Consider the following 112,648-nt stretch of genomic DNA (forward strand, 5'->3'; position numbering starts at 1 on the left):
CCGCCGACCCCGTCTGCAACACCAGCTGCGACGGCAACAGCGCCGACGCGGGCGCGATCAACCCCAGAACCCACAGGTGCCGCTTCGGATCAACACCCGTACGGGTCACGGCGGCACCTCGACAGATCCTGGAGCGACGGCACCGTCCACTCGAAAACAGCAGGGACGGCCGGCCCGAACGACGTGCCCACGCCGTTGTGCGCATCCGGACCGACCGCGACGACCCTAAGGTTTCCGTCGCCCGCCCGGACGGTTCCCGCGAAGCGCCGTCCGGGCGGGCGCGGAGGGGTCGCGCCAGCTCGCAGCACGATTACCGGCGTTACAAATTCCGGTCGATCTGGCGAGACACATCAATATCTACTCGACGGTGCACTTTCGCCGCGGCTATCCGCCCCCTGATTGACTCATTCGGACTGCCTGGGTGTCCGCACGCATATCGGGACCGCTCACTGCCGGGAACACGGCCGATGCCCACCGATCACCCCCGAGCACCGCACACATCCATAGCGACACCGGTGGCGGCATGACCCAAATCTCGTCGGTCGGCAATTCCCCTGAGCAGCAGGGCAAATGGACGGCACAGTGCACCCGCATCGTGTTCTATCGTGGGCGATGTTCCGGAAGTTACGCGCGTACGCACTCCGGAACGGGACGATTCCGCACCGAGTCACCGACGACTCGCCGACCCCATCGGGAGCATCGTGCATCGCAATCCGCTTTTCGATCATGACGAGTCCGGCGACCCGCGGCCACCGCTGCCCCGGCGGACCCCGAACGCGCACCGGGTGCCTGCCCCCGCGGCCACCTCGGACGTGGTGCTGCGCGCGGCGGACGCCGTCGCCGCGTGGGCCCGCACCCCCGAGTTCCTGGCGGAGGGCACCGACACCTGGTGGAGCCCGGAGCTCGGCGACCCGGAGCCGACGCAGCGCCGGGCCTGACCCGCCGAGGCCCCTGTGACCCTTGTCACAGCATCACCCTGACCGTATGGTGAGGAAGCTTTCCGTCGCCGATCAGCCCGGCGGCACCGGAGAGCGGAGTGCCGACGATGGAGATGTGATGGGCGGTCCACCCCCCGGTGGCAGCGTGCAGCACGTGCGCCGCAGTCCCCTGTCCACCCGGACGCTGTGGGACTGGGGTCTGGAGAAGTACCGGCTCGACGTCATCGCACTGAGCGTGGCCGACGCGGTGCAGCACGCGGGCGGATGGCTCTTCGACCGCTGCACGGCGGGCTGGGAGGTCACTGTCCTGGTCCCCGGCGCCGCCGACGACACCCCGCTGCGCATTCTCGGCGCCGAGCTCGCGAGCCTGGACCACGCGCTCGCCACCGGCGGCCGCGGCCGCACCCCGCACGCCATCGCCATGGCGTCGGGGATCTGCCTGCGCGAGCCGCGGGCGAGCGAGGGGCTACACCTCGCGCTGCTCGACCGCGGGCTCGAGGTGGTGGTGTGGGGCGAGCACGCGCCGCCCGCGAGCGCGGAGCTGCTCAGCCCGGTCGAGTACCGACCCAGCCAGGCCGCGCTCGCCTTCAAGACCAGGGCCATGGTGGCGGCCGGGCTCGGCCCGGCCGCCGGGCCGGTGGAGCATTTCCGCAGCGGGGTCACCGTGCGCTCGCCCATCGCCACCGACCTCGGGCCCGCGGGGCCGCACCCGGCGGCGATACCGCTCATTCGCTGACGGAACGTGATTCACGTTCATTGAGAATGCCATTTCCGCAGTGGTAGGCTACTGTCTGTATCCCGCCAGGGGGCAGAGTCACACCGGAGTAGTCATGGCAGTGCCGCGCGTGATCCAGGTTCGAGGCACAGGCCGCGACGAGCGATTCGGACGGTTCGAGGACATCGAGCCGCTCTTCCCGATGACCGAGCTGCTCTCGGCCCTGAGCGGCAGCCGCGGGGCCGAGCATCCGATCGCCCGCTGGTGCGTCGATCTGCTCGCCCTGCACCAGCAGGAGGACATCTGGGCCGACGGGCTGGCCGCGCACCGCACCGACCTCATGCACGCCATCGACGTCTGGACCGTCGGGCACGTGCCGCAGCACCGCAACGGCGCCCGGCTGCACACCGAGACCGTCGGCTCGGTGGTCGACCGCATCGCCCGCGCCTACGCCCGGTTCCAGCGCGTCATGGCCGGGCACGACGCCGCCGACCCCAAGGTGCACGCGGCCTGGACCCAGGTCGCCGAGCTCTTCGTCGCCTACCAGGACCTGATCGTCGAGGTGATGCGCGGCCAGCGCAGGCTGCCCGCCCCCGAGGTCGATCGCTGATCCACACCGGGCCCGGGTGCTACAACTGGCCGGGACGGGCGACGGTGCCCGCGTGGCGAGAGGTGTTGTCCGTGGACGAGGCGTCCTTCCGGCAGTTGTTCGATCTGAGCGGGCGGACCGCCGTCGTCACCGGGGGGACCAGGGGCATCGGGCTCGCGCTCGCCGAGGGGTTCGCCTGCGCGGGCGCGCGCGTCGTCGTCGCGAGCCGGAAGCCGGAGGCCTGCGAGCGGGCCGCCGCCCGGCTGCGCGAACTCGGCGCCGACGCCATCGGCGTTCCCACCCACCTCGGCGAGCTCGACGCGCTGCACACCCTGGTGGAGACGGCCGAGCGGACCTTCGGCGGGATCGACATCGTGGTGAACAACGCCGCCAACGCGCTGGCCCAGCCACTGGCGACCATGCAGCCCGACGCGGTGCAGAAATCGTTCGGGGTGAACGTGTACGGCCCGCTCTTCCTGGTGCAGGCCGCGCTGCCGCAGCTGCGCGCCAGCGAGCACGCCGCGGTGCTGAACCTGGGCTCGGTGGCCGCACTGCAGTTCGCGCCGGGGCTCTCGATGTACGCGGCGGCCAAGGCCGCGCTGCTCTCCTTCACCCGCTCGATGGCGGCCGAGTACGCCGCCGACGGCATCCGGGTGAACGCCATCGTGCCCGGCGCGGTCGACACCGACATGGTGCGCAAGAACCCGCCGGAGTTCATCGAGGCCATGGCGAAGGTGCCGCTGCTGCGCCGGATCGCGCGCCCGGACGAGCTGGTCGGCGCCGCGCTGCTGCTCTGCTCGGACGCGGGCAGCTTCATCACCGGCCAGAGCCTGCTCGTGGACGGCGGCACCGTCGCGCGCTGAGCCCGATCGCACGCTGTCCGAGATGCGCCGGATGCCGGGGCGGTAGCGGGACAGCTGCCGTTCACACCCGCGCCACCCGCGCGTACCGGCGACCGCGCAGAATGGTTGCTCGTGCGAGTGGCGATCATCGGCGGCGGGGTGCCGGCGGCGGTGCACGCGTGGACCGCGGTGCTGCGCGGGCACACCGTGACGCAGCTGGACGACGGGGCGCCGATCGCGGGCTCCGGCGCGCTGCGCGCCGGGTCGGTGGCCGCGGCCGATCTGGAACGCGCGGCGCACGCGCTGTGGCTGTGGCGGGAGATCGGCGGGCGCGTGCCGGGGGTCGGGTTCCGGCTGAGCGGGTCGATCACGGTGGCGCGGACGCGAGCCGAGCTGGCGGTCGCCGAAGCGGCGGCAGCCGATACCGCACGGGAGTTCACGCTGCTGGAGCCGGAGCGGGCCCGCGCGCTGGAACCCGCGCTGCGCGGGCCGCTGCTCGCCGGGCTGCACTGCGGCGCGGACGCCGTGCTCACCCCGCACCAAACGGTCCCCGCGCTCCGCGCACACCTGGCAGGCACCGGCCGCTTCACCGCACGCGGCTGCTCGGCCCGCGCTCTCGCCGTGGCCGCGGAGGGGGTGCTGATCCGGGCCGACGACGGCTCCGCGCTCGCCGCCGACGTCGCGCTGCTCTGCCCGAGCCCGGGGCGGGACGCGCTCGCCAGGGAGTTCACCGGCGCCGAGCCGGTGCCGCTGCTGCGCGCGCAACGGCTGCGCACCGGTCCGCTGGAACGGCGGCCGGACGCGATCCTCGCCGACGGCGACCAGTTCCGGCACCGCCCCGGCTATCCGCGTGAGCCGGTCGCGCGGCTGAGCGCGGAGCAGGCGCAGACCGCGGCCGCGGCCGAGTTCGGCATGCACGTGCTCGCGGTACCGCGGCTGGACGGCGGTCTCACGCTCGGCGCCACCGGCGAGGGCGAGCCGTTCCCCGCGGAGCTCGCCGAGCCCGCGGCGGAGCACCTGCTCGCCGTCACGGGGGAACTGCTGGAAGCCGAGCTCACCGTGCGCGGGCGCTGGGCCGAGGTCGCCTGCGCGATCGAGCGCGCCCCGTGGCTCGCGCCGAGCGGGCGAATCCTGGTGCTCGGCAGCGCCGGACCGGACGCCACGCTCTTCGCCCCCGCCGTCGCGGAGCTCGCCGCCGACCGGCTCGGCCTCTGAGCCGAACGCCCGCCCGGCACTGCGGGCCTACTGGCCCGGCAACCGCCGGCGCCCACCCGCCACGTCGGTGACCAGATCGGTGTACCCGTCGACCAGCTCGGCGAGGTGATACCAGTGTTTATGGGTCTTGTCGCTGCGGGCGCCCTCGGCGTCGATCGCCTGGTTCGCGGCGACCCAGCTGCGCGCCATCCGATCCACCACCGCGCCGAGCGTCTCGGTGTGCAGCGCGGCCCCGTCCCGGTGCTCGGGCGCCTCCCTGGCGATCCACTCGTCGATCAGCTCGACCAGCGCGGAGCGGCGGGCATCCAGCTCGGCGATCTCGCCGGGGTCGCTCAGCTCGAGGCGGTGTTCGTGCAGGCCGGCCAGGGCGTGCGCGGAGCGGAAGGGCTCGTGCTCGCTCATCCGGCGGCCCTGGAAGGCGGACAACAACTGCGGGGCGGTCGGCAGCCCGCCGATCGTGGGGGCGCTCACCGGAGCACCCCGCGCTCACCCGTCACCACTGCTGCGCGCTGGCCCATGATCGGCTCTCGTTCCCTCGTCCCGGTCGCCACGGTCACCCGTCGGGTGACACGGATCATGCTCTCACCGATGCAAGAACGCAACATTGCAAATGCACACATGTGCAGCACATCCCGGCGTGTCCTCTGGCCCCGGCACGACGGTCCGGGTGCGTGCAACATACCCTCCGCGGAGCGATCCCACGTGCGCGAGCATTCCGTGCTGGTAACACCTGCGCGCCGGGGAGTGCCCCTCGACACCCGGTCCCGACACGACCCGTCCGGTGCGAAATCGACTCGCGCGGGGCCGGATCGATCAATGCGGCAACGCTGCGGGCACCGGGCAGCCGCGCGGCGGGGCGAGAGTTGAAATCCGCCCGATCGCTCTGTCCGGCAATCGGTTACGGCATACGGGTCCGCCAGGAACTCTCGGCTGCCGTCCGGGGTGTACGGGTAGGTGGCGTCGGAATCGCGGGGTAGGCGACGCTGTCGGCGATCGCCATCGAGGTGTACCCGGCAGCCTCGGCGGCCCGCGCCGGCGGGACGTAGTAGGACGGGTCGATCATCGTCTCCGCGTGGGTGAACCGCATCGTCGGCCTCCGTTTCGATCGGCGTCGCCCGCACCATCCGATCATCGGGGGCGGCCGGGCGTCCTCGATTCGCGCGATGAACTCACAGGGCGAGCGCGGTGACGAGGGCGGCGGTCGCCTCGGCCAGCGCGGCGTCGGCCGGGGTGGCGGCCGGGTCGCCGGTGGTGCTGTCGGTGAGCAGGACGAGCAGCAGCGGGGTGCCGTCCGGGGACCACAGCACGCCCGCGTCGTTGACGGTGCCGTAGTTGCCGCCGCCGGTCTTGTCGGCGGCGGTCCAGCCCGATGGGAGCGCGGCGCGGATCCGGCGGGCGGAGGTGGTGCTCGCGGCCATCCAGTCGGTCAGGGTCCGGCGCTGAGCCTCGGGAAGGGCGCTGCCGAGCAGCAGGGCGTCGTAGCCCGTCGCGAGGGCCTCGGCGGTGGTGGTGTCGGCGAGCGAGCCGCGTTCGGCGAGGTTGAGGTCGGGCTCCCAGCGCTCCAGGGTGGTGGCGCGATCGCCGACCGTGCGGGCGAAGGCGGTGAGTGCGGCGGGGCCGCCGATGCGGCGCAGCAGCAGGTTGCCCGCGGTGTTGTCGCTGCGGGTGAGCGCGGCCGCGCAGAGCTGCGCGTAGCTGAGTTCGGCGCCCTGCGCGGCCTGGGTGATCGGGGAGTTCACCACGATGTCGTCGGGGTGCACCGGGACGGTGTCGTCCAGGTGGAGCACGCCCTCGGACTCCAGCCGCAGGATCGCGGCGGCGGCGTAGACCTTGAAGGTGGAGCACAGGGCGATCGGTTCGCCCGCGCGGTGCGTGACGGTGCGGTCGCGGTAGCGGGCGTACACCGCGATGCGCACGGCGTGCCGGTCCTGGATCGCGGCGAGTGCGCTGTTCAGCGCCGGGAGCTCGGGAGTGGTCGAGGTCGCCGCAGTCGAGACTCGCGGTTCCGTGCCGCAGGCGGCGAGCGCACCCGCGGCGAGGACGGTGGCCAGGAAACCGCGGCGGTTCGGGCGGACAACTGCCGCGGGCGAAGCCGCGCGGCCGGACGCGGGAGCGGGTGGGCGGGATGCAGCGGTAGGGCGGGAGTCGGTCACGGGGTCAGCGAAGCACCGGACGGCGGGTGCGGGCCAATACGCGGCTTCGGCGCCGCTCGGTCGGACCGGATATCGCCGCAGGTCAGCGCGGGCGGCCAGGGCGGTGCGCGGCTCCGGGCGGTTCGGGGCGGCCGGGCCGCCGGAACCACCGCTGCTTCAATGCAGGGCATGGACCTGCTCCGTCACCTCCGGTTCTTCGTCGCGGTCGCGGACGAGGGGCACTTCGGCCGCGCCGCCGCCGCGCTGGACATGACGCAGCCGCCGCTCTCCCAGGGGCTGCGCAGGCTGGAGCGGCACCTCGGGGTCGAGCTGATCCGGCGCACGCCGCGCGGCGCGGTGCTCACCGCGGCGGGCACCGGGCTGCTCCCGCGCGCCCGGCTGCTGGTGGACGATGCCGACCTGCTTCGCGCCGAGGCCGCGCGGATCGCGCGGACCAGGGGCAGCGTGCGCTGGGGCGCCATCCCGGCGCTGCCGCCCGCGCTGGTCACCGCCTGCGTGACGGCGCTGCGCGCGGCACCGGCAGCGCCGTCGGTGGTGACCGTGACCGGCAGCACCGTCGATCTGGTGGCACAGGTCCGCTCCGGCGGTTGCGATGCCGCCGTGCTCGAACACCCTGCCCTGGTGGACGGCGTGGTAGCGGGCCCGGTGGTGAAGCTGCCGCGCGCCGTCGCGGTCCCGCGCGACCACCGCAGCGCGGCCGCCGAGCGCCCCGGCTTCGCCATGCTGGCCGGGCTGCCCTTCCTCACCGCCGCGCGGGCAGGCAACCCGCCCGCGCACGACGCCGCCCGCGACCTGCTCCGCGAACGCGGCCTCGACGTCCCGCTGCACACCGCCGCCGACGACCGCGCACTGCTCGCCGCCGTCGCCGCCGGAGCCGGCTTCGGCTTCAGCGCGCTGCCGCCTGCCGAGACGCCCGGCGTGGCCTGGCTGCGGCTCGCCCCGGACGCGATCGCGCTGCGGGTCAGGGTGATCCACCGCCCCGGCGCCGAGGACGCCGCGGCCGCCCTGGACGCCGTCCTCTTCCGCGAGCGCCTGCGATGAGCGACGACGCCCCCGGACGCGCACCCGCGATGGCGGCGCGTAGCGATCACCGGGACCCGGCACAGCGGGTGCGCGCGGCGGCCGCGCAGCGCATTCGCGCGGTCTTCGCGGACGCCGGGTGCACCGGCTGGCTGCACGCCCGTCGCTGCGACGGCTCCGACACCGAGGTCACGGTGCGCGGCACCGAGCGCGTGGTCACGGCCTCGGTCTACAAACTGCCCCTGGTACTCGCCTTCTGCCGCGCGGTGGACGAGGGCAGGCTCGATCCGGCCGAACGGCTCACCGTCGACCCGGCGGAGTGCACCACCGGCCCGACCGGCCTCGCCGCCCTGCACGACCCGGTGACGCTGAGCCGCCGCGACCTCGCCACCTCGATGATGACCGTCTCCGACAACGCCGCCGCCGACGTACTGCTCGGCGAGGTCGGGGTCGGCGCGCTGCACGACCTGCTGGACGAACTCGGCCTCACCGCGACCCGGATCGTCGGCGGCACCGCCGACCTGCACCGCGCCCTGGTCCGCGACACCGACACGCACAGCACCGCCGAGGCCTTCGCCGCCCTCGCCGACCTGGACGAGGCATGGTCGGTCTCCGCCTACGACCCGGCCTTCACCAGCGCAACCACGCCGGAGGAGACGACGCGGCTGCTGCGCGCGGTGTGGTCGGGCGCGGTGCTCTCCCCCGGGCAGACGGGGTTCGTGCAGCGGATCATGCGCAAGCAGGTGTGGCCGCACCGGATCGCCGCCGCCTTCCCGCACCGCGGGGTCGCGGTGGCCGGCAAGACCGGGACCATCGGCACCATCCGCAACGAGGCGGCGGTGGTCGAGTTCCCCGGCGAGCACCCGGTCGCGGTCGCGGTCTTCACCCGCGCGGCGCGGGCCGAGCCGGTGCTCCCGGTCGTCGACGCCGCCATCGCGGAGGCGGCCCGGATCGCCGTCACGGCGCTCCGCGGACCCCTGCCCGAGCCGTGACAGCGCGCCGGTGCGAGCCGGGGCGCCACAGCTGCCCGATCGGGTCCTCGCCCGGCTCGGCGGGCTTCCAGGCGATCAGCCTGCCCTGCTCGAACTCCACCACGTGGTTCTCCCGCACCGCGCCCGCGGTGCGGGTGGTGCTGAACACCTCGGCCGCGGGCGGCAACCGTCCGGCTCACGCGGCGACGAATCCCCGGTCCCGCAGCCAGTCCCGCGCCACGTCGGCCGGGTCCTCGCCGACCACGTCGACCCGGCGGTTCAACTCGGTGATCTCGTCGTTGGTGAGCGCGTCGGAGACCGGCGTCATGATCCGCTCGATCTGCGGGTACTTCGCGGCCAGCTCGACCGGGAGCGTGACCGCCGGGTTGTAGTGCGGGAAGAAGCCGAGGTCGTCGGTGAGCACGACCAGATCCAGCCCCTTGACCCGGCCGTCGGTGGTGTAGACCTCGCCGAACGGGCAGTCGGTGCCCGCCGCGGTGGAGTTGTAGATGATGCCGGTCTGCAGGACCGGGCGCTGCACCGTGTCCGGGTCGAAGCCGTAGGCGGCGGCCATGCCGGGGTAGCCGTCCCTGCGCACGTTGAACTCGGTGTCCACGCAGGTCCGGGCGGCCGCCGGATCGCGCTTCGCCAGCTCGGCGTACTGCGACAGCGTGGTCACGCCGGTGCGCTCGATCACCCCCCGCGAGGCGGCGAGCGCATAGGTGTTGTCCATGGGCGCGAGGGCGACCCAGTCCATCCCGTTCTCCGCGATGTCCTCGTCGCGCACCGCGACGAACTGCTCCCGCGGATCTTTGAGCGGGTTCTCGTGGCCGAGGTAGTTGATCCAGCCGTTGCCGGTGTACTCGTAGGTGAGATCCACCTGCCCGGTGATCTGCGCGTCCCTGGTGCTGCGCGAGCCGACGATCGCGGTCAGGTCGCGCACGTCGGCGCCTGCCGCCTGCAGCGAGAACGCCAGGATGTAGCCGAGGATGACCTGCTCGGTGAACTCCTTGGAGCCGACCGTGAGCTCGACGCCGTCCAGCCCCTCGTCGGTGGCGATGCTCGCCGGGCCGACGTCGAAGGGAAGGGTGGAGCCGGACTGCAGCCCGCAACCGGTGCAGACGGCGACCAGCGCGGCGAGCACGCCGGCCAGCGGCGCGAGAATCCTGCGTCGGCGCACGGCACTGCCCTCCGATCCGGAATGGCTTCCGAGCCTAACGGAGACCGCCCGGTTCCGGGAGGGACGACGCACCGACACCGGGCAGCAGCGGCGCGGCGACCACCGGCGAGTAGTTGTCCGGGTCACCCGCGACGGTCGTGCTCCGCCGGCCTCTGACGTCGACCGGGACGTCGCCGGCCAGCGTCACCCGGTGCAGCCGGCGGCGGTGCTCGCCGAAGTCGGCGACGCCGTAGTGCTGGGTGGCGCGGTTGTCCCAGAGCGCGACGTCGCCGTTGCGCCAGTCCCAGCGGACCGTGTTCTCCAGCCGGATGATCCGGTGCTGGAGCAGGTCGAGCAGGGCGCGCGAGTCGCGCGGTGAGACGTCGAGCAGGTGCTTCACGAACTGGCCGAGCACCAGCGACTTGCGGCCGGTCTCCGGGTGGATCCGGACCACCGGGTGCCTGGTCTCGAACCGCTCGGCGGTGAACTCCCGGTAGTAGGCGTTCTCGCCGTAGTTGCTCTCGCGGCCGTGCTCGGCGTAGTCGTAGCGGTTGGTGTGCAGCGCCCAGAGCTCCTCGGCCAGCACCTTCAGCGGGGCGGGCAGCGCGTCGTAGGCGGCGGTGGTGGAGGCCCAGACCGTGGTGCCGCCGTACGGCGGGAGGGTGACGGCGCGCAGCAGCGAGGCCTTCGGCACCCGGTCGACGAAGGTGACGTCGGAGTGCCAGGCGTTGGCGGCGCCCTCCAGCTCGAGCAGCAGCGCGCCACGCGATTTCACGGTCGGGTGCGGCTCGGTCGGGGTGCCGAGCCTGGACGCGGCCTCCCACTGCGATTTCCGGTCCAGGTGGTGCTGGTCCCGGAAGAAGAGCACCTGGTGCTCGGCGAGCGCCACCTGGATCGCGGTGGCGGTGGCATCGTCGAGCTCCGCGCCGAGCGTGAGCCCGCGCACCTCGGCGCCGAGCGCGCCGCCGACCCTGCCGATGTCGAGTACCGGCAGGTCGTCGCGGGTCAGCGCTGCGCGGGGAAGGGGCGCCACGGCCGTCATCGGATCCTCCTCGAACTCGACATCTAGCGTTCCCCCCGGAATCTAGGGGCGCCGCCGAGCCCGCGGAACGGTTGCGATCACCGTGCGCGAATCACGCTATCCGGCGTGCGCCGGTCTACCCGCCGCCTCGGCCGCGTTGTCGGCGGTGAGCCGGTACACCACGCGCTCCAGCGTCGGCAGGATGGTGGAGATCTCGACCGCGCCGGTGGCGAACCCCCCGATCAGCGAGAGCACCACATTGCCGAGGATCACCACGAGGTCCTCGAGGTAGCCGGGTTCCAGGTGCTGGATGACGTCGGCGACCAGCGGAACCAGCACGGTCAGCCCCTGCTCGTCGAGGAGCTGCCCGCACGGCCCCTGCCTGGCGTAGTGGTAGGCCTCCAGCATCCGGGGCTGCCGCTCCCACGGCTCGAAGACGCAGCGCAGCACCCGCATGAGCGAGTCGCGGGTGGTCTCGTCGGGCGGGGCGGGCTCGAGTTCGGCGTAGGCCTCGTCCGCCATCCACTGCTTGATGGCGCGCACGATCAACTCGTCCCTGGTGGCGAAGAGCTTGTAGACGGTGGTCAGCGAGACGTGCGCGCGCTTGGCGACGACCCGCAGCTGGACCGCGTCGAAGCCATCCGTCTGCAACAGCTCCAGCACCACCGCGACGATCTGCCGCTGCGCCTCGGTGTCCTGCCCTCTCGCCACACTCCTTACGGTAACTTCGTTACCTGGTAACCGTGTTACCAATCGCCGTCTCCGAGCTACGCTGCCACCAAACTGGAACAGGTTTCAGGAAGTGGTGACGATGAAGCTGGTGCACGCGCTCTGGGGCCCGGGCGAGCTGCTCGGCGACGCGGCCCGCACCGGGCTGCGCACGGCCGGGGCGACCCGGATCCAGGTGAACCTCGCCGACGCCGCGGTGGCCGGAGCGCTGCTGCGGCTCACCACCTTCGACGAGCCGGTGGCCGCGGTGGTGGCGACGGAGATCCCGGACGAGGCCGCGGGGGCGCTGGTCTCGGCGGTGCTCACCGGTTTCGCCGAGCGCGTGGCCGGCTGGTGGGTCGAGGAGCACCTGCCGCTGCCGCCGCCCGCGGTGCCCCCCGGCGAGCGGGCGCCGGGGCTGGCGAACATCGCCTTCCTCCGGCGCCCGGCCGAGCTGCCCTACGCCGAGTGGCGCTCCGCGTGGCTGGAGCAGCACACCGCGGTCGCCATCGAGACCCAGGCGACCTTCGGCTACGTGCAGAACCGGGTGCTCGGCCCGGCCACCGACGGCGCGCCGGAGCTCGCGGCCATCGTGGAGGAGCTCTTCCCGATCGAGGCGCTCACCGACCCGCACGCCTTCTACGGCAGCGGCGGCGACGATGCCGAGCTGCACCGCAGGACCGGGCGGATGCTGCGCAGCGTGGCGACCTTCGGCGCCGACCGCGACCTGGACGTGGTGCCGACCAGCCGCTACCTGCTGGCCTGAGCTGCCAGATCGCTGAGCAGCGCGCGGGTGCGCTCCGCGCTCTCGCCGCGGGTGAAGAGCGCGCCGACGAAATCGGTGGCGCCCGCCGCGGCGACCTCGGCGATCCGGGCGGCCACCTGCTCCTCGCCGCCGATCAACGCCAGGTCGACCGGGCCCGCGACACCCTCGCGATCCATCATGGCGCGGTAGGAGGGCAGATTGCCGTAGAAGCCGAAGGCCTTGCCCGCGCGGACGCGCGCGTCCTCGACATCGTCGGTGACGCAGACCGGCAGCGCGCAGACGATGCGCGGTGCAGGCTTGCCCGCCGAGGCCGCGGCCTCGGCGATCACCGGCGCGATGTGCGAGCGGACGGTGGCCGGGCCGGTCATCCACAGCGTGGTGCCGTCGGTCTCGCGGCCGGCGAGCCGCAGCATGCGCGGTCCGAGCGCGGCGAGCAGCACCGGAACCCGGCCCTCGTTCGGCACGGTGAGCGCGAGTTCGGCACGCACCGTGTCGCCCTCGAACGAGGCGGGCCGGTTGTCCAGCAGCGGAAGCAGCACCCGCAGGTACTCGGTCATGTGGTGCGCGGGCCTGCCGAAGTCGTAGCCGTACATGTTCTCGATCACCGGGCGGTGCGAGAGCCCGACGCCGAGCGTGAGCCGATTGTCGCCGAGCGCGAGCGCCGTGGTGCGGGCCTGCTGCGCGAGCGCGGCCGGGTGCCGCGGGTAGCTGGGCACCACCGCCGTCCCGAGCTCGATGCCCGGCACCCGGCTGCCCGCGACGGCGATCGCGGTCAGCGCGTCGACGCCGAAGATGTGCGAGAGCCACGCCGAGGAGAACCCCGCCGCCGCGGCCGCCGCCAGCTCGTCGGTCAGCCGGGTGAGGGCGTCGGCGCCCGAGGTCTCGCCGAGCAAGATGCCGATCCGCACCATCCGTCTCCTCCGCTCAGGCGGGCGAGCTCGCCCGCGCCGGTTCCGCGGGCCAGCATAGGCGCGCGGCGTCGCGCTCCTGGATCCGGAGGAAGAGCCGGAGCAGCACCTGGGTGAGGTCGAGGCCGAGTTCGGCGGCGCGGAGCTGGGCCAGTTCGACGGCCATGACGTCGTGCACCGCGGCCGGGTCGCTGAGCACCTCGTCGAGCACCATGCCGCTGACGGCCTGGTCGCGGGTGAGCGGGATGTCGGGAAGCCAGTCCAGGCGCCAGGTACCGATCTCGTCGAGCCGGGCCTGTTCCGGGCTGACCGTGCTGGTGATCGTGGTCGCGGTGCTGTGCAGTGCCATGGTCCCCTCCGTTCGCGCTGCGGATGCTCGATCGCGACCGCGCCGGTGTCTGGGGCGGGCCGGTGGTTCGCGTCGTCCGAGGACGGGCAGCAGGGGGATCGAGCGGAGAGTCACCGGGAAGGCCGGGAACCTGCCTCCTGCCGCAGCGAGGTGTCCGTGATCGGTACCTCCTCACTGCCCGGGCGGGATTGTTTACCCATGTTACCGATCGCCTAGTTGTGCCGTCAATTGTGCTTCAAAGCTTTTCAGTGACACTTTGTAGGCTTATGCCGATACTGGAGATTGCCGTTGTGCGTCCCCGAGGGGGTTCTGTGCCGCTTTCGCACCGTCATCCCGAGTCCGGGCAGCCCGATCCGGATTCCCGCATCCGCTCAGCGATGTCCGGCACGAAGGGTCTCGCTCCGCTTCCCGGTGCCGGGTGCCCTATGCTCACGCCCCGTGACACATCGTGTGCTTCGCTGTGCTACCCGCTCGGGGGGCACCCGTGACTGACCCCGGCGAACCGATCGGCGCGCTCGTGCGCCGGCTGCGGGTCGAGCGCAACCTGACCCAGGCCGAGCTGGCGCAGCGAGCCGGTTGCTCGCGCAGCCTGGTGCAGCAGATCGAGAACGGCTCGCGGGTGCCGCCGCTCTCGCTGCGCGAGCGGCTCAGCCTCGCGCTCGGCGAGGAGCTGCCCGGTGCCCCCGCCGAAGCGGGCGACGCCGCGCTGCACGAGCTGCGGATGCGGTTCAACGTGCTGCTCGGCAAGGACCCGGCGGTGGTCGCGCGGGCACTGGGGATCGCGCAGAGCCTGCTCGACGCCGCCGGTGTGCGGGAGGAGATCGAGCCGCTGCGGCTGATCGCCGATCGGCAGCTGGAGCGCGCCGAGGAGATCCTGACCCAGATCCCGTCGCGCAGCGCCACGGTCTGGGAGTGGAACACCGTCAACGACTGGCTCACCATCCTGGACCAGGCCGGCACGTCGGTGCGCGCCATCCACACCGCCGACCTCGGCACCATCGGCGGTGACGTCGGCGACGAATACCACGCCGCGATCCTGAGACTGGCGGACAAGTCGCTCCCGCCGCGGATCGAGGTGCGGCGGATGTACGTGCTCGACGACATCAGCGACGTCTGGCCCTACGACGACAAACTCTGGCGCCAGACCCGGGCGGGCGTCGAAAGTGTCCTCATCAAGCGAGAACACGCGCGCAACGCGCAGAGCATGCTCGTCGTCGACGACCGCTACGTCGCCATCGGCGAGTACGACTACTCGCAGCAGGCCAGGGTGGCCACCCGCTTCTCCGTGCTCAACCACGATGTCGCCTTCGCGGTCAAGCGATTCGAGAAGCTCTACGCGCTGCGGCTCGCGGGCACCGCCGTCCCGGTGAACGACGTGGTGGCCGAGCCCGCGCTGGCGGGGTACCGGCGGCTGTCCGACGGCGACTGCCGGATGCAGTTCCGGGAGGCGCTGGCCGAGCGCTGGGCCAGGATCGCGGCCGATCCGGCCGGGGGCGCGGAGTGACCGCACCCGCGCTCGCCACCGTCACCCAGCGGTCCGAACAGCGCAAGCGCCGGGTGAAGCGGCTGCTCACCCGAGATCATCCGTTCCCCGGTACCGGTGATCGCGGCTACACCGGGGTCATCGACGCCTACCACGGCGAGACCGGGCTCGGCCCGCACCCGGCCGCCGTCGCGGCGCTGGACCTCGCCTGGCACGAGTTGCTGCACGGCACCCCGCCGGACGACTACACCGACGGCAGCCGCTACGACAAGCGCCAGCCCATGGTGCTGCGCGAACTGGCCGCGCGCAGGATGTTCGGCAGTCTGGAGCAGCCTGCCCCCCGGGTACCGGGGGTCCGGGTGCGGCCGGAGGAGGTGATCGTCTGCGCCTACACCAGCACCATGCTGCTGGAGGAGGCGATCGCCACCATCGCCCGCCCCGGCGGGGTGCTGGTGTGCCCGGAGGGGTTCTACAAGAGCGCGGGCCTGCACGTGGAGAAGTACGGCCTGCGCATCGTGACCTGCCCGGTCGGTCCGGACGACAGCTTCACCATCGACCCGGTGCGGCTGCACCGCTGCCTCGACGAGCTGCGCGCCACCGGCGAACTCTGCGGCGTGCTGCTCACGCTGCCCGGCAACCCGGTGGTGGCGCAGTACTCGGCCGCCGACCTGGCCGCGATCGGCCGGGTGCTGCTCGCCGCCGACACCCCGGTGATCTGCGACGCCGCCTTCGACCACCTGGTGAGTGGGCACATCCCGATCGCCGCCGTCGACCGCAGGCTCTACGACCGGGTGCTCACCATCACCGGGAACTCCAAGGGCTACAACGCCTTCGGGCCCTGCAAGATGGGCGCGGCGTGCAGCGGCGACACCGCCTGGCTCGCCCGGATCGCGGACCGGCTCACGCTCTCCTTCCAGCGCGAGACCACCCACCTGGCCAGGGCGATCGTCGAGCACACGCCGGACGAGTACTTCGCGGGCAACCGCACCGTCATGCGCGCGCAGATGGACCGGGCGATCTGCCGGGTCCGCGAGATCGACGACCGGCTCGGCTTCGCCGCGCTGCGCCCGCTCGGCTCGCCGGAGGGGATGTTCCTGGCGCTGCGGTTCGATGCCGGGCTACTCGGCGCCGCAGGCGTCCGGGACAGCGCGGAACTGGAGGATCTGCTGCTGATCGCCGCCGGGGTGGACAGCGTCGCGCTGGACCGGACCGGTTCGCCCCGCCCCGGGGTCCGGTTGAACGTGCTCGCACCGCGCCGCGCGCCGGGCCAGGAGTGCCGCGACCTGCTGGACGAACTCCTGGATCGGATCGAGCGGTTGCTGCTGGACATGTCGGCCGGGCTCAGGTACTCCGAGGTGCTTGCGGCGCTGGATCTCGAACCGCTGCACCCCGTTGCCGCGATCGGCGGCGAGCCGTTCCACGGCCCGCCGGGGCCGGCGGACAGGCCGCTGGCCGCCGTGGGCGCACCGGTGCGCGGATGAGCGGTCACCGCACCGGCGATCGCCTCGTGATCGGCGTCTGGCGCGAGACGGCGCCCGGGGAGACCCGGGTCGCGCTCACCCCGGCGGCGGTGCGCCGGCTCACCGACCACGGTCTCGACGTCACCGTCGAGACCGGCGCCGGCGAGCGCGCCGGCTTCGCCGACCGGCACTTCCGGGCGGCGGGCGCGCGCATCGCCGCGGATGCCGGCGCGGTCGCCGCCGCCGCCGATATCGTCGCGTGGGTCAAGACGCCCGCCTTCGCGCTCTCCGGCGACCGGCTCCGGCCGGGCACAACCCTGATCGGCTTCCAGGACCCGCACCAGCGACGCGAGCGGATCGACGCGCTCGCCGAGCACGGTATCCGCTCGATCGCGTTCGAATCGGTGCCCCGCACCGCGGCGACCGCGGCGTACGACGCCCTCACCCCGATGAGCCGGGTGGCGGGCGGCGTCGCCTATGCCGCTGCCCGCGCACTGCTCCCGGCGGCGACCCGGAAGCGGCCGATCCGCAGCCTCGTCCTCGGCTTCGGCGCCGCGGGGCGCGCCGCGCTGGCCGCCGCGCTGGCAGCGGGTGACACCCCGCCGACGGTCGTCGCCGCGCGCCGGGAGACCGAACCCACCGCGCTCGCCGCAGGCGCGCATGCCTGCGTCACCGCGGCAGGCCCCGCCGCGATCCGGGCACTCATCCCCGAGGTCGGCCCGGACATCGTGCTCTGCGCGGCCCTGCACCGCGGCGAGCCCGCCCCGCTGCTGCTCGACGACGCCGCCCTCGGCCTGCTCGCCCCCGGCAGCGTGGTGGTCGACCTGGCCGCCAAGGCCGGCGGCAACTGCAGCGCCACCCGCCGCGACACCACCCGCACCCTGCCGAACGGCGTCGTCGTCACACACCGCAGCAACTATCCGGCGGCGCGCCCGAGCGAGGCGAGCCACGCCTACGCGGCCGCCGCGACGGCCATGATCCTGCGATTGGTAGCGGGGAGCGAACCGCCGACGGTGAATCGAAACTGAACGAATCCGACACGTCGCCCGACCCGTGAACGGGGGTGCGGCCCGAGCGGTACCGTTGAGGTCCGCCCGCGCCGCATCCGTGCCGTGCGCGGGCCCGCACGGAAGGGGTGGCATGGCAGGCAAGCGCACGGTGCTCACCGTCGGGCTGCGCCGGCTGGCGGCGATGCTGCTCGAGATGCGGGAGGACGCGCAGCTCGGCAAGGAAGAGGTCAGCAGCCGCACCGGCATCAACATCACCACGCTGTACCGGATCGAGACGGCGCAGGCACGCCCGCAGCGGCGCACGCTGATGGCGATGCTCGACCTGTACGACGTCGACGACAAGCAGCGCGAGGAAGCGGTGGAGCTGCTCAGCACCGCACTCAAGCCGGGCATGGCGCGGGCCTACGAGGGCAGTGTCTCCGAGGTCTACGCGGCCTACATCAACTTCGAGTCCGAGGCGCTCTCGGCGCGGCACTACCAGACCTCGACGGTTCCAGGGCTGCTGCAGACCTACGAGTACGCCAACGCCGTCATCGACACCTCCATGCCGAAGCTCGAGGCCGCGATGATGGAGAGCAGGGCCAAGGCCAGGATGGACCGGGCGGTCAACCTCACCAAGGAGGAGCCGCTCGAACTCTGGGTGGTGATGGACGAGGCGGCCATCCGCCGGGTGGTCGGCGGCCCGGTCACCATGCGCGGCCAGCTGGAGCGGCTGCTGCAGGAGATCAAGCGCAAGAACGTGATCCTGCAGATCCTGCCCTTCGACGCGGGCGCGCACCCCGGTATGGCCGGGGCCTTCACGCTGCTCGACTTCCCGAACCCGGCCGACCCCGAGCTGGTCTACCTGGAGGGGCTGGCCGGCGACGAGCTCATCGAGGGGCACACCGAGATCCGCCGCTTCGGCGTCATCTTCGACCAGCTGCGCGCCATGGCGCTGAGCCCGCGCGACTCCGCGGCCATGATCGCCGCCGCCGCAGCAGAACTCGCCGAGATCGGCGACTGATTCCGGAGCGGAGTGGGTAATCCCCCCTTCACCATCGAGTGCTGAAGGAGGTGCGCCATGGCCGAGGTGACCGCCGACAGCGCTGCCGAACCCGAGCTGAAACGCGTCATGGGGCCGGGGCTGCTGCTCTTGTTCGTGGTGGGCGACATCCTGGGAACCGGGATCTACGCGCTCACCGGCAAGGTGGCCAACGAGGTGGGCGGCGCCGTCTGGGTGCCCTTCCTCGTCGCCTTCCTGGTCGCGCTGATCACCGGATTCAGCTACCTGGAGCTGGTCACCAAGTACCCGCAGGCCGCGGGCGCCGCGCTGTACACGCACAAGGCGTTCGGCATCCACTTCGTGACCTTCATGGTGGCCTTCGCGGTGATGAGCTCCGGCATCACCTCGGCGTCGACGGCGGCCCGCGCCTTCGCCGCCAACTTCGCCGAGGCGTTCGACCTCGGCATCGGCGACGGCATCGGCATCACCCTGGTCGCGCTCTCCTTCATTCTCGTGATCGCCGCGATCAACCTGCGTGGCGTGAGCGAGGGCGTCAAGCTGAACGTCGTGCTCACCTGCATCGAGCTGACCGGGCTGCTCATCGTGATCGCCGTCGGGCTGTGGGCGCTCGGCTACGGCAACGGCGACTTCGGCCGGGTCACCGAATTCGAGACCGGTGACCGCTCCGCACTCGGCGGCGTCATCGCCGCCACCACGCTCGCCTTCTACGCCATGGTCGGCTTCGAGGACTCGGTGAACATGGCCGAGGAGTGCAAGCAGCCGAGCAGGATCTTCCCCAAGGTGCTGCTCGGCGGGCTGCTGCTGACCGGGCTCATCTACGTCTTGGTCTCGATCACCGCGGTGGCGCTGGTGGAGCCGAGCGAGCTCGGCGCGGGCGACACCCCGCTGCTGAAGGTGGTCGAGATCGGCGCCCCCGGCTTCCCGACCGGCATCTTCGCCTTCATCACCATGTTCGCCGTCGCCAACTCGGCGCTGATCAACATGCTCATGGCCAGCAGGCTGCTCTACGGCATGGCCCGCCAGCACGTGCTGCCGCGCACCTTCGGCGCGGTGCACCCGCGCAGGCACACCCCGCACATCTCGATCGCCTTCACCACCGTGCTCGGGCTGGCGCTCATCCTCTTCGTCGGCCAGGTGCCCGAGCTCGGCGGCACCACCGCGCTACTGCTGCTCGCCGTGTTCACCATCGTGAACGTGGCGGTGCTGGTGCTGCGCCGCGACCCGGTCGAGCACAAGCACTTCCGCACCCCGACCTTCCTGCCCGTCGTCGGCGCGCTCACCTGTGGTTTCCTGGTCACCCCGTTCACCGACCGGAATCCGGAGCAGTACCTGATCGCAGGCATCCTGCTCGGCGTCGGCGCCCTGCTGTGGGCGGTCAACCAGCTCGCACTGCGCAAGCAGGAGAAGCCGGCCGCGCCGTAGGCATCAGTCCCCCCTGCTCGGCGCTGTAGCTGGACGTGAACCAGCGGGGTTCACCCACTGCTCGAACCCCTCGTCTACCGCTTGCTGGTGAACTGAGAGGTGAGGTGCTGGACGAGGGCACGCCGACCGACAGGGAGAACGCGACCGCGGCCATCGATCCCGACGACTCGGTGAGTCCGATCCGATGACCCCGGAGCCCCGCGAGCGGGCAGCGGGAGGTCGAGAAGCCTGCCGTGCCGGAACGAGCGCGGGCGGGGGCTACCCTCGATCGGTGGCAGCCCCCACCCCAGCCCCGCACCCCGCCCTCATCGCGCTGACCCCGCTACTCGGTGTCTGGCGCGGCACGGGCCACGGCGAGTACCCGACCATCGACTCCTTCGACTACCTCGAGGAGGTGGAGTTCGGGCACATCGGCCGCCCGTTCCTCACCTACCGGCAGCGCACCCGGGCCGCCGACGACGGCCGCCCGCTGCATGCCGAGACCGGCTACCTGCGCTGCCCGGCGCCGGACCGGGTCGAGCTGATCCTGGCGCACCCCACCGGCATCACCGAGATCTACGAGGGCACGCTCGACACCGCCGACGGTGCTGTCCGGCTGGAACTCCGGACCACCGGGATCGGGCTCAGCAGCACCGCGAAGCCGGTGACCGCGATGGGCCGCTCGTTCACCGTCCGGGACGACACGCTCGACTACACCGTGCGCATGGCCGCCGTCGGCGAGCCGCTGACGCACCACCTCGCCGCCACCCTGCACCGCGCCGATCAGTAGTCCGGCGGCAGGGCCGTGAACATGTCCCTGGTCACCGCGACGGCATTGTCCGAGCTACCGCCCTTGACCAGCAGGGTGGCGAAGGCCAGGTCGCCGCGGTACCCGACGAACCAGGAGTGTGAACCCCCGTCCACCTCGGCCTCACCGGTCTTGCCGTAGACCTCGCCCTGGTCGACGATGCGCTCGGCGGTACCGCCGGTCACCACCTTGCGCATCATGGTGCGCAGCCCCTCGATCGCCGCAGGCGCCGGGTCGGGGCGCTCGCCGTCGACCTCGGTGGTGCGGCCGCCGATCAGCCACGGCGTCGGCGCCCGCCCGGTGGCGACCGTCGCCGCCATCAGCGCCATGCCGAACGGGCTCACCACCACCCGGCCCTGGCCGATGCCGTCCTCGGTGCGCTGCACCAGCTCCTCGGCGGGCGGCACCGAGCCGGAGAAGGTCGGCAGCCCCGGCACGGTGTAGGTCGCGCCGACCCCGAGCGAGGCGGCGGCGCTGTGCAGCGCGTCGCCGGGCAGCTCGCTGGCGAGCTTGGCGAACGAGGTGTTGCAGGAGCGCTCGTACGCGGTGGCCATCGGGACGCTGCCCACGGAGAAGAGGTCGTAGTTCGGAATCGTGCGCTCGCCGATGGTGATCCGGCTCGGGCAGGGCAGCACGGTGTCCGGATCGGCGAGTCCGGCGGTCATCGCGGCGGTCGCGGTCACCGTCTTGAAGATCGAGCCGGGCGGATACTGGCCGATGGTCGCCATCGGGCCGTCCCGGTCGGTGGCCTCGTTCTGCGCGACCGCCAGGATCGCGCCGGTGGACGGCCGGATCACCACCATCATGGTCTGCTCGTCGCGGCGCACGTCCACCGCGCGCTGCGCCGCGTTCTGCACGAAACGGTCCACACTCAGCGCGAAGGAGGGTGCGGGCTGCGCGGCCACCTCGGTCAGCACGTCGGTGTCGGCGCCGTTGGCGTTCACCGTGACGACGCTCCAGCCTGCCCTGCCGTCGACCTCGGTGATCACCGTCTGCCGCACCTGGGTCATCAGGTCGGGGGCGAACTTCCGGTCGGTCGGCACCATGTCCCACTCCGGGACGAGGGTGACGCCGGGCAGCCCGATGAGCTCGTTCGTGACCTGGTCCGCCTCCACCTCGTTCAGCGCGATCACGGTGTGCGGGCCGCGCGCGGCGCGGGCGGCGGCGAGAATCTTCGGCGGGGTCAGCTCGATGTCGAAGCGGTGCAGCGCGCGGGCCAGGGTGGTGGCGGTGCTGCCCGGGTCGGCGGCGGCGCCGGTGTCGAAGGTGACCCGGGAGACCCGGCCGGGTACCAGCACGTCACTGCCGGAGGACTCGTTCACCCTCGCCTTCGGCGCCGGGTCGGCGCGCAGCACCATGGTCTGCGTGTCGCCGAGCCGGGGGTGGATGTCGGCGGAGGTCCAGCGCACCGCCCAGCGACCGTCGATCTTGCCCATCTGCAGCTGGCCGGTGTAGCTCCAGACCCGGTTCCTCGGCAGCTTCCATTCGTAGGTGTACTCGACCGTCGCGGTGTCGCCGCTGACCCTGGCCTGCCCCGTTGTCGCTGTCAAACTCTCGGCCTGGAGGTTCTTCCACGCGGATGCCAGTGCGGGTCCGGCCTTCTCGGGGAGGCCGGTGAGTTCGGCGGCATCGTCGGTGCGGCGGTCGGCGAAGGCCTCGACGAAGGCGTCGGCGGCGGGGATCGGGCCCTGCGGGCCCGCGGAGCAGCCGACGGCGGCCAGCACCGTGCAGACCGTCGCCGCGAGCGTGATGACCATCCGGATCGACACGGCCCGATGGTAACCGGCGATCGACCGGCAAACCCCGGCGGCGCACCGGGGAGTTCGGCCGGTCAGTCCAGCAGAACGGTGGCGAAGGTGGCGATCTGCTGGAAGCCGACCTTCCGGTACGCGCGGCGCGCGGCGCCGTTGTAGTCGTTCACGTAGAGGCTGGCGGTGCGGCCGGAGGCGACCACCGCGTTGGCGACCGCGGCGGTGCCGGTGGCGCCGTGCCCCTTCCCGCGGTGCTCGGGGTGCACCCAGACGCCCTGGATCTGCCCGGTACGCCGGGAGAGCGCGCCCACCTCGGCCTTGAAGACGACCTCGCCGTCGTCGAATCGGGCCCACGCGCGGCCGGATTCGATCAGCCCGGCGATCCGCCTGCGGTAGCCGCGGCCGCCGTCGCCCGCCCTCGGGTCGACGCCGACCTCCTCGATGAACATGGCGATGGCGGCCTCGAGGTAGCGGTCCAGCTCGTCCGGGCGCACCTTGCGCACCTCGGGATCCGCGGTGATCGTGGCGTACCCGGCCAGCGCGAGCAGCGGCTGCACGCCGCGCACCTCGCGCTCCGGCCCCCAGTGCCCGGAGAGCGCCTCCCACAGCGGCAGCGCCAGTTCGCGGCGGCCGACCACCGAGGAGCACATGCGCGGGAAGCGCAGCGCCCGCTCGGCGAAGGCCTGCACCGAGGCGGCGTCGCCGCGCAGCGGCACCAGGTTCGCGCCGGAGAAGCACAGCGAATCGCCCGGGTCACCTCGGCTCCACAGCTCGCCGTAGCCGTACCTGGCATCCAGGCCGTACTCCTGCAATCGGGCCGCGACCATGCACGACGCGACCGGATCGGTATCGAGGACGCGCAGCACCTGCGCGAGATCCCGGTTCGCGAGCTGGCGCGCGGCCGGGTGCCGCGCCCGACGCGCCGGCTCCAGCAGACTCCGCACAACGCCCAGCCTGCCACGAACCGGGCCGGAGCGGTACAGCAAGTACCGAACCTTGACCTTCTACCCGACGGTAACCACCGGATCGCCGGAATCGGCATCGCCCATCTGCTCGGCGATCCGCATGGCCTCTTCGATGAGGGTCTCGACGATCTGTGCTTCGGGGACGGTCTTGATGACCTCGCCCTTGACGAAGATCTGGCCCCTTCCGTTGCCGGAGGCGACTCCCAGATCGGCCTCGCGCGCCTCGCCCGGCCCGTTCACGACGCAGCCCATGACGGCGACGCGCAGCGGTACCTCCATGCCCTCCAGCCCGGCGCTCACCTCGTTGGCAAGGGTGTAGACGTCGACCTGGGCCCGCCCGCAGGACGGGCAGGAGACGATCTCCAGCTTGCGCGGCCGCAGGTTCAGCGACTGCAGGATCTGCCCGCCGACCTTGATCTCCTCGGCGGGCGGCGCGGAGAGCGAGACCCGGATGGTGTCGCCGATGCCCTCGCCGAGCAGCGCGCCGAACGCCACCGCCGACTTGATGGTGCCCTGGAACGCGGGCCCGGCCTCGGTCACCCCGAGGTGCAGCGGGTAGTCGCTCTGCGCGGCCAGCTGCCGGTACGCCTCCACCATGATCACCGGGTCGTTGTGCTTGACCGAGATCTTGATGTCGCCGAAGCCGTGCTCCTCGAAGAGCCCCGCCTCCCAGAGCGCCGACTCCACCAGCGCCTCCGGCGTGGCCTTGCCGTACTTCGCCAGCATCCGCTGGTCGAGCGACCCGGCGTTGACGCCGATCCGGATAGGGATGCCCGCGGCCCCGGCCGCCTTGGCGACCTCCTTGACCCGGCCGTCGAACTCCCTGATGTTGCCGGGGTTCACCCGCACCGCGGCGCACCCGGCGTCGATCGCGGCGAAGATGTAGCGCGGCTGGAAATGGATATCGGCGATCACCGGGATCTGCGATTTCCGCGCGATCGTCGGCAGCGCGTCGGCGTCTTCCTGGCGCGGGCACGCCACCCGGACGATGTCGCAGCCGGAGGCGGTGAGCTCCGCGATCTGCTGCAGCGTCGCGTTGATGTCGTGCGTCTTGGTGGTCGTCATGGATTGCACCGAGATCGGATGATCGCTGCCGACGCCCACACCGCCGACCATGAGCTGGCGGGTCTTGCGCCGGGGTGCGAGGACGGCCGCGGGCGCGGCGGGCATCCCCAATCCGATGGTGGTCACTGTCGGCTGCCTTCTTCCTCAGGTGCGTGGTCGAGCCGTTGCGTCATCGAGCTTAGTCGCGCTCCGCGAGTGTGCCCGGTGTGAGGCCGCTGACAGCCGCGATCAGGGGAACAGCTTGACCGGGTTGACGATGTCGGCGGTGAGCGTGAGCACCATGTACGCGCCGCCGAGCACCACCGCCGCGTAGGTGAGCGGCAGCAGTTTGAGGTAGTCGACCGGGCCACCGGGCGCCAGCCCGCGCCAGGCGCGCAGCGAATTGCGCGCCTTCTCGTAGAGCACGACGGCCATGTGCCCGCCGTCCAGCGGAAGCAGCGGAAGCAGGTTGAAGGCGCCGAGGAAGAAGTTCAGGCTGGCCAGGACCAGGATGAAGATGCCCCAGAGCCCGCGCTCGGCGGTCTCGCCGCCGATCCGGCTGGCGCCGTAGACGCTGACCGGGGTCTCCGGATCGCGCTCGCCGCCGGTCACCGCGGTCCACAGCGCCGAGACCTTGGCCGGCATCTGGGCCAGCGACTCCAGGGTGCGCACGAACATGTCGCCGGTGAAGGCGAGCGAGGCGGGCACGGCGCCGAGCACGCCGTACTTCTGCGGCGGCTCGGCGCCGTAGGAGCCGACCCCGACCGCGCTGACCTCGCGCGGGTTCTGCCCGTTCTCGTCGTAGCGCACGGTGCGCTCCGGCGTCACCGGGACGGTGAGCGTCGCGCCGTCGCGCTCGATCGTGTAGTCGAAGGTGCCGGTCTGCTTCTGGGTCTCGCGCTGAAAGTCCTTCCAGGTACTCACCTCGACGCCGTTCACCGCGGTCACCACGTCGCCGCGCCGCAGCCCGGCGCGCTGTGCCGGGCCGGTGCCCGCGCACTCCTGCAGGCTGCCGTCCGGGTTGGCGGTGGCGACGCAGTTCATCGCGCCGAGCTTGGTCTCGACCGGGTCCAGCTGCGGCAGCCCCCAGCCGATCGCGAGCACCACCACGAGCAGGAAACCGAGCAGGAAGTTCATCGCGATGCCGCCGAACATCACCACCATGCGCTTCCAGGTGGCCTGCCGGTACATGGCCCGGTCCAGATCCTCCGGCGGCACCTCGTCCAGCGCCGTCATCCCGACGATGTCGCAGAAGCCGCCGAGCGGAAGCGCCTTGAGGCCGTACTCGGTCTCGCCGCGCTGGAAGGAGAAGACCTTCGGGCCGAAGCCGATGTAGTAGCGCCGCACCTTCATGCCGGTCGCCTGGGCCGCCCACATGTGGCCGCACTCGTGCAGCGCGACCGAGATCGTGATGCCGAGGGCGAACAGGGCGAAGCCCAACGCGAACACCATCTGAACTCCAGTCCTCCTGCGAATTCCGACCCCCGGCGCGGACGCCTGTGGTCAACAGTAGCGGTGCGGGACCGTACCAGCCCGAGCGATCAGGCCGATCGCCCGCGCACCGCGGCGGCGGCGAAGGAGCGCGCCCAGCCGTCGGCGGCGAGGACCTCGGCCAGCGAACCCGGCTCGGCCCGCCACTCCGCCGCGCCCTCGACCGCCTCGGTGACGATCCGCACGATCTCCGGGAAGCGGATCGCGCCGTCCAGGAAGGCCTGCACCGCGACCTCGTTGGCGGCGTTGTAGACCGCCGTCACGCTGCCGCCGAGCGTGCCCGCCCGGCGGGCCAGCTCGACCGCGGGGAAGACCGCGTCGTCCACCGGCTCGAAGGTCCAGGTGGCGGCGGTACCGAAGTCACAGGCCGCGGCGGCACCCGGGATCCGGTCCGGCCAGCCGAGCGCGAGCGCGATCGGCAGCTTCATGTCCGGCGGGCTGGCCTGCGCCAGCGTCGAGCCGTCGGTGAAGGTGACCATGGAGTGCACGATCGACTGCGGGTGCACGGTGACGTCGATCCGGTCGTACGGGATGCCGAAGAGCAGGTGCGTCTCGATCAGTTCCAGCCCCTTGTTCACCAGCGAGGCCGAGTTCAGCGTGTTCATCAGCCCCATCGCCCAGGTCGGGTGCGCCTTGGCCTCGGCCGGGTTGACGTTCTCCAGCATCTCGGCGGTCCAGCCGCGGAACGGCCCGCCGGAGGCGGTGAGCACCAGCCGATCCACCTCGCCGGCGCGGCCCCCGCGCAGGCACTGGGCGAGCGCCGAGTGCTCGGAGTCGACCGGGACGATCTGTCCGGGCGCGGCCGCACGGGTCACCAGCGAACCGCCCGCGACCAGCGACTCCTTGTTCGCCAGCGCGAGCCGGGTGCCGGATTCCAGCGTCGCCAGCGTCGGCTCCAGGCCGAGCGAGCCGACCAGCGCGTTCAGCACCACGTCGGCCTCGGTGCGGCGGACCAGTTCGGTCACCGCGGCGGGGCCTGCCAGCTCCAGGTCGAGCGTTCGCGCCGCGCGCGGATCGGCGACCGCGACATTGCGGGTACCGGTCGCGGTCATCTGCGCGGCCAGCAGCTCGGGGTTCCCGCCGCGGGCGGCGAGCCCGACCACCTCGAACCGGTCGGGGTTGGCGGCGATCACCTCCAGCGCCTGGGTTCCGATGGATCCGGTGCTGCCCAGCAGCAGGACTCTCACGATGTCGGACACCGCCCCATTGTGGCAGCCCTGCTGGCTACGACATGCGGTCGTATGTCACGATATCGGGCAGTAGCCGTATCCCCGCCAGAAGGAGCGATCGTGGCCGCCACGGAACTCGAACCCGCCGACAGCGAGCGCGCGGTCGTGCCCCACGTCGACACCGCCGACGTGCCGTCGGCCGCCTGGGGCTGGAGCGGTGAATCGCCGAAGACCTTCCGCATCGCGGGCTGGTTCGTCGCGCTCGCGCTGCTCGCCATGATCATCGGCAACCACAACGGCAGGGTCGAGGACATCTTCCTGGTCGGCTTCGCGCTCTCCATCGCGGGCCTGTTCATCTACGACGCGATCCTCCGGCGTCGGCCCAGGTAGTTCCGGGCCGGGAGGCCCACGATCCGTCGACGCGGACCTGCGGGCGACCGACCCGGCTCAGGCACACATCGCCCCGTGACCGTCGGCCCCGCGCTCAGCGACCGCGGCGGCGCCTCTGCTTCGGCGCGGGCGCGCGGGGGGTGGCGCGTTCGACCGGAGCCTTCTTCGACTGCGCCCGGCTCGTCTTCGCCGGTTCGGCGCGCGCCGATGGCGAGCGAGTGCTGCGGGCGGTCCGGCCGCGCACCACGCCGACGAACTCCTCGATCGGCTCGGTGGTCGCGCCGCTCGGCCAGGCCAGCGCCACCTCCGTGTCCGGCAGGTCGGTGACGGTCCGGTAGACCAGGTCGCGCCTGGCGTGCAGCCGCGCGATGGAGTGCGGCAGCACCGCGACGCCGACCCCCGCGGCCACCAGTTCCAGGATTCCGGCCGCGCCGTCGATGTCGGCCCCGTCGTGCCGCTGCCAACCGGCCAGATCCGCCTCGGCGATCTCCTCGTACGCCGCCACCGGGTGCTCCTTCGGCACCACCGCGACCGGCAACTCCCGATACAGCGGAATCACGCTCAGCCCGTCCCGCTCCACCGGCAGCCGCACGAAGCACATGTCGACCTCGCCCGCGCGCAGCGCCCGCTCCTGCTCGGCCTGGGTCAGCGGCACCGTCGCCAGCGGCACCCCGGGGAAGCGCTCGGCCCAGATCCGCTCCCACTTCGACACCGTCACCCCCGGCGCGAACCCGACCCGCAGCGACGCGGCCTCGGGCTCGGCCACCGGCTGCACGGGCTGCGCGAGCACCGCCCGCGCCTGTTCCCGGAGCGCCGCCCCCGCCTCGGTCAGCTCGGTCGGCTGCGCGCCGGGAACGAAGAGCCGCTCCCCCAGCTCCTGTTCCAGCTCGATCACCGTGCGGCTGAGCCGCTGCCTGGCGATGCCGAGCGCCCGCGCGGCGCGCGCGAAGTGCAGTTCGTCGGCGACCGCGACGAACTGCCGCAGCCGCTCGGGGTCGATCGAATCGGGGCTGCTCACCCGGGTGACAGTAGTGCACCGCCCCGGCGGATAGGATGCTCGGCGTGCCGAACCCGCAGACCATGAAACCGCTCACGGCCGCCGCCAAGCTGGGCATCTACCTGCCCGCCGCGCCGGAGGAGTTCCGCACCCACCCGATCACCCGCGAGGAGCTGACCGCGCTGCGCGAGGATCCGCCGGAGTGGCTGCGCGAGCTTCGCCGCACCGGCCCGTTCCCGCGCGACGTCGTCGCCCGCAAGCTCGGCGTCAGCAACAGCGGGCTGAGCCGCGCCGAGGTCTCCGACCACCTCACCGCCACCGAGATCGAGGCGCTGCTCGCCGACCCGCCGGAGTGGCTGCTGCGTGAGCGGGAGAACCTGCGCACGGTCCAGGCCGAGACCGCCAGGATCGATGAAGAGCGCGAGCGCAGGCGGGCGGCGAGCAACCGCCCGCAGAAGAACTACTAGTTCTCCGCGGCCAGCTGCCCGCAGGCGGCCGCGATCTCCTGGCCGCGGGTGTCGCGCACCGTGCACGGCACACCCTGCTCGTTCACCCGGCGCACGAATTCCCGCTCCACCGGCTTCGGGCTGGCATCCCACTCGCTGCCCGGAGTCGGGTTCAACGGGATCAGGTTCACATGCACCCGGGAGCCGAGCGCCCTGTGCAGTTTCTTGCCGAGCATGTCCGCGCGCCACGGCTGGTCGTTCACGTCCCGGATGAGCGCGTACTCGATCGAGATCCGGCGGCCGGTGGTGTCGGCGTAGTAGCGCGCGGCCTCCAGCACCTCCGCGATCGGCCAGCGGTTGTTCACCGGCACCAGGGTGTCGCGCAGTTCGTCGTCGGGGGTGTGCAGCGAGACGGCCAGCGTCACCGAGAGCCCCTCGTCGGCCAGCTTGCGGATGGCGGGGGCGAGCCCGACCGTGGAGACGACGACGCTGCGCTGCGAGATGCCGAACCCGTCCGGCGCGGGCGCGGTGATCCGGCGGACCGCCGCGACCACCCGCTTGTAGTTGGCCAGCGGCTCGCCCATCCCCATGAAGACGATGTTGGAGAGCCGCCCCTGGCCGCCCGCCACCTCACCGTCGCGCAGCGCGGCCGCGGCGGCGCGCACCTGGTCGACGATCTCGGCGGTGGAGAGGTTGCGGTCCAGCCCGCCCTGGCCGGTGGCGCAGAAGGGACAGGCCATGCCGCAGCCGGCCTGGCTGGAGATGCAGAGCGTGTTGCGGTCGGGGTAGCGCATGAGCACGCTCTCCACCAGCGTGCCGTCGCCCGCGCGGTAGAGCGTCTTGCGGGTGCTGCCGTCGTCGCAGGCGACGTGTTTGACCACGCTCAGCAGCGGCGGGAAGAGCGCATCGGCGATCTGCTCGCGCATCGGCGCCGGTAGATCGGTCATCAGGCTCGGGTCGGCCTGCAGCCGGGCGTAGTACTGCCTGGCGATCTGGTCGGCCCGGAACTTGGGCAGCCCGAGTTCGGCGACGGCGGCGCGCCTGCCCTCCGCGTCGAGATCGGCGAGATGCGTGCGCGGCATCCCGCGGCGCGGGGCATCGAAAACGAGCGGAAGGGAGGCGACCATAGTGCTATCAGTGTCCCATCCGCGCGTAATCGCGCTGGTAGCGGGTATCCCTGCGGCATGACCACCACGCCAGCACCCGAGCCGAATCCGCTGTCCGAGGCGACCGCCGATCCGCTCGGCGACGCCACGGGCACGCAGCCACGGGAGGTCTCCGCGCCGGTGCAGCGCAAGAAGGTCTCGGTCTCCTCGAAGACCGGCTACGCCTGGAGCGGCCTCGTCGCGGGCGCCGTCATCCTCATCGTGCTGCTGATCTTCATCCTGCAGAACCTGGATCAGGTGCCGGTGAGCCTCTTCTTCTGGGACTTCACCCTGCCGCTCGGCGTCACCGTGCTGCTCAGCGTGATCATCGGCGCACTGCTCATGTCGCTCGTCGGCGGGCTGCGCATCCTGCAGCTGCGCCGGCTGGCCAAGCACCCGCGCTGACTCCCCTACAGCAGCGCGGAGAGCACCAGCCAGGCGACGAACGCCGAGGGCAGCATGGAGTCCAGCCGGTCCATGATGCCGCCGTGCCCGGGCAGCAGCGTGCCCATGTCCTTGATGCCGAGTTCCCGCTTGATCTGCGACTCGATCAGGTCGCCGATGGTGGCGACGGTGACCAGCCCGACTCCGAGCACGACGCCGATCATGGAGTTCGCCTCCAGCAGCAGCGTCACCGTGAGCAGGCCGCCGATCACCGAGAAGAGCAGCGAGCCGCCGAACCCCTCCCAGGACTTCTTCGGGCTGATCGACGGCACCATCGGGTGCCGCCCGAACAGTACGCCCGCGACGTAGCCGCCGACATCCGAGCACACCACCAGGATCATGAAGGTGAGCACCCGCAGGTTGCCGTCCGGTTCCAGCAGCAGCAGCACCGAGAACGAGGCGAGCAGCGGGATCCAGGAGAGCGTGAAGACGGTGATCGCCGTGTCCCGCAGGAAGTTTCGCGGGGCGACGCTCAGGCCGTGATCGAACAGCCGCCACACCATGCAGACCAGCACAGTGCCCGCGAAGGCGCCCGCGACGCCGTTCGCGCCGAACGGCCAGCCGAGCCAGAACACCGCCTGCCCGCCGGCGATCAGCGGAATGCGCGGCACCAGGACGTCGGCCTCGCGCAGCCGCTTCGCCACCTCCCAGGTCGCGATGCCGATCGCGGTGCCCGCGACCAGGATGAAGACCTTGGGGACGAAGAGCAGGATGGCGATCAGCGAGAGCCCGAGGCCGAACCCGACGCCGAGCGCCGCCGGTAGGTTCCGGCCCGCCCGCGAGCTGCGCGCGGCCGCCGGAGCGGGCTCCGGCGGCGCGGCAGCGGGGGTCGGCGCGAAGACCGCCCCGGCAGGCGGAGGTTCTGTGCCCGGCGGCGTCGGCTCCTCGGCCGCAGCGGCTTTGTCGACCACGATCGTCCCGTCGCTCAACTCATCGTTCCCGTTCGTTCCCCGACCCCGTGGCGGACCCGCGATCGGATCTCAGACCTCGAGCAGTTCGGCTTCCTTGTGCTTGACCAGATCATCGATCTGGGCCACGTACCTGGCGGTGGTCTTGTCCAGTTCCTTCTCGGCCCTGCCGACCTCGTCCTCGCCCGCCTCGCCATCCTTCTGGATGCGGCCGAGTTCGTCCATCGCCTTGCGCCGCACGTTGCGGATGGCGACCTTGGCGTCCTCCCCCTTGCCCCTGGCCTGCTTCGCCAGCTCGCGGCGGCGCTCCTCGGTCAGCTGCGGGATGGAGATGCGGATGATGTCCCCGTTGTTGGTGGGGTTGACGCCGAGATCGGAGTTGCGGATGGCCGTCTCGATCGGGCCCATCTGACTCTTCTCGTAGGGCTTGATCACGACCATGCGCGGCTCCGGCACCGTGATGCTGGACATCTGGGTGATCGGCGTCAGGCTGCCGTAGTACTCGACGACGATCCGGTTGAACATGCCGGGGTTGGCGCGCCCGGTGCGGATGGAGCCGAGATCGTCCTTCGCCACCGAGACGGCCTTCTCCATCTTCTCCTCGGCGTCGAAGAGCGCTTCTTCAATCACGACCGTTTCCTCCACAGCATCGTCATTCCGGTTCCGCGGGCGAATACCGCGCGGGGTCGCGGTCTCAGGACCTGACCAATGTGCCGATCTTCTCACCGGCAACGGCCCGGGCGATATTGCCCTCGATCAGAAGATTGAACACCAGCATCGGCATCTGGTTGTCCATACACAGGCTGAAGGCCGTCGCGTCGGCCACCTTGAGCCCGCGTTCGATGACTTCCCGGTGCGTGATCTCGGTGTACAGCTCGGCATCGGCATCCAGCCGCGGATCGGCGCTGAAGACCCCGTCCACCGCCTTCGCCATGAGCACCACGTCGGCGCCGATCTCCAGCGCGCGCTGCGCCGCCGTCGTGTCGGTGGAGAAGTACGGCATGCCCATCCCGGCGCCGAAGATCACCACCCGGCCCTTCTCCAGGTGCCGCTTGGCGCGCAGCGGCAGGTAGGGCTCGGCGACCTGACCCATGGTGATCGCGGTCTGCACCCGGGTGTCCACCCCCTGCTTCTGCAGGAAGTCCTGCAGCGCAAGGCTGTTCATCACGGTGCCGAGCATGCCCATGTAGTCGGAGCGGGCACGCTCCATGCCGCGCTCCTCGAGCTCGGCGCCGCGGAAGAAGTTGCCGCCGCCGATCACCACGGCGACCTGCACGCCGGTGGCGACGACCTCCGCGATCTGCTCCGCCACGGTCAGCACCACGTCCGGGTCGAGCCCGACCCGGCCGCCGCCGAACATCTCGCCGCCCAATTTGAGCAGCACCCGGTCGTAGCCTGGGCGAGCGATCCCCGGGTCCGTCATCGGTGCTGATCTCCTTTGGAGCTGGTTCCGGCGCGGGCCGGAACATACTGGCTGCGGGCGCTCCGGGCGCGCCGACGTACCCGCTCGAGCGGGGAGGGCGACACACGGATGCCCCTATCCTGCCTCATGCCCGCGCGGGACGCCGAAGGCCCCCCGGGGAACACCGGGGGGCCTTCGGGTGCCTGGTGCGGCCGGGTCAGCTGGCGCCGACCTCGAACCGGGCGAACCGGGTCACGGTGACGCCGGCGTCGTCCAGCAGCGCCTTGACGGTCTTCTTCGAATCGGTGACGGAGGCCTGCTCGAGCAGCACCACGTCCTTGAAGAAGCCGTTCACGCGGCCCTCGGTGATCTTGGGCAGCGCCGCCTCCGGCTTGCCCTCCTCACGCGCGGTCTGCTCGGCGATGCGGCGCTCGTTCTCCACCAGATCGGCCGGGACCTCGTCGCGGGTCACGTACTTGGCCTTGAGCGCGGCCACCTGCATGGCGGCGGCACGCGCGGCCTCGGCGGCGGTGTCGCCCTCGCCCTCGTACTCGATCAGCACGCCGACGGCGGGCGGCAGATCCGAGGCCCGCTTGTGCAGGTAGGTGGCGACCGGGCCGTCCAGCGCGACGACGCGGCGCAGCTCCAGCTTCTCGCCGATCTTGGCGGCGAGCGCCTGCAGTGCCGCGTCGGCGGTCACGCCGTCGCCCAGGTCCACCGCCTTCAGTGCGTCCAGATCGGCGGGCTTGGCCGCGGCGGCGGCGGAGACGATCTTGTCCGCCAGCGCCTGGAACTCGGCGTTCTTGGCGACGAAGTCGGTCTCCGAGTTGATCTCGATCAGGACGCCGCCCTTGGCGGCGACCAGGCCCTCGGCGGTGGTGCGCTCGGCACGCTTGCCCACGTCCTTGGCGCCCTTGATGCGGAGCAGCTCGACGGCCTTGTCGAAATCGCCACCGGTCTCGACCAGGGCGTTCTTGCAGTCCATCATTCCGGAGCCGGTGAGCTCGCGGAGCCGCTTCACATCGGCAGCGGTGTAGTTCGCCATCGGTGGCGAGCCTCCTTCGAGAAAGGGTGTGAATACCGGTCAGCGGTGGTCACGGTGGCAGTTCGCCGTGACCACCGCTGGAACAGCAGGTAACGAGAGGGGCGATCAGGCCTCGGCGGGCGCCTCGGCCGGAGCTTCGGCAGCTGCCTCGGCCGCCGGGGCGGCCTCGGCGGGGGCGGCCTCGGCGGCGGGGGCGGCCTGCGCGAGCAGCTCCTGCTCCCACTCGGCCAGCGGCTCGCCCGCGCCCGCCTCGGGCTTGTCGTCACTCGCGGAGCCACCGGCCCGCGCCTGCACACCCTCCGCGACCGCGGAGGCGACGACCTTGGTCAGCAGCGCGGCGGAGCGGATCGCGTCGTCGTTGCCCGGGATCGGGTAATCGACCAGGTCGGGATCGCAGTTGGTATCCAGGATCGCGATGACCGGGATGTTCAGCTTGCGCGCCTCGCCGACGGCGATGTGCTCCTTGTTGGTGTCGACGACCCAGATGGCCGACGGCACCTTCGCCATGTCGCGGATACCGCCGAGGGTCCGGTCCAGCTTGTTCATCTCACGCGTGAGCATGAGGATTTCCTTTTTGGTGCGACCCTCGAAACCACCGGTCTGCTCCATCGCCTCGAGCTCCTTGAGGCGCTGCAGACGCTTGTGCACGGTGGAGAAGTTGGTCAGCATGCCGCCGAGCCAGCGCTGGTTCACGTAGGGCATGCCCACGCGGGTGGCCTCGGCCGCGATCGACTCCTGCGCCTGCTTCTTGGTACCGACGAAGAGCACGGTGCCGCCGTGGGCGACCGTCTCCTTGACGAACTCGTACGCCTTGTCGATGTAGGTCAGCGTCTGCTGCAGGTCGATGATGTAGATGCCGTTGCGGTCGGTGAAGATGAACCGCTTCATCTTCGGATTCCAGCGCCTGGTCTGGTGTCCGAAGTGCGCGCCGCTGTCGAGCAGCTGCTTCATGGTTACGACAGCCATAGCTCCCGTATCTCACTTTCGTTGCCGGTTGTCGCAACGGGTCGGTGACCCGCTGCCCTGGCGTCATCGAATCGCCGGCCCGCCGGTGAGGGCGGGACCAGCCGACGATTCCCCGTCTTCGAGGGCACCGATCGAGGCGAGCGAATATCCTGCGAAGAGGAGCTCTGTTCGAACAGCGCCGAGGCGACGGGCACGATGGCGCGCGAAGTCGGTCGATGCAATGCACGGACCGCTCGGCCAGTCTACGTCGCGGAACGTCCGGGAAGAAATCGCCCCCGGTGGTTTATCCCCAGGTGGCGGGTTGTCCACAATCGCGCGGCGAGGTCTCGCGGCGGCGGGGTGGTTTCGGCAGGGTCGGTTCCATGCCTCCCGCCACCGCCCGGACCCTGCTGTTCTCCGTAGTCATGGCCCTCGCCACCGCGCCCGTCGCCGGTGCCGCCCCGCCGCCCGGCACGTCCCCGCCCACCGGTGCCGTTCCGGGTGCTGCCGCGCCTGCCGATGCCGCTGCCGGGCCGGGCATGCTCACCGCCGAGCCGCGCTTCGACTGGCCGCTCCGGCCTCGCCCCACGGTTGCGCGCCGTTTCGACAATCCCGAGCACGACTGGCTACCCGGGCACCGCGGAGTCGACCTCGGCGGCGCGCCGGGCAGCCCGGTGCTCGCCCCCGGCGACGGCATCGTGGTCTTCGCGGGCACCGTGGCGGGCAAGCCGGTGGTCTCGCTCCGGCACGAAGGCGGCCTCCGCACCACCTACGAACCGGTCGAGGCCGGCGTCGCCGCCGGCGCCAGGGTCACCCGCGGCTCCCCCATCGGCACCCTCGCGGCCGGCCACGAGGGCTGCCCCGCCCCCGCCTGCCTGCACTGGGGCGCCCGCCGCGACCCGACGATCCGCAACCGGCCGCAGTACGTCGACCCGCTCGGCCTGCTCCGCCTCGCCCCCCTACGGCTGAAACCCCTGGTAGCGCCGTGATCCCTTCCCGCACCCCCGGCGGCCGGGCATGATCGCCCTATGCCCGACTCCCCCTTCACCTACCCCGATGTCGGCGCCACCCGTGGTCCGCTCCCCGCCGGCTACGACCACCTGGAGGTGCGCCGCGCCATCGCCAAGGGCGAGGACGAGTTCCGCCGCCTCGGTGACGCCGTGCTCGCCTACCGCATGCAGCGCGGCCTCGGCATCTTCCGCAGCGCCGACACCCCCGTCGCGCAGCCGGGCAGCCTCGTCACCGTCCGTCTCGGCGTCGGCCCGCTCGGCATCCCCGCCCCCTGCCGCGTCGTCTACGTCCTCGACGAGGCCGACCGCCGCGGCTTCGCCTACGGCACCCTCCCCGGCCATCCGGAGTCCGGCGAGGAACTCTTCACCGTCGAATACGACCGCCCCACCGACACCGTCTACGGCATCGTCACCGCCTTCTCCCGCCCCGCCGCCTGGTACACCCGCCTCGCCGGCCCCGTCGGCCGCCTGGCCCAGCGCACCGCGGCCTCGGCCTACCTGGCGACCCTCCGGCGCACCCCGGTCGAGTGGAAGTAGGGTCGGCGCCCGGGCCACTTCCCAGCGCGCACCTGCCGCGCTCCACATAGCCGGACCACCCGTAAGGATCCGCGCCACCCGGCTGCCGAAGGCTCCCGTGCAGCCGGACGACCGAGGAGCCGCACAGCCCCACCCCCGAGCAACCGTGCGGCCGGACCTCCGAGAAGCTACACGGCCGCACTTCCGAGAGCCGTGCGGCCGGATCTCCGAGAAGCCACACGGCCGCAGTACCGACGCGACGCGCGGCCGGACCGGTCTGCGCGACTTCGACTACGAAGAAGGCCCGCTCAGCCCGGTCTATCGAGCCGGGGCGATCAGCGTGATCAGCACGGCCAGGCAGCCGACCACGGCGACCACGCCGGTCGCGAGCACCATCGATCGAGCGGCCCCGCCGAACCGCCCGCGCCGGAGGTCTCGACCACGCCGGAATCCGGCGACCGCCAGGACGCCCATGGCGATCGCCGCCGCGCAGGGCACGACCGCTGCCGGCGCCCACCCCCGGTGCAGGGCCGCATTCGCGAGCAGGAGCGCGACGGCGGCCGCCCCGATCGCTGTTCGCCGCCACGCCAGCACCGTGCGCTCGATCGCCAGCCCGGTATCGCCCTCGCCCGCGGCGTCGTTCATTCGACCAGCACCGCGATAGCGGCGATGAGGGAGATGAACGCGATCCCGAACGCCAGGATCGGCACCATCACCGTCTCCGGAAGTGCCCGTCCGGCGTGCATCGCCCGGGTGACCTGCCGCCACCGCAGCAGCGCGCCCACGGCCAGCACGACGGCGAGCGCGACGCAGCTGACCGCGATCGCCCGCCGGATTCCGGTCACCAGGAACGGCTGCACCAGGGTGTGCACGGCGACGCCACCGGCCAGCAGACCGAGCGAGGTGCGGATCCAGGCCAGGAAGGTGCGCTCGTTCGCGAGGGTGAACCGGTAGTCGATTCCCGGCCCCGGCTCGTTCTCGACCTCGGCCACAGCATTCCCTTCATCGCCGCCGACTCGCCCGTACGAGCCGGATCACCTGCCGCGCGCAGTCGCGCCGACCCGATTTCCTCGGCCGCGCGAGCCGATCCACAGCCTCATCACTGCCCGGCTGCCCGGCTGCCCGGCTGCCCGGCTGCCCGGCTGCCCGGCTGCCCGCCTGCCCGCCTGCCCGCCTGCCCGGACGCTATCGCGCAATCGTGCGGCGATGCGTGGAACGCGCTCATGCCCGCGGGTGCGCCTGATCGTGCACTCTGCGCAGCCGCTCGATCGACACGTGCGTGTAGAGCTGCGTGGTCGCCAGGCTCGTGTGGCCGAGCAACTCCTGCACCACCCGCAGATCCGCGCCCCCCTCGAGCAGGTGGGTCGCGGCGGAGTGCCGCAGTCCGTGCGGCGCGACGTCCGGTGCGCCGGGGATGGCGGCGACCACCTCGTGCACCACGGTCCGAGCCTGCCGCTGGTCCAACCGCTTCCCGCGCCGTCCAAGCAGCAGTGCCCGCCCGGAGGACGGGACCGCGAGGGCGGGGCGCCCGTAGTGCAGCCAGTCGTCCAGCGCGGCGTCGGCGGGCTTGCCGAAGGGGGCGGACCGTTCCTTGTTCCCCTTGCCGAGCACTCGGAGCACGCGGCGTTCACGGTCGAGGTCGTCGAGGTCGAGCCCGCACAGCTCGCCGACCCGGATGCCGGTGGCGTAGAGCAGCTCCACGATCAGCCGGTCGCGCAGCGCCATCGGATCGCGCTGCGCCGCTCCCGATTCGGCGGCGTCCATCGCGGCGGCGGCATGCTCGGTGTTCAGCACCGCGGGCAAGGTGCGCGGCCGCTTCGGGGAAGCGAGCCGCAGTCCCGGGTCGGCGGCGAGCCGTCCCGTCGCTGTGAGCCACGCGGTGAAGGTCCGCGCCGAGGATGCTCGGCGCGCCATGGTGCTTCGCGCGACCCCCGACGACGACTGTTCCGCGAGCCAGGATCTGAGCAGCGCCAGATCCAGCTCACGCACGGCCGAGTCGGCGGCCCGCGCCACCAGGTGCGCGAGCAGCGAGCGCGCGTCCCCCACGTAGGCCCGCACGGTGTGCGCCGAACGATTGCGCCCCAGCGAAAGGTGCCGCTCATACTCGGCGAGCAGCGCGCACAGATCGTCGGGCAGGACCTCCATCCCCCTACCGTGGCGTGTCCCTCGCGCGTCCGCAAGAACCCGCGCCGGGCCGGCCGCGCAACGCCCACTACTCGCGGACGCGCGGCGGGAAAGGTGCCGGCGTGCCGCTCGTGTGGCGCGAAAGACCACGCCGTCCCCGCCGCGCGACCGCCACTGCTCGCGGATGCGCGGCGGAGGCGGGCGCGGTGGCCCGCGGACCCCCCGACGAGACTGCGGGCCACTCAGTTGCGCTTCGTCCGGTGCGTGCCGGAACCCTGCGACCCGACATCGTCGAGACGCAGGGGGCCGGCTTCGCTTATCACCTCCTCCACATCGGTGACGAGGACGGCTTCCCCCTCGCGGATCATGCGGTGACACCCGACCGAGAGGGCCGAGGTGATCGGCCCTGGGACGGCGAGGGTCGGCCGGCCGAGGCGACGACCCCACTTCACCGTGTTGCGGGCGCCGCTGCGAACTCCCGCCTCGGTGACGAGGACGGCGTCGGCGAGACCGGCGATCAGGCGGTTGCGGGCGAGAAAATGGTGGCGATGGGCCGTGATGCCCGGCGGGTATTCGCTGACGACCAGCCCGGTCTCCGCGATCTCGGCCAGCAGGCGGGCGTGCTGCAGCGGGTAGGGGCGGTCGAGGCCGCAGGCGAGGACGGCGACGGTGGTGCCGCCGACAGCGAGCGCGGCGCGGTGCGCGATCGCGTCGATGCCGTAAGCGGCGCCGGAGACGACGGTCCAGCCCCGCGCCGCGAGATCACCGGCGAGTTCGGTGGTCGCGTGCGCGCCGTAGCCGCTGGCGCAGCGGGTGCCGACCACGGCGACGGCCCGCTCGGTGCACGCGGTCAGCGACGCCGCACCGCGCACCCACAGCACCAGCGGCGCCGAGCCGTCGGGGTCGTCGATCAGCCGGGTGAGGCCGAGCATTCGCCAGGCCGGCCATTCGGGGTCGTCCGGCGTCACCACGCGGCCGCCGAGCCGGACGATCGCGGCGAGGTCGTCGGCGACCCGGTCCGCATCCCGGCGGGCCTCGGTCGGGCCGCGCAGCGCGTCGGGCAGGTCGTGTTCCCGCACGGCCCGCGCCGCCTCGATGACGCCGACGGCGTCGATGAGCGCGGCGAGCGGTGCGCACGGGCCGAGGACGACCCGGGAGAGGTAGACCCAGGCGAGGATGCGCTCCTCGGGGGTGCTCACGGCGTGCCCCACTGCCGGAAGCGCAGCGCGGCCAGGACGTCGTGCTCGGTGGGTTCGTCGCTGCGACGCAGATCACACAGCGTCCACGCGACCCGGAGGGCGCGGTCGGCGCCGCGGGCCGAGACCCGGCCTACGCGCATCGCCCGCTGCACCGGCGCCAACGTGTCGGCGGGCAGCGCCGAACGGCGGCGCAGCACGTGGCCGGGCACCTCGGCATTGGTCGACCACCCGTCGGCGCGCCAGCGCGCGGCCGCCCGCCCCTGGGCCTCGACGACCCGCGCCCTGACCTCCGCGCTGGATTCCGCGGGCCCGGCGCCGAAGGGGGCACTCTGCTCGCCGTCCATCCGGACCCAGAGGTCGATGCGGTCGATCAGCGGGCCGGAGAGTTTGCCGAGGTAGCGCCTGCGCGCAGCGGGCGTGCACCGGCAGTCGACATCCCGTGCCGGGGCACACGGGCACGGGTTCGCGGCGAGCACCAGTTGGAACCGGGCAGGGTAGCGCGCGACGCCGTCGCGCCGGGCCACCCTGATCTCGCCCTCCTCCAGCGGGAGCCGCAACGACTCCAGCACCCGTCCGCTGACCTCGGCGCACTCGTCGAGAAAGAGCACCCCGCGGTGGGCTCGGGAGACCGCGCCGGGGCGCGCCATGCCGGAGCCGCCGCCGATCATGGCGGTCACCGAGGTCGAGTGGTGCGGTGCGACGAACGGCGGGGTGGTGAGCAGGGCCGGTCGGCGGCGAGGTCGCCCGCCAGCGAGTGGATGGCGGTGACTTCGAGCGCCTCGGAATCGGTGAGCGGGGGCAGCAGGCTCGGCAGGCGCTGGGCCAGCATGGTCTTGCCGATGCCGGGCGGCCCGGTGAGCAGCAGGTGGTGCCCGCCCGCGGCGGCCACCTCGAGGGCGCGCCGCGCCTCCTGCTGGCCGGTCACCTCGCCCAGGTCGCCACCGGCGAACACCTGGGCGGGGCGGGTGCCGTCGGGTTCGGCGAGCACGCCGTCGCCGCGCAGCCAGGCGAGCAGGGTGCGCAGATCGGGGGCGCCGAGAACCTCGATGCCGTCGACGAGCCCCGCTTCGCCGAGGGCGGGCTCGGGCACCACCACCGTCGGCACTCCGGCCACCCGGGCCGCGAGCACGGCGGGCAGGATGCCGCGCACGGGGCGCACCCGACCGTCGAGGGCGAGCTCGCCGAGCAGCACGGTCTTCGCGAGCCGGTCGCCGGGGATGCTGCCGCCCGCGTGCAGCACCGCGATGGCGAGCGCCAGGTCGTAGACGCTGCCGAGCTTGGGCAGGGTGGCCGGGGAGAGCGCGAGGATGACGCGGCCCTCCGGCCACTTCTCGCCGGAATTGGTGACCGCGGCGCGGATGCGGTCGCGGGATTCCTGCAGTGCCGCATCGGGCAGCCCGACCAGGTGCACCGAGGGCAGCCCCTGCGCGATATCGGCCTCCACCTCGACCAACTGCCCGTCGACCCCGGCAACGGCGACGGAGTGCGCGCGTCCGAGTGCCATCAGAACACCGACTGCAGGTGGTCGACGACGGGCTGGTGGCCGCGCTGCAGCAGCACCGACACCACGTCGAAGCGCAGCCGCCGCCACGGCCGCTCCTGCTCGGCCAGCCAGAGCAGGGCCAACCGCCGGATGCGCTGCCGCTTGGCGAAGGTGACCGCCTCGGCGGGGACGCCGAAGCCGAGCCCGGTGCGGGTCTTCACCTCGACGAAGGCGGTGAGCTCCGGCGTGCAGGCGATGAGGTCGAGTTCGCCGTAGCGGCAGCGCCAGTTGCGGGCGACGATCTCCATGCCCGCGGTTTCCAGGTAGCGGGCGGCGAGTTCTTCGCCGTACGCGCCGAGGGTGCGGCGATCCGCGCCGTTGGCCGGGCGCGGCACCGTGGCCGCGATGGCCGCGAGCGAGTGCGGGGAGAGCGGACTGTCACCTGCCAGAGTTTCGTTGGTCACGTCAGCAAGCCTGACGTGTCCGCTGCCCCTCCCCTCCGCGTCGACCTGGGGAAACAGATTCCCTGTGGATCAGCGCGCCCCTGTGGACAACCGCGGGCTACTCGGGCAGCCGCAGGTCGGGTTTCTCCAGCTCCTCGATGTTCACGTCCTTGAACGTGATCACGCGGACGTGTTTGACGAAGCGCGCGGGACGGTACATGTCCCAGACCCAGGCGTCGCTCATCCGCACCTCGAAGTACACCTCGCCATCGGCGTTCTGCGGCCGCAGCTCGACCGAATTGGCCAGGTAGAAGCGCCGCTCCGTCTCCACCACGTACGAGAACTGGCCGACGATGTCCTTGTACTCGCGGTACAGCGAGAGCTCCATCTCGGTTTCGTACTTCTCGAGGTCCTCGGCACTCATCGGGTGGGACGTCCTCCTTCTCGCCGCAGTGCGTCGTCGGGGGTAATCATCGCGCATGCGCAGGCGCGGCAGCCATCCGGAGGCCCTCCTCGGCTGTCGCGGGCCCCGGCTCGCCGAGTTCGCGCACGTTCTTCCAGCTCCGCCGGTGTTCGCTGCACGGCCCGATGCGCTGCAGCGCCTCGAGGTGCTCGGGGGTGTTGTAGCCCTTGTGCGCGGCGAAGCCGTAGCCGGGGAAGCGCCCGTCCAGTTCGGTCATGATCCGGTCGCGGGTGACCTTGGCCAGGATGCTGGCGGCGGCGATGCAGGCGGCGGCGGCGTCGCCGCCGATCACCGGCAGCGACGGTACCGGGATGCCCGGCACCCGGAATCCGTCGGTGAGCACGTACCCGGGGGTGTGAGCCAGCCCGGCGACGGCCCGGCGCATGCCCTCGATATTGGCGACGTGGACGCCGATGGCGTCCACCTCCCAGGCGGGCACGGTGACCACCGTCCAGCTCAGCGCGAGCCGGGTGATCACCGGGTACAGCTCCTCGCGGGCGGCCTCGGTGAGCTTCTTGGAGTCGTCGAGGCCGGCCAGCCGGTCGTAGGCCCTCTGCGGAAGCAGGCAGGCGGCGACGACGAGCGGGCCCGCGCACGGGCCGCGCCCCGCCTCGTCGACGCCTGCCACCGGGCCGAGGCCGCTGCGGATCAGCGCGGCCTCCAGCGTGCGCAGCCCGCCGGCCGGACGCATGACGACGCGCGGCGGCCACTTCCCGGATCGGATCACTGAACTCTGCACCATGTCGATTATGCTGCGGCCACCGACATTTCGGCCGGCCGGCTCATTCCGCCTGCGGATCCTCCGCGCTCACCGGGCCCATCCGGCCGGGCGGCCAGATCTTGAAGACGGTCATGCCGCGCACATTGTCGACCGGCACCGTGCCCTGCAGTTCGTCGCCGACGTGCGCGCGCGAATCCGCCGACTCGTTGCGGTTGTCGCCCATCACCCACAGGTGCCCCTCCGGCACGGTGACCGGCCCGAACACCCGGCCCGCCGGGTAGACGGCGTTGGCCTGGCCCTGGCGCCACGGAAAGTCGTCCTCGACGTACGGCTCGTCCAGCGGCTTGCCGTCCACGGTGACCCTGCCCTGCGCGTCGCAGCACTGCACGGTCTGGCCACCGACCGCGATCACCCGCTTCACCAGGTCGTTCTCGTCAGGTGGGACCAGCCCGAACCAGGAGAAGAAATTCTGCACGCCGCGCACCATCGCGTTGTCCGAGCGGATCGACCGGTAGTTGGTGTTCCAGCTCGGCGGGCCGACGAAGACGACGACGTCGCCCGGCTCCGGATCGGAGGTGAAGTAACTGATCTTCTGCACGTAGATGCGGTCGCCGATGGCCAGCGTGGGATCCATCGACTGCGACGGGATGACGTACGGGCGCCCCACGAAGGAGACCATGAGCGCGGCGATCACGGCCGCGATGACGATCAGGACCGGCAGCTCCTGCCAGAACGGCCGCTGCTTGCGCTGCTGCTGCCTGCGCCGCGACGCCCGGCCGCCCGCCCCCGACCTGCCCTCGCCCGCTCCGGACACGCCCACCGAACCGCTTTCGTCTGCCACGCCGAACAGAGTAGCCGTCCACCGCGAGTCGACCGCACACACTTCGGCCCGGCACCGCGAACGAATCGGGTGCCGGGCCGAAGGGAATTTCAGCGCGGAGCGCGCGAGCGCGCCCCGGCGGGGAAGCTCAGCGCTTCTCCTTGATCTTGGCGGCCTTGCCGCGCAGGTCGCGCAGGTAGTACAGCTTCGCCCGGCGGACATCGCCGCGGGTGACCACGTCGATGTGATCGATATTGGGGCTGTGCACCGGGAAGGTGCGCTCCACGCCGACACCGAACGACACCTTGCGCACGGTGAAGGTCTCGCGGATGCCGCCGCCCTGACGGCGGATCACGACGCCCTTGAAGACCTGGATGCGCTCCTTGGAGCCCTCGATGACCTTCACGTGCACGTTCAGCGTATCGCCCGGGCGGAAGGCCGGGACGTCGCTGCGCAGCGACTTCTCGTCGACGAAGTCAAGGGTGTTCATTTTCGTCCTTAACGGTTCATGGTGGAACAGAGGACCCTGGCGGCACTGGTGTGCTCGGCCGGTTCGTGCTCGGTACAAGGGATGCCGGAGCCGGGAAACGGCCCGGGGCAACCCGAACAGTGTGCCAGACGAGCTGGTCCACGCTGAAATCGGGGTCGATCAGCTCTTCCCGGCCGGCTCGCCGGGCTGGGGGTGCCGGTGCTGCGCGGCGGGCGCGGGCACCACCTTGCGGGCCAGTTCCTCCTCGGCCGCGGTGCGTACGTGGTCGACGTCGGGCTTCCCGGCCACCAGGTCCTGCACGAAGATCTTGGCCCGGATCACCGGACGCCGATAGCGCCGCTCGCGGACGACGGCGCGGGCCATCAGCCGGCGCCGCCGGTCCGCGTAGCGCCAGCGAGCCCACGGCGCGCCCGGCCTGCTCAGCCGCAGCGCCCCGACCACGAGCAGCGGCAGGAAGAACATGCCGAAGAGCCCGGTCCAGATCTTGCCCTTGGCGATCACGATCGCCGCGAGCACCAGGTTCACCAGCGCGAAGACCGCGACGACGACACGGACGGCGATGCCGGGATCGGCGCGGAAGTCGTTGATCTCCAGCAGCCACAGCGGGTGGAAGCCGAGCAGTAGCAGGCCGGTGACGGCGATCGCGACGAACACCGCGTCCACCGAGGTGCGGCCCTGCTTCTCCCAGTACACGTCGCGCAGGTAGAAGATCAGCGCGAACTCGTCGAGTACCAGCGCCGCGCCCACCCCGAAGGCCGCGGCGAGCAGTGCCGCGGTGGAGCGGCTCGACGTCTCGGTGGTGGCCACCATGCCGATCCCGGAGGCCAGCACCAGCACCACGCCGAACACCATGTGGTGGATGTGGGTGTCGCCCGCCCTGATGTTCCCCGGCCACCAGCGCACCTCGGCCCGGATCATCCGGACGCTGACCCGGATGATCACGAACCCGACGATGAAGCCGAGCAGGAAGCACAGCAGCGGCAACCGGCCCTGCGCGATCACGTCCTGCTCGAGCCACCGCCGCAACACCGCGCCCCCTCTCGGTCTACTTGCCGAGCCCCGCTCGGCGCAGGGCGTCGGCCATGGCGCCGTTCGCCGGAGCGGGGCGGCGCTGCTGCTGCTGGCCCTGTTTGGCCTGGCCGCGCCCGTCGCCCTGCGGCTTCCCCTGTCCATTCTGCCTGGGTTTGCCGCCGCCCCGGTTGCGATCGCGCTGACCGCCGCGCTCCTCGCGCCCGGCCGGTTTGCCCGGTTCGTCGTCCAGCCGGAGCGAGAGGCCGATGCGCTGCCTGGCCACGTCCACCTCGAGCACCTTGACCTTCACCACGTCGCCGGACTTCACCACACTGCGCGGATCGTCGACGAAGCTGCGCGACATGGCCGAGACGTGCACCAGGCCGTCCTGGTGCACCCCGACGTCGACGAAGGCGCCGAAGGCGGCGACATTGGTGACCACGCCCTCCAGCACCATGCCCGGCTCCAGGTCGGCGACCTTCTCCACCCCGGCGGCGAACTCGGCGGTCTTGAACTCCGGGCGCGGGTCGCGACCCGGCTTCTCCAGCTCGGCGATGATGTCGGTGACCGTCGGGACGCCGAAGCGCTCGTCGGTGAAGTCGCCCGGCCGCAGCGCGCGCAGCACGGCCGGGTTGCCGATGACCTCGGCGATGCCGCTGCCGGTGGAGTCCAGGATTCGGCGAACCACCGGGTACGCCTCGGGGTGCACGGCGGAGGTGTCGAGCGGGTCGGCGCCGCCGCGGATGCGGAGGAAGCCCGCACACTGCTCGAAGGCCTTCGGGCCGAGCCGGGGCACCTGTTTGAGCGCGGCGCGGCTGTCGAACGGGCCGTGCTGGTCGCGGTGCGCGACGATGCTCTCGGCGACCGTGCCGCTGATGCCGGAGACCCGGGCGAGCAGCGGCACCGACGCGGTGTTCACGTCGACGCCGACCGCGTTCACCGCGTCCTCGACCACCACACCGAGCGAGCGGGCCAGCAGGGTCTCGGAGACGTCGTGCTGGTACTGCCCGACCCCGATCGACTTCGGATCGATCTTCACCAGCTCGGCCAACGGATCCTGCAGCCGGCGCGCGATGGAAACCGCCCCGCGCAGCGAGACGTCCATGTCCGGCAGCTCCTGCGAGGCGTAGGCCGAGGCGGAGTACACCGAGGCGCCCGCCTCGGAGACCACGATCTTGGTCGGCTTGTTCTCCGGGATCCGGGAGATCAGCTCGACGGCGAGCGCATCGGTCTCGCGGGAGGCGGTGCCGTTGCCGATCGCGATCAGTTCGACACCGAACCTGGCGACCAGCGCGGCCAGCACGGCCAGCGACTTCTCGGTCTGCCCCTGCGGCTTGTGCGGGTAGATGACCTCGGTGGCGACCACCTTGCCGGTCGCGTCGACCACGGCCACCTTGACGCCGGTGCGGTACCCCGGATCCAGCCCCATGGTGGTGCGGGTGCCCGCGGGGGCGGCGAGCAGCAGGTCGCGCAGGTTGGCGGCGAAGATGTCGACCGCGTCCTTCTCGGCGGCCTGCCGCAGCCGCATCCTGGTGTCGATGCCCAGGCTCACCTGGAGCTTGGTGCGCCAGGCCCAGCGCACGGTGTCCAGCAGCCAGCCGTCGGCGGCGCGGCCGCGATCGGCGATATCGAAGCGGGTGGCGATGCGGCCCTCGTAGACGGTGCGCTCGCCGGGCGCCGGCTCCTCGGTGTCCGGCTCCAGCTTCAGCGTGAGGATTTCCTCCTTCTCCCCGCGGAGCAGCGCGAGAATGCGGTGCGACGGCAGCGATTCGAAGGCCTCGGCGAACTCGAAGTAGTCGGCGAACTTGGCGCCCGCCTCCTCCTTGCCGGGGCGGACTGCCGCACTGACCCGGCCGCGCTTCCACATGAGCTCGCGCAGCTCGCCGACCAGGTCGGCGTCCTCGGCGAAGCGCTCGACCAGGATGGCGCGGGCGCCGTCCAGCTGCTCGGCGGTGTAGCCGGCCGGGTCGGTGGCGGGGTCGCCGATCAGGGCGTCGGCGACCGGCTCGTGTCCGGCCTCGCGCGCGATCTGCGCCTTGGTGCGCCGCTTCGGCTTGTACGGGAGGTAGATGTCCTCCAACCTGGCCTTGGTATCGGCGAGCAGCAGCTGCCGGTGCAGCTCGTCATCGAGTTTGCCCTGGCCACGAATGGATTCCAGGACGGCAGCGCGGCGCTCGTCCAGCTCGCGCAGGTAGTGCAGCCGCTCCTCCAGCGTGCGCAGCTGCGCGTCGTCCAGCCCCTCGGTGACCTCCTTGCGGTACCTGGCGACGAAGGGGACGGTGGCGCCGCCGTCGAGCAGCTCGACGGCGGCGCGCACCTGACTCTCCCGGACGCCGAGCTCCTCGGCGATACGGCGGTCGACGCTGGGCACACCGGTGCGGGGCGGAGCGGAACTCTCGGGCACTGTCGTCACGAGGCGCCACCCTACCGGCGCCCACCGACGCCGCGGGTCAGGCGTCCGACCGGCCGAGCAGTTCCCCTGCCAGCTCCCGCATCTCGGCCTTGCGCACCTTCCCGGTGACGGTCATCGGGAACTCCTCGACCAGGTGCACGTAACGCGGGATCTTGTAGTGCGCCAGCTTGCCGGTGCAGAACTCGCGCAGCCGCGCGGCGTCCAGCGGGGCCGCGCCGGGGCGCAGCCGGATCCAGGCCATCAGCTCCTCCCCGTAGGTGGCGTCCGGCACCCCGATCACCTGGGCGTCCAGCACGTCCGGGTGCGCGTAGAGGAACTCCTCGATCTCGCGCGGGTAGATGTTCTCACCGCCGCGGATCACCATGTCCTTGATCCGGCCGGTCACCGCGAGGTAGCCGGCGTCGTCCATGACGGCGATGTCGCCGGTGCGCATCCAGCGCGCGGCGTCGACGGCCTCCGCGGTCTTGGCCGGCTCGCCCCAGTACCCGAGCATCACCGAGTAGCCGCGGGTGCAGAGCTCGCCGGGCTCGCCGCGCGGCAGCGTCCGCCCGGTCGCCGGATCGACGATCTTGACCTCCAGGTGCGGCCCGACCCGGCCGACCGTCTCGGTGCGCCGCTCCAGGCTGTCGTCGCGGCGGGTCTGCGTGGAGACCGGCGAGGTCTCGGTCATGCCGTAGCAGATCGAGACCTCCGCCATGTTCATGCGGTCGATGACCCGCTTCATCACCTCGACCGGGCAGGGCGAGCCCGCCATGATGCCGGTGCGCAGCGTGGCGAGGTCGTGCTCGGCGCCGGCGTCGAGTGCGGCGAGCATGGCGATGAACATGGTCGGCACGCCGTAGAGTGAGGTGCAGCGCTCGGCGGCGACCGCGGCCAGGCTCGCCTCCGGGTCGAAGGATGGCGCCGGGATGACGACGGCTGCGCCGTGCGTCGTGCTCGCCAGATTGCCCATCACCATGCCGAAACAGTGGTAGAAGGGCACCGGGACGCAGATCCGGTCGTGCTCGGTGTAGCCGCACAGCTCGCCGACGAACCAGCCGTTGTTCAGGATGTTGTGGTGGCTGAGCGTGGCGCCCCTGGGGAATCCCGTCGTCCCCGAGGTGTACTGGATATTGATCGGGTCGTCGGCGGAGAGCTCGGCGGCAACGGTGGCGAGCCGGGTGGCGTCCGGTTCGGTGGCCGCCAGCGCCTCCCACTCCGGCGAGCCGAAGACCAGCACCGATTCCAGCTCCGGGACCGCGGCACGCACCTCGCCGACCATGGCGACGTAGTCCGAGGTCTTGAAGGACTCGGCGGTGACCAGCGTCCGCACCCCTGCCGTGCGGAGCACGAACTCCAGCTCCGAGGTGCGGTAGGCCGGGTTGACGGTGACCAGGATCGCGCCGATCTTCGCGGTGGCGTACTGCACCAGGAACCACTCCGCGCAGTTCGGCGCCCAGATCCCGACCCGGTCGCCGGTGCGGACTCCGTGCTCGAGCAGCGCGGTGGCGATGGCGTCGACCGCGACGACCAGTTCCCGATAGCTCCAGCGGCGGCCGGAGGGGCGGTCGACCAGGGCTTCGCGCTCCGGGTGCGCGGCGGCGACGCGATCGAGGTTGCCGCCGATGGTGTCGCCGAGCAGCGGGGTGTGGGCGAGGCCGCTGTCGTAGGCCGGCGCGGTCACCGGGCACCGCCCTGGCGGAGCAGGTAGCGCTGCACCTTGCCGCTCGGGGTCCTGGGCAGCGTGTCGACGAAGTGCACCCGGCGCGGGTAGGCGTGCGCGGCGAACTTCCGCTTGACCAGCTGCTGCAGCTCCGCGGCGAGCTCGTCGTCCCCGGTGGCGTCCCGGCCGAGCACGACGAAGGCCTCCAGCACCTCGCCGCGCAGCTCGTCCGGCATTCCGACCACCGCGGCCTCGGCGACCCCCGGGTGCAGCAGCAGCACGCTCTCCACCTCGAACGGGCCGATCCGGTAGCCGGCCATGATGATCACGTCGTCGTCCCTGGCGGAGAAGCGGAAGAAGCCGTCGGCGTCCCGCGAGCCCGCGTCGCCGGTGAGGTACCAGCGGCCGTCGGCGGTGAAGCGCTGCGCGGTGCGCTCCGGGGCGTCCAGGTAGCCGGTGAACCAGAGCAGCGGGCTGCTCTCGACATCGATGGCGACCCGGCCGAGCTCGCCGGTCGGCGCCTCGGTGTCGGCGTCGTCGGCGAGTACCGCGCAGTGCCAGCCGGGCAGCTGCCTGCCCATCGAGCCGGGCGGGACAGTCGCGTCCAGCGCCTCGTGCCAGGCGTTGCCGATGACCATGCCGTGCTCGGTCTGGCCGTAGTGGTCGCGGACCTGGACGCCGAGCGCCCCGGCCGACCATTCCACCACCTCGGGGGTGAGCGGCTCGCCCGCCGACGAGGCGCGGCGCAGCGTGCTGCCCGCCGGCGCGGGTTCGGCGCGCAGCGCCCGGTAGACGGTGGGCGCGGCCGCGAAGTTGGTGACGCCGAAGCGCTCCAGCACCTGCCAGGTGAGTGCGGGCGAGAACGGCGCGTGCAGCAGCAGGGTGCGGATCCCGGACGCCAGCGGCGCCAGGATCGCGTAGTAGAGCCCGTAGGCCCAGCCCGGATCGGCGCCGTTCCAGAAGACGTCGTCCGGCCGGACGTCCAGCGCGAACTCCTGGTACGCGTGGAACGAGGCCAGCGCGCGCAGCGGGACCGGCACGCCCTTCGGGGTGCCGGTGGTGCCACTGGTGAAGAGCTGGACCAGCGCGCCGTCGCCGCCGACGGTCACCGCGGCGGCCAGCGGGTCGTCGGCCGAGTGCTGCGCCAGCAGCTCCTCGAAACGCAGCGCGCCCGGCTGCGCACCGCCCGCGACGATCACGCCCCACGGCGCGTCGGCCGGGATGTCGTCGCCGGGACGTAGCTTTTCGGCCTGGTCGGCATCGGTGACGACCCAGCGCGCGGCGCTGGCCGTGAGCCGGAAGGCGATGGCGGGCGGGGCGAAGGCGGTGAACAGCGGCACGTGCACCGCGCCGCGTCGCCAGATGCCGAGCAGCGCCACCACCAGGTCGGCCGACTTGGCCATGAGCGTGGCCACCCGGTCGCCGGGGCCGACGCCGAACTCGCCGAGCGCGGCGGCGAACCGCTCGGAGCGCTCGCGCAGTTCGCCGTAGGTGAGGTCGGTGTGGTTCAGGTCGGACTCGACCACGGTGACCGCGACCCGGTCGGCCGGGTGCCGGTCGCAGAGCAGCACCGCCGCGGTGGCGGCCGGGCTGTCGTAGGTCTCCAGCAGGGTGCGTACCCGCTGGTCCGGGTCGCTGTCGAGCACCGTCGTCTCGGTCGCCATGTGGTCCTCCCTCGTGCGGCTCCGGCTGGGCGCCGGTGTCCGCCTAGAATGTGGGACACGTCACGTCCCGCACTACCCCCGAAAAGGGGTGACCCGATATGAGCCGCGATCGCTCGCCCGGCGAGCACCTGCTCCGCCCGCGCGACGGTGACGCGCTGCGCGCCGCGCTGCGGCTGGTGGCCGGGGAATCCGGGGTGCCGGTGGCGTTCGGCGGCGAGATCGCGCGGGACGCGCTGCTGCTCTCCGAGTTCGTCGGCATCACGACGAACGCGCTGCGCGGCCTCACCGTGCTGCGCAGGTCCGGCCTCGGTGGGCAGGTGATGGCGAGCGGCGCCCCCGCCTCGGTGGCCGACTACCGCAGCGCCTCGTCCATCACGCACGACTACGACCGGCCGGTGCTCGGCGAGGGCATCCGCTCGGTGCTCGCGGTACCGGTGCTGGTCGACCGGCAATCCCGCGCGGTGCTCTACGCCGCCAACCGCGGCGGCTCCCCGCTCGGCGGCCGCACCGCCGAGCTGATGATCGGCGCGGCCAGGCAGCTGGCTCGCGAGATCACCGTGCGCGACGAGGTGGACCGGCGGCTGCGGCTGCTCCGGCTCGCCGAACCGGCGCCCGCAGGCGCGGAGGGCGAGGAGCTGCGCGACATCCACGCCGAGCTCAGGGAGATCGCGGGCGCCGTTCCCGACCCCGAGCTGCGCGCCCGCCTCGACGCCGTCGGCGGCCGGATCACCCGCGTGCTCGCGGGGGTGCCCGCCGCCGACGCGCCCCGGCTCTCCCGCCGGGAGCTCGATGTGCTCGCCCAGATCGCGCTCGGCTGCACCAACCAGGAGGTGGCGGCGCGGCTCTCGCTCGGCGCGGAGACGGTGAAGAGCTACCTGCGCAGCGCCATGAGCAAGCTCGACGCGCATACCAGGGTCGAGGCGGTTGCCAGGGCCAGGCGGGCTCGGCTGCTGCCGTAGGACCCTGTCGGTACCTCGTGCGATGATCGTCGCCGACATCTACTTCGGGGGGAGTTCAGCATGCGGTGGAATCGAGCGATACGAACGCTGGCGGCGTTCGGGCTGGTCATGGCGGTGGCCGCGTGCGGGGGGCCCGCGGGGTCCCGGCCGCCGGGCGGGCTGGAGCTGTCCGGCATACGCGCGGTCGAGCTCGGCGCCTTCGATGCCGCGGGGGTGACCGAGTCCGGCATCTACACCGTGCGCGGGGACACGATTCTCGGCTGGAGCCCGGGCGGCGAGCAGCGGTGGACGATCCAGCGGCCCGGGAGTGCGCCGGATCCGCGGCGCACCACGCCGGTGCTGTTCCACGACGTGCTGCTGGTGGGCTGGCAGGGCTCGCCCGGATACGTCGCCTACTCCGGCGATACCGGCGCGGAGTTGTGGAGCACCGCCGCCGACGTGTGGTGGGAGAGCGGCGTCGAGGACGGCCGGGTCGTGATCCGCGATCCGGCCACGAACCAGCCGCGCTGGAGCGCCGATCCGGCGCGGTGGAGCTGCGCGCCGCCGTTCACCGAGGACACCGTCTCCGTCCTGCTGACGCGGGAGGTCGCGCTGTTGCGCTGCCCCACCCGCTTCGCCCCGGACGGCACCGATCTCGACCTCGCCGTCGCCGCGTTCGACCGCCTGACCGGTGGCGAGCTGTGGCACCGGACGCTTTCCGGCACCGATTCCTTCGTGGTCGATTCGTCCGACACCCTGACCGTGAAGTCCGGCGGCGAGCGGGTGTTCCTCGCCCTGCGCAGCGGCGACGAGCTCGGCCGGCAGCCGCTCGGCGAGCAGTCCCGCTACCGCTTCGCCCGACCCGGCGGCACCGCGCTGATCATGGACAGCACCACCCTGGCGAAGAACACCGAGATGCGGTTCGTGGAGCCGGACGGCGGAGTGCGCTGGACGGCGCCGCTCGCCGCCGACGAGGAGGTACTGCTGAGCGTCGGGTCACCGGACGGCGTGCTGCTGGCGACGCTGCGGCCGCGCGGTGGCGGGCACGACGACGGGTCACTGTTCGCCTACGACGTGCGTACCGGTGAGCGGACCCACGTCGCGGGGCCGAAGCCGACGCCGCGCGGGGAGGAACCGCTGCTCACCATGCCGGTCGCGCAGACCGCGCGGCTACATCCCGCCCCGTGGGGCGTGCTCGTTCCCGGCGCGGACGGCCGGGCCGCGGCGATTCCGTCCGGCTGAGCGGGGCCGGGTCGGGGTGATCCCGTCCGGCAGAGCGGTCAGGCCGGGTCGGGGACGCCGTCGTCACCGGGCAGCAGGTCGGGTCGGCGGGCGCGGGTGCGCTCCAGCGCCTGCTCGTGCCGCCAGGCCGCGATCTTGGCATGGTCGCCGGAGAGCAGGATCGGCGGCACCTCGAGATCGCGCCAGATCACCGGCCGGGTGTAGCTGGGGCCCTCGAGCAGCCCGTCGGAGAAGGAATCCTCGCGGTGCGACTGCTGGTTGCCGAGCACGCCGGGCAGCAGCCGGACCACCGCCTCGACCATGACGAGGACGGCGGCCTCGCCGCCGATGAGCACGTAGTCACCGATGCTCACCTCCTCGACCCGCACCCGGCGCGCGGCATCGTCGAAGACCCGCTGATCGATGCCCTCGTACCGGCCGCAGGCGAACACCAGGTGCCGCTCGGCCGCCCAGCGCTCCGCGGTGGCCTGGGTGAAGGGAACGCCCGCCGGGGTCGGCACCACCAGCAGCGCGTCGGCGGGGCAGACCTCGTCCAGCGCGACACCCCACACGGAGGGCTTCATGACCATGCCGGGACCACCGCCGTACGGCGAGTCGTCCACCGATCGGTGCACATCGTGCGTCCAGTGCCGCAGGTCGTGCACATCGATGGCGATCAGCCCGCGATCGATGGCCTTGCCGAGCAGCGCGGCGCGCAGCGGCTCCAGGTACTCCGGGAAGATCGTGAGCACATCCAGTTTCACGACGGCCTCATTCCGGATCGAGCAACCCCTCGGGCGGGTCGATCACCACGACGCCGTCGGCCACCGAGACGCTCGGCACGATGGCGGTGACGAAGGGGATCAGCAGCTCCCTGCCGTCGTCGGCGCGCACCGAGAGCAGTTCGCCCGCGGCGGAGTGCAGCACCTCGGTGACCGTGCCGACGGCGGTGCCGTCGGTGAGCCGCACCGCGAGCCCCTCGAGTTCGTGGTCGTAGAACTCGTCCGGGTCCTCGCTGGGCGGCAGATCGGCGCTGTCCACCAGGAACAGCGTGCCGCGCAGCGCGTCCGCCGCATCGCGACCGTCCACCTCGCGCAGCCGCACGAGGAGCCGGCCCGAGTGTTCGCGGGCCGACTCCACGGTGAACTCCGTGCCGCCGGTGCGCGCCCGCGGCGGCCGTCCGAGCAGGACGGTGCCTGGCGCGAACCGGGATTCCGGATCGTCGGTGCGGATCTCGACGACGAGTTCGCCGCGCACCCCGTGCGACTTGGCGACCCGTCCGACGACGAGTTCCATCTAGGCGTCGGTGTCGACCACGTCGACCCGGATGCCGCGGCCGCCGATTCCGGCGACCAGCGTGCGCAGCGCGGTGGCGGTGCGGCCGCCGCGGCCGATGACCTTACCCAGGTCGTCCGGGTGGACGTGCACCTCGACGGTGCGGCCGCGCCTGCCGGTGATCAGCTCGACCCGGACGTCGTCGGGATTGGCGACGATGCCGCGCACCAGGTGCTCGACGGCATCGGCGACGACCACGCTCATTACTCGGCGGCTTCGGTCGACTCGGCCGCAGCGTCGTCGGCCTTCTTGGCCTTCTTCTTCGGCGTCGTGGCCTCGCCGGACGGCTCGCCGTCGGCGGCGGCCAGCGCGGCGTTGAAGAGGTCGAGCTTGCTCGGCTTCGCGGCCTTGACCTTCAGGGTGCCCTCGGTGCCCGGCAGGCCCTTGAACTTCTGCCAGTCGCCGGTGATCTCCAGCAGCCGCTGCACGGGCTCGGTGGGCTGGGCGCCGACGCTGAGCCAGTACGCCACGCGCTCCGCGTCGATCTGGATCAGCGAAGGCTCTTCCTTCGGGTGGTACGTGCCGATCGACTCGATGGCCCGGCCGTCCCGGCGGGTGCGGGCGTCGGCGACGACGACGCGGTACTGCGGGTTGCGGATCTTGCCCAGGCGGGTGAGCTTGATGCGAACAGCCATGGCTGTGGGTTCTGCCTTTCGGTGGTGGCCGCCGCGGGGGCGGCCGAGTGGTCACTGCGCGATTCAGCGACCCCGCACGGTCTGCGGGTCCGGTTTCGCGCTCGAAGTGTGTGACCGCCGCGCGGTACGGAACCGGAGACGGGCTGACACGCGTCCAGAAGGACGGTGGATCATTGTGCCAGACGGGTGCGGCCCGCCCGAAATCGGCTCGGTCAGCCCCGGCGGTAGCGCAGCAGCACCACGCCGGAGCGGAAGGCCCGCGTTTCGGCGAGCCGAAGCGGCGGCACCCCGGTGGCGTCCGCGAAGAGCCGGGCACCGGTACCGACCACCACCGGGTAGACGAAGAGCCGGTACTCGTCCACCAGGTCGGCGGCGATCAGCGCGTGGCACAGCCGGATGCTGCCGGTGAGCACGATGTCGCGGCCCTGCCGCGCCTTGATCCCCGCGATCTCCTCGGTGAGCGGCCCGCGCAGGATCTCCGAGTTCGCCCAGCCCGGTTCGGTGAGGGTGCGGGAGACGACGTACTTGGTGACGGTGTTCAGGTGCTCGGTGACGCCGGTGGTGTCGTCCGTCCGCGCAGGCCAGAAGCCGCGCATGTCCTCGAAGGTCCGCCGGCCGAAGAGCACCGCGTCGGAGGCGGCGGCCTGTTCGCGCAGGGCGGCGTTCAGGTCGGCGGTGGCTTCGGGGTCGGTGCCTGCCACCGAGAACCAGTCGGTGGCTTCGATCACTCCGTCGACGGTGATGTTCTGGGTCACGACGAGTTCGCGCACGACGTTCCTTCCGATCGGTGGTGGTTCCACCGATAGCGACGAGGCGGCGGCGCGGAATTCAGCGGTGCGCGGTCACGGGATCGCGGCGCGGGTAGGGCCTGCCGCGCAGGACCACCGCGCGGGGCGCGGTCAGCGCGGCCGGTTCGGTGCGCGGGTCCTGGTCGTAGAGCACGAAGTCGGCGGGTGCACCCTCCTCGAGCACCGGGCGGTCGAGCCAGCGGCGGGCGTCCCAGGAGGCGGCGCCGAGCGCGTCGTGCGCGGAGAGCCCGGCGCGGGCGAGCGCGCTGATCTCGTCGGCGATCCGGCCGTGCCGGATCGAGCCACCCGCGTCGGTACCCGCGTAGATCGGCACTCCGGCCTCGTGCGCGCGGCCGACGGTGTCCCGCACGCGGCGGTGCAGGTCGCGCATGTGGGCGGCGTAGACCGGGAACCTGCCCGCACCGTCGGCGATCCCGGGGAAGGTGTCGATGTTGACCAGCGTCGGCACCAGCGCGGTGCCGTGCTCGACCATCAGCGCGATGGTGTCGTCGGTGAGGCCGGTGCCGTGCTCCAGGCAGTCGATCCCGGCAGTGATCAGCCCGGGCAGCGCGTCCTCGCCGAACACGTGCGCGGTGACCCGCGCGCCGTCGGCGTGGGCGGCGTCGATCGCCTCCCGCAGCACCGCGTCGCTCCACAGCGGGCGCAGATCGCCGACCGAGCGATCGATCCAGTCGCCGACGATCTTCACCCAGCCGTCGCCGAACCTGGCCTGCTCGGCCACGATCTCCGGCAGGTCGCGCTCGTCGTCCAGCTCGATGCCGAGCTCCCGGATGTAGCGCTTGGGCCGGGCGATGTGCCTGCCCGCCCTGATGATCCGCGGCAGCTCCTCGTGCTCGTCCACGAAACGGGTGTCGATCGGCGAACCGGCATCGCGCAGCAGCAGCGCCCCCGCCTCCCGCTCGGTGACGGCCTGCTCGATCGCGCCGTCCCGATCCTCGTGGCCGCCGCCGTACCGGATGCCGACATGGCAGTGCGCGTCCACCAGCCCCGGCACGATCCAGCCTGCGCGCGCGAAGGTCTCGGCCCCGGGCACGGGCTCGTAGGTCACCCGGCCCTCGTGCACCCAGATGTCGCGCACCTCGGCCGCGGGCAGAACCACACCGCGCAGATGCACCGCCGACCTCCTTCGCCCGAACGGGAGCGCAGCTACTGCTTGGGGAACTTCAGCTTCGAGAGGTCGAAGCCCTCCAGCCCGGGCGGCAGCTGGTCCAGGCCGGCGGGCATGTTGGAGATGTCGGGCATGCCGGGGGGAAGGCCGGGCATGCCGGGGAACCCGCCGCGCACCTTGGGCGGGGTCGGCCCGCGGCCGCCCTTCTTCCCCTTCTTGCCCTTGCGGTTGTTCCGCCGGTTGGCGCCGGGCATGCCCATCTGCCTGCCCATGGCCGCCATCATCTTCCTGGCCTCGAAGAACCGGTCGACCAGCTGGTTCACGTCGGAGACCTGGACACCGGAGCCGTTCGCGATGCGCAGCCTGCGCGAGGCGTTGATGATCTTCGGTTCGGCACGCTCGGCCGGGGTCATGCCGCGGATGATGGCCTGCACCCGGTCCAGCTGCTTGTCGTCGACGGCGGCGAGCGCGTCCTTCATCTGGCCCGCGCCGGGGAGCATGCCGAGCAGGTTGCCGATCGGCCCCATCTTGCGGATGGCGAGCATCTGCTCGAGGAAGTCCTCCAGCGTGAGCTCGCCGCTGCCGATCTTGCGCGCCGCCTCCTCGGCCTGCTGCTGGTCGTAGACCTGCTCGGCCTGCTCGATGAGGGTGAGCACGTCGCCCATGCCGAGGATGCGGCTGGCCATCCGGTCGGGGTGGAAGACGTCGAAGTCCTCCAGCTTCTCGCCGGTGGAGGCGAACATGATCGGCGCGCCGGTGACATTGCGGACCGAGAGCGCGGCGCCGCCGCGGGCGTCGCCGTCCAGCTTCGTCAGCACGACGCCGGTGAAGCCGACGCCGTCGCGGAACGCCTCGGCGGTGTTCACCGCGTCCTGGCCGATCATGGCGTCGAGGACGAACAGCACCTCGTCCGGCTGCACGGCATCGCGGATGCCGGCGGCCTGCTGCATCAGTTCGGCGTCGATGCCGAGGCGGCCTGCGGTGTCGACGATGACCACGTCGTACTGCTTGGCCCGCGCCTCGGCGATACCGGACTCGGCGACCCGCACCGGGTCGGCGGCCGAGACGCCGAGCTGGTTCTCCCCGCCGAGGCCGGTGCCCGGGTGCGGCGCGAAGACCGGCACGCCCGCGCGCTCACCGACCACCTGGAGCTGGGTGACCGCGCCGGGGCGCTGCAGGTCGCAGGCGACGAGCAGCGGCTGATGGCCCTGGCCGCGCAGCCATTTCGCGAGCTTGCCCGCGAGCGTGGTCTTACCGGCGCCCTGCAGACCGGCCAGCATGATCACGGTGGGCGGGTTCTTGGCCAGCGTGAGCCTGCGGGTCTCGCCGCCGAGAATGCCGACGAGTTCCTCGTTGACGATCTTGACGACCTGCTGCGCCGGGTTCAGCGCCCCCGAGACCTCGGCGCCGTTGGCGCGCTCCTTGATCCGGGCGATGAAGCCGCGCACCACCGGAAGCGCGACGTCGGCCTCCAGCAGCGCCAGCCGGATCTCGCGCGCGGTGGCGTCGATGTCGGCCGGTGACAGCCGCCCCTTGCCGCGCAGATCCTTGAGGGCACCTGTCAGCCGGTCGGACAGTGATTCGAACACCGATCGCGCTCCTGGACTCGGGGGGACGACATTTCCGGTCCAGGGTAATCGGCTGACGCGGCGCGGCACGCGGCGGTCGGGAAGTCGACCGCCGCCGCCTCAGCGCCGCGGCCGCGCGCGGGGCCGCTGCGTGCCGTAGTCGTGGTTCTCCACCGCGATGAGGAACACCGCCTCGCGGCCGGTGAGGCCGAGTTCGGCGGCGGCCGCGTCGAGTTCGCCCGCGCCGTCGGCGCCGCCGGTCGCCACCGCGGAGGCGATGGTCATGGCGGTGACGGCCTGCGGTGCGCTGAGGGTGCGCCCGGGCAACCAGGACACCACCCAGCTCCCGTTGCCGACGCAGCGAGCGATGTGCCTGGTCTCGTCGCTGGTCATCAGCGACGCGGAAACCACCTCCAGCGCCAACGGACCCACCTCTCATCGACGTTTCCGGTCAACCGATAGTAATCTGCGTCACATTCGTTGCGGAAGCCGAAACGCGTCGGGTGATCAGCCGACAGCCGAATCCCCCGCCTCCTCCGGCTTCTTCGGGGCGGGCTGCGGCACCACCTCCAGCACGCTCCGCTCCAGCGCCGCCCTGCGCTCCGCGCTGTCCCCCGCGCCGAGGTCGAGGCAGAAGGTGTCCACGACCGCCGACCCCATGGTCACCACCTTGGCCCACCGCACCGACGCCGCGGCGTCCGCGAAGACCGCCGCCAGCCGGGTGAGCAGGCCGAGCCGGTCCTCGGCGCGCAGTTCGAGGATCACCCCGCCCTCCGACGCCTCCGACCAGAGCACCCGTGGCTGTGCCTGCGCGTACGGTCCCGGGCCGGGCCCGTCGGCGTCGCGCTCGCGCTTGGCCAGCACCGCGCCCGGGTCGAGGTCGCCCGCCATGGCCCGGATCAGCTCTTGGCGCAGCAGCCCGGCATCGGGTGGGCCGCCGAAGCGCGGGGTCACCACGAAGGTGTCGACGGCAGAGGCTCCCTCCACCCCGAGCGCGGCCGAGAGCACCCGCAGCGAGTGCAGCGCGAGCACCCCGGCGGCGTCCGAGAGCAGCCCGGGAGCGTCCGGGGCGATCACCGTGACGGTGTAGGTGTGCTTGCCGTCGCCGGGTTGCAGCTCCACGTGCACCCCGCCCGCGGCGGCCTTGGCCAGCAGCTCCGGCGCGATCGGCTCGGGGGCGGGCAGTTCGTCGCCGCGCATGACGGTCCGGCAGCGCCGCACCAGATCGCCGATCAGCGAGGCCTTCCAGTCGCCCCAGACGCCGGGGCCGGTCGCCAGCGAATCCGCCTCGGCCAGGGTGTGCAGCAGCTCGAGCAGCTGGACGTCACCGTCCAGCGCGGTCACCACGTGCTCGACGGTGGCCGGGTCGGCCAGGTCGCGGCGGGTCGCCGTGTCCGGCAGCAGCAGGTGGTGCCGGACGATGGCGCTGAGTGTGCGCACATCCGACGGCCACAGCCCGAGTCGGCGCCCGATGTGCGTGGCCAGCTCGGCGCCGACGATGCTGTGGTCGCCCGCGCGGCCCTTGCCGATGTCGTGCAGCAGCGCGCCGAGCGCGAGCAGGTCCGGCCTGGCCACCCTGGTGCTGCCCGCGCCCGCGTAGGCGACGGTCTCCATGAGGTGCCGGTCGACGGTCCAGGTGTGGATGGCGTCGCGCGGCGGCAGGTCGCGCACCGCGCCCCATTCCGGCAGCAGCCTGCCCCAGAGCCCGGTGCGGTCCAGCGCCTCGATCACGCCGATGGCGTTGCGGCCCGCGCCGAGCAGCACGAGCAGGTCGTTGAGCGCGTCCTTCGGCCAGGGCTCGCGCAGCTCCGGCGCGTCCTCGGAGAGCCGGTTCAGCGTGGTGGCCGACATGGGCAGCCCGGTGACGGCCGAGGACGCCGCCACCCGCAGGATCAGCCCCGGATCGCGCTGCGGCCTGGCGTCGCGGGCGAGCACCACCTCGCCCGCGTGCTCGACCACGCCCTCGTCGATCGGGCGGCGCACCGGCATCCGGCGCAGCCGGGCCAGGCCGCGGCGGGGCAGCGCGTTGGCCGCGGTGCGCAGCCCGACGTCGACCGAGTAGCTCACCGTCCGCGCCGAGTCGCTGAGCGTCCTCGCCAGGTCGAAGCGGTCGCCGATGCGCAGCGCGGCGCCGATCTCGTCGGCGTCCTGCGCGCGCAGCTGGTCGCGGGCGCGGCCGGCCACCCGGTGCAGCTCGGTGCGCACGTCGAGCATTCTTCGGTGCGCGTGCTTCAACCCGCCGCCGGGGACGTCGGGGCCGAGGCCGGGCATGGCGTCGGTGAGCTGGGCGATGGCGAGCGCGTCGAGCAGCTGGATGTCGCGCAGCCCGCCGCGGCCGTTCTTCAGGTCCGGCTCGGCCCGGTGCGCGATCTCGCCGCTGCGCTGCCAGCGCGTGCGGGTCTGCGCGATCAGGTCGTCGAAGCGGGTCCTGATGCCGGTGCGCCACTCCCGGCGCACCCCGCCGATCAGCAGGTTGCTCAGGTCGGCGTCGCCGACGATGTGCCTGGCCTCCAGCATGCCGAGCGCGGCCGGGATGTCGTCGGCGGCGACCCGCAGCGCCTGCGGCACCGTGCGCACGCTGTGATCCAGCTTGATGTGCGCGTCCCAGAGCGGGTACCAGAGCTGATCGGCCACCTCGGCCACCCGGGCCGGGTCCACGTCGTCGTGCAGCAGCACCAGGTCCAGGTCCGAGTAGGGCAGCATCTCGCGCCGCCCGAGCCCGCCGACGGCGACCAGCGCGAGCCCGCTGTCCGGCCCGATGCCGAGTTCGGCGCCCTTGCCGGTGAGCCAGAGTTCGAACAGGTCGACCAGCGCCGACCGCAGTGATTCCGCGTCCAGCCGCGGATTGCGCGGATGGCCCCCCTCGAGCAGCTGTGCCCGTGCCCGGACCAGATCGGCAGCCCCGTTGTTCTGATTGTTGCCCATAGTCACCGCCCGTTCCACGCGCGCGACCCCGCTCCGGCCGGTGCTCCGGCCGGAGCGGGGCCGCCGCTCTCTCGTGCTGGATCCGGGGCCGGTCCGTCCACCGGCCCCGGGGTACTACAGTGCGTCGCTGCCGCGTTCGCCGGTGCGCACCCGCACCACGGCCTCCACCGGGGTCACCCAGACCTTGCCGTCACCGATCTTGCCGGTGCGCGCCGCCTCGACGATCACCTCGACGACCTTGTCCACCGAGGCGTCGTCCACGACCACCTCGACGCGCACCTTCGGCACGAAGTCCACCGAGTACTCGGCGCCGCGGTAGACCTCGGTGTGCCCCTTCTGCCTGCCGTAGCCCTGCACTTCGCTCACGGTCATGCCGAGGATTCCGGCCTGCTCGAGCGCGCCCTTCACATCCTCGAGGGTGAACGGTTTGACGATGGCGGTGATCAGTTTCATGCGTCATGCCTCCTTGACGGTGGTACGTGCCATGCCACCCACAGCAGCGAAATCGTATGCGCTTTCCGCGTGCTCGGACTCGTCCGCGCCGAGCGCCTCGTCCTCCTCGGACACCCGGAGGCCGATGGTGAACTTGATGGCGAAGGCGATGATCGCGGTCGCGACCACCGAGTAGGCCAGCACCGCGAAGGCGCCGACGGCCTGCAGCTTCAGCTGCTCCAGACCACCACCGTAGAACAGCCCGGAGACCGCCGCAGGGGCTTCCGGCGCCGCGACCAGCCCGACCAGCAGGGTGCCGACCAGACCGCCGACCAGGTGCACGCCGACCACGTCGAGCGAATCGTCGAAGCCGAAGCGGAACTTCAGCCCGACCGCGAGGGCGCAGAGCGCACCCGCCACGACACCGATCACCAGCGCGCCGACGGTGTTCACCGAGGAGCAGGACGGGGTGATGGCGACCAGGCCGGCCACGATGCCCGAGGCGGCACCCAGCGAGGTGGGCTTGCCGTCGCGGATCTTCTCCACCACGAGCCAGGCGAGCATGGCGGCGGCGGTGGCGATGGTCGTGGTCAGGAAGGTGGCGCCGGCGATGCCGTTGGCGCCGAGCGCGGAGCCGGCGTTGAAGCCGTACCAGCCGAACCACAGCAGCCCGGCGCCGAGCATGACGAACGGCAGGTTGTGCGGGCGGAACGGGGTCTTGGGCCAGCCCCTGCGCTTGCCGAGGACGATCGCGAGCACGAGGCCGGCCGCACCGGCGTTGATGTGCACCGCGGTGCCGCCGGCGAAGTCGATGGCCTTGAGGTTGTTGGCGATCCAGCCGCCCTGCTCGCCGGTGTAGCCGTCGAACGCGAAGACCCAGTGCGCCACCGGGAAGTAGACGACGGTGGCCCAGATGCCGGCGAAGACCAGCCAGGACCCGAACTTGATGCGGTCGGCGACCGCACCCGAGATGAGGGCGACCGTGATGATCGCGAACATCAGCTGGAAGGCGACGAACACCGAGAGCGGGATGGTGCCGAACAGCGGGATACCCGCGGGGGCCTCCGGATCGGTGGAGGCGAGGTACTCACCGCCGAAGACCTTGGCCAGTCCGAAGTACTGGGTCGGGTCGCCGATCAGGTTGCCCTTGTCCTCACCGAACGCGACGGAGAAACCGTACAGCGCCCAGAGGACCGTGATGAGCCCCATGGCGCTGATGCTCATCATGATCATGTTCAGCACGTTCTTGGCGCGGACCATGCCGCCGTAGAAGAACGCGAGTCCTGGCGTCATCAGCAAGACGAACGCCGCGGCCGCCAGCATCCATGCGGTGTCACCGGCGTCCGGCGCGCCTATCGTGGGAAAATCCACCTTGATGTCCTCCTCATCTCGGGCCCGGCCGACTTCGGCATCAGGACCTGGGAAGAAGAATCCTCACCTGGTGTTTCATCCGGCGATCCACCGTGTTTCACCTACGTGAACGGGTGCGCCGGTTGTGTTGCGACCACGTTTCGTCCGTCCCACAGCGGCCATTCGGGCCGCTGTGGGATCCACCACGGGGTGATTTCCTCAGCCGAGCAGCGCGTCGACGAAGGCGCCCGGCTCGAACGGGGCGAGATCGTCCGCACCCTCGCCGAGGCCGACCAGCTTCACCGGGACGCCGAGCTCGTGCTGCACCTGGAAGACGATGCCGCCCTTCGCGGTGCCGTCCAGCTTGGTGAGCACGACGCCGGTGATCTCGACGACCTCGGCGAAGACCCGCGCCTGCGCCAGGCCGTTCTGGCCGACGGTGGCGTCCAGCACCAGCAGCACCTCGTCGACGGCGGCCTTCTTCTCCACCACCCGCTTGACCTTGCCGAGCTCGTCCATCAGCCCGGTCTTGGTGTGCAGCCTGCCCGCGGTGTCCACCAGGACGGCGTCGACGCCGCGCTCGATGCCGACGGTCACGGCGTCGAAGGCGACCGAGGCCGGGTCGGCGCCCTCGCGACCGCGCACGGTGTCGGCGCCGACCCGCTCACCCCAGGTCTGCAGCTGGTCGGCGGCGGCGGCGCGGAAGGTGTCGGCCGCGCCGAGCAGCACCCGGCGGCCGTCGGCGACCAGGACCCTGGCCAGTTTGCCGGTGGTGGTCGTCTTGCCGGTGCCGTTCACGCCGACCACGAGCAGGATCGACGGGTGGTCGTCGTGCGGGAGCGCGTGCACCGCGCGGTCCAGCTCCGGGCGCAGCGCCTCGACCAGGACGGTGCGCAGCACGGCGCGGGCCTCGTCGGTGCTGCGCACACTGCGCGCCGCCATCTCCTCGCGCAACCGCTGCACGATCACCGCGGTGCTCGCGGTGCCGAGGTCGGCGAGGACCAGGGTGTCCTCGATCTCCTCCCAGGAGTCCTCGTCCAGGTCGCCGCCGCCGAGCAGGCCGAGGAGGCTCTTGCCGACGGCGTTCTGCGAGCGGGAGAGGCGGCCGCGGAGGCGGGTCAGGCGACCGGAGGTCGGGGCGATCTCCTCGGCGGCCGAGGTGCCGGCGACGGGTGCCGTGCCCGCCACGGGAGTGGATGGTGCGGTGTCGGCTGCCGCTGGGGCCGTCGGGGTGGCGCCGGGCGCGGCCGGGGCGGTAGCCGTCCCGTTCGGGGTGATCGTGGCTCCGCCGGTGGCGGTGTCGCTGGAAGCAGCGGTGCCGGACGGGGCAGCGGTGGCGTCCGCCGCGCTGCCAGCGGGCGTGTCGTCGACCGGCGCGATGTCACCGGGGGCCACCGCACCCACGGCGGGACTGTCCGTTTCGGTCGGTGCGGCAGCGGCGGGATCGCCTGGGCGGGTGACAGTTCCGGACGGCTCCACATCCGAATCCGGGAGCCGGACCTCGGTGATTCCGCGCCGGTGCGCGTCGCGAGGGACAGCGGCGTCGTCGCCGACGTGCGGCTGCCCGTCGGTGTCGGTGCGGTCGCGCAGCTGCGGCTCCGGTTCCGCGGTGGCGGCACCGCCCCTGCTGAAGCTGAACCCGCCCGCGGCGGTATAACCGCCGGAGCGGTCGGTCAGCTCCTTCTCCTCCGCCGGGGCGGTCAGCGACACCCGGCGGCGCTTGGACAGGACGTAACCCGCGACCAACACCACCAGTACGACGGCGGCGATCACGGCGATCAGAATCCAGGCTTCGGCACTCACACCGGACATCCTTGCAGAGCCCGGCTGAGCTGCTGGTCAGGGTGCCCGCACGCCCGAAGAACGGCCATCGAGATTTCTTGTCCTGCGGAACTTCTCGGCAGAGGCCAATAGGATCGGCGACGTGACCGATCGAAACGTGCTTGGGGGGCCGCTGGAAGAGTGCGGCACCGATCCTCTCACCGGCTTCTACCGTGACGGCTGCTGCAGTACCGGGCCGGAGGATCTCGGCAGCCACACCGTGTGCACCGTCGCGACCGCGGAGTTCCTGGAACACCAGGCCTCCATCGGCAACGACCTGAGCACCCCGCGCCCGGAGAACAACTTCCCCGGCCTGCAGCCGGGCGACCGCTGGTGCGTCGTCGCGGTGCGCTGGCTGCACGCGCACGAGGACGGGGTGGCCGCGCCGGTGGTGCTGGCAGCCACCCACGAGAACGCGCTCGAGGTGGTCTCCATGGAGATCCTGCGGAAGTACGCGGTCGACGTCCCGGACGACGTCAGCGACCTGCTCTAGCGCGAGACGGCACCCGGCTCGCGCCGGTGCCGCCGGCTCTCCCCCGGAACGCCGTACTCGGTCACCGTTCCGGGAGGCCGGCCCGGCGCCCGCGGTGCGCCTCCGCACCGAACTCGCGCTGGAAGCGGGCGGCGGCGGTGGCGCCTTCGGCCGCGGCGAGGTGGTCGATGCGCTGGTGTACGACGGCCTCGACCAGGTCCGACGGCCGCCACCTCCGCCGCCGTCGGTGCCATCGGCGCCCCGGCCGAGGCCGGCTACCCCGCGGGGGCGGGGGCCAGGTTCTCGCCGCGCAACCGCTGCGAGATCACCTGGGTGATCCCGTCCCCGCGCATGCTGACGCCGTAGAGCGCGTCGGCGATCTCCATGGTCGGCTTCTGGTGCGTGATGACGATCAGCTGACTCTTTTCCCGCAGCTGCTCGAAGAGGCCGATGAGGCGGCGCAGATTGGTGTCGTCGAGCGCCGCCTCGACCTCGTCCATCACGTAGAACGGCGACGGCCTTGCCCGGAAGATGGCGACGAGCAACGCCACCGCGGTCAGCGACTTCTCGCCGCCGGAGAGCAGCGAGAGCCGCTTGACCTTCTTGCCCGGCGGCCGCGCCTCCACCTCGATCCCGGTGGTGAGCATGTTCGTGGGGTCGGTGAGCACCAGCCGCCCCTCGCCACCGGGGAAGAGCCGGGCGAAGACCCCGACGAACTCGCGCTCGACGTCGGCGTACGCCTCGGTGAAGACCTGCAGGATCCGCGCGTCCACCTCGGCGACCACGTCGAGCAGGTCCTGCCTGGCGTTCTTCACGTCCTCCAGCTGGGTGGCGAGGAAGTTGTAGCGCTCCTCCAGCGCGGCGAACTCCTCCAGCGCGAGCGGGTTCACCTTGCCGAGCGTGCCGAGATCCTTCTCCGCCCGGCGCGCCCTGCGCTCCTGCGAGGCGCGGTCGTAGGGCATGGGCTGCGGCGGGGTGACCGCCTCGCCGCGCTCCCGCGCCTGCTCGTACTCGTGCAACTCCAGCTCCGACGGGGGCAGCGGGACGTCGGGGCCGTACTCGGCGACCAGGTCGTCCAGCGCGATCCCGAACTGCTCGGCGATGGTCGACTCGACCTGCTCGATCCGCAGCGCGGCCTCGGCCTTGGCGACCTCGTCCCGGTGCACCGCGTCGGTGAGCTGGGTGAGCTGCGCGGTGAGCGCCCGCACCCGCTCCTTGACCCGCTCCACCTCGGCGGCGACCTCGGTGCGGCGGCGCACCAGCTCGTCGCGCCTGGCAGCGGCCCGCACCACCACCCGCTCCAGCTCGCTCGCGACCTGCGCGCCGGACTCCGCGACGGCGGCGGCCACCGCCGCGGCCTTGCGCCTGGCGGCCTGCGCGCGCTCGGCCCGCGCCCGCGCCTCGCGCTCGGCCCGCGCGGCGCGGCGCAGCGAATCCGCCTTGCCGTGCACCGACTGCGCGCGCTCCTCGGCGGTGCGCACGGCGAGCCGCGCCTCCACCTCCATGGTCCTTGCCTCGGCGAGCGCGGCGGCGGCCTCCTCGCGCTCCCGCCCCGCGGCCTCGGTGCCCGCTGAGCCGTAGCCGTCGGCGTCGATCCTGGCCTGCTCGAGTTCGGCGTTGCGCAGCCGGTCCTCCAGCTCGGCGAGGGTCGCCAGGCTCTGCTCGCGGCCGGTCTCGGCGGCGGCGCGCTGGTCGTAGAGGCGGGCGCTCTCCTTCTCGGCGGTGCGGGCGGTCTCCCCCAGCCTGGCCAGCCGCTCGTACACCGCGACCAGCGCCTGGTCCGATTCGTGCAGCGCGAGCAGGGTGTGGTCGACCGCCTGCCTGCGGTCGGTCTGCTCGTCCAGCGCGCCCGCGAGCGCGGCCTCCAGCTCGGCGGCGCGGCGCTGGGCGGCGGTGAGTTCGGCGGCGGCGGCGTCGATCTCGGCCTGGATCTCCAGCCTGCTCGGCGCCCGCTCGGAGCCGCCGAGCACCCAGCCGGTGCCGGCCAGGTCGCCGTCCCTGGTGACGATCCGCAGCTCGGGGCGGGTGCCGAGGAGCGCGGCCGCGGCGGCGAGATCGTCGACGACGGCGACCGCTGCGGTCAGCGCGAGTACCGCGGGGGCCAGCTCGTCCGGGTACTCGACCACAGCGGAGAGCGCGGTGGCGCCATCGGGCAGCTCGGCGGGGGCGACCGCCCGCTCCCCGGTATGGAACACCAGCCCGACCCGGCCGCCGTCGGCCTCCTTGATGGCGCGCAGCGCGTCGTAGGCGGCGGTGCCGGAGCTGGCTGCGGTGGCGTCGGCGAGCGGGCCGAGCACCGCGGCCACCGCGGCCTCGAAGCCGGGCCGCACCCGCAGCACCCCGGCGAGCGGCCCGAGCAGCCCGGCCGGGCTGTGCTCGGCCAGCCAGGCGGTGCCGTCCTTGCGGGTCAGGTTCATGCCGAGCGCCTCGATCCGGGCGCTCAGCGAGGCCACCAGCTTGGTGGCGTCGCGGTCCTCCCGCCGCAGCTCGGCCACGCGGGCATCGGCCAGCTCCAGCGCCTCGACGGCGTGCTCGTGCTGGGCGTCCAGCCCGGCCTCGCCCGCGTCCAGCTCGGCCAGCTCGGCCTGCACGTCGTCGAACTCGGCGCGGGCGGTGTCGGCGCGCCTGCCCGCCTCGGTGATCGCGCCGGAGATCCGGGTGATCTCGGTGTCCGCGGAGTGCGCCTTGTGCCGCAGCGTCTCGACCTGCCCGGCGAGCCGGGCCAGCCCCTCGCGGCGGTCGGCGATGGCGCGCACCGCGGCGAGGTGCGCCTGCTCGGCGGCCTTGGCGGCCTGCTCGCGCTCGGCCAGCGCGTCGCGCGCGGCCTCCAGCGTCTCCATCGTCATCTCGACGGTCTCGCGCAGCTCGGCCTCCTCGGCCGCCACCCGGTCGGCCTCGGCCTCCAGCTGCTCCGGGTCGCGGCCGGTGCCCGCCTGGGTGGCGGTGTCCAGGTGCCTGGCCCGGTCACCCGCGATCCGGATGGTGGCATTGACCCGCTCGGCGAGCGCGGAGAGCTGGAACCAGGTCTGCGCGGCCGCCTCGGCGCTCGGGGTGAGCTCGGCGAGCTGGTGCTCCTGGGTGGCCAGCGCGGCGCCCGCACCGTCCAGCTCGGCCTGCACGGTGATCTGCTGCTCGCGGGCGTAGGCCTCCTTGCTCTGCCTGCCCGCGAGCTCGCCGCGCCTGGTCACCAGGTCGTCGGCGGCGAGCCGGAGCCTGGCGTCGCGCAGGTCGGCCTGCACGGTGGCGGCGCGGCGGGCCACCTCGGCCTGCCTGCCGAGCGGCTTGAGCTGGCGGCGCAGCTCGGAGATGAGGTCGGTGAGGCGGGCCAGGTTGGCCTGCATCGCCTCGAGTTTGCGCACCGCCTTCTCCTTGCGCTTGCGGTGCTTGAGCACGCCGGCGGCCTCCTCGACGAAGGAGCGGCGATCCTCCGGCCGCGACTCGAGGATGGCGGCGAGCTGCCCCTGGCCGACGATGACGTGCATCTCCCGGCCGATGCCGGAGTCGCTGAGCAGTTCCTGGACGTCCATCAGCCGGCAGGTGGAACCGTTGATCTCGTACTCGCCCGCGCCGTCCCGGAACATCCGCCTCGTGATCGAGACCTCGGCGTAGTCGATCGGCAGCGCGCCGTCGGAGTTGTCGATGGTCAGCGTGACCTCGGCGCGGCCCAGCGCGGCCCGGCCCTGGGTGCCCGCGAAGATCACGTCCTGCATCTTGCCGCCGCGCAGCGCCTTGGCGCCCTGCTCGCCCATCACCCAGGTCAGCGCGTCCACCACGTTCGACTTGCCGGAGCCGTTCGGGCCGACCACGCAGGTGATGCCCGGCTCGAAGCGCAGCGTCGTCGCGGACGCGAAGGACTTGAAGCCCTTCAACGTCAAGCTCTTCAGGTGCACGGCCGGGACCTTTCCGTGGATGAGGCGGGGTTTGCTCCGACGACAGCGAGGGGGCGCGGCGAGCAGCCATCGTATCCGCCGCCGGTGACCTCGGTCGCCGGCATCGCTGCGTGCCGGGGCCACCGGTTCACCACAATGCCGGTGTGCCCGGCGTTAGCCGACGTCACAGCGGTGCTCGCGGGGCTGCCGCGGGGCGCGGATCGCGCCTACGATCCACCTGATCCCGCCTTCTCCCGTCAGGAGCACCGACCCGTGCCTGCGCTGTCGTCCCGCCACGGCACCGCGTTCCGGTTGCTGCGCGTCGGCGCGCTGATCGTCGCCTGCCTGGTGTTCCTGTGGGGGTGCGAGGTGAGCCGCAGTTCGACGCTCGGGGACGTGCCGGAGTACCTGGTGCTCGCCGGGCTGGCCGCGGTGGTCGGGCTGGTCGCGGCCTGGTTCGAGATCCGGGCGGTCCGGGCCGCGCAGCGCACGGTGACCATGGACGACGGGCGGTGGCGGGTGGTCGCGCGGGTCGGCGGCGACGGTGCGCTGGTGTTCGTCGGACACGACGAGGAGCCGGACGATTCGGACGACCCCGAGGACGCGCCGTCCGGCTGGGTCTGGACCTTCCCCGCTGCCTCGATCGACGCGGTGCGCGACGTGCTCCACACCGCCTGCTTCCCCGGTGACGACCCGGACGAGCTGGCCGAACTCGCGTTGCTCGACCTGCTCGGCGAGGCGGCGGGGTTGCTCGACCCGGTCGCGCGAGCCGACCCGGGGGCGTGGTTGCACGGGCACGGGGTGCGCGGGGAGCGGCACGAGTGGGGGGTGGATCCGACGCAGACCACCCGCACGCTGCCGATCGTCGGGACGCCGCTCGCCGGGCCGGTCCGCAGCGGTGCCGAGCGGCGCGCGGCCGGTGCGCGCAGGCCGGAGCGTTCTTCGGACGAGACCCGGCGCAGATCCGCCGACAGCGCGTCCGCGCCGCGAACCGGGCACGCGAAGGACGGCTCCGCCGGTGCGGCGTCCGAGCGGTATCGGCGCGAGGTCGCATCCGGATCGGACCGGGCGCGCGGCGAGCGGAGGGGAAAGTCCCACCGCGGTGCGCCGTCAGCGGCGAATCGCTGGGATGCGGCGCGGGCTCGGCGCGACGCCGAACGCTCGGAACGGGGGCAACCCGCCCTCCCGGAAGGTGACACCGAGCAGCGACAGGGTGCCGCGAGTACACGGGCGCGGCGCGCCGGGCGAACGGCCGGGCCCACGGTGAATCGCGGGGATGGGCAACCCAGGAGCGAATCGCAGGATCCCCGCGGCGCGGGGCACGGGAGTTCCGAGTCCGCCGGGGAACGCGGACCCGAGCCGCGGGGAAGCGGACACGCCGGTCGGGCCGGCCACGGCACAGCGGGCGTGCGTTCGGCGCCGGGCGGCAAAGCCGCCGGTGCGCGCCCGACGCGGCGCTCGAGCGAGGCCGCCCCCCGGCCCGATCACCCGCAGCCGGCGAGCGGACAACGGCCGGTTCCGGTGGCGGACCAGCAGTACAGCGGGCCGATCCGGCGCCGCGGGGTCGGCAGGCAGCAGCACCAGGACCCGGACAGCTGGTGGGAGACGGCCGACGGCCCGACCGACCGCACCTACCGGGAACCACCCCCGCCCCGCCTCTCGAACCCCCGCAGGCGCGGCGACGAGTGATCAGCCGAGCGCCCGCCGCACCGCCCGCGACGCGGCTCCGGAGCGGCAGGCCCGCCCCTCGAACCCGGTGACCGCGCGGAACGCGAGCACCGCGCCCCACGGCCCGATCACCCAGACCGGCCAGAAGTAGGTGAACTCGCCGACCCCGAGCGAGATCGCCGCCCAGATCACCAGGACGAGCAGGCTCACCCCGGCCCAGCCGGCGAACTCGATCTGCTGCCAGAGCGGTAGCCCCCGCACCCCGCGCCCGCGCGGCTTCGGCTGCGCGGCAGCGGAATCGGCGAGCCGCGGCAGGTCGGAGAGCACCGGGGCGAGATCCTCGCGGGCCCGGGTGGCATAGACCCGGGCCACCCGCTCGTCGTACTCGCCCAGATCCAGCCGCCCGTCCGCGAGGTGCCTGCCGAGCAGGTTCACCACCGCGTCCCGCTCGGCATCGGAGGCGCGGGTACCGGTTGCGATGTCCATGCTCGAGTCCTCTCGGCGGGGAGGGGACGCGACATCACCCTCCACTGTGGAATGACACCATGATGGTTCTTCCACAGTGGAATGTCAAGGATTCAGAGGATCGCGAACGCCACCACGAGGCCGAGCGCGAAGTGCGCGGCGGCGACGACCAGCACCGCCGGGGTGTACGCCTCGGAGTGCAGCGCCGCGCCGATATCGATGCCGAGCGCCTTCTCGATCACCCGCACCGAGATCACCTGCGCGATGATCCCGACCAGGCCGAAGATCAGCGAGGCGATGAGCCCCTCCAGCAGCTTGCCCGACGCGGCGAAGATCGCGAGCACCACGATGAACGCCATGCTCAGCATGCCCGCCGCCGTCACGACGATCGCGTTCGGCTTGCCCTCGCGCACCAGCTGGCGCAGGTGCCCGGGGGTGGTGAGGTCGATGGCGTAGAAGCCGACGAGCATGAGCACCAGGCCGACGAGGGCGTAGAGCAGGATCGCGCCCACCCCTTCGCCGAGCGAACTCCAGTAGCCCGATTCGAGGGCGACAGCGGCGGTCATCGTGGTCCTTCCGAGGGGTTGATCAGTCGTCGGTGGGGATGCGGTGCGGAACGAAGGCGGAGCCGTCGTCGGTGATCAGGCCTGCCGTCTCGCGGATGCCGAGCCCCGCCGAGCTGTCGCCGACGATCCAGGCGCCGAGCACCGGCCGCATGTCGTCGAACTGCGGCAGCGGGTCGAGCAGCTGGTAGACGAAGCCCTCCTCGCCGTACATGCCGCCGGTCGCGGTCTCCATCCCGGCGCCGACGATGGTCATGTTCGCGCCCTCGCGGCCGAGCTTCGGCTTGCGGATGTACTCGGTGAGCTCGTTGGGCTGATCGAGGTAGGCGGGCAGCAGGTTCGGGTGGCCGGGGTACATCTCCCAGAGCACCGCGAGGATGGCCTTGTTGCTGAGCAGCGTCTTCCACAGCGGCTCGATCCACATGGTCTGCGGCAGGCTCGCGACGACCCGCTTGCCGAAGTCGTCGTCGAGCACCCACTCCCACGGATAGAGCTTGAAGATCGCCTGAATCGGGTCCTCGGCCAGATCGACGAAGCGCTCCAGCTCGATGTCGACGCCGACCTCCTCGATCGGCAGCCCGATGGTGTCGAAGCCGGCCTCGGCGGCGGTCTCCTGGATGTAGGCGGTGGTCACGCCGTCCTCGCCGGTCGGCTCGGCGCCGGACCAGCTGAAGTGCAGCTGGTCGCTGGGCAGGATGTCGCGGAGCTCGCCCCAGCGCTCGACCAGCTTCTCGTGCAGCGAGTTCCACTGGTCGTGGTCCGGGTACAGCGCGGTAAGCCAGTGCCACTGCAGGATCGCCGCCTCCAGCAGCGAGGTGGGGGTGTCGGCGTTGTACTCCAGCAGCTTGGCCGGGCGGCGGGCGTCGTAGCGCAGGTCGAAGCGGCCGTATACGTGCGGGTCGGCGCGGCGCCACGACTCCGCGATCGGCTGCCAGCTCCACTCCGGCAGCCCGAAGTCGCGGTACCGCTCGGTCAGCACGACCTGCTCGACCGCCTTCAGGCACATGCTGTGCAGCAGTTCGACATCCGCCTCCAGCGCGAGGATCTCCGGCATGTCGAACTCGTAGTAGACCGATTCGTCCCAGTACGGCCGGGGCTTGCCGTGCGCGTCGCGGCCGGGGGTGCCGTAGACCAGCCCCTGCTCCTCGACGATCTGCTGCCAGCCCTTCCGTGGTTCCACGCGGACCCGTCGCACCGCTAGGAACCTCCGCCGATCTTGCTGCCGAGGCCGCCGCGCTGCACCGTGGTTCCGGTCTTGGTCTTGATCTCGGCGTTCTTCGGCTTCACCGTGGTCCCGCCGGTCGGCTTGCCGCCGATGGCGGTGGAGCCGCCGTAGTAGTAGCGGTACTGCGGCCAGCCCGCCAGCAGGACGACGCCTGCGGTGTCGCCGACGAAACCGGGGCGGCCGGTGCCGCAGTAGGTGTCCTCGACGACGATCTCGTCGCCGTTCTGGTCGGTGGCCACGCAGGACGCGGTCACCGTGTCCGGGGCGGAGAGCGCCAGGTAGGCGAGGTAGCCGCCGCCGACGAGCGCGGCGACACCGACCACGGCGGCGCCGCCGATGAGCACCCGGTTGCGGGAGCGCTTCTTCGCCGCGGCGGCCTCGGCGGCGGCGCGCTCGGCGTCGCGGGCCTGCTTGCGCGCCTTCTCCCTGGCGCGGGACTCGGCCACCGTCGGCGGGCGGGGCTGCGTCACCCCGGCCCGCTGCCGCTGAACGCGCCCCGCGCGCTTCCCGCTCCCCGGCGGGGTGCTTCCCGCAGGTGGCGCGCCCGCTCCGTGCGCGCCGGGCAGCGAGCCGGGCGGCGGTTGGAAACCGCCGGCCTGCGGCTGGGCACCTGGCCACGGAAAAGGAGGCGGGGCATGTTGCTCCGCCGCGGGGAACGGCTGCGTGCCAGGGTGCCCTGCCGCCGGGAACGGCTGCGTACCGGGCTGATCCGCGCCCGGCGCGGGGCTGGTACCCGGCTCCTCCGCGGGCGGCCGCGGACCGGGAGCGCCTGTCGGCGAACCGGATCCCGCGCCGGGCGCGGGCACGTTCGCCGCCGAACCCTCCTCGTAGACCGGCCCACTGGGCGCGGCGGTCCCCTCTTCCCACTGCGGCCTGCCGCCGTCGTTCGATTCCGCCCCCGGACGGTGTTCGTCTGTGCTCACGCCGCTACCGCTCCTCGAATCCGGACAGATCGCCCCGCGCGGGCTCCCAGCTTTCCACAACAAGACTCACCCGGCCAGGCGTATCGGGCGAGCGGAGCAGGGCGAGCAATCGCTCGGCGGCCCGCCGCGGCCCCTCGGCGACCACGTGCACCCGACCGTCGGCGGTGTTGGTGGCGTGCCCGGCGAGCCCGAGCTCCAGCGCGCGCGAACGGGTCCACCAGCGGAATCCGACGCCCTGCACCTGCCCGTGCACCCAGGCGGAGAGCCGCTCGGCCTCGGCCACTACAGCTCCACGTCGAAGGAGAGCGTCACCTTGCTCCCGGACTTCAGCGTCCGGCCGACGGTGCACACCTTGTCGACGGCGCGCTGCACGCTCACCAGCAGCCGCTCGCGCTCCACCTCGGAGAGCTCGCTGAGGTCGAGCTCGAAGACCTCGTCGATCTCCGGGTAGACCTCGTTCTCCCGGTCCGGGTCGCCGGAGACCCGGATGGTGGCGTCGAAGTGCTCGCCGAGCTTGCGGGAGAGCGAGAAGTCGGCGCTCAGCCCGGAGCACGCCGCGACCGCGACCTTCAGCAACTCGCCGGGGGTGAAGGCCTCCGGGGTGCCCGCGGAGGCGATACGCACCTCCGCGCCCCTGTCGTTGCGGCCGGTGTAGGCGCGGGTGCCGGTGCGCTCCACCCGGAGCGCCGACGTGTTCTGCTCGGACATGGTCACGATCCTGCCATTCGCCGGGACGGTCGTGCCTGGCAACACCGCGCCGGGCGGCGGCATTCCGCTCACTCCTGGAACCGGTACCCCATGCCCGCCTCGGTGAGCAGGTGCCTCGGATGCGCTGGGTCGTCCTCCAGCTTGCGCCGCAGCTGCGCGAGATAGACGCGCAGGTAGTGGGTTTCGGTGGCGTAGGAGGGGCCCCACACCTCGCGCAGCAGCTCCTTGCGGCCGACCAGCTTGCCCCGGTGCCGCACCAGCATCTCGAGCATCCCCCACTCGGTCGGGGTGAGGTGCACCGGTTCGCCGTGCCTGGTGACCCGCTTGGCGGCGAGGTCGACGGTGAACGAGTCGGTGATCACCACCGGCTCGCCGCCGGTGTCGGCGCCCGCCCGCCGCACCGCGGCGCGCAGCCGGGCGAGCAGCTCGTCCATGCCGAACGGCTTGGTGACGTAGTCGTCGGCGCCCGCGTCCAGCGCCTCCACCTTGTCCGCGGAGTCGGTGCGGGCGGAGAGCACGATCACCGGCGCCGCGCTCCAGCCGCGCAGCCCGGCGAGCACCTCGGTGCCGTCCATGTCCGGCAGCCCGAGGTCGAGGATCACCACGTCCGGATGCCGGTCGGCGGCGGCGCGCAGCGCGGCGGCGCCGGTGCCCGCGGTGACCACGTCGTAGCCGCGCACCGAGAGGTTGATCCGCAGCGCGCGCACGATGTGCGGCTCGTCGTCCACCACGAGCACGGTCGTCGCCGCGGGGACCGGATCACTCATGCGCGCTCCCGCGCTGTGCCGGGCGAGCCCGCGGCGAGCACCGTCGGCGGCGGGCCGGATCGGTCATGCTGGCTCCTCGGCTGCGGGCAGGTCGACGAGCATGGTCAGCCCGCCGCCCGGCGTGGTCTCGGCGTGCACGGTACCGCCCATGGCCTCGGCGAAGCCGCGCACCACGGAGAGCCCGAGCCCGACGCCGGTGGTGTTGTCCCGGTCGCCGCGCCGCTGGAACGGCTCGAACACCTGCTCCTCGGCGCCGCGCGGGATGCCGGGGCCGGTGTCGGCCACCGCGACGGTCACCCGATCGCCGTCGCGCTGCGCGCTGACCCGCACCGGGGCGTCGCGCGGGGCGTGCCGCAGCGCATTGTCCACCAGGTTGGCCAGTACCCGCTCCAGCAGCCCGGGGTCGGCGACGACCGCGATCTCGCCGACCTCGACCTCGACCCGCTCCATCGAGGCCCGGCGCGGCCCCCTGGTCCCCATGCCGATGCCGACGAGCGCGCGGTGCACCGCTTCGTCCAGGTACACGGTGAGCACCCGGGGCGCCACCACGCCCGCGGCGAGCCGCGAGGAGTCGAGCAGGTTCTCCACCAGCGCGGTGAGCTGGTCCACCGACTCCTCGACGGTCTCCAGTAGCTCGGCGGTGTCCTCCGGGGAGAACTCGACGTCCTCGCTGCGCAGGCTGGAGACGGCGACCTTGGCGCCGGCCAGCGGGGTGCGCAGGTCGTGCCCGACGGCGGAGAGCAGCGCGCGGCGCAGCCGGTCGGCCTCGCGCAGCGCCGCCGCGGCCCCGGCCTCCTCGGCGAGCCTGGCCTGGCGCACCAGCCCGGCGGCCTGGTTGGCGACGGCGGCGAGCACCGGCCGGTCGGCGGCGGCGAGCGGCCGCCCGGCGAGCGCGAGCACCAACTGCCCGTCTCCGGACTCGACCACCGTGTCGGCCTCGCCCGGCCGCGCGGGCGGCTCCGCCCCGACCGCGGCGACCACGGCATCGCCGTCCAGCACGGCGACCCAGCGCTGCGCGTAGGTCTCCCTGAGCTGCTCCAGCAGCCGGGGCAGGTCGGCGCCGTGCAGCACCGCCCCCGCGAACCGGGTGAGCAGCTCGGCCTGGCGCGATGCCAGGCGCGCCTGCTCGGCGCGCACCGCGGCGATGTCGACCAGCGCGGCCACCGCGACCGCGACAACGAGCAGCACCACCACCGCGACGAAGTTGTCCGGCTCGGCGACCGTGAGGCTGTAGCGCGGCGCGGCGAAGAACCAGTTCAGCAGCAGCCCGGAGAGCAGCGCCGAGACCGTCGCGGGCAGCACCCCGCCGAAGAGCGAGACGGCCACCACCCCGACCACGAAGACCGAGGAGAGCCCCGGCAGGTCGAGCACCCCGTCCAGCAGCCAGGCGCAGAGCGCGCAGACCAGCAGCGGCACCAGCACCGCCGCCGGCCACGCGGCGGCCGGGCGCCGCGGGCGAAGCGCCGCGCGCCGCAGCGGGCGGTGGGTCTCCTCGTGGGTCACCATGTGAATGTCGATCTTGCCCGACCGCCGGACAACGGCGGCGCCGATCCCCTCGTCGAGCAGCCGGGCCCAGCGCGAGCGGCGCGAGGTGCCGAGCACCACCTGGGTGGCGTTGACCTCGCGCGCGAAGCCGAGCAGCGCGGCCGGGACGTCCTCGCCGGTGACGGTGTGCAGCGAGGCGTCCAGCGCACCGGCCAGCTCGCGCAGCCGGGCCAGCCGCGCGGCCGAGACCCCGGCGAGGCCGTCACCGCGCACCACGTGCACCACCGCCAGCTCGGCGCTGGCCCTCCCCGCGATCCGGGCCGCGCGGCGCACGATCGTCTCCGACTCCGGGCCGCCGGTCACCGCGACCACCACCCGCTCGCGGGCCTCCCAGGTCGCGGTGATCCGGTGCTCGGCGCGGTACTTCGCGAGCGCGGCGTCCACCTGGTCGGCGAGCCAGAGCAGCGCGAGCTCGCGCAGTGCGGTGAGATTACCCGGCCGGAAGTAGTTGCGCAGCGCGGCATCGGCCCGGTCGGCGGCGTAGACATTGCCGTGCGCGAGCCTGCGCCGCAGCGCCTCCGGGGTGATGTCGACCAGCTCCACCTGCCCCGCCCCCCGCACCACCGCATCCGGCACCGTCTCCCGCTGCTCGATCCCGGTGATCTGCTCGACCACGTCGTTCAGGCTCTCCAGGTGCTGCACATTGACCGTCGACACCACGTCGATCCCGGCGTCGAGCAGCTCGTCCACGTCCTGCCAGCGCTTGCCGTTGCGGCTGCCCGGCGCGTTGGTGTGCGCGAGTTCGTCCACCAGCGCGACGCCGGGCGCGCGGCGCAGCACCGCGTCCACGTCGAGCTCGTCCAGCACGGTGCCGCGGTACGGAACCCGCCGCGGCGGGATGCGCTCGATCCCGTCGAGCAGCGCGGCCGTCTGCGCCCGGCCGTGCGTCTCGACGACCGCGGCGACGACGTCGCGGCCGCGCTCACGGCGGCGGTGCGCCTCGGCGAGCATGGCGTAGGTCTTGCCTGCGCCGGGCGCCGCGCCGAGGTAGATCCGCAGCTCGCCGCGGTTCACCGCCCGCGATCGTGCCATCGCACCCGCGCCACACGGATCGCGGCCGTGCCGCGCAGGAAACCGGCCACCGCGGTCACCACCACCTTCGTCGTTCCTCCGAATTCCCGATCACTCTGCCCGCGCGGAGCGCCGCGCGGGCAGCGTCTTTACGGTTCGTTGACGGCGGCGCCGCCTTTCCTGACGCTTTCGTATCGCGTTGTACCGCAGGAACGTTCACCTCGCGCGGTGAGACCGGCGAGTGCCCGGCGTCAACAAACCGTCAAGGCGGGCCGCCACCCCGCCAAGAAGCCGTAAGGAGCGGCGGAAATGCCGCGCGGAGGTCGTTCACTCGAATGAGCGTGCTCCACCGCGGAGCAGCTCGAGGAGGTTCGACCCGATGTCCGTCGTCGTGTTCACGGTGCTCACCGTGGCCGTGTTCGCCCTGTTGGGCCTGGTCCAGCGCGGGGTGGAGCGGCTGTGATCGCGAATATCGCCGGCCTGGTGCTCGCGGTTCCGGTCGCGCTGCTCGCGCTGGCCGCCCTACTCTTCCCCGAGAGGTTCTAGGTGAACGACACGGCCAGGGCCGTCCTTGTGGTCGGCTCGCTGGTCGCGGCGCTGGCGCTGGTGCACGTGCCGCTCGGCGACCACATGTATCGCGTGTACACCGGTACCGAGCACTCCCGCGCGGAGCGGCTGATCTACCGGGTGATCGGGGTGCGCCCCGAGGTCGAGCAGAGCTGGCCGGTCTACGCCCGCAGCGTGCTCGCCTTCTCGGCGGTCGGCGTGCTCGCGCTCTTCGCCTTCCAGCAGGTGCAGCGGGTGCTGCCGCTGCACCTGGACGATCCGGGCACCGAGCTGACGCCCGCGCTGGCCTGGAACACCGCGGTCAGCTTCGTGACCAATACCAACTGGCAGAACTACGCGGGCGAGAGCACCCAGGGCCACCTGGTGCAGATGGCCGGGCTGGCGGTGCAGAACTTCGTCTCCGCCGCGGTCGGCATGGCGGTCGCGGTCGCGCTGGTCCGCGGCTTCGCCCGCACCCGCGCCGGCGAGCTCGGCAACTTCTGGGTGGATCTGGTGCGCGGCATCGTGCGGGTCCTGCTGCCGCTGGCCTTCGCGGGCGCGGTGGTGCTGCTGATCGGCGGCGTGGTGCAGAACTTCCAGCTGCACGACCAGGTCGCGCAGACGGTCACCGGTGCGGCGCAGCCGATTCCGGGCGGGCCGGTGGCGAGTCAGGAGGCGATCAAGGAGCTCGGCACCAATGGCGGCGGCTTCTTCAATGCCAACTCCGCGCACCCGTTCGAGAACCCGTCCGCCTGGACCGACTGGGTGGAGATCTTCCTGCTTCTGGTCATCGCCTGCTCGCTGCCGCGCACCTTCGGCCGGATGGTCGGCAGCCCGAAGCAGGGCTACGCCATTCTGGCGGTGCAGGCCGTGCTCGCGCTCACCGGCATCGCGCTCACCGTGTTCTTCCAGCTGCGCGCGGACGGCACCGTGCCGACCGCGATCGGCGCCGCCACCGAGGGCGTGGAGCAGCGCTTCGGGGTGGTCGATTCGGCGGTCTTCGCGGCCAACACCACGCTCACCTCGACCGGTGCGGTGAACTCGTTCCACGACTCGTACACCAGCCTCGGCGGCATGATGACGATGATCCACATGCAGCTCGGCGAGGTGGCGCCGGGCGGCGTCGGCTCCGGGCTGTACGGGATCCTGGTACTCGCGGTGATCACCGTGTTCGTGGCGGGGCTCATGGTCGGCCGCACCCCGGAGTACCTGGGCAAGAAGATCACCCCGCGGGAGATCGAGCTGGCCGCCGCCTACATCCTGGTGACGCCGCTGGTGATCCTGGTCGGCACCGCGCTCGCGGTGGCGATGCCCGGCCAGCGGGCGAGCATGCTCGCCGCCGGGCCGCACGGCCTCTCCGAGGTGCTCTACGCCTTCACCTCGGCCGCCGCCAACAACGGCTCGGCCTTCGGCGGGCTCTCCGGCAATACCGAGTGGTTCAACACCGCGCTCGGGCTGGCCATGCTCTTCGGCCGGTTCCTGCCGATCGTGCTGGTCCTGGCGCTGGCGGGGTCGCTCGCCGCGCAGGGCCGGACCCCGGAGTCGGTGGGCACGCTGCCCACCCACCGGCCCCAGTTCATCGGCATGGTCGCCGGCGTGACCGTGGTCCTGGTCGCGCTCACCTTCCTGCCCGCCCTCGCGCTCGGCCCACTCGCCGAAGGAATCGGTTCATGACCTCCACGCTCTCCTCCCCCGCCCCGGCCGCCCCCGCGCCGGAGCCCCGGCACCACGGCGCGGTGCGCGCGGGCGTGCTCGACCCGGCCATGCTGCTCACCTGCCTGCCGCAGGCGCTGCGCAAACTGGACCCGCGCACGCTCTGGCACAACCCGGTCATGCTCATCGTCGAGGTCGGCGCGGCCTGGTCCACCGTGCTCGCGGTGGCCGACCCGAGCTTCTTCGCCTTCGCCGTGGTCGCCTGGCTCTGGCTCACCGTGCTCTTCGCCAACCTGGCCGAGGCGGTCGCCGAGGGCCGCGGCCGCGCGCAGGCGGATTCGCTGCGCAGGGCCCGCACCGACACCGTCGCCCGCAGGCTCGGCGCGGACGGCGCCGAGCAGCGGGTGCCCGCCCCGGAGCTGCGCCGCGGCGACCGGGTGGTGGTCGAGGCGGGCGAGGTGGTGCCCGCCGACGGCGACGTGGTCGACGGCATCGCCTCGGTCGACGAATCGGCGATCACCGGCGAATCCGCGCCGGTCATCCGGGAATCCGGCGGCGACCGCTCGGCCGTCACCGGCGGCACGACGGTGCTCTCGGACCGGATCGTCGTCGAGATCACCCAGGAGCCGGGCGCCGGCTTCATCGACACCATGATCGCCCTGGTCGAGGGGGCGAAGCGGCAGCGGACGCCGAACGAGATCGCGCTGAACATCCTGCTCGCCGCGCTCACCGTGGTCTTCCTCTGCGCGGTGGTGACGCTGCAGCCGATGGCGATCTACGCGCGCGGCAACGACACCGGGGTCGCCGACACCCTCGCGCTCACCGCCGAAGGCATCTCCGGCATCGTGCTGGTCGCGCTGCTGGTGTGTCTCATCCCGACCACCATCGGCGCGCTGCTCTCGGCCATCGGCATCGCCGGGATGGACCGGCTGGTGCAGCGCAATGTGCTGGCCATGTCCGGGCGCGCGGTGGAGGCCGCGGGCGACGTGAACACGCTGCTGCTGGACAAGACCGGCACCATCACGCTCGGCAACCGACAGGCCTCGGAGTTCCTGCCCGCCCCCGGCATCACCCCGGACGAGCTGGCCGACGCGGCGCAGCTCTCCAGCCTCGCCGACGAGACCCCGGAGGGGCGCTCGATCGTGGTGCACGCGAAGGAGGCCCACGGCCGCCGCGCCCGCACCACCGGCGAGCTGGCCGGCGCCACCTGGGTGCCGTTCACCGCGCAGACCAGGATGTCCGGCGTCGACCTCGCCGGCGGCCACCGGCTGCGCAAGGGCGCCGCCGCCGCGGTCGTGGAATGGGTGCGGGCCGAGGGCGGTTCGGTGCCGGACGAGATCGGCACGCAGGTCGAGCGGATCGCGAGCGCGGGCGGCACCCCGCTGGTCGTCGGCGAGGTGCGCGGCGGCACCGCGCGGGTGCTCGGCGTGCTCGCCCTGGTCGACGTGGTCAAGGACGGCATGCGCGAGCGCTTCGACCAGATGCGCCGGATGGGCATCCGCACCGTGATGATCACCGGCGACAACCCGGCCACCGCCGCCGCCATCGCCGCGCGGGCCGGGGTGGACGACTTCCTCGCCGAGGCCACCCCGGAGGACAAGCTCGCGCTCATCAGGAAGGAGCAGGAGGGCGGCCGGCTGGTCGCCATGACCGGCGACGGCACCAACGACGCCCCGGCGCTGGCGCAGGCCGACGTCGGGGTGGCCATGAACACCGGCACCTCCGCGGCCAAGGAGGCGGGCAACATGGTCGACCTCGACTCCGACCCGACCAAGCTGATCGAGATCGTGGAGATCGGCAAGCAACTGCTGATCACCCGCGGCGCGCTCACCACCTTCTCCATCGCGAACGACATCGCCAAGTACTTCGCGATCATCCCGGCGCTGTTCGTTCCGCTCTTCCCGGGCCTGGCCGCGCTGAATGTCATGCGGCTGGCCAGCCCGCAGTCGGCGATCCTCGCGGCGGTGATCTTCAACGCGGTGGTGATCGTCGCGCTGATCCCGCTGGCGCTGCGCGGGGTGCGGTACCGGCCGAGCGGCGCCTCCGGACTGCTCGGGCGCAACCTCGCGATCTACGGCCTCGGCGGCATCGCGGTGCCGTTCCTCGGCATCAAGCTCATCGACCTGTTCGTCCACCTTCTCCCCGGGATGTCCTGACATGCGTACGACCACCTGGATCCGGCAGCACCTGGCCGCGGTGCGCGCGCTCGCCGCGCTCACCGTCGTCACCGGGCTCGCCTACCCGCTCGCGGTGACCGCGGTCGGGCAGCTGCCCTGGCTGCGCGAGCGCGCCGACGGGTCGGTGCTCACCGTCGACGGCACGGTGGCCGGCTCCCGGCTGCTCGGCCAGTCCTTCACCGCCGCGGACGGCTCCGCGCTGCCCGCCTACTTCCAGAGCCGCCCCTCGGCGGCGGGCGACGGGTACGACACGCTCGCCAGCGGCGCGAGCAATCGCGGCCCGGAGGACATCGTCGACACCGCCGCCGCGCCGAGTCTGCTGAGCCAGGTCTGTACGCGCAGCAGGGAGATCGGCGACCGCGAGGGGGTCGACGGCTCCCGCCCGTTCTGCGCCGCCGACGGCGTCGGGGCGGTGCTCGCCGTCTTCGGCCCGCGCGGCGCCGACGGCACCGTGACCACGCCGGTGCGGGTGGTCAGCGTGAATCAGCCGTGCCCGGCCCGCCCCTTCCTGGACAGCTACCGTGGCGCTCCCGTGGAATGCGCGGCGGAGCAGGAGGATTGGTCCGCGGCCCGGCTGATCCCGGTGCGCGGCCCGGCGAGCGACACTCCGGCGGTCCCCGCCGATGCCGTCACCGCGAGCGGCAGCGGGCTCGACCCGCACATCTCCCCGGCGTACGCCGCGCTGCAGCTGCGCCGGGTGGCCGCGGCCCGCGGAGTGCCGGAGGAGCGGGTGCGCGCCCTGGTCGACGCGCACACCGACGGCCGCGCGCTCGGCTTCCTCGGCGAGCCGACGGTGCACGTGCTGGAGCTCAATCTGGAACTGGACCGGCGCTATCCGGCGCCGTAGCAGAACGCGGCCGCCGCCAGGTACTGGCGGCACTCGGGGCCGTGGCCCGCGTGCATGCTGCAGATGAAGCGGGCCCGGTCGGTGTCGAGCGGGACGGTGGGCACGGCGGCACAGTCGCTGTGCTGCGAGCTCCACAGATCCCTGGTGTCCAGCGAGGTCTGCATGGTCGCGCCTCTCGGGGTTCGATTATCGGGGGAAGTTCACTCCGCGATCAGTTTCCACTCGTCCGGCAGCCGGACCTCGGCGACCTCGTCGCCCTTGGCCTGTACGTCGACGGTGACGCCGCCGAGCCGCAGCGCGGAGAGCGTCACCGTCCCCCAGGAGGCGGGCAGCCGCGGCCGCACGCCGAGCGTGCGCTCCGGCACGTTGGGCTCCAGCCCGAGGAAGGAGCGGACCAGCAGCATCGGGGCCGCGCTCGCCCACGCCTGCGGCGAACACGAGGTCGGGTACGGGATCGGCGCCGCGAATCGGGAACGCGGGAACCCGCAGAACAATTCGGGCAGCCGCCCGCCGAAGGCGGCGGCCGCGTCGAGCAGCCCGCCTGCCAGCCGGGTGGCCAGCTCGACCGCGCCGGGCAGGTGCTCGTAACGCAGCAGCCCGGCCACCGCGAGCGCGGTGTCGTGCGGCCAGATCGAGCCGTTGTGGTAGCTCATCGGGTTGTAGGCGCCCATGTCGGAGCCGAGCGTGCGCAGCCCGAAGCCGCTGTCCATCTCCTGGCCGCCGAGCCGCCGCACGATCTGCTCGGCATGCTCGTCGGTGGCGATGCCCGCCCAGAGGCAGTGCGCGACATTGCTGGTCAGCGCGTCGACTCGGCGCTTGTCCCGGTCCAGCGCGACGGCGTACCAGCCGCGCTCGGGCAGCCAGAACTTCTCCGCGAAGTTCTGCTTCATCTCGGCGGCCTTGTCGCGCAGCTTGGCCGCGACCCGGACCTCGTCGAAGGCCTCGGCGAGTTCGGCGCGGGCCAGCACCGCGGCGTAGGTGTAGCCCTGCACCTCGCAGAGCGCGAGCGGCGCCTCGGGCAGGTGCCCGCTCGCGTCGTTGATGCCGTCGAAGCTGTCCTTCCAGCCCTGGTTGACCAGGCCGCGGTCGGTGGCCCGGCGGTACTCGACGAAGCCGTCGCCGTCCCGGTCGCCGTAATCGCGCAGCCAGCGCAGCGCGGCGTCGGCGGCGGGCAGCAGCGCCTCCACCACCTCCCGGTCGGCGCCCCAGCGGTGCGCCTCGTTCAGCAGCATGACGAAGAGCGGGGTGGCGTCGGCGGTGCCGTAGTAGATGTTGCCGCCCAGCACCTGGCCGCTGGCCGGGCCGCGGCGCATCTCGTGCATGATCCGCCCCGGCTCCTCCTCGGTGAGCGGATCCACCCGGCGGCCCTGCAGCTCCGCGAGCTGCTGCAGGGTGCCGACCGCCAGGTCGACCTCCAGCGGCAGCGCCATCCACGCGGTCAGCAGGCTGTCCCGGCCGAAGAGCGTCATGAACCAGGGCGCGCCTGCGGCGACGAACGGGCGGCCGTCGCCCTGTTCGTCGTGGATCTGCAGCGCGCCGAGATCGCTCTCGGTGCGGCGCAGCACCTGGGCCAGCACCGGATCGTCGGCGCGCACGTCGGTGGCGGAGTCGCGCCAGGCCTCGATCTTGCGGCCCGGCGCGCTGAGCCCGTAGTTCTCCGACTGGACGCGCTGGTTGCCGACGGTGGGCTGGGCGATGATCTCGGTCTGCCAGAGCTCGCCCGGCAGGACCACCACCCGCCACACCAGGGTCCCCGGCAGCACCACCGGCTCCACCGTGGACGACACCGAGAGCCCGCGCATCCGCTCGGCCCGGTCGTGCAGCAGCAGCTCGCCGTCGGCGACGGCGACCTCGGCCCTGGTATGCCCGGCCCGGCCCTCCTTGACCGCGAACAGGTCGACGAAGTCCGCGTCGACGTGCAGCTCCAGCGTGACCGCGGTGGGTTCGCGGCCCATGTTCTCCAGCGTGATGGTCTCGTGCATGCCCTCGGCCACCAGCCGCTCCCTGACCACGAGCAGCGTGCTGTCGGCGATCCCGGCCTGCGGTGGACGGCGCAGCACGAACCTGGCCGCGAACGCCTCCGGGCTCAGCACGGAGAGCGAATCGGCGGGCTTGCCGTCCACCAGCAGCTCCCAGCGGGAGATGACGCGCGCGTCCCGGTAGAACAGGCCGTGCGGTAACCCCGGCGCGATGTCGCCGAGCCGGTTGGACAGGCAGAAAGTGCCGCCCTCCACCAGGGTCACCGAGGCCCCGCAGCCACCGAGTCCGGTGGGTTCGCCTGCGTTGAGCGGGGCGGGCGCGTCGGCCGTCATGCCCGGCCGCTCGTCGCGAAGGTCATGGCGGTCGAGCCGGCGAAGCGAACGGCGCGCTCGCGCAGCAGCTTCCGGTAGACCTCCTCGTAGCCGCGGCCGAGCGTCTCGGCGCCGAAGTCGGCCGCCACGTGCGCCCGGCAGGCTGCCGGGTCGTAGCCGCGCACCTCGGCGATGGCGGCGGGCAGCTCGGCGGGATCGTCGCAGATCCGCCCGGTCACCCCGTCCACCACGACCTCGGGTACCGCGCCGCCGCGCAGCGCGACCACCGGCGTGCCGCAGACCATCGCCTCGATCATCACCATGCCGAACGGCTCCTCCCACCGCACCGGGAACAACAGGCAACTCGCCTCGGAGAGCAGCCTGCGCTTGGCGGTGGCATCGGCCATCCCGAAGACGTGGTCCTGCTCGCCGAGCAGCGGGCGGACCTTCTCCTCGAAGTAGTTCTGCTCCGCCGGTTCGCTGCACTTGCCCGCGAGTACCAGGGGGATACCCGCTTCGTGGGCCGCTTGAACCGCCAGATGCGGCGCCTTGTCCTCGGTGTAGCGGCCGAGGAAGAGCGCGTACTCCTTCTTCTCGGCGCGGAACGGCCATTCGTCCACGTGCAGGGCGTTGTGCACCCGGCCGACCCAGTTCAGGTCGGGGGCGAGCGCGCGCTGCCGGTCGCTGATCGCGACCAGCGCCACCTCGTCGCCCATCTCGCGGTAGTAGCGGTAGCTGTCGTCCTGCACCGGGCCGTGCACGGTGACGACGGTGGGCAGCCCGAGCCCCTCGTAGGCGGGGGCGTTGAGCGGGCCGGCGAAGGTGTGGTCGTGCACCAGGTCGACCCCGGCGGTACCGGCGAGCCGCTCGATCGCGCGGCGCACCCGCAGTGCGTGCACCACCTCGGGGAACGGCTCACCGAGCCGCTCCGGGACCGCGCGGTCCCACAGCGGCAGGAAGTTCGCCTTCGTGCCCGGCTCACCCGCACCGAGCAGGGTCACCTCGTGGCCCCGGCCGACCAGCGAATCCACCAGGTCGGCGACGACCGCCTCGACCCCGCCGTACGCCTTGGGCGGCACGTCGAAGTACGGGGGCACCACCATGGCGATCCGGAACCGATCGGGACGACGACCGAGCGACAGCAGATCCGCGGTATCGAACTGCGCCGGGATCGGCGCTGACAGCCCTGCGCTCATGACCCTCCTTCCAGGGAAACAACCTTGGAGCACATCCACCCGGCACACCGGTGTACCGGGCGCAGAAAGATGGCCGCCGCGGCGGAGGTGAAGACCGAACAGCACCGCCGTCCATGGGGCAGGTCGGCCTGGGAGGGTGCGGAACGCCAGGAGAAGTTCCCAGGGGGGCCGCCGACAACATAGCCCACTTTCGGCGCTCGAAACCCCGAAACCGAGAGCCGACGGCGCGTCGGCGAATACTCAGCACACGATGGATATTGCCCCTTCCCCGTTTGGAATCAGGAATTTCAGCGTCCGCTCGGCCTCTTCCCGGACGGCAGCATCATCCGAGTTACCGATCGGGTACCAGGGCTCGACGCGCAGTGTGCTTCCCGCCAGCGACCACCGGCCGTGCACGAAACCGTCGACCAGGTACACCGGCACGCCCGCCGACGCCTCGGCCGCGGTGCGCCGCCGGTCGGTCTCGCTCACGATGCGGCGCCGGTCCCGGTAACCGAGCACGGCGTTGTCGAAGGCGGGCAGGAAGCGCACCGGCACCGGGGTGTCCGGGTCGGCGAGCACCGCCTCCGGCAGGTCGAAGAGTTCGCGGCCGTCCGTGTCGCGCAGCACCCGCAGCTCCGGTCGCAGTGCCGCGAAGACCGGGGCCAGCCGGGTCGCGCCGGACCACGCCTGCGCGTCGGCGACGGTGGCCGGGCCGAAGGCGGCCAGGTAGCGCCGCACCAGCGTCTCCGGCTCCGGTGCGGGAGCGAGCGGGCCGAGCCGCGCCTCCGCCAGCCCGACCGTGACGTAGCGGTTGCGCCAGCGCCCCCACTCGCCGCACTCCGGGCCGTGCACCAGCGGCACCATGACCTCGACCGCCTCGGCCAGCCTGCGCACGTGCCGCTCCGGAAACCGCTCCGCCAGCGCGGTTCCCAGCTCCCTTCGGGTGAGCAGCCGGTCACCGAGCAGCTCCCGGCCCGCGGCGGCGAGCGCGGCGTGGTCGATGCCGTCGAGCTCGGTGCGGTAGTAGGCGAGCCGGACCGCGCCCGCGATCAGCTCGTGCAGGGTGGGGCGGAGCCAGCGGAAGTCCGCGGCGGTGGTCAGGTGCACGGTGCGGCGCAGCGTGGTCGAGCGCACCACCTCGCCCGCGGCCAGCGCGGCCGCCAGATCGGCGCGCTCGAACCGGCGCAGCCGATTCCGGAGCCCCAGGTACGGCCAGTTCGGCTCCTGCCCCTGCACGGCGACCAGCTGCTCGATCAACGCCGCCGGGGTGAGCGGGGCGGGTTCGATCAGGTGCTGGCGGGCGAGCAGGGTGCGGTTCAGGGCGCGCAGCGAGAGGTCGGGCACCACTTCATCATCGCGGGTGGCACCGACATTCAGCCGCTCTCGCCGCAGCGCGCGGGGTTCGGCAGGTCGCGGCAGGGTTCGGTGCCGTGCGCGCGCAGGACGTCGCTACCCGCCTCGTCGGTGAGGTAGCGCAGGAAGGCGGCTGCCGGTGAGCCGGGCGGGGCGCCGCCGTAGCTGTAGGCGAACTCGATGCCCCACAGCTCGTAGCGCCCGGCCAGCGCGGCCTGCCGGTCGGGGGCGACGCCGTTCAGCGCGGGGGTGCGCAGCCCGGCCCTGGTCGCCTCGCCGAACTCGCTGTACCCGATGGCGCCCCTGGTGTTCCGCACGGTCTGCAACAGGTCGCCGGTGACCTCGGCGGTGCAGCGGGTGGGGCCGGCGAGCTCGCGGCCCTGGATGGCGAGGCAGCTGGTGTGCGGCACCGCGGGCTGCGACCCGCCGAGCACCCGCTGTTCGAACACCGCGCGCGTCCCCGAGCCGGGCGCCCGCTCCACCAGCACCACCGGCAGCGGCGGGCCACCGAGCTCGCTCCAGTCGGTCACCCGCCCGGCGTAGATGTCACGCAGCTGCGCGGTGGTCAGCGAGGGCAGGTCGAGCTCGGGGTGGGTGACGACGGTGAACACCGCGACCGCCAGCGAACGGCGGTCCAGCTTCGGGTAGTTGGCACCGATCGGGTTGTCGCCGATGGCGATCAGCGTGCCGTCGGTGGAGGCGGCCCTGGTCAGCCGGTCCAGCCCGCGCTCGGTGCCCTCGAAGGCGAAAGCGAAGCGCAGGTCGCGGCATTCGGCGCGGTACCGCTGGGCGGCGTCCTGGATCACCGGCCGCAGCGCCGACGACCCGACCACGGTGAGTTCGCCGGCGACACAGCCGCGCGGCGGTCGGTCCCCCCGAACCACGCCGACCACCAGCTGCGCCGCGATCACCAGCACCAGGAATCCGACGAGCAGGACCATCGCGCGCGGCGCCCCGGTCCGGCTGCGGGTCTCCAGCAGCCGCCCGCCCTTGATCCCGCCGCGCAGCTCCGGCTCCGCATCCGCACCCGCCCTGCCGTGGCGCTGCAGGATGGCGAGCACCTTGTAGTGGTCGCCGCGGTTCAGCGGCACCTTGGGCAGATCGATCACCCCGCAGCTCGCGCTCGCGATCCAGCGATGCGCGATCCCCGAACGGGCGTCCAGACACTCGGCGAGGCCTGGGTGGCTCAGCTCGGTGACCGCCATGCCGATCACCCGCCGCTGCGGGAAGTGCACGTGCAGCCCGGCCCTGCCGTTGTCGAGGGTCTGGTAGTCGCTGGTATCGATGGTGGTGGCGCCGGAGTTCTCGATCCGGACCAGCACCACCGAGAGATCCTTCAGATCAGTTGCGCTGTCCGGAGATTCGGGCCGCAGGCGGGTGAGCACACCGGGGAACACCGATTCGATCTCGCCGGTGACCGGGGTGTCCATCTGCACCCGGTAGCCGAGCCTGCGCCTGCCGACCACGACGAATTCCCAGAGGAACGCGCTGATCGGCACCGCGACGCCGATCAGCGCGAGCACGATCTCGATCGGAAACCCGTCCACGCTCCCGCGCCTCCCCCGTATTCGGTTGCCGTGAGCACAGTTTCGACGGCGGGGCCGGGGATCGACACCCGGGGCGGGACAGTTCGCCGAGTGTTCTCCTCGGGTTCAGCGCCCGGTGGTCCAGGCCAGCAGCTCGGCCAGCGGCCAGGTGTTGATCACCCGCTCCGGCGGAACCCCGTTCGCCAGCGCGCGCTCGCAGCCGTAGCCGAGCCAGTCCAGCTGGCCGGGGGCGTGGGCGTCGGTGTCGATCGAGAACAGGCAGTCCATCTCGACGGCGAGCCGGAGCAACCGGGCGGGCGGGTCGCGCCGCTCCGGGCGGCTGTTGATCTCCACCGCGGTGCCGTAGGCGCGGCACGCCTCGAAGACCACCTCGGCGTCGAACTGCGACTCCGGCCGGGTGCCGCGGTCGCCGTCGACCAGCCGCCCCGTGCAGTGCCCGAGCACGTCCACGTGCGGGTTGGCGACGGCGTAGACCATCCGCTCGGTCATGGCGGCGCTGTCCTCCCTGAGCCGGGAGTGCACACTGGCCACCACCACGTCGAGCTCGGCGAGCAGCTCGGGCTCCTGGTCCAGCTCGCCGCCGGCCAGGATGTCGACCTCGATCCCGGTGAGCACCCGGAAGGGCGCGATCCGCGCGTTGAGCTCGGCGACCACGTCGAGCTGGCGGCGCAGCCGCTCGGCGGAGAGCCCGTTGGCCACGGTCAGCCGCGGCGAGTGGTCGGTGAGCGCGCAGTACTCGTGGCCGAGCGCGGCGGCCACCGCCATCATCTCGGCGATCGGGCTGCCGCCGTCGGACCACTCCGAATGGGTGTGCAGGTCACCGCGGAGCCGCTGCCGCAGCGCCGCCCCCGCGGGCCCGATCGGCGCGGCCGCCCGCCGCAGCTCGGCGAGGTACGCAGGCACCTCCCCCGCCTCCGCTTCGGCGATGACCGCCGCCGTCTTGGGGCCGATCCCGGCCAGCTCGCGCCACGAGTTCGCCGCAGCGCGGGCGGTGCGCTCGGGATCCGGGAGCGCCTCCACCACGTCGGCGGCCCGCCGGTACGCCTTGACCCGGTGCGTCTCGGCGCGCGAGCGCTCCAGCCAGAAGCCGATCTCGCGCAGCGCCTCGACCGGGCCCGGCGCGGTCACGGGCGCAGCGCGGCGTACTTGAGGAAGGCGACCCCGTCGGCGAAGACCCGGCTGGTGACCACCCGGAAGCAGGCGGGCTCGGGCAGCCGCGAACCGGCGCCGAAGAGCGGGCGGCCCGCACCGAGCACGATCGGGTACAGCTTGAGGAACACCTGGTCGATCTCGGGCAGCAGCGCCTGCGCGAGCTCGCCGCCGCCGCACAGCCAGATACCGAGGCCGTCTTCGCGCTTGAGCGCCCGCACGGCGGCGACCGGGTCGCCGGCGATGAGCTCGACGTCCGGGTCCGGGTTCTCCGGCAGCGTGCCGGAGACGACGTACTGCCGCAGGTGCGAGTACGGGCTGGCGGTGCCGGTGCGCACGCCGAAGTCGTGCGTGCGTCTGCCCATCACGACGGTGTCGAAGGTCTGGTTCGGCTTGTCCACGCCGAGCGCCTCGCGGACCTTGGTCGGCAGCGTCTCGGGGTAGTGGCTGTTGATGTAGGGGCCGTGGTCGCCGCCGACCGGGAAGAAGTCGACCGAGCCGTCCTCGGTCGCGATGAAGCCGTCGATGGTCGAGGCCACGTAGTAGGTGAGCTTGCGCATGCGTCCTTCCCTCTCAGGCGCCGGTGCTCACACGGTAACGCGCTTTCCGGCGCGGGCACGCGGCTTCGGCTGGCAGCGCGGGCAGGAGAAGGACGAGCGGTTCATGAACCGCTCCCGCACCATCGGCGCACCGCAGCGGCGGCACGGCTCGTCGACCCGGCCGTAGGCGTCCAGCGAGCGCTCGAAGTACCCGGAGTTGCCGTTCACGTTGACGTACAGCGCGTCGAAGGAGGTGCCGCCCGCGGCGAGCGCGGCGGTCATCACGTCGGTGGCGGCGTCCAGCAGGGTGCGCAGCGCGGGGCGGGTCAGCCCCGCGGCGATCCTGGTGCCGTGGATGCGGGCACGCCAGAGCGCCTCGTCCGCGTAGATGTTGCCGATCCCGGAGATCACGCCCTGGTCGAGGAGCAGCCGCTTGATCTCGGTCTGCCTGGCGCGCAGCGCGGTGACCGCGGCCTCCCGGTCGAAGCGGGGGTCGAGCGGGTCGCGCGCGATGTGCGCGACCGGCGCGGGCAGCGGCGTCCCGTCGACGGTGACCAGCGGGGCGAGCGCCCAGCCGCCGAAGGTGCGCTGGTCGACGAAGCGGAGCTGGGTGCCGTCGCTCAGCCCCGCGGTGATGTGCGCGTGCTTCTGCCGCGGCGCGGCGCCGGGCTGCACCAGCATCTGCCCGCTCATGCCGAGGTGCACGACGAGCGCGAGATCCGGCTCGTCGAAGGTGAGCCAGAGGAATTTGCCGCGGCGCTCGGCGCTCGCGACGGTCAGCCCGGAGAGCCGGGCGGCCAGATCGGCCGCGCCGGCCGGGTGCCTGCGCACCGAACGCTCGTGCGTGACGGTGACCGACTCGATCACCCGGCCGACCACGTGCTCGGCCAGCCCGCGCCGGACCACCTCGACCTCGGGGAGCTCCGGCACGTCAGGCGTCGGCGGCGGCTTCGGCGGTCAGCGCCTGGTAGGCGGTGCCCGCGGCCTTCTGCTCGGCTTCCTTCTTGGAGCGGCCGATCCCGGTGCCGTAGGGCCGCCCGGCGATCACCGTCGTCGCGGTGAACTCCTTGTCGTGGTCCGGGCCGGTGGAGCTGATCTCGTAGCTGGGCACGCCGAGGCCGCGCTCGGCGGTGAGCTCCTGCAGGCTGGTCTTCCAGTCCAGGCCCGCGCCCATCCGCGGGCCACGCTCGAGCAGCTCCGCGAAGAGCCGGAGCACGACGGCGCGGGCCACCTCGATGCCGTGCTCCAGGTGCACCGCACCGAGCAGCGACTCCATGCCGTCGGCGAGGATGCTCGGCTTGTCCCGGCCGCCGGTGAGCTCCTCGCCCTTGCCGAGCAGCAGGTGCGTGCCGAGCCCGCCGTCGCCGAGCGCCCTCGCCACCTCGGCCAGCGCGTGCATGTTGACCACGCTGGCGCGCAACTTGGCGAGCTCGCCCTCGGACTTCTCCGGGTGCTCGTGGTAGAGCTGCTCGGTGATGCTGAGCCCGAGCACCGAGTCGCCGAGGAACTCCAGGCGCTCGTTGGTGGGCAGCCCGCCGTTCTCGTAGGCGTACGAGCGGTGCGTCAGCGCGAGCCGCAGCAGCTCCGGCTGCAGCTCGACGCCGAGCGCGGCGAGCAGGCTCGCATGGTCACCGGAGGCGCGGGCGCCGTCCCTACTGGATGTCACGTCGATACGAGGGGCTCGCTCAGACGGCGGCGGTGACCTGGCGGCCCCGGTACGTGCCGCAGTTCGGGCAGGCGATGTGCGGCAGCGTCTTCTCGCCGCAGGCCCGGTTCGGGCAGGTGATGAGGGTGGGCGCGACAGCCTTCCACTGGCTGCGCCGCGACCTGGTGTTGGAACGGGACATCCGGCGCTTCGGAACGGCCACGACTACTTCTCCTCTGTACGCGAGCGTGCCTGGTCGGCAGCACGATCTGACGGTGGGTGGTCCTGGGGACCGGGGGACGCGACATCCGCATCGGAGGCGAACTTCGCCAGTCCGGCCCAGCGAGGATCGAGTATCTCATGCCCGTGCCCGGAACCCGCAATCGCCATCCGAACACCGCACTCGGGGCAGAGCCCGGCGCAGTCCGGGGTGCAGAGCGGCCGCAGCGGCAGCTCCAGCCCGATCGCGTCGACGACCACCGGCTCCAGATCGACGAGGTCGTCGACGAGCCGGTAGACGTCGTCCTCCTCGGTGGTCTGCTCGGTGGCGCTGTCCGGATAGGCGAACAGCTCGGTGATCGACAGCTCGACGGAATCGGTGAACGACTCCAGGCAGCGCGAGCACTCGCCCGCCACCGGCGCCGAGACGGTGCCGGTGACCAGCACGCCCTCGGAGACGGCCTGCAGCGTGAGGTCGAGATCGATGGGCGCGCCCTCGGGGATGTGCACGAGGTCGAGGCCGATCCGCTCGGTGGCGGTGACCTCGCGGCGCAGCTCCCGCATGGTGCCGGGGCGGCGCCCCAGGCTGCGGACATCCAGTACGAAGCCGCCGACCTGAAGCCCGTGCGAAGCCGGGCGACGGCGCGCGGCGGAACCGGCGGACATCACGAATTCACTCCGATACTGAAGGGGGATGGGCAACCACCCCACAGTACGCGACGGGCTGCTCCGCGCCCCAATCGCGGTCAGCGCCGGTAATCGGCGACGTACTCGGGGGCCGGGTACTCGGCGGCGTAGTCGGGGGCGTTCCCGGCTTCGGCGCGCAGCTGGTGCCTGCCCCGGACGACGGTGCGCAGCGTGCTGTTCAGCGTCTCCTCGAAGTCGGCCAGCTTGCCGTCGACGTAGTGGTCGCACTCGTCGCGCATGCGGTCGGACTCGGCGTGCGCGGCATCGATCACCCGCGCCGACTCGGCGTGCGCGGCGCGCACCACCTCGGTCTGCGCCACCAGCCGGGCTCGCTCGGCCTCGCCATCGGCGACCGAGCGCTCGTAGGAGGCCTTGCCCGCCTCGATCATCCGCTCGGACTCCGCCCTCGCCCGGCCGGTGACCGCGTCGTACTCGGCATTGGCGTCGGCGACCAGCCGGTCCGCCTCGGCCTGGGCACCGGTCACCAGGTGGTCGGCGTGCGCGTTGGCCTCCGCCACCATCCGGTCGGCGTGCGCCTTGGCCTCGGCCAGGATGCGGTCGGCCTCGGCGCGCGAGGACTCCAGGGTGTCCCGCGCCTGCTCGTCGGCGCCGGTGACGGTGGCCTCGGCGGAGGTGCGGGCATCGGTGACGATCTTGTCCCGGTGGTCGAGCACGTCCTGCGCGTCGTCGAGCTCGCCGGGCAGCGCGTCCCGCACGTCGTCGAGCAGCTCCAGCACCTCGCCGCGGGGCACGATGCAGTTGCGGGTGGGCGGGATGCCGCGCGCCTCCTCGACGATCGCCACGAGCTCGTCGAGCGCTTCGAATACGCGATACATGCTGTCACCCTCCTCGGCACACACTTCGCCTGTGCTCCAGTCTGCCCGGAGCGGCGGGGTTGACCCCGGCACGCGGCCGGTGTGTCGAGCGGTTGCGGGAAATCACAGGATTCCCTCAGGAGCAAGTGGAGAGCAAACCTCCGGTTGATGTAGAATGCTCGTGGAGATCGACAAGATCTTCGCAAGCGAATCGCAGGCTCCACCCAGGATTCTGCGGATAGGCAGCCGCCGTGCCGGACACCCGCCCTCGGGCGGGCAGCGGAAATCCCCCCGCGACCCCCGGTGCCAGGCTCTCGCGATCGGAACGCGTATGACCGTCCTGCACCCGCGCACCGCGGTGATGTCGCATCTCACCACCCTCATCGCGCCGTGGACGCCGATGGCCGCCGCTGCTCGCGGCCCCGCGGGCGACCCGGCGGAGACCGGTGCCGACGATCGGGTCAGGCGGCAGCCGAGGCGGAGCCGGAGGATCGCCAGACTGCGCGCCGCAGGCGGGGCCGCGCTCGTGCGGGCCACCCAGCGCAGCCGCGCCGGGCTGGTCACCCTGCTCACCTACCTGCGCGGCGACCGCGCCCCCGCCCAGCTGGTGCGTTTCGCCATGGTCGGGATGGCGAGCAATGTCGTGTACGTGGCGCTGTTCCTCGCGCTGCTCGGGTCGGGGACGCTGCCCGCGAACATGGTCGGCTCGGTCGCCAGCACCGTTGTCGCCAACGAGCTGCACCGCAGACTCACCTTCCGGGCCGCGGATCGGGTCGGCTGGTTCACCGCGCAGTGGGAGGGCGGCGGGCTCGCCGTCGCCGGGCTGCTGATCACCTCGGCCGGGCTGGCCGCGCTGGAGGTGACGTCGCCCGCGCTCGGCGGCCTCGGCCAGGCCGCCGCCGTGCTCGCGATCACCGCCGCCGTCGGCACGCTGCGCTTCCTCGCGCTGCGCGGCTGGGTCTTCTAGCCCTGCTCGGCGAGCCGGGCCAGCAACGCCTTGTGCACGGCGGGCGGCAGCATGTCGGTGACGTCGCCGCCGAACCTCGCGACCTCCTTGACCAGTGAACTCGAGAGGTGGGTGAACGCCGGGTCGGCAGCGATGAAGAAGGTGTCGACCCCGGCGAGCTTCTTGTTCATCAGGGCCATCGGCAGCTCATAGCCGAAATCACCGGGATCGCGCAGCCCCTTCACGATGGCGGTGACGCCCTGCTCCCTGGCGAAGTCGACGGTCAGCCCCTGCCACGACGCGATCCGCACGTTCGGCAGGTCGGCGGTGGCCTCGCGGAGCAGCTCGATGCGCTCCGGCACGGTGAACATGCCCTGCTTCTTCGGGTTCACATTGACGGTCACGATCACCTCGTCGAACTGCGCCGCCACCCGCCGGAAGACGTCGAGGTGTCCGTTCGTCACCGGGTCGAACGAGCCCGGGCACAACGCTCCTGCCATGCCGCAGACGCTAGCAGCCGGTCGCGGTGTGGCTCAGCCGGGAGCGGCGAACTCGGCCAGTTCCAGGCGGGTTTCGCCGTAGCGGCGTGGCTTCTCGGCGAGAAAACCGTTCGGCCAGGTGATCTCGGCCCCGCGAGCCGAGCGCTCGACCACCACCAGCGCCTCGGGCGCCAGCCAGCCCCGCGCGAGCGCGGTGAGATCGCCCTCGACGGCGGCGACGCCGAGGTCGTAGGGCGGGTCGGCGAAGACCAGGTCGAACGGTTCGGCGGGCGGCGTCGCCAGCACCGCGCCGACACTCCCCGCCCGCAGCTCCGCCCCCGGCAACCCCAGCTCGGCGATATTGGCCCGGATCACCACTCCCGCCTTCCGATCCGACTCCACCAGCAGGGCGAAGCCCGCCCCCCGGGAGAGCGCCTCCAGCCCGAGCGCCCCCGAGCCGGCGTAGAGGTCGAGCACCCGCACCCCGTCGAAGTCGAGCCGGGCGGCGAGCGCGCTGAACAGCGCCTCGCGCACCCGATCCGAGGTCGGCCTGGTCCCCGCGGGCGGCACCCGGAGCCGCCGCCCGCCCGCCACCCCGGCGACGATCCGCGTCATTCCGCCGCGGACTCCCGCCCGGCGAGCTCGAGCAGCAGATCGCCGCCCTCCACCTGCTGGACGGTGCTGATCGCGATCCGCGCGACCGTGCCCGGCCGCGACGCGGTGATGGCGGCCTCCATCTTCATGGCCTCGATGGTGCCGATGGTGTCGCCCGCCGCGACGGTGTCGCCCTCGCTCACCGTCAGCGTGACCACGCCCGCGAACGGCGCCGCCACGTGCCGGGAGTCGTTGCGGTCGGCCTTCTCCGCCGACTTCACCTCGCCCGCGATCGACCGATCCCGCACCGCCACCGGGCGCAGCTGGCCGTTCAGGATGCACATGACCGTGCGCATCCCGCGCTCGTCCGGCTCGGAGATCGCCTCCAGCCCGATCAGCAGCGTGACGCCCTTCTCCAGCTGCACCCGGTGCTCGTCACCGCGGCGCAGGCCGTAGAAGAACTGGTTCGCCGACAATCCCGAGGTGTCACCGTAGGTCTCGCGGTGGGCCAGGAACTCACCGGTCGGGCCCGGGAACAGCAGCCGGTTCAACGTGCCGCGACGCTCCAGGGAGTCGCCGTCGAGCGCCTTCTCGTCCTCGTCGCTGAGCGGGGTCACCGGTTTCGGATCGGTCCGGCCCTCCAGCGCGCGGGTGCGGAACGGCTCGGGCCAGCCACCGGCCGGGGTGCCGAGTTCACCGCGCAGGAAGCCGATCACCGAATCCGGGATGTCGTAGCGCGCCGGGTCGGCGGCGAACTGCTCGGCGTCGACCCCGGTACCCACCAGCGCCAGGGCCAGGTCACCGACGACCTTGGAGGACGGGGTCACCTTGATCAGCCTGCCCAGCATCCGGTCCGCCGCCGCGTAGGTGGCCTCCACTTCCTCGAACCGGTCACCGAGCCCGAGCGCGATCGCCTGCTGCCGCAGGTTCGACAGCTGCCCGCCCGGGATCTCGTGGGTGTAGACGCGCCCGGTCGGGGCCGGAAGCCCGGACTCGAACGGGGCGTACACCTTCCGCAGCGCCTCCCAGTAGGGCTCCAGATCGCACACCGCCTGCAGATCCAGGCCGGTGTCGAACTCCGAATGCGCCGCCGCGGCGACGATCGCCGACAGCGCGGGCTGTGACGTGGTCCCAGCCATCGCGGCCGACGCGCCGTCGACGGCGTCGGCGCCTGCCTGCCAGGCGGCGAGGTAGGTCGCGAGCTGCCCGCCGGGGGTGTCGTGGGTGTGCACGTGCACGGGCAGGTCGAAGTTCGAGCGCAGCGCGGTCACCAGCTTGGTCGCGGCGGGGGCGCGCAGCAGCCCGGCCATGTCCTTGATCGCCAGCACATGCGCGCCCGCGTCCACGATCTGCTCGGCGAGGCGCAGGTAGTAATCGAGGGTGTAGAGCGATTCGTTCGGGTTCGCCAGATCGCCGGTGTAGGAGAGCGCGACCTCGGCCACGGCTGTTCCGGTCTCCCGGACCGCGTCGATCGCCGGGCGCATCTGATCGACATTGTTCAGGGCGTCGAAGATGCGGAAGATATCGATGCCCGTCGAGGTGGCCTCGGCGACGAACGCGCGGGTGACCTTCTCCGGGTACGGCGTGTAGCCGACGGTATTGCGCCCGCGCAGCAGCATCTGCAGGCAGATGTTCGGAATCGCCGCACGCAGCGCGGCCAACCGCTCCCACGGATCCTCGTAGAGGAACCGCAGCGCCACGTCGTAGGTCGCCCCGCCCCAGCACTCGACGGAGAGCAACTCCGGCGTCGACCGCGCCACATGCCCGGCCACCCCCAGCAGACCGTTGGTCCGCACCCGGGTGGCCAGCAGCGACTGATGCGCGTCCCGGAAGGTGGTGTCGGTGACCCCGACCGCCTTCTGCTCCCGCAACGCCTTCGCGAAACCCTCTGGTCCGAGCGCGAGCAAACGCTGCCGCGACCCGTCCGGCGGCGGCGCCGAGAGATCCAGCGCGGGCAGTTTGTCGTGCGGGTACACCGACGTCGGCCGCTCCCCGTGCGGCTTGTTCACCGTGACGTCGGCGAGGTAGTTCAGGATCTTGGTGCCGCGATCGCCGGACTCCGGCAACCGCAGCAGCTGCGGCCGCTCGTCGATGAACGACGTGGTCACCCGGCCCGCCCGGAAGTCGGGGTCGTCCAGCACGGCGAGGAGGAACGGGATATTGGTGGTGACGCCGCGGATCCGGAACTCCGCGAGCGCCCGCCGCGCCCGCGCCACCGCGAGCTCGAAATCCCGGCCCCGGCAGGTCAGCTTGACCAACATGGAATCGAAGTAGGCGCCGATCTCCGCACCCAGGTTCGCGCCGCCGTCCAGCCGAATACCGGCGCCACCCGGCGTCCGGTAGGCGGTGATCCGCCCGGTGTCGGGCCGGAAACCATTCGCCGGGTCCTCGGTCGTGATCCGGCACTGCAGAGCGGCACCCCGGATCGCCACCGTGTCCTGGCTCAGCCCGAGATCGGCCAGCGACTCCCCCGCCGCGATCCGCAGCTGCGACTGCACCAGATCCACATCGGTGATCTCCTCGGTCACCGTGTGCTCGACCTGGATCCGCGGGTTCATCTCGATGAACACGTGATTCCCGCGCTCGTCCAGCAGGAACTCCACCGTCCCGGCGCAGGAGTAGTCGATCTGCCGCGCGAAGGCCACGGCATCCGCGCAGATCCGCTCCCGCAACTCCGGTGCGAGATTCGGCGCGGGCGCCAGCTCGATCACCTTCTGATGCCTGCGCTGCAGCGAACAGTCCCGCTCGAACAGGTGCATGACATTGCCCTGCTGATCGGCCAGGATCTGCACCTCGATATGACGCGGGTTCACCACCGCCTGCTCCAGGAACACCGTGGGATCGCCGAACGCCGACTCCGCCTCCCGCGAGGCCGCCTCGATCGCCTCGCGCAACCCCTCGCGCTCGGCGACCCGCCGCATGCCGCGCCCGCCACCACCGGCGACCGCCTTCACGAAGACCGGGAACTCCAGCTCGGCCGAGGCAGCGATCAGCTCCTCCACATCCGCCGACGGCTCACTCGACTTCAGCACCGGCAGCCCGGCCGCACGGGCGGCGGCCACCGCGCGGGCCTTGTTCCCCGCCAGCTCCAGCACCTGCGCCGACGGCCCGATGAAGGTGATGCCCTCCGCCGCACAGGCGGCAGCCAGATCGGGGTTCTCGGAAAGGAAGCCGTAGCCGGGGTAGATGGCGTCGGCGCCCGCGGTCTTGGCGGCGTCGATCACCGCCTCGATCGACAGGTACGCCCGAACCGGGTGACCCTCCTCGCCGATCTGGTACGACTCGTCCGCCTTGAGCCGGTGCACCGAGTTGCGATCCTCGTACGGGAAGACCGCGACCGTCCCGATCCCGAGTTCGTAGGCGGCGCGGAAGGCCCGAATAGCGATCTCACCACGATTGGCGACCAAGACTTTCGAGAACATCAGCCCAACGTACCGAACCCGGCGAGCTGGGCGAACACCGATTCCCGTATTCGGAATTTCTTCACAACCGACCCTCGCAGGGGTGCGAAGTCCCGTTCATACGGATGTCACATGACACCGCTCCCGGCCGGGGCGTAGTAGGCGTGACGGCCCCCCGGCGTTAGAGTGGCGACTTTCCGGCCGCGCACCCTTCGCACGCTACGCAGCAGCGCAGGGACCTGAAAGACCTTGCGGTATCGAAATTCCGCGTACCGAACCGCGCCGTTCTGCGATGATTGCGAAGGCGACGGTCTACCATCTGGCGGGTGCGCAAGATGTACGCGGGCGCCCGGCTGCGGCGGCTGCGCGAGGAACGCAGGATGACCCAGGCCGCGCTGGCCAAGTCGCTCGACCTCTCACCCAGCTACCTGAACCAGCTGGAGCGGGACCAGCGCCCGCTCACCATTCCGGTGCTGCTCAAGCTGAACTCGACCTTCGACCTGGACGTCCAGTTCTTCGCCACCGACTCGGACGCCAGGCTCGTCTCCGACCTGCACGAGGTGCTGGTCGACGCGGCGGGCGGCGACACCGCGCCGGTCACCGAGGTGGAGGAGCTGGCGACCAGGCTGCCCGAGGTGGCCCGGCTCGTCGTCGGGATGCACCGGCGGCTGCGCGCCGCCACCGACCAGCTCGACCTCCTCTCCTCCCGGATGGACGCCCCGGCCGGGGCCCCCGGCGCGCCCATGCCCTACGAGGACGTGCGCGACTTCTTCTACGACCACCACAACCACATCCCCAGCCTCGACCAGGCCGCCGAGCAGCTCTTCGAGCAGTCCGGGCTGACCGTCGGCTCGCTCGACCGGCAGCTGGCCCGGGTCGCCGAGGATCGTGCGGGCGTCACCGTGCTGGTCCGCGGCGACGGCGCCGACCCGGCCATCCCCAAGCGGCAGTACGACCCGGAGAGCCGCACGCTCACCCTGGCCCGCCGACTGCGGCCGGGGCAGCGCGCCTTCCAGATCGCGGCCACGCTCGGCTTCCTGCTGCACGGCAGGGAGATCGACGCGGTGCTCGCGGAGACCCCGTCGCTCACCGGCGAATCCCGGTCGCTGGCCCGGATCGGGCTCGCGCACTACTTCGCCGGGGCGCTGGTGCTGCCCTACGGCCGCTTCCTGCGCTCGGCGGAGGAACTGCGCTACGACATCGACCTGCTCGGGCTGCGCTTCGAGGTCGGGTTCGAGACGGTGTGCCACCGGCTCTCCACGCTGCAGCGGCAGGGCAGGCGCGGGGTGCCGTTCTTCTTCGTCCGCACCGACCGGGCGGGCAATATCTCGAAGCGGCAGTCCGCGACCGCGTTCCACTTCTCCCGGGTCGGCGGCTCCTGCCCGCTCTGGGTGGTGCACGAGGCGTTCGCGAATCCGGGGCGGATCCTCACCCAGATCGCCGAGATGCCGGACGGGCGCCGCTACCTCTGGATCGCCCGCACCGCCGCCCCCGGCCCGCGCGGGTACGGGGCGCCCGCCAAGGATTTCGCGGTCGCGCTCGGCTGCGACCTGGAGCACGCGGAGCGCACGGTGTACGCGCGCGGGCTGCGGCTGGACGACCCCGGCGCCGCGGTGCCGATCGGTGCGGGGTGCAAGGTCTGCGACCGCGCCACCTGCACCCAGCGCGCGTTCCCGCAGATCGGGGCCCCGCTGGCGCTGCCGGAGCACGTCAGCACCGACCTGCCCTACCCCCGGCTGGGCCGGGGATAGCGCGCGTCAGGATTTCGCCAGGTACTCGAGGCGCTCGCCGTCGACGGCGGCGCGCATCATGGCCGCCAGGCCGGGGTGCGCGTCGAGGCCGGGGTCCGCTTCCACCACCGTGCGCGCGAAATCCTTCGCCGCGCTGATCGTTTCGAGATCGTCGAGGAGCGAGAGCAACCGCAGCGAGCGCGCGGTCCCGCTCTGCGCGGAGCCGAGCACGTCGCCCTCGCGGCGCTGCTTCAGGTCCAGCACCGCCAGCTCGAAACCGTCGGTGGTGGCGGCGACCGCCGCCAGCCGGGCCATCGCGGTCCCGCCCGGCGCGGCATCGGTGACCAGCAGGCACAGGCTCGCGTGCGCCCCGCGGCCGATCCGCCCGCGCAGCTGGTGCAGCTGGCTCACGCCGAACCGGTCGGCGTCCAGGATCACCATGACGGTGGCGTTCGGCACGTCCACCCCGACCTCGACCACGGTGGTGCAGACCAGCACGTCCACGCTGCCCGCGTTGAACGCGCGCATCACTTCGTCCTTCTCGTCCGCGGGGAGCCTGCCGTGCAGCAGCCCGACCCGGAGCCCGGCCAGCGCCCCGGCCCGCAGCTCCTCGTAGACGTCGAGCACCGCCTGCGTGTTCGGCGGCTCCTTCTCGGCGGCCTTCTTCCCCTTCTTCGGCTTCGCGGAGTTCTTCCCGCCCTCGTCCCGCCCGTCGTCGTCCCCGATGCGCGAGCACACCACGTACGCCTGCCGCCCGGCCCGCACCTCCTCGGTGATCCGCTCCCAGGCCCGGTCCACCCAGCCGGGGTGCTGCCTGCGCGGCACCACCCTGGAGGCGATGGGCGAGCGCCCGCGCGGCAACTCGGTGAGCGTCGAGGTCTCCAAGTCGCCGAGCGTGGTCATGGCGATGGTGCGCGGGATCGGGGTCGCGGTCATCACCAGCAGGTGCGGGCTGATGCCACCCTTGGCCTTGGCGCGCAGCGCGTCCCGCTGCTCGACGCCGAAGCGGTGCTGCTCGTCCACCACCACCATGCCGAGATCGAAGAACTCCACCGCGTCCTGGATCAGCGCGTGCGTGCCGATCACGATCCCCGCCTCGCCGGTGACCGCGGCCAGCAGCGCCGCCTTGCGCGCCGCGGCGGGCATCGAGCCGGTGAGCAGCACCACCCGGGTGGCGTGCTCGGCGGCGCCGAGCTCACCCGCGGCCGCGAGCTCGCCGAGCATGGCGCGCAGCGAGCGGTGGTGCTGCGCGGCGAGCACCTCGGTGGGGGCGAGCAGCGCGCACTGCCTGCCCGCGTCGACCACCTGCAGCATGGCGTGCAGCGCGACGATGGTCTTGCCGGAGCCGACCTCGCCCTGCAGCAGCCGGTGCGTCGGCCGCTCCCGGCCCAGATCGGCGGAGATCTCATCGATGACCTGCCGCTGCCCGGCGGTCAGCTCGAAGGGCAGCTTCGCGGCGAAGGCGGCGGCGATGCCGTCCGGCCGCGGCGGGCAGGGGTGCGCGGTGCGGCCCTCGACCTCGTGCCTGCGCTCGGCGAGCACCAGTTGCAACGCCAGCGCCTCGTCGAAGCGCAGCCGGTCCCTGGCGCGGTCGATGTCGGTGCGGTGCTCGGGCAGGTGGATGAGGCGCAGCGCCTCGGTGATCTCCAGCAGGCCGCGCTCGGCGCGCACCGGCTCCGGCAGCGGGTCGTCGAGCGGGTCGAGCTGCTCGAGCACCTGCCGGACGCAGGCGAGCAGGTCCCAGCTCTGCACCTTCGCGGTCGCCGGGTAGACCGGAACGAACTCGCGCTCGAAGAACGCGGTGTCGACGCCCTCCGCGCCCTGCGCGCTGCGCGCCAGCCCGGCCAGGTCGCCCGCGCCGCGGACGGTGGTCAGGGTGGCCGGTTCGTCCTCCTCCGGCAGGATCAGGTAGCCGGGGTGGTTCAGGCTCCACTGACCCGGCCGCCAGTAGTTGACGGTGCCCGACATCATGGCCCGCACCCCCTGCTTCACCGCGTACTTGACCTTGTCGCCGTTGAAGAAGGTGACGTCGACCGGGCGGCCGGAGCCGGTGTCGAGCGCGACCTTGAGCAGCGAGCCGCGGCGGTTGCGCATGGGCCGCAGGTCGGCCTTGGTGATCCGGCCTATCACGGTGACGTGCGCGCCGTCCTCCGGCTCCTCCTCGGTGAGCGGCTGGCCCTGGGTGGCGTAGCGCAGCGGGTAGTGCCGGAGCAGGTCCTCCGCCGTGCGCATGTCGAAGGCGTCGGCCAGCGAGTCCGCCGCCTTCGCGCCGAGCAGGTGATCGAGCCGATCGCCGAGTGTCGCCATTGTCTACTCCACACCTATCTGCACCAGGTCCTCCGGCTGCTCGCCGGTGTAGACCGCTACCTCGATTCCGGAGAACCGCTCCTCGATATGCCCGGTCAGCGCGGCGGCCAGCCCGTCGGGGGCCGCCGCGCCGATGAGCAGCGTCACCAGCTCGCCGCCGAAGGCGAGCATCCGATCCAGCAGGACGATCCCGGCGGTTGCCGGGTCCCGCTCGATCACCACCACGTCCAGCCCGGCCAGGCCGAGCCCCTCGCCGGGTTCGCAGGTGCCGACCATGGTGAGCGCGCGCTGCCCCGCCACCCGGACCGCACCCCAGCGGGTGCCCGCCGCCGCCTCGGACATGGCGAAGGCGTCGTCCACCGCGATCCGGCCGCGGTCGTGCACCGCGAGCGCGGCCATGCCCTGCACCATCGAGCCGCTCGGCAGCAGCAGCACGTCGCGGTCGGCGTCGCGGGCGGCGATGCCGACGGCGACCAGTTCGTGCGCGGGCAGCGCGCCGTTCGGCAACACGAGCACCTCGCGGTTCGGCATCCGCCGGATGGCGCCGAGCAGCTCGCTCGCGGTGATCGTTCCCGCCCTGCCGGGGAGCACCACCGCGCCCGCCGTGCGGAACAGCGCGGCGGCGCCGTCGCCTGCGGCGACGGCGAGAATGCCGCGGTCGGCGGGGCCGCTGGTGCGCACCGGGGCATGCGGGCCGACCGCGGTGATCACGAAGCTCTCGATCCGGATGTCGCGCACGGCGCCCGCCGCCATCCCGGCCTCCACCGCGGCGCCCGCGTCGGCGCAGTGCACGTGCGCGGACCAGGTCTGCTCGCCGTCGCCGACCACCACGACGGAGTCGCCGAGTTCGCCGAGCCGGTCCCGCAGCTGCTTGACCCTGGTCTCGTCGGTGCCGGTCAGCAGGTACATGACCTCGAAACAGGGCGCGTGTTTCGCACCGAGCGCGGGGCCGTCGCCGGCCACCTCCCGCTCCCCGCGGGGCCGGGCGTCGTCGGCCTGTCGCGCAACGCCCGCCCGGGCGCGGCCGGGCTCCGGCAGCGCGGCCGGCGGGACGTCGAAGGCGGCGGCTCCGCCGACCAGGTCGGCCACCGCGCTCCCCGCCTCGGCGAGCGGCGGCGCACAGGCGGCGGCGCGCGGCGGCTGCCTGGGCAGGGGGTCGGGCTCGACGACGTCGAGCGCGGCGGCTCCGCCGGGGGCGGGGCGGTAGTCGGGGCGCCGCGGCGCGGCGCCGCCGGTCACCTCGACCAGCGCGTCGAGCAGGACGAGCAGCCCGCGCGCCCCGGCGTCGACCACCCCCGCCTCGCGCAGCACCCCGAGCTGGTCCGGCGTCTGCCCGAGCGCGTCCGCCGCACCCTCCGCCGCCGCGACCGCGACCGCGACCGGCGTGCGTTCGGTGCACGCCCGCGCCGCGACCGCCGCGGCGTCGAGCACGGTGAGGATGGTCCCCTCGACCGGCGTGCTCAGCGACTCCCGCACCAGCGCCGCCGCCCTGGCCAGCGCGGCCCGCAGCACCGCGGCGTCGACCGGCACCGGCCGGTCGCCCTCCGGCCGCACCGCGTCCGCGATCCCGCGCAGCACCTGCGAAAGGATGATCCCGGAGTTGCCCCGCGCCCCCGCGGTCGCGCCCCTGGCCATGGCCGCGGCGACCGCGTGCACATCGGCGCCAGGCGCGCCGCCCGCGGCCACCATGGCGGCCCGCATGGTGGCGAGCAGATTCGTCCCGGTGTCCGCGTCGGCGATGGGAAAGACGTTGAGCGCGTTGATCTCCGAGCGGGTACGCTCCAATCCGGCGAGGCAGAGCCTGCCCCAGCGCAGCAGCGCGGTACCGTCCATTCCGTCCCGCACTCCGGGCACCAGCCACCCTCTCCGTCGTCCGTGGACCCCCACCCCGCCGCCGCACGCCAGGTTAGCGGGATACCGAGCACCGGCGGGACCCGGTTTGGTGGATCACCGGGGCTCCCGATACCCTTGCAGGGTTGCCTCGCGCGGCCACCTCGTTCGTTGACATTCGACGAGCGGTTCGCGCGGGCCGGTACCCCAGGTCCGGCGAGGCAGTGACGACACGGTTTCCGGATGTCCCGCGTTCCCCGCGGGCGTCCCCACATGACATGAAGGAGCTCGCGACTATGGCTGCCGTCTGCGACGTCTGCGCCAAGGGCCCCGGCTTCGGTAAGTCGGTCTCGCACTCGCACCGGCGCACGAACCGTCGCTGGAACCCGAACATCCAGACCGTTCGGGCGCAGGTGGCGCCGGGCAACACCCGGCGGATGAACGTCTGCACCTCCTGCCTCAAGGCGGGCAAGGTCGTTCGCGGCTGAGTCCGTCCGGCCGAACCGGACTTCGCGCCCCGGCACCCGCAGGGTGATCCGGGGCGCTGTCGTCGGTGCTGCCTCATCGTGACGATCGTTCCGATGGCGCCCGAGCATGCCCAAGCGGTCACCGACTGCCATGTGCGCTGCTGGCGCGAGGCGCACGCCGACGTGCTCCCGCCGCACCTGCTCGACGCACTGCGCACCGGGCGGGGGGCGAGCCGCTGGCTCCGGGTAGCGCGGGATCCGCTGATCGAGACCCGGGTGGCGCTCGCCGACGGCGCCGTGCTCGGCTTCGCCTCGGTCGGCCCCGCCCGCGATGCCAGCGCGCCGACCGCGCTGGAGCTGCACGCCCTCTACGTGCGCGCCGCCGAGCACGGCACCGGGCTCGCCGACGCGCTGCTCGACAGCGCCCTGCCCGCCGCTACCCCGTGCACGCTCTGGGTACTGGCCGCGAACCCGCGGGCCCGCGCCTTCTACCGGCGGCACGGCTTCCGCGAGGACGGCGCGCGCGGCCTCGATCCGTTCGCGTTGCTACCGACCCTCCGGATGGTCCGCGGCGCGCTCGCATAGGGTGCCAGTCATGTCTTCCGAGTATGTGGAAACCGTCGACGGCGTCCTGCAGATCACCATTGCCACTCCCGGGAACGGGACTTCCCTCGATTTCACCGGGGTCAACGCGGGCAGCGCCGCGCTGCGCGACCTCGATCCCGGCATCGGCGCGATACTGCTGCGAGGGACCGGGGGCAATTTCTGCGCCGGCGGTGACGTGCGCGGATTCGCGGCCGCCGAAGATCGTGGCGCGCACATCCGCGGGCTCGCCACCCACCTGCACGAGTTCGTCCGGCTGCTCGACGCCGCGCCGGTGCCGGTCGTCGCCGCGGTACACGGCTGGGCCGCGGGCGCCGGTATGAGCCTGGTGCTGGCCGCCGATATCGCGCTCGGCGGGCCGAAGACGAAGCTGCGGCCCGCCTACCCCGGAATCGGCCTCTCGCCCGACGGCGGCATGTCCTGGACGCTGCCGCGGGTCGTCGGGGTGGGCCGGGCCCAGGAGATCCTGCTCACCGACGCCGTGCTGAGCGCCGACGAGGCCGTGCGCATCGGCATCCTGAGCCGCCTGGTCCCGGACGAGGAGGTGTACAACGAGGCCATCCGCCTCGCCCGCACCCTCGCCGCCGGTCCGCGCTCCGCCTACGCCACCATCAAGTCCCTGCTGTTGAACTCGCGCACCGCGAGCCTCAGCGACCAGCTAGACAGCGAGACCGAAGCCATCGCCGCCTCGGCGAACAGCCCCGCGGGGCGCGAGGGGGTAGACGCCTTCGTCGAGAAGCGTCGCCCCAACTTCTCCTGAAGGCTAGCGGGCGATGCCCGCTACGAAGTCGGCAACCGCGTCCGTGAAGGCGTCGTTGTCGTCGCCCGCGGCGGTGTGGGCGGCGTCGCCGATCTCGGCGAGTCTCGCGTGCGGGACGAGCTCGAGGAAGTTCGCGGCGCCCTCCTCGCTGACGACGTCGGACTGTCCGCCGCGCACGAGCAGCACCGGAATGGTGACGGCGCGCGCGGCGGCCTCCATCTGGTCGGTCATGTCGAGCGCGTCCTCGACCCGCCCGGACATCATCGCCGGGTCCCAGTGCCAGTACCAGCGGTCACCGCGCTTGCGCAGGTTGCGCAGCAGCCCGTCGGTGCTGCGCGGGCGCGGGCGGTGCGGCAAGTAGGCGGCGACGGCGTCGGCCGCCTCGTCCAGGGTGGCGAAGCCGTCGGTGTGCTTGCCGAGGAAGTCGAGCACCCGCTCGACTCCCGCCTGCTCCGGCCGGACCACGATGTCGACCAGCACCAGCGCCCGGATCAGCTCGGCGCCGGGCGCTGCGGTGGCGAGCAGCCCGGTGATCCCGCCCATGCTCGCCCCGACCACCACGGCGGGCCTGCCCAGCGTGCGCAGCACGGAGTGCAGGTCCTCGACCATGCGGTTCCTGCCGTAGTCGCCGTCCGGCGCCCACTCGCTGTCACCGTGGCCGCGGGCGTCCAGGGTCAGCACGCGCAGCCCGGCGGCGGCGAGCCGCACCCCGGTGCGCTTCCAGGAGTGCCTGGTCTGGCCGCCACCGTGCAGGAAGACGACCAGCGGGCCGTCGGCCGGGCCGAACAGGTCACCGGCCAGCTCCAGCCCCGATCCGGGGAGCCGCACGGTCGCGGGCCCGGCTATATCGTTCGCAGTACTCACGAAATGCAGAATGGCACAGGTTCCGACCGGAACCTGTGCCATCCGGCGAGAACGATCGTCAGCAGTCCAGCCGCATCGCGCTGAAAGTGCGCTGGAAGAGACAGGCGACCTTGGCGTTCACCGACGAGGAGATCGTCGAGGAGCCGGTCGAGGTGAACTCCTCACCGATCGGCGCGGGCGCGCTCTCGGTGACCGCGGGCTGGTAGGGCTCCAGCGGAATCGGGGCAGCGTTCGCGGTCGCGGCGCCGCCGGTCACGGCGGCGGCGACGGCGAAAGCGGCCGCCGTTCCGCGCCAGGCGCGGACGGAGGGTCGGGTCATGCGGGTTCTCCTCACTCGGGTGTGCACGCGCGTGATGTCGCTCGCACGTCGGTTTTCCTTCCGGCGCCCGCTCAGGGCAGGCGCCAGTCCACCGGCTCCGCACCGAGTTCGTCGAGCAGTTCGTTGACGCGCGAGAACGGGCGGGAACCGAAGAAGCCGCGCGACGCCGAGAGCGGCGACGGGTGCGCGGATTCGATGAAGGGCACTTCGCCCGCGGCCAGCAGCGGCTTCAGCGATGCCGCGTCCTTGCCCCAGAGGATCGCGACGAGCGGCTCGTCGCGGCCGACGAGCGCGCGGATGGCCTGCTCGGTGACGGCCTCCCAGCCCTTGCCGCGGTGCGAGGCCGGCTGGCCGGGGCTCACGGTGAGCACCCGGTTCAGCATGAGCACGCCCTGGTCGGACCAGGGGCTGAGATCGCCGTTGGACGGCGTCGCGAAGCCGAGATCCTTGGTGTACTCGGCGAAGATATTGGCCAGGCTGCGCGGCACCGGCTTGACGTCCGGCGCCACCGAGAAGCTCAGCCCCATGGCGTGGCCGGGGGTCGGGTACGGGTCCTGCCCGACGATCAGCACGCGGACCGCGGCGAACGGGCGCTGGAAGGCGCGTAGCACGTTCTCCCCGGCCGGGAGGTAGCCGCGGCCCGCCGCGTTCTCCGCGCGCAGGAACGCGCCCATGTCACTGATCCGGCCCTCGACCGGGGCCAGGGCCCGCGCCCAACCCGCATCGATGATGTCCGCCAACGGTTTCGCCACGGCCGACAACCTATCGCGGATCACCGACAGGCGGCGACCCCGCCCCGGCGAACGATTCCCAGCCGCGGGGGCCCTCGTACTCGGCGCCGTCGACGGTGACGCCGCTGCCTGCGGTGACGCGGCCGATCGCGCGCCAGCCCGGCGGGAGTTCGGTGCCCGCCGGCCAGGTGGCGACGAAGGCGTGATCCTCGCCGCCGGTCAGGATCCATTGCGCCGCATCGTGTTCCAGTGCGGCCGCGAGTTCGGCGAGGGCGGGGTCGGCGAGCGCGGTCGAGTCGAGGTCGACGGCGACGCCGGAGGCTTCGGCGATGTGCGCGAGATCGGCGAGCAGGCCGTCGGAGGTGTCGGCCATGGCCGTCGGGCGCGCGCCGGCCCGCAGGGCGTCGAGCACCGCCGCGTACGGGGGTCGCGGTGCGCGGTGCGCGGCGAGCGAGTCGGCGGCCAGCGTGTCGGCCCCCGCGGACCGCGGGCCGGGAGCGAACCCCCCCAACGGTGTACACCCGCCGGTCGCCGACGCACCCGCACCGGCTGCCTGGGTGCCACTACCCCCGCGCGCCGTCACCGCGTCGGGGGCGTCGGCCCCGTCGGGCGGCGACGGCGTAACCGCGGCCCTCTCGAGCAGGATGTGCAACCCGGCGGCCGACCACCCCAACCGCCCGGCCACCGCCACCACGTCCCCGGCCCGAGAGCCGGAGCGCAGCACCGGAGCGCGACCCTCGAGATCGCCGAGGGCGGTCACCGAGATGACCAGCTCCGGGCTGCGCACCAGATCACCACCGGCGATGGAGGCGCCGCAGGCGCGCCCCGCCTCGGCCCACATCCCGGCGGTGAGGCCGTCGATCACCGCGACCGGCGTCGCGCCGGGACAGCCGAGCGCGACGACGAAGGCGGTCGGCACCGCGCCCATGGCGACCACGTCGGCGGCGTTCTGCGCGATCGCCTTGCGGCCGATCTGCTCCGGTGCCGACCAGTCCAGCCGGAAGTGCCGATCCTGCACCAGCATGTCGGTGGTCACCGCGAGCCTGCCGTCCGGTGCGGCGAGCACGGCGGCGTCGTCGCCGGGGCCGAGCAGGACGCCAGGCGCCTGTGCGCGGCCCGCGTTCATCCGCGCGATGAGCGCGAATTCGCCCAGTTCGCGCACGGTGGCGGTGCTGTCCTCGGCGCCGATGACCCCTCCTCGCCGTTCCGGTCGGAAACGCCCCGACGGTACCCTGGGCGGGCCCGCGCACACCGCGCCGGGCCGGACGACCAGGAGGGAGCGGTTGGCATGGCCGCCGACGCGCCGGATCGGAACGCGGGCGACCGCACGGCAGGCACGCCCGACCAGCACCGCGGCGAGCGCAGGGCCGAGACACCGGCCCCGGACGCCGGCGAGTCGACCGCGCCCGGCCGCGCCCCGGCCGAACCCGAGGACGCCCCGGCCGACGGTGACACGACGCCCGCCGCCGCGAACCCGCGCCCCTATCCCCCGGCCCTGATCGCCACCGCCGTTGCCCTCCCGGTGACGCTGATCGTCGGCATCCTGGTCGCCGCCTTCATCGCCACCCGCGCCCCGGTCGAGCGCGAACCCCTCGCCCTCGGCCCGGTGCCCGCCCCGCAGGCGGCGGGCCCCGCCTGCACCGCCCTGCTCACGGCGCTCCCGGACGACATCGACGACTACCGCCGCGCCGAGCTGGTCGACCCGGCCCCGCCCGGCACCCGTGCCTGGCAGCGCGACGACCCCGCCACCGAGCCGATCGTGCTCCGCTGCGGCCTCGACCGCCCGCTGGAGTTCAACCGCGCCTCGGCGCTGCAGATCGTGAACAACGTGCAGTGGTTCGAGATCCGCGACCCGGCGGCAACGGGCAGCACCTGGTTCGCGGTCGACCGCGGCACCTACCTCGGCTTCACCGTGCCGGACGGCTCCGGCCCGACCCCGCTGCAGGCGGTCTCGGACGCCATCACCGCCACCATGCCGGAGCGCCCGCTCGACCCGAACCCGCTGCCCAATTAGCGCAGCCCCGTCCCGCGGGCCAGCGCCGTCTCGATCAGCGTGCTGACCAGCGCCGGGTACTCGACCCCGGTCGCCTCCCACATCCGCGGGTACATGGAGATCGGGGTGAAGCCGGGCATGGTGTTGATCTCGTTGATCACCGGCCCGCGCTCGGTGACGAAGAAGTCGACCCGGGCCAGCCCGGTGCAGTCCAGCGCGCGGAAGGCGCGCACCGCGAGCTCGCCGATCTCGGCGGCGACGTCGTCGTTCAGCTTGGCCGGGACGTCGAATTCGCAGACCTCGTCGAGGTACTTGGTCTCGAAGTCGTAGAAGTCGGGGGCCGCGGTCTCCGGCATCCGGATCTCCGCGGGCACGCTGGCCGCGACCCGGCCGTCCGGGAACTCCAGCACCCCGCACTCCACCTCGCGCCCGACGATCGCGGCCTCCACGATCACCTTGGGGTCGTGCTCGCGCGCGGTCGCGATCGCCGCGTCCAGCCGGTCCCACCCGGCCACCCGGGTGATGCCGATCGAGGAGCCGCCGCGCGCGGGCTTGACGAAGACCGGCAGCCCGAGCGCCGTGCGCTGCTCCGCGGTCAGGGTCGGCACGCCGGGGCGGAGCACCACCTGCTCGCCGACCGGGAGGCCGTCGGCGGCGAGCAGCTTCTTGGTGAACTCCTTGTCCATGCCCGCCGCGCTGGCCAGCACGCCCGGCCCGACGTAGGGCACGCCGGCCAGCTCCAGCAGCCCCTGCAGGGTGCCGTCCTCGCCCCACGGCCCGTGCAGCACCGGGAAGACCACGTCCACCGCGCCGAGCACCGCGGCCGGGTCGTCCAGCGCGACCAGCGCGCCGGGGCGGCTCGGGTCGGCGGCCAGCGCGAGCGCGGTGCCGGTGCCGTCCACCGCGGGCAGCGCGCCGCTGGTCATGCCGAGCGCGGCCACCTCGGCGCCGCCGAGCACC

At 72.6% G+C, this 112,648-nt stretch carries 108 protein-coding genes and 3 pseudogenes (1 of these 111 cut by a window edge); 32 read left to right on the plus strand and 79 right to left on the minus strand.

The features are described 5' to 3' along the window. Nucleotides 1-701: 701 nt before the first annotated feature. The 5 genes from ACFO0B_RS03765 to ACFO0B_RS03785 all read left to right on the plus strand — a co-directional run bounded on the left by ACFO0B_RS03765 (nt 702) and on the right by ACFO0B_RS03785 (nt 4,299). Nucleotides 702-938 (plus strand): hypothetical protein, encoded by a 237-nt coding sequence (locus tag ACFO0B_RS03765; protein ID WP_378610874.1) that lies wholly within the window; start codon nt 702-704, stop codon nt 936-938. A gap of 118 nt (nt 939-1,056) precedes the next feature. Next, the gene (locus ACFO0B_RS03770) at nt 1,057-1,674 is read left to right on the plus strand and encodes a hypothetical protein (RefSeq protein ID WP_378610875.1); all 618 of its coding nucleotides are present in this window, start codon (nt 1,057-1,059) and stop codon (nt 1,672-1,674) included. 94 nt (nt 1,675-1,768) lie between these two features. Continuing rightward, nucleotides 1,769-2,263: a DUF4254 domain-containing protein gene (locus ACFO0B_RS03775; RefSeq protein WP_378610876.1), complete on the plus strand. Its 495-nt coding sequence runs from the start codon at nt 1,769-1,771 to the stop codon at nt 2,261-2,263. Between the two features lie 71 nt (nt 2,264-2,334). Beyond that, the gene (locus ACFO0B_RS03780) at nt 2,335-3,105 is read left to right on the plus strand and encodes an SDR family NAD(P)-dependent oxidoreductase (RefSeq protein ID WP_378610877.1); all 771 of its coding nucleotides are present in this window, start codon (nt 2,335-2,337) and stop codon (nt 3,103-3,105) included. A gap of 111 nt (nt 3,106-3,216) precedes the next feature. Then, nucleotides 3,217-4,299, plus strand: a complete 1,083-nt coding sequence (locus ACFO0B_RS03785) for an NAD(P)/FAD-dependent oxidoreductase (protein WP_378610878.1) — start codon at nt 3,217-3,219, stop codon at nt 4,297-4,299. A 27-nt stretch (nt 4,300-4,326) separates the two neighbouring features. Here ACFO0B_RS03785 and ACFO0B_RS03790 read toward each other — a convergent pair whose 3' ends face one another. The 3 genes and pseudogenes from ACFO0B_RS03790 to bla form a co-directional block, all read right to left on the minus strand. Then, nucleotides 4,327-4,770: a DUF4254 domain-containing protein gene (locus ACFO0B_RS03790; RefSeq protein ID WP_378610879.1), complete on the minus strand. Its 444-nt coding sequence runs from the start codon at nt 4,768-4,770 to the stop codon at nt 4,327-4,329. Nucleotides 4,771-5,216: 446 nt separating this feature from the next. After that, nucleotides 5,217-5,386, minus strand: a pseudogene (locus ACFO0B_RS03795) (LLM class F420-dependent oxidoreductase); the annotation flags it as partial. Between the two features lie 82 nt (nt 5,387-5,468). Then, the gene (gene bla, locus ACFO0B_RS03800; protein WP_378610880.1) at nt 5,469-6,452 is read right to left on the minus strand and encodes a class A beta-lactamase; all 984 of its coding nucleotides are present in this window, start codon (nt 6,450-6,452) and stop codon (nt 5,469-5,471) included. Between the two features lie 159 nt (nt 6,453-6,611). Here bla and ACFO0B_RS03805 point away from each other — a divergent pair, with 159 nt between their 5' ends. Continuing rightward, complete coding sequence (locus ACFO0B_RS03805) at nt 6,612-7,493, plus strand: LysR family transcriptional regulator (protein ID WP_378610881.1); 882 nt, start codon at nt 6,612-6,614, stop codon at nt 7,491-7,493. A 29-nt stretch (nt 7,494-7,522) separates the two neighbouring features. Next, on the plus strand, nt 7,523-8,464 hold the full coding sequence (locus tag ACFO0B_RS03810; RefSeq protein ID WP_378611124.1) for a serine hydrolase: 942 nt from the start codon (nt 7,523-7,525) through the stop codon (nt 8,462-8,464). A 22-nt stretch (nt 8,465-8,486) separates the two neighbouring features. On the opposite strand, the pseudogene ACFO0B_RS03815 reads toward ACFO0B_RS03810, so the two are convergent. The 4 genes and pseudogenes from ACFO0B_RS03815 to ACFO0B_RS03830 all read right to left on the minus strand — a co-directional run. After that, a pseudogene (locus tag ACFO0B_RS03815) lies at nt 8,487-8,612 on the minus strand (polyketide cyclase); the annotation flags it as partial. A 27-nt stretch (nt 8,613-8,639) separates the two neighbouring features. Continuing rightward, nucleotides 8,640-9,623 (minus strand): glycine betaine ABC transporter substrate-binding protein, encoded by a 984-nt coding sequence (locus ACFO0B_RS03820; protein ID WP_378610882.1) that lies wholly within the window; start codon nt 9,621-9,623, stop codon nt 8,640-8,642. 34 nt (nt 9,624-9,657) lie between these two features. Next, nucleotides 9,658-10,644, minus strand: coding sequence for a TauD/TfdA dioxygenase family protein (locus tag ACFO0B_RS03825; RefSeq protein ID WP_378610883.1), 987 nt, complete (start codon nt 10,642-10,644; stop codon nt 9,658-9,660). Between the two features lie 96 nt (nt 10,645-10,740). Beyond that, nucleotides 10,741-11,334, minus strand: a complete 594-nt coding sequence (locus ACFO0B_RS03830) for a TetR family transcriptional regulator (RefSeq protein ID WP_378610884.1) — start codon at nt 11,332-11,334, stop codon at nt 10,741-10,743. Nucleotides 11,335-11,434: 100 nt separating this feature from the next. On the opposite strand from ACFO0B_RS03830, the gene ACFO0B_RS03835 reads away from it, so the two are divergent. Then, entirely contained in the window at nt 11,435-12,097 is a 663-nt protein-coding gene (locus ACFO0B_RS03835; RefSeq protein WP_378611125.1) for a hypothetical protein, read from the plus strand. On the opposite strand, the gene ACFO0B_RS03840 is transcribed toward ACFO0B_RS03835, so the two are convergent. Both ACFO0B_RS03840 and ACFO0B_RS03845 read right to left on the minus strand, forming a co-directional pair. Then, nucleotides 12,082-13,005 (minus strand): TIGR03564 family F420-dependent LLM class oxidoreductase, encoded by a 924-nt coding sequence (locus tag ACFO0B_RS03840; RefSeq protein ID WP_378610885.1) that lies wholly within the window; start codon nt 13,003-13,005, stop codon nt 12,082-12,084. The two genes, ACFO0B_RS03835 and ACFO0B_RS03840, sit on opposite strands and share 16 nt — an antisense overlap. Nucleotides 13,006-13,021: 16 nt before the next feature. After that, on the minus strand, nt 13,022-13,354 hold the full coding sequence (locus tag ACFO0B_RS03845) for a hypothetical protein (protein WP_378610886.1): 333 nt from the start codon (nt 13,352-13,354) through the stop codon (nt 13,022-13,024). Nucleotides 13,355-13,838: 484 nt separating this feature from the next. Here ACFO0B_RS03845 and ACFO0B_RS03850 point away from each other — a divergent pair, with 484 nt between their 5' ends. The 6 genes from ACFO0B_RS03850 (at nt 13,839) to ACFO0B_RS03875 (ending at nt 20,501) form a co-directional block, all read left to right on the plus strand. After that, nucleotides 13,839-14,858: a helix-turn-helix domain-containing protein gene (locus ACFO0B_RS03850; protein WP_378610887.1), complete on the plus strand. Its 1,020-nt coding sequence runs from the start codon at nt 13,839-13,841 to the stop codon at nt 14,856-14,858. Next, entirely contained in the window at nt 14,855-16,318 is a 1,464-nt protein-coding gene (locus ACFO0B_RS03855) for a pyridoxal phosphate-dependent aminotransferase (protein ID WP_378610888.1), read from the plus strand. The genes ACFO0B_RS03850 and ACFO0B_RS03855 overlap by 4 nt, the downstream gene beginning before the upstream one ends. Next, nucleotides 16,315-17,325 (plus strand): hypothetical protein, encoded by a 1,011-nt coding sequence (locus tag ACFO0B_RS03860; RefSeq protein ID WP_378610889.1) that lies wholly within the window; start codon nt 16,315-16,317, stop codon nt 17,323-17,325. The genes ACFO0B_RS03855 and ACFO0B_RS03860 overlap by 4 nt, the downstream gene beginning before the upstream one ends. 112 nt (nt 17,326-17,437) lie before the next feature. Further along, entirely contained in the window at nt 17,438-18,310 is an 873-nt protein-coding gene (locus tag ACFO0B_RS03865) for a helix-turn-helix domain-containing protein (protein ID WP_378610890.1), read from the plus strand. Nucleotides 18,311-18,367: 57 nt separating this feature from the next. Beyond that, nucleotides 18,368-19,732: an APC family permease gene (locus tag ACFO0B_RS03870; protein WP_378610891.1), complete on the plus strand. Its 1,365-nt coding sequence runs from the start codon at nt 18,368-18,370 to the stop codon at nt 19,730-19,732. A gap of 184 nt (nt 19,733-19,916) precedes the next feature. Further along, on the plus strand, nt 19,917-20,501 hold the full coding sequence (locus ACFO0B_RS03875; RefSeq protein WP_378610892.1) for a peroxynitrite isomerase: 585 nt from the start codon (nt 19,917-19,919) through the stop codon (nt 20,499-20,501). Here the strand turns inward: ACFO0B_RS03875 and ACFO0B_RS03880 are convergent. The 5 genes from ACFO0B_RS03880 to dxr form a co-directional block, all read right to left on the minus strand. After that, nucleotides 20,495-22,276 (minus strand): penicillin-binding transpeptidase domain-containing protein, encoded by a 1,782-nt coding sequence (locus tag ACFO0B_RS03880; RefSeq protein WP_378611126.1) that lies wholly within the window; start codon nt 22,274-22,276, stop codon nt 20,495-20,497. The genes ACFO0B_RS03875 and ACFO0B_RS03880 overlap by 7 nt on opposite strands. 74 nt (nt 22,277-22,350) lie before the next feature. Further along, on the minus strand, nt 22,351-23,214 hold the full coding sequence (locus tag ACFO0B_RS03885; RefSeq protein WP_378610893.1) for a GNAT family N-acetyltransferase: 864 nt from the start codon (nt 23,212-23,214) through the stop codon (nt 22,351-22,353). Between the two features lie 60 nt (nt 23,215-23,274). After that, the gene (gene ispG, locus ACFO0B_RS03890) at nt 23,275-24,405 is read right to left on the minus strand and encodes a flavodoxin-dependent (E)-4-hydroxy-3-methylbut-2-enyl-diphosphate synthase (RefSeq protein WP_378611127.1); all 1,131 of its coding nucleotides are present in this window, start codon (nt 24,403-24,405) and stop codon (nt 23,275-23,277) included. A 123-nt stretch (nt 24,406-24,528) separates the two neighbouring features. Further along, entirely contained in the window at nt 24,529-25,731 is a 1,203-nt protein-coding gene (locus ACFO0B_RS03895) for a M50 family metallopeptidase (RefSeq protein WP_378610894.1), read from the minus strand. 89 nt (nt 25,732-25,820) lie between these two features. After that, nucleotides 25,821-26,969 (minus strand): 1-deoxy-D-xylulose-5-phosphate reductoisomerase, encoded by a 1,149-nt coding sequence (gene dxr / locus ACFO0B_RS03900; protein ID WP_378610895.1) that lies wholly within the window; start codon nt 26,967-26,969, stop codon nt 25,821-25,823. A 90-nt stretch (nt 26,970-27,059) separates the two neighbouring features. Between dxr and ACFO0B_RS03905 the strand changes: the two genes are divergently transcribed. After that, a complete protein-coding gene (locus ACFO0B_RS03905; protein ID WP_378610896.1) occupies nt 27,060-27,329 on the plus strand; it encodes a DUF2631 domain-containing protein in 270 nt (89 codons plus the stop codon). A gap of 94 nt (nt 27,330-27,423) precedes the next feature. On the opposite strand, the gene ACFO0B_RS03910 is transcribed toward ACFO0B_RS03905, so the two are convergent. Next, entirely contained in the window at nt 27,424-28,347 is a 924-nt protein-coding gene (locus ACFO0B_RS03910) for a LysR family transcriptional regulator (RefSeq protein WP_378610897.1), read from the minus strand. Between the two features lie 35 nt (nt 28,348-28,382). Here ACFO0B_RS03910 and ACFO0B_RS03915 point away from each other — a divergent pair, with 35 nt between their 5' ends. Further along, nucleotides 28,383-28,793 carry a DUF5997 family protein gene (locus ACFO0B_RS03915; protein WP_378610898.1) on the plus strand — a complete coding sequence of 137 codons (411 nt, stop codon included), beginning with the start codon at nt 28,383-28,385 and terminating at the stop codon, nt 28,791-28,793. Here the strand turns inward: ACFO0B_RS03915 and rlmN are convergent. Next, the gene (rlmN, locus tag ACFO0B_RS03920; protein WP_378610899.1) at nt 28,790-29,899 is read right to left on the minus strand and encodes a 23S rRNA (adenine(2503)-C(2))-methyltransferase RlmN; all 1,110 of its coding nucleotides are present in this window, start codon (nt 29,897-29,899) and stop codon (nt 28,790-28,792) included. The two genes, ACFO0B_RS03915 and rlmN, sit on opposite strands and share 4 nt — an antisense overlap. Before the next feature lie 57 nt (nt 29,900-29,956). On the opposite strand from rlmN, the gene ACFO0B_RS03925 reads away from it, so the two are divergent. Next, complete coding sequence (locus ACFO0B_RS03925; RefSeq protein ID WP_378610900.1) at nt 29,957-30,322, plus strand: LapA family protein; 366 nt, start codon at nt 29,957-29,959, stop codon at nt 30,320-30,322. Nucleotides 30,323-30,327: 5 nt separating this feature from the next. Here the strand turns inward: ACFO0B_RS03925 and ACFO0B_RS03930 are convergent, their stop codons facing one another. From ACFO0B_RS03930 to rpsB, 5 genes are all read right to left on the minus strand, one after another. Beyond that, nucleotides 30,328-31,290, minus strand: a complete 963-nt coding sequence (locus tag ACFO0B_RS03930) for a phosphatidate cytidylyltransferase (RefSeq protein WP_378610901.1) — start codon at nt 31,288-31,290, stop codon at nt 30,328-30,330. A 51-nt stretch (nt 31,291-31,341) separates the two neighbouring features. Continuing rightward, nucleotides 31,342-31,899 (minus strand): ribosome recycling factor, encoded by a 558-nt coding sequence (gene frr / locus ACFO0B_RS03935; protein WP_378610902.1) that lies wholly within the window; start codon nt 31,897-31,899, stop codon nt 31,342-31,344. 64 nt (nt 31,900-31,963) lie between these two features. Beyond that, nucleotides 31,964-32,692, minus strand: coding sequence for a UMP kinase (pyrH, locus tag ACFO0B_RS03940; protein WP_378610903.1), 729 nt, complete (start codon nt 32,690-32,692; stop codon nt 31,964-31,966). A 196-nt stretch (nt 32,693-32,888) separates the two neighbouring features. Then, nucleotides 32,889-33,716, minus strand: a complete 828-nt coding sequence (gene tsf, locus ACFO0B_RS03945) for a translation elongation factor Ts (RefSeq protein ID WP_378610904.1) — start codon at nt 33,714-33,716, stop codon at nt 32,889-32,891. A gap of 105 nt (nt 33,717-33,821) precedes the next feature. Beyond that, nucleotides 33,822-34,682: a 30S ribosomal protein S2 gene (gene rpsB, locus ACFO0B_RS03950; RefSeq protein WP_378610905.1), complete on the minus strand. Its 861-nt coding sequence runs from the start codon at nt 34,680-34,682 to the stop codon at nt 33,822-33,824. 362 nt (nt 34,683-35,044) lie between these two features. On the opposite strand from rpsB, the gene ACFO0B_RS03955 reads away from it, so the two are divergent. Together ACFO0B_RS03955 and ACFO0B_RS03960 are read left to right on the plus strand one after the other, a co-directional pair. Further along, nucleotides 35,045-35,650 carry a M23 family metallopeptidase gene (locus ACFO0B_RS03955; RefSeq protein ID WP_378610906.1) on the plus strand — a complete coding sequence of 202 codons (606 nt, stop codon included), beginning with the start codon at nt 35,045-35,047 and terminating at the stop codon, nt 35,648-35,650. Nucleotides 35,651-35,689: 39 nt separating this feature from the next. Further along, nucleotides 35,690-36,208: a DUF1990 family protein gene (locus ACFO0B_RS03960; protein ID WP_378610907.1), complete on the plus strand. Its 519-nt coding sequence runs from the start codon at nt 35,690-35,692 to the stop codon at nt 36,206-36,208. 297 nt (nt 36,209-36,505) lie between these two features. Here ACFO0B_RS03960 and ACFO0B_RS03965 read toward each other — a convergent pair whose 3' ends face one another. From ACFO0B_RS03965 to ACFO0B_RS04035, 15 genes and pseudogenes are all read right to left on the minus strand, one after another. Beyond that, the gene (locus ACFO0B_RS03965; protein ID WP_378610908.1) at nt 36,506-36,832 is read right to left on the minus strand and encodes a DUF202 domain-containing protein; all 327 of its coding nucleotides are present in this window, start codon (nt 36,830-36,832) and stop codon (nt 36,506-36,508) included. Then, nucleotides 36,829-37,179 (minus strand): YidH family protein, encoded by a 351-nt coding sequence (locus ACFO0B_RS03970; RefSeq protein ID WP_378610909.1) that lies wholly within the window; start codon nt 37,177-37,179, stop codon nt 36,829-36,831. Before ACFO0B_RS03970 ends, ACFO0B_RS03965 begins: the two co-directional genes overlap by 4 nt. Before the next feature lie 107 nt (nt 37,180-37,286). Further along, nucleotides 37,287-37,412, minus strand: a complete 126-nt coding sequence (locus ACFO0B_RS03975) for a hypothetical protein (RefSeq protein ID WP_378610910.1) — start codon at nt 37,410-37,412, stop codon at nt 37,287-37,289. Next, nucleotides 37,409-38,332 carry a tyrosine recombinase XerC gene (locus ACFO0B_RS03980; protein WP_378610911.1) on the minus strand — a complete coding sequence of 308 codons (924 nt, stop codon included), beginning with the start codon at nt 38,330-38,332 and terminating at the stop codon, nt 37,409-37,411. Before ACFO0B_RS03980 ends, ACFO0B_RS03975 begins: the two co-directional genes overlap by 4 nt. Nucleotides 38,333-38,553: 221 nt before the next feature. Continuing rightward, nucleotides 38,554-39,510 carry a DNA-processing protein DprA gene (gene dprA, locus ACFO0B_RS03985; protein ID WP_378610912.1) on the minus strand — a complete coding sequence of 319 codons (957 nt, stop codon included), beginning with the start codon at nt 39,508-39,510 and terminating at the stop codon, nt 38,554-38,556. Beyond that, nucleotides 39,507-41,014 (minus strand): annotated as a pseudogene (locus ACFO0B_RS03990) (YifB family Mg chelatase-like AAA ATPase). Before ACFO0B_RS03990 ends, dprA begins: the two are co-directional and overlap by 4 nt. Beyond that, nucleotides 41,014-41,388, minus strand: coding sequence for a YraN family protein (locus ACFO0B_RS03995; protein ID WP_378611128.1), 375 nt, complete (start codon nt 41,386-41,388; stop codon nt 41,014-41,016). Before ACFO0B_RS03995 ends, ACFO0B_RS03990 begins: the two are co-directional and overlap by 1 nt. A 166-nt stretch (nt 41,389-41,554) precedes the next feature. After that, on the minus strand, nt 41,555-41,860 hold the full coding sequence (locus ACFO0B_RS04000; RefSeq protein ID WP_011210678.1) for a DUF2469 domain-containing protein: 306 nt from the start codon (nt 41,858-41,860) through the stop codon (nt 41,555-41,557). Between the two features lie 46 nt (nt 41,861-41,906). Next, nucleotides 41,907-42,641: a ribonuclease HII gene (locus tag ACFO0B_RS04005; protein ID WP_378610913.1), complete on the minus strand. Its 735-nt coding sequence runs from the start codon at nt 42,639-42,641 to the stop codon at nt 41,907-41,909. Between the two features lie 40 nt (nt 42,642-42,681). After that, nucleotides 42,682-43,461, minus strand: a complete 780-nt coding sequence (gene lepB / locus ACFO0B_RS04010) for a signal peptidase I (RefSeq protein WP_378610914.1) — start codon at nt 43,459-43,461, stop codon at nt 42,682-42,684. Between the two features lie 127 nt (nt 43,462-43,588). Continuing rightward, the gene (gene rplS, locus ACFO0B_RS04015; RefSeq protein WP_067658757.1) at nt 43,589-43,930 is read right to left on the minus strand and encodes a 50S ribosomal protein L19; all 342 of its coding nucleotides are present in this window, start codon (nt 43,928-43,930) and stop codon (nt 43,589-43,591) included. Between the two features lie 159 nt (nt 43,931-44,089). Continuing rightward, a complete protein-coding gene (locus tag ACFO0B_RS04020) occupies nt 44,090-44,956 on the minus strand; it encodes a hypothetical protein (RefSeq protein ID WP_378611129.1) in 867 nt (288 codons plus the stop codon). 19 nt (nt 44,957-44,975) lie between these two features. Then, complete coding sequence (locus ACFO0B_RS04025; protein WP_378610915.1) at nt 44,976-47,354, minus strand: Tex family protein; 2,379 nt, start codon at nt 47,352-47,354, stop codon at nt 44,976-44,978. Nucleotides 47,355-47,391: 37 nt separating this feature from the next. Next, complete coding sequence (locus ACFO0B_RS04030; protein ID WP_378610916.1) at nt 47,392-49,017, minus strand: AMP-binding protein; 1,626 nt, start codon at nt 49,015-49,017, stop codon at nt 47,392-47,394. Continuing rightward, nucleotides 49,014-50,660 carry an AMP-binding protein gene (locus tag ACFO0B_RS04035; RefSeq protein WP_378610917.1) on the minus strand — a complete coding sequence of 549 codons (1,647 nt, stop codon included), beginning with the start codon at nt 50,658-50,660 and terminating at the stop codon, nt 49,014-49,016. Before ACFO0B_RS04035 ends, ACFO0B_RS04030 begins: the two co-directional genes overlap by 4 nt. Before the next feature lie 98 nt (nt 50,661-50,758). On the opposite strand from ACFO0B_RS04035, the gene ACFO0B_RS04040 reads away from it, so the two are divergent. Beyond that, the gene (locus tag ACFO0B_RS04040) at nt 50,759-51,619 is read left to right on the plus strand and encodes a LuxR C-terminal-related transcriptional regulator (RefSeq protein WP_378610918.1); all 861 of its coding nucleotides are present in this window, start codon (nt 50,759-50,761) and stop codon (nt 51,617-51,619) included. A gap of 60 nt (nt 51,620-51,679) precedes the next feature. Then, nucleotides 51,680-52,840 (plus strand): outer membrane protein assembly factor BamB family protein, encoded by a 1,161-nt coding sequence (locus ACFO0B_RS04045; protein ID WP_378610919.1) that lies wholly within the window; start codon nt 51,680-51,682, stop codon nt 52,838-52,840. Nucleotides 52,841-52,878: 38 nt separating this feature from the next. Here the strand turns inward: ACFO0B_RS04045 and trmD are convergent, their stop codons facing one another. The 12 genes from trmD to ftsY all read right to left on the minus strand — a co-directional run bounded on the left by trmD (nt 52,879) and on the right by ftsY (nt 64,793). Next, the gene (gene trmD, locus ACFO0B_RS04050) at nt 52,879-53,583 is read right to left on the minus strand and encodes a tRNA (guanosine(37)-N1)-methyltransferase TrmD (protein WP_378610920.1); all 705 of its coding nucleotides are present in this window, start codon (nt 53,581-53,583) and stop codon (nt 52,879-52,881) included. Between the two features lie 7 nt (nt 53,584-53,590). Then, nucleotides 53,591-54,115, minus strand: a complete 525-nt coding sequence (gene rimM / locus ACFO0B_RS04055) for a ribosome maturation factor RimM (protein WP_378610921.1) — start codon at nt 54,113-54,115, stop codon at nt 53,591-53,593. Beyond that, nucleotides 54,116-54,358 carry an RNA-binding protein gene (locus ACFO0B_RS04060; protein ID WP_233019760.1) on the minus strand — a complete coding sequence of 81 codons (243 nt, stop codon included), beginning with the start codon at nt 54,356-54,358 and terminating at the stop codon, nt 54,116-54,118. Next, a complete protein-coding gene (gene rpsP / locus ACFO0B_RS04065; RefSeq protein WP_378610922.1) occupies nt 54,358-54,789 on the minus strand; it encodes a 30S ribosomal protein S16 in 432 nt (143 codons plus the stop codon). The genes ACFO0B_RS04060 and rpsP overlap by 1 nt, the downstream gene beginning before the upstream one ends. Nucleotides 54,790-55,001: 212 nt before the next feature. Continuing rightward, a complete protein-coding gene (locus ACFO0B_RS04070) occupies nt 55,002-55,559 on the minus strand; it encodes a dihydrofolate reductase family protein (protein ID WP_378610923.1) in 558 nt (185 codons plus the stop codon). Nucleotides 55,560-55,617: 58 nt separating this feature from the next. Beyond that, on the minus strand, nt 55,618-56,712 hold the full coding sequence (locus tag ACFO0B_RS04075) for an amidohydrolase family protein (protein ID WP_378610924.1): 1,095 nt from the start codon (nt 56,710-56,712) through the stop codon (nt 55,618-55,620). Nucleotides 56,713-56,744: 32 nt separating this feature from the next. After that, nucleotides 56,745-58,295, minus strand: a complete 1,551-nt coding sequence (gene ffh, locus ACFO0B_RS04080) for a signal recognition particle protein (RefSeq protein ID WP_378610925.1) — start codon at nt 58,293-58,295, stop codon at nt 56,745-56,747. A 99-nt stretch (nt 58,296-58,394) separates the two neighbouring features. Next, nucleotides 58,395-58,697, minus strand: coding sequence for a hypothetical protein (locus ACFO0B_RS04085; protein WP_378610926.1), 303 nt, complete (start codon nt 58,695-58,697; stop codon nt 58,395-58,397). A gap of 84 nt (nt 58,698-58,781) precedes the next feature. Then, the gene (locus ACFO0B_RS04090; protein ID WP_378611130.1) at nt 58,782-61,199 is read right to left on the minus strand and encodes a [protein-PII] uridylyltransferase; all 2,418 of its coding nucleotides are present in this window, start codon (nt 61,197-61,199) and stop codon (nt 58,782-58,784) included. 114 nt (nt 61,200-61,313) lie between these two features. Beyond that, nucleotides 61,314-61,652 (minus strand): P-II family nitrogen regulator, encoded by a 339-nt coding sequence (locus ACFO0B_RS04095; RefSeq protein ID WP_378610927.1) that lies wholly within the window; start codon nt 61,650-61,652, stop codon nt 61,314-61,316. A 3-nt stretch (nt 61,653-61,655) separates the two neighbouring features. After that, nucleotides 61,656-63,002 (minus strand): ammonium transporter, encoded by a 1,347-nt coding sequence (locus ACFO0B_RS04100; protein WP_378610928.1) that lies wholly within the window; start codon nt 63,000-63,002, stop codon nt 61,656-61,658. A gap of 198 nt (nt 63,003-63,200) precedes the next feature. Further along, on the minus strand, nt 63,201-64,793 hold the full coding sequence (gene ftsY / locus ACFO0B_RS04105; RefSeq protein ID WP_449289784.1) for a signal recognition particle-docking protein FtsY: 1,593 nt from the start codon (nt 64,791-64,793) through the stop codon (nt 63,201-63,203). Nucleotides 64,794-64,905: 112 nt separating this feature from the next. On the opposite strand from ftsY, the gene ACFO0B_RS04110 reads away from it, so the two are divergent. Beyond that, a complete protein-coding gene (locus tag ACFO0B_RS04110; protein WP_378610930.1) occupies nt 64,906-65,295 on the plus strand; it encodes a DUF2237 family protein in 390 nt (129 codons plus the stop codon). A 254-nt stretch (nt 65,296-65,549) separates the two neighbouring features. Here the strand turns inward: ACFO0B_RS04110 and smc are convergent, their stop codons facing one another. Beyond that, nucleotides 65,550-69,164 carry a chromosome segregation protein SMC gene (gene smc / locus ACFO0B_RS04115; protein WP_378610931.1) on the minus strand — a complete coding sequence of 1,205 codons (3,615 nt, stop codon included), beginning with the start codon at nt 69,162-69,164 and terminating at the stop codon, nt 65,550-65,552. Nucleotides 69,165-69,416: 252 nt separating this feature from the next. On the opposite strand from smc, the gene ACFO0B_RS04120 reads away from it, so the two are divergent. After that, nucleotides 69,417-70,832 carry a hypothetical protein gene (locus ACFO0B_RS04120; protein WP_378610932.1) on the plus strand — a complete coding sequence of 472 codons (1,416 nt, stop codon included), beginning with the start codon at nt 69,417-69,419 and terminating at the stop codon, nt 70,830-70,832. Here the strand turns inward: ACFO0B_RS04120 and ACFO0B_RS04125 are convergent, their stop codons facing one another. The 8 genes from ACFO0B_RS04125 to ACFO0B_RS04160 all read right to left on the minus strand — a co-directional run bounded on the left by ACFO0B_RS04125 (nt 70,833) and on the right by ACFO0B_RS04160 (nt 78,039). Further along, on the minus strand, nt 70,833-71,297 hold the full coding sequence (locus tag ACFO0B_RS04125; protein ID WP_378610933.1) for a DUF1707 SHOCT-like domain-containing protein: 465 nt from the start codon (nt 71,295-71,297) through the stop codon (nt 70,833-70,835). A gap of 92 nt (nt 71,298-71,389) precedes the next feature. Next, a complete protein-coding gene (locus tag ACFO0B_RS04130) occupies nt 71,390-71,842 on the minus strand; it encodes a DUF350 domain-containing protein (RefSeq protein ID WP_378610934.1) in 453 nt (150 codons plus the stop codon). Between the two features lie 22 nt (nt 71,843-71,864). Beyond that, nucleotides 71,865-73,034: a glutathionylspermidine synthase family protein gene (locus ACFO0B_RS04135; protein WP_378610935.1), complete on the minus strand. Its 1,170-nt coding sequence runs from the start codon at nt 73,032-73,034 to the stop codon at nt 71,865-71,867. Between the two features lie 2 nt (nt 73,035-73,036). Beyond that, nucleotides 73,037-73,534, minus strand: coding sequence for a hypothetical protein (locus tag ACFO0B_RS04140; RefSeq protein ID WP_378610936.1), 498 nt, complete (start codon nt 73,532-73,534; stop codon nt 73,037-73,039). 457 nt (nt 73,535-73,991) lie between these two features. After that, nucleotides 73,992-74,270, minus strand: a complete 279-nt coding sequence (locus tag ACFO0B_RS04145; protein ID WP_378610937.1) for an acylphosphatase — start codon at nt 74,268-74,270, stop codon at nt 73,992-73,994. After that, nucleotides 74,270-74,695, minus strand: a complete 426-nt coding sequence (locus ACFO0B_RS04150; protein WP_378610938.1) for an OsmC family protein — start codon at nt 74,693-74,695, stop codon at nt 74,270-74,272. Before ACFO0B_RS04150 ends, ACFO0B_RS04145 begins: the two co-directional genes overlap by 1 nt. 68 nt (nt 74,696-74,763) lie before the next feature. Continuing rightward, nucleotides 74,764-75,462 carry a response regulator gene (locus ACFO0B_RS04155; protein WP_233019780.1) on the minus strand — a complete coding sequence of 233 codons (699 nt, stop codon included), beginning with the start codon at nt 75,460-75,462 and terminating at the stop codon, nt 74,764-74,766. 63 nt (nt 75,463-75,525) lie between these two features. After that, the gene (locus ACFO0B_RS04160; RefSeq protein ID WP_378610939.1) at nt 75,526-78,039 is read right to left on the minus strand and encodes a sensor histidine kinase; all 2,514 of its coding nucleotides are present in this window, start codon (nt 78,037-78,039) and stop codon (nt 75,526-75,528) included. A gap of 525 nt (nt 78,040-78,564) precedes the next feature. Here ACFO0B_RS04160 and kdpA point away from each other — a divergent pair. Genes kdpA through ACFO0B_RS04175 form a run of 3 tightly spaced genes read left to right on the plus strand, consistent with a single transcriptional unit; the run spans nt 78,565 to nt 83,241 of the window. Further along, nucleotides 78,565-80,238, plus strand: a complete 1,674-nt coding sequence (gene kdpA / locus ACFO0B_RS04165; RefSeq protein ID WP_378610940.1) for a potassium-transporting ATPase subunit KdpA — start codon at nt 78,565-78,567, stop codon at nt 80,236-80,238. Further along, nucleotides 80,235-82,373 (plus strand): potassium-transporting ATPase subunit KdpB, encoded by a 2,139-nt coding sequence (kdpB, locus tag ACFO0B_RS04170; protein ID WP_378610941.1) that lies wholly within the window; start codon nt 80,235-80,237, stop codon nt 82,371-82,373. The genes kdpA and kdpB overlap by 4 nt, the downstream gene beginning before the upstream one ends. 1 nt (nt 82,374) lies before the next feature. Next, a complete protein-coding gene (locus ACFO0B_RS04175) occupies nt 82,375-83,241 on the plus strand; it encodes a potassium-transporting ATPase subunit C (RefSeq protein ID WP_378610942.1) in 867 nt (288 codons plus the stop codon). Here the strand turns inward: ACFO0B_RS04175 and ACFO0B_RS04180 are convergent. The 12 genes from ACFO0B_RS04180 to ACFO0B_RS04235 form a co-directional block, all read right to left on the minus strand. Beyond that, on the minus strand, nt 83,226-83,405 hold the full coding sequence (locus ACFO0B_RS04180) for a hypothetical protein (RefSeq protein ID WP_378610943.1): 180 nt from the start codon (nt 83,403-83,405) through the stop codon (nt 83,226-83,228). The genes ACFO0B_RS04175 and ACFO0B_RS04180 overlap by 16 nt on opposite strands. 36 nt (nt 83,406-83,441) lie before the next feature. Continuing rightward, nucleotides 83,442-85,553, minus strand: a complete 2,112-nt coding sequence (locus ACFO0B_RS04185; protein WP_378610944.1) for an amylo-alpha-1,6-glucosidase — start codon at nt 85,551-85,553, stop codon at nt 83,442-83,444. Continuing rightward, nucleotides 85,550-86,635 (minus strand): glycosyltransferase family 4 protein, encoded by a 1,086-nt coding sequence (locus ACFO0B_RS04190; protein WP_378611131.1) that lies wholly within the window; start codon nt 86,633-86,635, stop codon nt 85,550-85,552. The genes ACFO0B_RS04185 and ACFO0B_RS04190 overlap by 4 nt, the downstream gene beginning before the upstream one ends. Nucleotides 86,636-86,968: 333 nt before the next feature. Beyond that, on the minus strand, nt 86,969-88,054 hold the full coding sequence (locus ACFO0B_RS04195) for a winged helix DNA-binding domain-containing protein (RefSeq protein WP_378610945.1): 1,086 nt from the start codon (nt 88,052-88,054) through the stop codon (nt 86,969-86,971). 29 nt (nt 88,055-88,083) lie between these two features. Continuing rightward, the gene (locus ACFO0B_RS04200) at nt 88,084-89,610 is read right to left on the minus strand and encodes a substrate-binding domain-containing protein (protein WP_378610946.1); all 1,527 of its coding nucleotides are present in this window, start codon (nt 89,608-89,610) and stop codon (nt 88,084-88,086) included. A gap of 105 nt (nt 89,611-89,715) precedes the next feature. After that, complete coding sequence (locus tag ACFO0B_RS04205) at nt 89,716-90,738, minus strand: PHP domain-containing protein (protein WP_378610947.1); 1,023 nt, start codon at nt 90,736-90,738, stop codon at nt 89,716-89,718. After that, nucleotides 90,735-91,319: a dihydrofolate reductase family protein gene (locus tag ACFO0B_RS04210; RefSeq protein ID WP_233019789.1), complete on the minus strand. Its 585-nt coding sequence runs from the start codon at nt 91,317-91,319 to the stop codon at nt 90,735-90,737. Before ACFO0B_RS04210 ends, ACFO0B_RS04205 begins: the two co-directional genes overlap by 4 nt. Nucleotides 91,320-91,346: 27 nt before the next feature. Beyond that, the gene (gene mutM / locus ACFO0B_RS04215; RefSeq protein ID WP_378610948.1) at nt 91,347-92,228 is read right to left on the minus strand and encodes a bifunctional DNA-formamidopyrimidine glycosylase/DNA-(apurinic or apyrimidinic site) lyase; all 882 of its coding nucleotides are present in this window, start codon (nt 92,226-92,228) and stop codon (nt 91,347-91,349) included. A 1-nt stretch (nt 92,229) separates the two neighbouring features. Continuing rightward, a complete protein-coding gene (rnc, locus tag ACFO0B_RS04220; protein WP_378610949.1) occupies nt 92,230-92,964 on the minus strand; it encodes a ribonuclease III in 735 nt (244 codons plus the stop codon). A 19-nt stretch (nt 92,965-92,983) separates the two neighbouring features. After that, a complete protein-coding gene (rpmF, locus tag ACFO0B_RS04225; protein WP_067658664.1) occupies nt 92,984-93,166 on the minus strand; it encodes a 50S ribosomal protein L32 in 183 nt (60 codons plus the stop codon). Nucleotides 93,167-93,168: 2 nt separating this feature from the next. Further along, a complete protein-coding gene (locus ACFO0B_RS04230; protein WP_378610950.1) occupies nt 93,169-93,828 on the minus strand; it encodes a YceD family protein in 660 nt (219 codons plus the stop codon). An 80-nt stretch (nt 93,829-93,908) separates the two neighbouring features. Next, nucleotides 93,909-94,685 (minus strand): DivIVA domain-containing protein, encoded by a 777-nt coding sequence (locus ACFO0B_RS04235; RefSeq protein WP_378610951.1) that lies wholly within the window; start codon nt 94,683-94,685, stop codon nt 93,909-93,911. 310 nt (nt 94,686-94,995) lie between these two features. On the opposite strand from ACFO0B_RS04235, the gene ACFO0B_RS04240 reads away from it, so the two are divergent. Then, nucleotides 94,996-95,631, plus strand: coding sequence for a GtrA family protein (locus ACFO0B_RS04240; protein WP_378610952.1), 636 nt, complete (start codon nt 94,996-94,998; stop codon nt 95,629-95,631). Here ACFO0B_RS04240 and coaD read toward each other — a convergent pair. The 3 genes from coaD to ACFO0B_RS04255 are packed head-to-tail and all read right to left on the minus strand — an operon-like array spanning nt 95,628 to nt 100,105. Then, nucleotides 95,628-96,110: a pantetheine-phosphate adenylyltransferase gene (coaD, locus tag ACFO0B_RS04245; protein ID WP_378610953.1), complete on the minus strand. Its 483-nt coding sequence runs from the start codon at nt 96,108-96,110 to the stop codon at nt 95,628-95,630. The genes ACFO0B_RS04240 and coaD overlap by 4 nt on opposite strands. A 33-nt stretch (nt 96,111-96,143) precedes the next feature. Continuing rightward, nucleotides 96,144-96,704 (minus strand): 16S rRNA (guanine(966)-N(2))-methyltransferase RsmD, encoded by a 561-nt coding sequence (gene rsmD / locus ACFO0B_RS04250; protein ID WP_378610954.1) that lies wholly within the window; start codon nt 96,702-96,704, stop codon nt 96,144-96,146. Next, nucleotides 96,701-100,105: a pyruvate carboxylase gene (locus ACFO0B_RS04255; RefSeq protein ID WP_378610955.1), complete on the minus strand. Its 3,405-nt coding sequence runs from the start codon at nt 100,103-100,105 to the stop codon at nt 96,701-96,703. Before ACFO0B_RS04255 ends, rsmD begins: the two co-directional genes overlap by 4 nt. 305 nt (nt 100,106-100,410) lie before the next feature. On the opposite strand from ACFO0B_RS04255, the gene ACFO0B_RS04260 reads away from it, so the two are divergent. Further along, nucleotides 100,411-101,835, plus strand: a complete 1,425-nt coding sequence (locus tag ACFO0B_RS04260; protein ID WP_378610956.1) for a short-chain fatty acyl-CoA regulator family protein — start codon at nt 100,411-100,413, stop codon at nt 101,833-101,835. Between the two features lie 6 nt (nt 101,836-101,841). Here the strand turns inward: ACFO0B_RS04260 and recG are convergent, their stop codons facing one another. Next, on the minus strand, nt 101,842-104,121 hold the full coding sequence (gene recG, locus ACFO0B_RS04265; RefSeq protein WP_378610957.1) for an ATP-dependent DNA helicase RecG: 2,280 nt from the start codon (nt 104,119-104,121) through the stop codon (nt 101,842-101,844). A gap of 3 nt (nt 104,122-104,124) precedes the next feature. Next, on the minus strand, nt 104,125-105,975 hold the full coding sequence (locus ACFO0B_RS04270) for a DAK2 domain-containing protein (protein ID WP_378610958.1): 1,851 nt from the start codon (nt 105,973-105,975) through the stop codon (nt 104,125-104,127). Between the two features lie 272 nt (nt 105,976-106,247). Between ACFO0B_RS04270 and rpmB the strand changes: the two genes are divergently transcribed. From rpmB to ACFO0B_RS04285, 3 genes are all read left to right on the plus strand, one after another. Then, a complete protein-coding gene (gene rpmB, locus ACFO0B_RS04275; protein ID WP_011210730.1) occupies nt 106,248-106,439 on the plus strand; it encodes a 50S ribosomal protein L28 in 192 nt (63 codons plus the stop codon). A gap of 93 nt (nt 106,440-106,532) precedes the next feature. After that, nucleotides 106,533-107,003 carry a GNAT family N-acetyltransferase gene (locus tag ACFO0B_RS04280; RefSeq protein ID WP_378610959.1) on the plus strand — a complete coding sequence of 157 codons (471 nt, stop codon included), beginning with the start codon at nt 106,533-106,535 and terminating at the stop codon, nt 107,001-107,003. A gap of 10 nt (nt 107,004-107,013) precedes the next feature. Then, nucleotides 107,014-107,781: an enoyl-CoA hydratase-related protein gene (locus ACFO0B_RS04285; RefSeq protein ID WP_378610960.1), complete on the plus strand. Its 768-nt coding sequence runs from the start codon at nt 107,014-107,016 to the stop codon at nt 107,779-107,781. Between the two features lie 3 nt (nt 107,782-107,784). Here ACFO0B_RS04285 and ACFO0B_RS04290 read toward each other — a convergent pair whose 3' ends face one another. The 4 genes from ACFO0B_RS04290 to ACFO0B_RS04305 all read right to left on the minus strand — a co-directional run bounded on the left by ACFO0B_RS04290 (nt 107,785) and on the right by ACFO0B_RS04305 (nt 110,857). After that, entirely contained in the window at nt 107,785-108,645 is an 861-nt protein-coding gene (locus ACFO0B_RS04290) for an alpha/beta fold hydrolase (protein ID WP_378610961.1), read from the minus strand. 58 nt (nt 108,646-108,703) lie between these two features. Further along, nucleotides 108,704-108,964, minus strand: a complete 261-nt coding sequence (locus ACFO0B_RS04295; protein ID WP_378610962.1) for a hypothetical protein — start codon at nt 108,962-108,964, stop codon at nt 108,704-108,706. A gap of 71 nt (nt 108,965-109,035) precedes the next feature. Further along, nucleotides 109,036-109,716, minus strand: a complete 681-nt coding sequence (locus ACFO0B_RS04300; protein WP_378610963.1) for a uracil-DNA glycosylase — start codon at nt 109,714-109,716, stop codon at nt 109,036-109,038. Between the two features lie 10 nt (nt 109,717-109,726). Beyond that, entirely contained in the window at nt 109,727-110,857 is a 1,131-nt protein-coding gene (locus ACFO0B_RS04305; RefSeq protein ID WP_378610964.1) for a thiamine-monophosphate kinase, read from the minus strand. A gap of 126 nt (nt 110,858-110,983) precedes the next feature. On the opposite strand from ACFO0B_RS04305, the gene ACFO0B_RS04310 reads away from it, so the two are divergent. Beyond that, nucleotides 110,984-111,709 (plus strand): DUF3515 domain-containing protein, encoded by a 726-nt coding sequence (locus tag ACFO0B_RS04310; protein ID WP_378610965.1) that lies wholly within the window; start codon nt 110,984-110,986, stop codon nt 111,707-111,709. On the opposite strand, the gene ACFO0B_RS04315 is transcribed toward ACFO0B_RS04310, so the two are convergent. Next, nucleotides 111,706-112,648 carry the 3' portion of a D-alanine--D-alanine ligase family protein gene (locus ACFO0B_RS04315; protein ID WP_378610966.1) on the minus strand. Its footprint extends 149 nt past the window's final position, so 943 of the gene's 1,092 nt are visible here — the last part of the coding sequence; its start codon lies beyond the right edge, outside the window; the stop codon is at nt 111,706-111,708. The two genes, ACFO0B_RS04310 and ACFO0B_RS04315, sit on opposite strands and share 4 nt — an antisense overlap.

This window comes from Nocardia jiangsuensis (assembly GCF_042650385.1).
GTDB lineage: Bacteria > Actinomycetota > Actinomycetes > Mycobacteriales > Mycobacteriaceae > Nocardia > Nocardia jiangsuensis.

What these genes read in the sequence shown, in the direction of transcription:
- ACFO0B_RS03775 (WP_378610876.1), top strand. Translation starts at nt 1,769, where the DNA reads ATGGCAGTGCCGCGCGTGATCCAGGTTCGAGGCACAGGCCGCGACGAG.
- ACFO0B_RS04005 (WP_378610913.1), bottom strand. Translation starts at nt 42,641, where the DNA reads ATGGTGCAGAGTTCAGTGATCCGATCCGGGAAGTGGCCGCCGCGCGTC.
- rlmN (WP_378610899.1), bottom strand. Translation starts at nt 29,899, where the DNA reads ATGGTCGCCTCCCTTCCGCTCGTTTTCGATGCCCCGCGCCGCGGGATG.
- ACFO0B_RS04240 (WP_378610952.1), top strand. Translation starts at nt 94,996, where the DNA reads ATGACCGTCCTGCACCCGCGCACCGCGGTGATGTCGCATCTCACCACC.
- rimM (WP_378610921.1), bottom strand. Translation starts at nt 54,115, where the DNA reads ATGGAACTCGTCGTCGGACGGGTCGCCAAGTCGCACGGGGTGCGCGGC.
- ACFO0B_RS04235 (WP_378610951.1), bottom strand. Translation starts at nt 94,685, where the DNA reads ATGTATCGCGTATTCGAAGCGCTCGACGAGCTCGTGGCGATCGTCGAG.
- ftsY (WP_449289784.1), bottom strand. Translation starts at nt 64,793, where the DNA reads ATGTCCGGTGTGAGTGCCGAAGCCTGGATTCTGATCGCCGTGATCGCC.
- rplS (WP_067658757.1), bottom strand. Translation starts at nt 43,930, where the DNA reads ATGAACACCCTTGACTTCGTCGACGAGAAGTCGCTGCGCAGCGACGTC.
- ACFO0B_RS03960 (WP_378610907.1), top strand. Translation starts at nt 35,690, where the DNA reads ATGCCCGACTCCCCCTTCACCTACCCCGATGTCGGCGCCACCCGTGGT.
- ACFO0B_RS03845 (WP_378610886.1), bottom strand. Translation starts at nt 13,354, where the DNA reads ATGGCACTGCACAGCACCGCGACCACGATCACCAGCACGGTCAGCCCG.
- ACFO0B_RS03875 (WP_378610892.1), top strand. Translation starts at nt 19,917, where the DNA reads ATGACCCCGGAGCCCCGCGAGCGGGCAGCGGGAGGTCGAGAAGCCTGC.
- ACFO0B_RS04190 (WP_378611131.1), bottom strand. Translation starts at nt 86,635, where the DNA reads ATGGTGGTGCCCCCGTACTTCGACGTGCCGCCCAAGGCGTACGGCGGG.
- ACFO0B_RS04150 (WP_378610938.1), bottom strand. Translation starts at nt 74,695, where the DNA reads ATGTCCGAGCAGAACACGTCGGCGCTCCGGGTGGAGCGCACCGGCACC.
- ACFO0B_RS04095 (WP_378610927.1), bottom strand. Translation starts at nt 61,652, where the DNA reads ATGAAACTGATCACCGCCATCGTCAAACCGTTCACCCTCGAGGATGTG.
- ACFO0B_RS04210 (WP_233019789.1), bottom strand. Translation starts at nt 91,319, where the DNA reads ATGCGCAAGCTCACCTACTACGTGGCCTCGACCATCGACGGCTTCATC.
- ACFO0B_RS04045 (WP_378610919.1), top strand. Translation starts at nt 51,680, where the DNA reads ATGCGGTGGAATCGAGCGATACGAACGCTGGCGGCGTTCGGGCTGGTC.
- kdpB (WP_378610941.1), top strand. Translation starts at nt 80,235, where the DNA reads ATGACCTCCACGCTCTCCTCCCCCGCCCCGGCCGCCCCCGCGCCGGAG.
- ACFO0B_RS03870 (WP_378610891.1), top strand. Translation starts at nt 18,368, where the DNA reads ATGGCCGAGGTGACCGCCGACAGCGCTGCCGAACCCGAGCTGAAACGC.
- rpmB (WP_011210730.1), top strand. Translation starts at nt 106,248, where the DNA reads ATGGCTGCCGTCTGCGACGTCTGCGCCAAGGGCCCCGGCTTCGGTAAG.
- ACFO0B_RS03835 (WP_378611125.1), top strand. Translation starts at nt 11,435, where the DNA reads ATGAAGCTGGTGCACGCGCTCTGGGGCCCGGGCGAGCTGCTCGGCGAC.
- ACFO0B_RS03810 (WP_378611124.1), top strand. Translation starts at nt 7,523, where the DNA reads ATGGCGGCGCGTAGCGATCACCGGGACCCGGCACAGCGGGTGCGCGCG.
- ACFO0B_RS04000 (WP_011210678.1), bottom strand. Translation starts at nt 41,860, where the DNA reads ATGAGTGCCGAGGACCTCGAGAAGTACGAAACCGAGATGGAGCTCTCG.
- ACFO0B_RS03980 (WP_378610911.1), bottom strand. Translation starts at nt 38,332, where the DNA reads ATGGAGGTCCTGCCCGACGATCTGTGCGCGCTGCTCGCCGAGTATGAG.
- ACFO0B_RS03955 (WP_378610906.1), top strand. Translation starts at nt 35,045, where the DNA reads ATGCCTCCCGCCACCGCCCGGACCCTGCTGTTCTCCGTAGTCATGGCC.
- ACFO0B_RS03925 (WP_378610900.1), top strand. Translation starts at nt 29,957, where the DNA reads ATGACCACCACGCCAGCACCCGAGCCGAATCCGCTGTCCGAGGCGACC.
- rpsP (WP_378610922.1), bottom strand. Translation starts at nt 54,789, where the DNA reads ATGGCTGTTCGCATCAAGCTCACCCGCCTGGGCAAGATCCGCAACCCG.
- ACFO0B_RS04125 (WP_378610933.1), bottom strand. Translation starts at nt 71,297, where the DNA reads ATGGACATCGCAACCGGTACCCGCGCCTCCGATGCCGAGCGGGACGCG.
- ispG (WP_378611127.1), bottom strand. Translation starts at nt 24,405, where the DNA reads ATGCCCGCCGCGCCCGCGGCCGTCCTCGCACCCCGGCGCAAGACCCGC.
- rpsB (WP_378610905.1), bottom strand. Translation starts at nt 34,682, where the DNA reads ATGGCTGTCGTAACCATGAAGCAGCTGCTCGACAGCGGCGCGCACTTC.
- ACFO0B_RS04155 (WP_233019780.1), bottom strand. Translation starts at nt 75,462, where the DNA reads ATGAGTGATCCGGTCCCCGCGGCGACGACCGTGCTCGTGGTGGACGAC.
- coaD (WP_378610953.1), bottom strand. Translation starts at nt 96,110, where the DNA reads ATGGCAGGAGCGTTGTGCCCGGGCTCGTTCGACCCGGTGACGAACGGA.
- ACFO0B_RS04175 (WP_378610942.1), top strand. Translation starts at nt 82,375, where the DNA reads ATGCGTACGACCACCTGGATCCGGCAGCACCTGGCCGCGGTGCGCGCG.
- ACFO0B_RS04230 (WP_378610950.1), bottom strand. Translation starts at nt 93,828, where the DNA reads ATGTCCGCCGGTTCCGCCGCGCGCCGTCGCCCGGCTTCGCACGGGCTT.
- ACFO0B_RS03860 (WP_378610889.1), top strand. Translation starts at nt 16,315, where the DNA reads ATGAGCGGTCACCGCACCGGCGATCGCCTCGTGATCGGCGTCTGGCGC.
- ACFO0B_RS04255 (WP_378610955.1), bottom strand. Translation starts at nt 100,105, where the DNA reads ATGTTCTCGAAAGTCTTGGTCGCCAATCGTGGTGAGATCGCTATTCGG.
- ACFO0B_RS04285 (WP_378610960.1), top strand. Translation starts at nt 107,014, where the DNA reads ATGTCTTCCGAGTATGTGGAAACCGTCGACGGCGTCCTGCAGATCACC.
- ACFO0B_RS03805 (WP_378610881.1), top strand. Translation starts at nt 6,612, where the DNA reads ATGCAGGGCATGGACCTGCTCCGTCACCTCCGGTTCTTCGTCGCGGTC.
- ACFO0B_RS04295 (WP_378610962.1), bottom strand. Translation starts at nt 108,964, where the DNA reads ATGACCCGACCCTCCGTCCGCGCCTGGCGCGGAACGGCGGCCGCTTTC.
- ACFO0B_RS03825 (WP_378610883.1), bottom strand. Translation starts at nt 10,644, where the DNA reads ATGACGGCCGTGGCGCCCCTTCCCCGCGCAGCGCTGACCCGCGACGAC.
- ACFO0B_RS03915 (WP_378610898.1), top strand. Translation starts at nt 28,383, where the DNA reads ATGCTCGGCGTGCCGAACCCGCAGACCATGAAACCGCTCACGGCCGCC.
- ACFO0B_RS04060 (WP_233019760.1), bottom strand. Translation starts at nt 54,358, where the DNA reads ATGAGCGTGGTCGTCGCCGATGCCGTCGAGCACCTGGTGCGCGGCATC.
- tsf (WP_378610904.1), bottom strand. Translation starts at nt 33,716, where the DNA reads ATGGCGAACTACACCGCTGCCGATGTGAAGCGGCTCCGCGAGCTCACC.
- ACFO0B_RS04180 (WP_378610943.1), bottom strand. Translation starts at nt 83,405, where the DNA reads ATGCAGACCTCGCTGGACACCAGGGATCTGTGGAGCTCGCAGCACAGC.
- ACFO0B_RS04310 (WP_378610965.1), top strand. Translation starts at nt 110,984, where the DNA reads ATGGCCGCCGACGCGCCGGATCGGAACGCGGGCGACCGCACGGCAGGC.
- recG (WP_378610957.1), bottom strand. Translation starts at nt 104,121, where the DNA reads ATGGCGACACTCGGCGATCGGCTCGATCACCTGCTCGGCGCGAAGGCG.
- ACFO0B_RS04090 (WP_378611130.1), bottom strand. Translation starts at nt 61,199, where the DNA reads ATGGGCAACAATCAGAACAACGGGGCTGCCGATCTGGTCCGGGCACGG.
- ACFO0B_RS04185 (WP_378610944.1), bottom strand. Translation starts at nt 85,553, where the DNA reads ATGACGGCCGACGCGCCCGCCCCGCTCAACGCAGGCGAACCCACCGGA.
- ACFO0B_RS03770 (WP_378610875.1), top strand. Translation starts at nt 1,057, where the DNA reads ATGGGCGGTCCACCCCCCGGTGGCAGCGTGCAGCACGTGCGCCGCAGT.
- ACFO0B_RS04130 (WP_378610934.1), bottom strand. Translation starts at nt 71,842, where the DNA reads ATGACCGCCGCTGTCGCCCTCGAATCGGGCTACTGGAGTTCGCTCGGC.
- ACFO0B_RS03965 (WP_378610908.1), bottom strand. Translation starts at nt 36,832, where the DNA reads ATGAACGACGCCGCGGGCGAGGGCGATACCGGGCTGGCGATCGAGCGC.
- ACFO0B_RS03975 (WP_378610910.1), bottom strand. Translation starts at nt 37,412, where the DNA reads ATGAGCGCGTTCCACGCATCGCCGCACGATTGCGCGATAGCGTCCGGG.
- ACFO0B_RS03865 (WP_378610890.1), top strand. Translation starts at nt 17,438, where the DNA reads ATGGCAGGCAAGCGCACGGTGCTCACCGTCGGGCTGCGCCGGCTGGCG.
- ACFO0B_RS04280 (WP_378610959.1), top strand. Translation starts at nt 106,533, where the DNA reads ATGGCGCCCGAGCATGCCCAAGCGGTCACCGACTGCCATGTGCGCTGC.
- ACFO0B_RS04160 (WP_378610939.1), bottom strand. Translation starts at nt 78,039, where the DNA reads ATGGCACGATCGCGGGCGGTGAACCGCGGCGAGCTGCGGATCTACCTC.
- pyrH (WP_378610903.1), bottom strand. Translation starts at nt 32,692, where the DNA reads ATGACGGACCCGGGGATCGCTCGCCCAGGCTACGACCGGGTGCTGCTC.
- ACFO0B_RS03880 (WP_378611126.1), bottom strand. Translation starts at nt 22,276, where the DNA reads ATGGTCATCACGCTCGCGGCGACGGTCTGCACGGTGCTGGCCGCCGTC.
- ACFO0B_RS04035 (WP_378610917.1), bottom strand. Translation starts at nt 50,660, where the DNA reads ATGGCGACCGAGACGACGGTGCTCGACAGCGACCCGGACCAGCGGGTA.
- rsmD (WP_378610954.1), bottom strand. Translation starts at nt 96,704, where the DNA reads ATGACGCGGATCGTCGCCGGGGTGGCGGGCGGGCGGCGGCTCCGGGTG.
- ACFO0B_RS03895 (WP_378610894.1), bottom strand. Translation starts at nt 25,731, where the DNA reads ATGGTGTTCGCGTTGGGCTTCGCCCTGTTCGCCCTCGGCATCACGATC.
- ACFO0B_RS04040 (WP_378610918.1), top strand. Translation starts at nt 50,759, where the DNA reads ATGAGCCGCGATCGCTCGCCCGGCGAGCACCTGCTCCGCCCGCGCGAC.